The sequence below is a fragment of the Nocardia sp. NPDC052112 genome, from assembly GCF_040680135.1.
Taxonomy (GTDB): Bacteria; Actinomycetota; Actinomycetes; order Mycobacteriales; family Mycobacteriaceae; genus Nocardia.
Genome location: NZ_JBFAWD010000020.1, coordinates 1 through 83,439 on the forward strand (window position 1 = coordinate 1; position 83,439 = coordinate 83,439).

General features: G+C 66.5%; 76 protein-coding genes and 4 tRNA genes. 55 read left to right on the top strand and 25 right to left on the bottom strand.

Annotated features, from left to right (window positions below; translation table 11 throughout):
• Positions 1-499 precede the first annotated feature (499 nt).
• Genes AB0L58_RS31420 through AB0L58_RS31435 form a run of 4 tightly spaced genes read left to right on the top strand, consistent with a single transcriptional unit; the run spans position 500 to position 5,028 of the window.
• A complete protein-coding gene (locus AB0L58_RS31420; RefSeq protein ID WP_364392594.1) occupies positions 500-2,599 on the top strand; it encodes a VWA domain-containing protein in 2,100 nt (699 codons plus the stop codon).
• A gap of 17 nt (positions 2,600-2,616) precedes the next feature.
• A complete protein-coding gene (gene cobO, locus AB0L58_RS31425; protein ID WP_364392346.1) occupies positions 2,617-3,231 on the top strand; it encodes a cob(I)yrinic acid a,c-diamide adenosyltransferase in 615 nt (204 codons plus the stop codon).
• Complete coding sequence (locus AB0L58_RS31430) at positions 3,225-4,631, top strand: cobyrinate a,c-diamide synthase (protein ID WP_364392348.1); 1,407 nt, start codon at positions 3,225-3,227, stop codon at positions 4,629-4,631. Before cobO ends, AB0L58_RS31430 begins: the two co-directional genes overlap by 7 nt.
• Positions 4,618-5,028 (top strand): cobalamin biosynthesis protein, encoded by a 411-nt coding sequence (locus tag AB0L58_RS31435; RefSeq protein WP_364392351.1) that lies wholly within the window; start codon positions 4,618-4,620, stop codon positions 5,026-5,028. Before AB0L58_RS31430 ends, AB0L58_RS31435 begins: the two co-directional genes overlap by 14 nt.
• Before the next feature lie 6 nt (positions 5,029-5,034).
• Here AB0L58_RS31435 and AB0L58_RS31440 read toward each other — a convergent pair whose 3' ends face one another.
• Positions 5,035-6,255 (bottom strand): cytochrome P450, encoded by a 1,221-nt coding sequence (locus AB0L58_RS31440; RefSeq protein WP_364392353.1) that lies wholly within the window; start codon positions 6,253-6,255, stop codon positions 5,035-5,037.
• A 234-nt stretch (positions 6,256-6,489) separates the two neighbouring features.
• Between AB0L58_RS31440 and AB0L58_RS31445 the strand changes: the two genes are divergently transcribed.
• The gene (locus tag AB0L58_RS31445; RefSeq protein WP_364392355.1) at positions 6,490-6,882 is read left to right on the top strand and encodes a VOC family protein; all 393 of its coding nucleotides are present in this window, start codon (positions 6,490-6,492) and stop codon (positions 6,880-6,882) included.
• A gap of 74 nt (positions 6,883-6,956) precedes the next feature.
• On the opposite strand, the gene AB0L58_RS31450 is transcribed toward AB0L58_RS31445, so the two are convergent.
• Together AB0L58_RS31450 and AB0L58_RS31455 are read right to left on the bottom strand one after the other, a co-directional pair.
• Complete coding sequence (locus tag AB0L58_RS31450) at positions 6,957-8,087, bottom strand: hypothetical protein (protein ID WP_364392357.1); 1,131 nt, start codon at positions 8,085-8,087, stop codon at positions 6,957-6,959.
• Between the two features lie 8 nt (positions 8,088-8,095).
• Entirely contained in the window at positions 8,096-9,226 is a 1,131-nt protein-coding gene (locus AB0L58_RS31455; protein WP_364392359.1) for a phosphotransferase family protein, read from the bottom strand.
• Between the two features lie 269 nt (positions 9,227-9,495).
• Between AB0L58_RS31455 and AB0L58_RS31460 the strand changes: the two genes are divergently transcribed.
• The gene (locus tag AB0L58_RS31460) at positions 9,496-10,857 is read left to right on the top strand and encodes a DoxX family protein (protein ID WP_364392362.1); all 1,362 of its coding nucleotides are present in this window, start codon (positions 9,496-9,498) and stop codon (positions 10,855-10,857) included.
• 22 nt (positions 10,858-10,879) lie between these two features.
• Here the strand turns inward: AB0L58_RS31460 and AB0L58_RS31465 are convergent, their stop codons facing one another.
• Positions 10,880-11,344: a nucleoside deaminase gene (locus AB0L58_RS31465; RefSeq protein ID WP_364392364.1), complete on the bottom strand. Its 465-nt coding sequence runs from the start codon at positions 11,342-11,344 to the stop codon at positions 10,880-10,882.
• 174 nt (positions 11,345-11,518) lie between these two features.
• Here AB0L58_RS31465 and cobA point away from each other — a divergent pair, with 174 nt between their 5' ends.
• The 3 genes from cobA to AB0L58_RS31480 all read left to right on the top strand — a co-directional run bounded on the left by cobA (position 11,519) and on the right by AB0L58_RS31480 (position 16,076).
• Complete coding sequence (gene cobA / locus AB0L58_RS31470; RefSeq protein WP_364392596.1) at positions 11,519-12,778, top strand: uroporphyrinogen-III C-methyltransferase; 1,260 nt, start codon at positions 11,519-11,521, stop codon at positions 12,776-12,778.
• A 263-nt stretch (positions 12,779-13,041) separates the two neighbouring features.
• On the top strand, positions 13,042-14,592 hold the full coding sequence (locus AB0L58_RS31475; RefSeq protein ID WP_364392366.1) for an MFS transporter: 1,551 nt from the start codon (positions 13,042-13,044) through the stop codon (positions 14,590-14,592).
• 2 nt (positions 14,593-14,594) lie between these two features.
• Entirely contained in the window at positions 14,595-16,076 is a 1,482-nt protein-coding gene (locus tag AB0L58_RS31480; protein ID WP_364392369.1) for an MFS transporter, read from the top strand.
• Positions 16,077-16,214: 138 nt separating this feature from the next.
• Here the strand turns inward: AB0L58_RS31480 and AB0L58_RS31485 are convergent, their stop codons facing one another.
• Positions 16,215-16,628, bottom strand: a complete 414-nt coding sequence (locus tag AB0L58_RS31485; protein WP_364392371.1) for a PPOX class F420-dependent oxidoreductase — start codon at positions 16,626-16,628, stop codon at positions 16,215-16,217.
• Between the two features lie 50 nt (positions 16,629-16,678).
• Positions 16,679-18,289: a PucR family transcriptional regulator gene (locus AB0L58_RS31490; protein ID WP_364392374.1), complete on the bottom strand. Its 1,611-nt coding sequence runs from the start codon at positions 18,287-18,289 to the stop codon at positions 16,679-16,681.
• Between the two features lie 117 nt (positions 18,290-18,406).
• Here AB0L58_RS31490 and AB0L58_RS31495 point away from each other — a divergent pair, with 117 nt between their 5' ends.
• Both AB0L58_RS31495 and AB0L58_RS31500 read left to right on the top strand, forming a co-directional pair.
• On the top strand, positions 18,407-19,897 hold the full coding sequence (locus AB0L58_RS31495) for a CoA-acylating methylmalonate-semialdehyde dehydrogenase (RefSeq protein WP_364392377.1): 1,491 nt from the start codon (positions 18,407-18,409) through the stop codon (positions 19,895-19,897).
• Positions 19,898-19,914: 17 nt separating this feature from the next.
• Positions 19,915-21,282, top strand: coding sequence for an aspartate aminotransferase family protein (locus tag AB0L58_RS31500; RefSeq protein ID WP_364392379.1), 1,368 nt, complete (start codon positions 19,915-19,917; stop codon positions 21,280-21,282).
• A gap of 99 nt (positions 21,283-21,381) precedes the next feature.
• Here the strand turns inward: AB0L58_RS31500 and AB0L58_RS31505 are convergent, their stop codons facing one another.
• Positions 21,382-21,852 carry a MerR family transcriptional regulator gene (locus AB0L58_RS31505; protein WP_364392382.1) on the bottom strand — a complete coding sequence of 157 codons (471 nt, stop codon included), beginning with the start codon at positions 21,850-21,852 and terminating at the stop codon, positions 21,382-21,384.
• Here AB0L58_RS31505 and AB0L58_RS31510 point away from each other — a divergent pair.
• The 3 genes from AB0L58_RS31510 (at position 21,815) to AB0L58_RS31520 (ending at position 24,284) form a co-directional block, all read left to right on the top strand.
• Entirely contained in the window at positions 21,815-22,381 is a 567-nt protein-coding gene (locus AB0L58_RS31510) for an alpha/beta fold hydrolase (RefSeq protein ID WP_364392384.1), read from the top strand. The two genes, AB0L58_RS31505 and AB0L58_RS31510, sit on opposite strands and share 38 nt — an antisense overlap.
• A gap of 493 nt (positions 22,382-22,874) precedes the next feature.
• Positions 22,875-23,552, top strand: coding sequence for an NADPH-dependent F420 reductase (locus tag AB0L58_RS31515; RefSeq protein WP_364392386.1), 678 nt, complete (start codon positions 22,875-22,877; stop codon positions 23,550-23,552).
• Positions 23,553-24,020: 468 nt separating this feature from the next.
• The gene (locus AB0L58_RS31520; protein WP_364392388.1) at positions 24,021-24,284 is read left to right on the top strand and encodes a hypothetical protein; all 264 of its coding nucleotides are present in this window, start codon (positions 24,021-24,023) and stop codon (positions 24,282-24,284) included.
• A gap of 281 nt (positions 24,285-24,565) precedes the next feature.
• Here the strand turns inward: AB0L58_RS31520 and yaaA are convergent, their stop codons facing one another.
• Positions 24,566-25,312: a peroxide stress protein YaaA gene (yaaA, locus tag AB0L58_RS31525; RefSeq protein ID WP_364392390.1), complete on the bottom strand. Its 747-nt coding sequence runs from the start codon at positions 25,310-25,312 to the stop codon at positions 24,566-24,568.
• A 78-nt stretch (positions 25,313-25,390) separates the two neighbouring features.
• Between yaaA and AB0L58_RS31530 the strand changes: the two genes are divergently transcribed.
• Together AB0L58_RS31530 and AB0L58_RS31535 are read left to right on the top strand one after the other, a co-directional pair.
• Positions 25,391-27,145 carry a proline--tRNA ligase gene (locus AB0L58_RS31530; RefSeq protein ID WP_364392392.1) on the top strand — a complete coding sequence of 585 codons (1,755 nt, stop codon included), beginning with the start codon at positions 25,391-25,393 and terminating at the stop codon, positions 27,143-27,145.
• Positions 27,146-27,315: 170 nt separating this feature from the next.
• Complete coding sequence (locus AB0L58_RS31535; RefSeq protein ID WP_364392395.1) at positions 27,316-29,067, top strand: acyl-CoA dehydrogenase family protein; 1,752 nt, start codon at positions 27,316-27,318, stop codon at positions 29,065-29,067.
• Between the two features lie 79 nt (positions 29,068-29,146).
• On the opposite strand, the gene AB0L58_RS31540 is transcribed toward AB0L58_RS31535, so the two are convergent.
• On the bottom strand, positions 29,147-29,581 hold the full coding sequence (locus AB0L58_RS31540; protein ID WP_364392397.1) for a ferritin-like domain-containing protein: 435 nt from the start codon (positions 29,579-29,581) through the stop codon (positions 29,147-29,149).
• A gap of 85 nt (positions 29,582-29,666) precedes the next feature.
• Positions 29,667-30,296 (bottom strand): hypothetical protein, encoded by a 630-nt coding sequence (locus AB0L58_RS31545; protein WP_364392399.1) that lies wholly within the window; start codon positions 30,294-30,296, stop codon positions 29,667-29,669.
• Positions 30,297-30,537: 241 nt separating this feature from the next.
• Here AB0L58_RS31545 and rimP point away from each other — a divergent pair, with 241 nt between their 5' ends.
• The 8 genes from rimP (at position 30,538) to AB0L58_RS31585 (ending at position 39,344) form a co-directional block, all read left to right on the top strand.
• Positions 30,538-31,203 carry a ribosome maturation factor RimP gene (gene rimP, locus AB0L58_RS31550; protein WP_364392401.1) on the top strand — a complete coding sequence of 222 codons (666 nt, stop codon included), beginning with the start codon at positions 30,538-30,540 and terminating at the stop codon, positions 31,201-31,203.
• Positions 31,200-32,231 carry a transcription termination factor NusA gene (nusA, locus tag AB0L58_RS31555; RefSeq protein ID WP_364392403.1) on the top strand — a complete coding sequence of 344 codons (1,032 nt, stop codon included), beginning with the start codon at positions 31,200-31,202 and terminating at the stop codon, positions 32,229-32,231. Before rimP ends, nusA begins: the two co-directional genes overlap by 4 nt.
• Before the next feature lie 233 nt (positions 32,232-32,464).
• On the top strand, positions 32,465-32,686 hold the full coding sequence (locus tag AB0L58_RS31560) for a YlxR family protein (protein WP_364392598.1): 222 nt from the start codon (positions 32,465-32,467) through the stop codon (positions 32,684-32,686).
• Between the two features lie 108 nt (positions 32,687-32,794).
• Positions 32,795-35,860 carry a translation initiation factor IF-2 gene (gene infB, locus AB0L58_RS31565; protein WP_364392405.1) on the top strand — a complete coding sequence of 1,022 codons (3,066 nt, stop codon included), beginning with the start codon at positions 32,795-32,797 and terminating at the stop codon, positions 35,858-35,860.
• A gap of 85 nt (positions 35,861-35,945) precedes the next feature.
• Entirely contained in the window at positions 35,946-36,236 is a 291-nt protein-coding gene (locus AB0L58_RS31570; protein ID WP_364392408.1) for a DUF503 domain-containing protein, read from the top strand.
• A gap of 31 nt (positions 36,237-36,267) precedes the next feature.
• Complete coding sequence (gene rbfA, locus AB0L58_RS31575; protein WP_040693060.1) at positions 36,268-36,711, top strand: 30S ribosome-binding factor RbfA; 444 nt, start codon at positions 36,268-36,270, stop codon at positions 36,709-36,711.
• A gap of 22 nt (positions 36,712-36,733) precedes the next feature.
• On the top strand, positions 36,734-37,753 hold the full coding sequence (locus AB0L58_RS31580; RefSeq protein ID WP_364392410.1) for a bifunctional oligoribonuclease/PAP phosphatase NrnA: 1,020 nt from the start codon (positions 36,734-36,736) through the stop codon (positions 37,751-37,753).
• Between the two features lie 277 nt (positions 37,754-38,030).
• Positions 38,031-39,344, top strand: a complete 1,314-nt coding sequence (locus tag AB0L58_RS31585; protein ID WP_364392600.1) for an MATE family efflux transporter — start codon at positions 38,031-38,033, stop codon at positions 39,342-39,344.
• 42 nt (positions 39,345-39,386) lie between these two features.
• Here AB0L58_RS31585 and AB0L58_RS31590 read toward each other — a convergent pair whose 3' ends face one another.
• Positions 39,387-40,163: a hypothetical protein gene (locus tag AB0L58_RS31590; RefSeq protein ID WP_364392412.1), complete on the bottom strand. Its 777-nt coding sequence runs from the start codon at positions 40,161-40,163 to the stop codon at positions 39,387-39,389.
• A 111-nt stretch (positions 40,164-40,274) separates the two neighbouring features.
• Here AB0L58_RS31590 and AB0L58_RS31595 point away from each other — a divergent pair, with 111 nt between their 5' ends.
• From AB0L58_RS31595 to AB0L58_RS31630, 8 genes are all read left to right on the top strand, one after another.
• Positions 40,275-42,020: an Hsp70 family protein gene (locus tag AB0L58_RS31595; RefSeq protein ID WP_364392414.1), complete on the top strand. Its 1,746-nt coding sequence runs from the start codon at positions 40,275-40,277 to the stop codon at positions 42,018-42,020.
• 9 nt (positions 42,021-42,029) lie between these two features.
• On the top strand, positions 42,030-44,120 hold the full coding sequence (locus AB0L58_RS31600; protein ID WP_364392603.1) for an Ig-like domain repeat protein: 2,091 nt from the start codon (positions 42,030-42,032) through the stop codon (positions 44,118-44,120).
• A 107-nt stretch (positions 44,121-44,227) separates the two neighbouring features.
• On the top strand, positions 44,228-45,232 hold the full coding sequence (locus tag AB0L58_RS31605) for a permease (protein ID WP_364392416.1): 1,005 nt from the start codon (positions 44,228-44,230) through the stop codon (positions 45,230-45,232).
• Positions 45,229-46,230, top strand: a complete 1,002-nt coding sequence (locus AB0L58_RS31610; protein ID WP_364392418.1) for a TIGR03943 family protein — start codon at positions 45,229-45,231, stop codon at positions 46,228-46,230. The genes AB0L58_RS31605 and AB0L58_RS31610 overlap by 4 nt, the downstream gene beginning before the upstream one ends.
• An 80-nt stretch (positions 46,231-46,310) precedes the next feature.
• Entirely contained in the window at positions 46,311-47,267 is a 957-nt protein-coding gene (locus AB0L58_RS31615) for a metallophosphoesterase (RefSeq protein ID WP_364392420.1), read from the top strand.
• Positions 47,268-47,302: 35 nt separating this feature from the next.
• On the top strand, positions 47,303-47,974 hold the full coding sequence (npt, locus tag AB0L58_RS31620; protein WP_364392423.1) for a 4'-phosphopantetheinyl transferase Npt: 672 nt from the start codon (positions 47,303-47,305) through the stop codon (positions 47,972-47,974).
• Positions 47,974-48,876 carry a tRNA pseudouridine(55) synthase TruB gene (truB, locus tag AB0L58_RS31625; RefSeq protein WP_364392425.1) on the top strand — a complete coding sequence of 301 codons (903 nt, stop codon included), beginning with the start codon at positions 47,974-47,976 and terminating at the stop codon, positions 48,874-48,876. The genes npt and truB overlap by 1 nt, the downstream gene beginning before the upstream one ends.
• A 191-nt stretch (positions 48,877-49,067) precedes the next feature.
• Positions 49,068-49,487 (top strand): EF-hand domain-containing protein, encoded by a 420-nt coding sequence (locus AB0L58_RS31630; RefSeq protein WP_364392427.1) that lies wholly within the window; start codon positions 49,068-49,070, stop codon positions 49,485-49,487.
• Between the two features lie 156 nt (positions 49,488-49,643).
• On the opposite strand, the gene AB0L58_RS31635 is transcribed toward AB0L58_RS31630, so the two are convergent.
• A complete protein-coding gene (locus AB0L58_RS31635; RefSeq protein ID WP_364392429.1) occupies positions 49,644-50,420 on the bottom strand; it encodes a metal-dependent transcriptional regulator in 777 nt (258 codons plus the stop codon).
• A gap of 179 nt (positions 50,421-50,599) precedes the next feature.
• On the opposite strand from AB0L58_RS31635, the gene AB0L58_RS31640 reads away from it, so the two are divergent.
• From AB0L58_RS31640 to AB0L58_RS31660, 5 genes are all read left to right on the top strand, one after another.
• Complete coding sequence (locus tag AB0L58_RS31640) at positions 50,600-51,571, top strand: bifunctional riboflavin kinase/FAD synthetase (RefSeq protein WP_364392431.1); 972 nt, start codon at positions 50,600-50,602, stop codon at positions 51,569-51,571.
• Positions 51,572-51,697: 126 nt separating this feature from the next.
• Positions 51,698-51,967 (top strand): 30S ribosomal protein S15, encoded by a 270-nt coding sequence (gene rpsO / locus AB0L58_RS31645; protein WP_364392433.1) that lies wholly within the window; start codon positions 51,698-51,700, stop codon positions 51,965-51,967.
• Positions 51,968-52,439: 472 nt separating this feature from the next.
• Positions 52,440-54,713, top strand: a complete 2,274-nt coding sequence (locus AB0L58_RS31650; RefSeq protein WP_364392435.1) for a polyribonucleotide nucleotidyltransferase — start codon at positions 52,440-52,442, stop codon at positions 54,711-54,713.
• Positions 54,714-54,793: 80 nt separating this feature from the next.
• Entirely contained in the window at positions 54,794-56,104 is a 1,311-nt protein-coding gene (locus AB0L58_RS31655; protein WP_364392437.1) for a pitrilysin family protein, read from the top strand.
• Between the two features lie 61 nt (positions 56,105-56,165).
• Positions 56,166-57,635: a tetratricopeptide repeat protein gene (locus tag AB0L58_RS31660; protein ID WP_364392439.1), complete on the top strand. Its 1,470-nt coding sequence runs from the start codon at positions 56,166-56,168 to the stop codon at positions 57,633-57,635.
• A gap of 1 nt (position 57,636) precedes the next feature.
• Here the strand turns inward: AB0L58_RS31660 and AB0L58_RS31665 are convergent, their stop codons facing one another.
• Positions 57,637-57,966 carry a helix-turn-helix domain-containing protein gene (locus AB0L58_RS31665; RefSeq protein WP_364392441.1) on the bottom strand — a complete coding sequence of 110 codons (330 nt, stop codon included), beginning with the start codon at positions 57,964-57,966 and terminating at the stop codon, positions 57,637-57,639.
• 91 nt (positions 57,967-58,057) lie between these two features.
• Here AB0L58_RS31665 and AB0L58_RS31670 point away from each other — a divergent pair, with 91 nt between their 5' ends.
• Together AB0L58_RS31670 and AB0L58_RS31675 are read left to right on the top strand one after the other, a co-directional pair.
• Entirely contained in the window at positions 58,058-59,281 is a 1,224-nt protein-coding gene (locus tag AB0L58_RS31670; RefSeq protein WP_364392444.1) for an MFS transporter, read from the top strand.
• Positions 59,282-59,330: 49 nt separating this feature from the next.
• Positions 59,331-60,731: a pentapeptide repeat-containing protein gene (locus AB0L58_RS31675; RefSeq protein ID WP_364392446.1), complete on the top strand. Its 1,401-nt coding sequence runs from the start codon at positions 59,331-59,333 to the stop codon at positions 60,729-60,731.
• 44 nt (positions 60,732-60,775) lie between these two features.
• Here the strand turns inward: AB0L58_RS31675 and AB0L58_RS31680 are convergent, their stop codons facing one another.
• On the bottom strand, positions 60,776-61,171 hold the full coding sequence (locus AB0L58_RS31680) for a VOC family protein (protein WP_364392605.1): 396 nt from the start codon (positions 61,169-61,171) through the stop codon (positions 60,776-60,778).
• Between the two features lie 169 nt (positions 61,172-61,340).
• Between AB0L58_RS31680 and AB0L58_RS31685 the strand changes: the two genes are divergently transcribed.
• Positions 61,341-62,447, top strand: coding sequence for a zinc-binding dehydrogenase (locus tag AB0L58_RS31685; RefSeq protein WP_364392448.1), 1,107 nt, complete (start codon positions 61,341-61,343; stop codon positions 62,445-62,447).
• 185 nt (positions 62,448-62,632) lie between these two features.
• On the opposite strand, the gene AB0L58_RS31690 is transcribed toward AB0L58_RS31685, so the two are convergent.
• Complete coding sequence (locus tag AB0L58_RS31690) at positions 62,633-63,067, bottom strand: MarR family winged helix-turn-helix transcriptional regulator (RefSeq protein WP_364392450.1); 435 nt, start codon at positions 63,065-63,067, stop codon at positions 62,633-62,635.
• A gap of 60 nt (positions 63,068-63,127) precedes the next feature.
• Here AB0L58_RS31690 and AB0L58_RS31695 point away from each other — a divergent pair, with 60 nt between their 5' ends.
• The 8 genes from AB0L58_RS31695 to AB0L58_RS31730 all read left to right on the top strand — a co-directional run bounded on the left by AB0L58_RS31695 (position 63,128) and on the right by AB0L58_RS31730 (position 70,037).
• The gene (locus AB0L58_RS31695; protein ID WP_364392452.1) at positions 63,128-63,553 is read left to right on the top strand and encodes a MarR family transcriptional regulator; all 426 of its coding nucleotides are present in this window, start codon (positions 63,128-63,130) and stop codon (positions 63,551-63,553) included.
• A gap of 91 nt (positions 63,554-63,644) precedes the next feature.
• The gene (dapB, locus tag AB0L58_RS31700) at positions 63,645-64,391 is read left to right on the top strand and encodes a 4-hydroxy-tetrahydrodipicolinate reductase (RefSeq protein ID WP_364392454.1); all 747 of its coding nucleotides are present in this window, start codon (positions 63,645-63,647) and stop codon (positions 64,389-64,391) included.
• Positions 64,388-64,915 carry a hypothetical protein gene (locus AB0L58_RS31705; RefSeq protein ID WP_364392456.1) on the top strand — a complete coding sequence of 176 codons (528 nt, stop codon included), beginning with the start codon at positions 64,388-64,390 and terminating at the stop codon, positions 64,913-64,915. Before dapB ends, AB0L58_RS31705 begins: the two co-directional genes overlap by 4 nt.
• Before the next feature lie 338 nt (positions 64,916-65,253).
• A complete protein-coding gene (locus tag AB0L58_RS31710) occupies positions 65,254-65,706 on the top strand; it encodes an NAD(P)H-dependent oxidoreductase (RefSeq protein ID WP_364392607.1) in 453 nt (150 codons plus the stop codon).
• A 120-nt stretch (positions 65,707-65,826) separates the two neighbouring features.
• Positions 65,827-66,510 carry a response regulator transcription factor gene (locus AB0L58_RS31715; RefSeq protein WP_364392609.1) on the top strand — a complete coding sequence of 228 codons (684 nt, stop codon included), beginning with the start codon at positions 65,827-65,829 and terminating at the stop codon, positions 66,508-66,510.
• Between the two features lie 95 nt (positions 66,511-66,605).
• Positions 66,606-67,799 (top strand): ATP-binding protein, encoded by a 1,194-nt coding sequence (locus AB0L58_RS31720; RefSeq protein ID WP_364392458.1) that lies wholly within the window; start codon positions 66,606-66,608, stop codon positions 67,797-67,799.
• On the top strand, positions 67,792-68,805 hold the full coding sequence (locus AB0L58_RS31725; protein WP_364392460.1) for a hypothetical protein: 1,014 nt from the start codon (positions 67,792-67,794) through the stop codon (positions 68,803-68,805). The genes AB0L58_RS31720 and AB0L58_RS31725 overlap by 8 nt, the downstream gene beginning before the upstream one ends.
• Positions 68,806-68,837: 32 nt before the next feature.
• Positions 68,838-70,037 (top strand): crosslink repair DNA glycosylase YcaQ family protein, encoded by a 1,200-nt coding sequence (locus tag AB0L58_RS31730; RefSeq protein WP_364392462.1) that lies wholly within the window; start codon positions 68,838-68,840, stop codon positions 70,035-70,037.
• Positions 70,038-70,090: 53 nt separating this feature from the next.
• Here the strand turns inward: AB0L58_RS31730 and AB0L58_RS31735 are convergent, their stop codons facing one another.
• Positions 70,091-70,540: a toxin-antitoxin system HicB family antitoxin gene (locus AB0L58_RS31735; protein ID WP_364392465.1), complete on the bottom strand. Its 450-nt coding sequence runs from the start codon at positions 70,538-70,540 to the stop codon at positions 70,091-70,093.
• Between the two features lie 147 nt (positions 70,541-70,687).
• Between AB0L58_RS31735 and dapA the strand changes: the two genes are divergently transcribed.
• The 5 genes from dapA (at position 70,688) to AB0L58_RS31760 (ending at position 78,718) form a co-directional block, all read left to right on the top strand.
• Positions 70,688-71,596, top strand: coding sequence for a 4-hydroxy-tetrahydrodipicolinate synthase (dapA, locus tag AB0L58_RS31740; protein ID WP_364392467.1), 909 nt, complete (start codon positions 70,688-70,690; stop codon positions 71,594-71,596).
• Between the two features lie 67 nt (positions 71,597-71,663).
• Positions 71,664-73,628, top strand: coding sequence for a ribonuclease J (locus AB0L58_RS31745; RefSeq protein ID WP_364392469.1), 1,965 nt, complete (start codon positions 71,664-71,666; stop codon positions 73,626-73,628).
• 147 nt (positions 73,629-73,775) lie between these two features.
• A complete protein-coding gene (locus AB0L58_RS31750; RefSeq protein ID WP_364392471.1) occupies positions 73,776-74,402 on the top strand; it encodes a TIGR03085 family metal-binding protein in 627 nt (208 codons plus the stop codon).
• Between the two features lie 239 nt (positions 74,403-74,641).
• Positions 74,642-77,227: a DNA translocase FtsK gene (locus AB0L58_RS31755; RefSeq protein WP_364392473.1), complete on the top strand. Its 2,586-nt coding sequence runs from the start codon at positions 74,642-74,644 to the stop codon at positions 77,225-77,227.
• Positions 77,228-77,293: 66 nt separating this feature from the next.
• The gene (locus AB0L58_RS31760; protein ID WP_364392475.1) at positions 77,294-78,718 is read left to right on the top strand and encodes a carbamoyltransferase N-terminal domain-containing protein; all 1,425 of its coding nucleotides are present in this window, start codon (positions 77,294-77,296) and stop codon (positions 78,716-78,718) included.
• Between the two features lie 79 nt (positions 78,719-78,797).
• Here AB0L58_RS31760 and AB0L58_RS31765 read toward each other — a convergent pair.
• The 6 genes from AB0L58_RS31765 to AB0L58_RS31790 form a co-directional block, all read right to left on the bottom strand.
• Positions 78,798-78,869: transfer RNA gene (locus AB0L58_RS31765), tRNA-Gln, on the bottom strand.
• 4 nt (positions 78,870-78,873) lie between these two features.
• Positions 78,874-78,946, bottom strand: a tRNA-Arg gene (locus AB0L58_RS31770).
• Positions 78,947-78,969: 23 nt separating this feature from the next.
• Positions 78,970-79,046: transfer RNA gene (locus tag AB0L58_RS31775), tRNA-Leu, on the bottom strand.
• 199 nt (positions 79,047-79,245) lie between these two features.
• Positions 79,246-79,320, bottom strand: a tRNA-Trp gene (locus AB0L58_RS31780).
• 78 nt (positions 79,321-79,398) lie between these two features.
• Positions 79,399-79,545 carry a hypothetical protein gene (locus AB0L58_RS31785; protein WP_364392477.1) on the bottom strand — a complete coding sequence of 49 codons (147 nt, stop codon included), beginning with the start codon at positions 79,543-79,545 and terminating at the stop codon, positions 79,399-79,401.
• An 84-nt stretch (positions 79,546-79,629) separates the two neighbouring features.
• A complete protein-coding gene (locus tag AB0L58_RS31790; RefSeq protein WP_364392479.1) occupies positions 79,630-80,469 on the bottom strand; it encodes a class I SAM-dependent methyltransferase in 840 nt (279 codons plus the stop codon).
• 132 nt (positions 80,470-80,601) lie between these two features.
• On the opposite strand from AB0L58_RS31790, the gene AB0L58_RS31795 reads away from it, so the two are divergent.
• Entirely contained in the window at positions 80,602-81,603 is a 1,002-nt protein-coding gene (locus AB0L58_RS31795) for a TerC family protein (protein WP_364392481.1), read from the top strand.
• On the opposite strand, the gene AB0L58_RS31800 is transcribed toward AB0L58_RS31795, so the two are convergent.
• The 3 genes from AB0L58_RS31800 to AB0L58_RS31810 all read right to left on the bottom strand — a co-directional run bounded on the left by AB0L58_RS31800 (position 81,600) and on the right by AB0L58_RS31810 (position 83,039).
• Complete coding sequence (locus tag AB0L58_RS31800; RefSeq protein ID WP_364392483.1) at positions 81,600-82,139, bottom strand: hypothetical protein; 540 nt, start codon at positions 82,137-82,139, stop codon at positions 81,600-81,602. The genes AB0L58_RS31795 and AB0L58_RS31800 overlap by 4 nt on opposite strands.
• Before the next feature lie 115 nt (positions 82,140-82,254).
• On the bottom strand, positions 82,255-82,539 hold the full coding sequence (locus tag AB0L58_RS31805; RefSeq protein ID WP_364392485.1) for a YciI family protein: 285 nt from the start codon (positions 82,537-82,539) through the stop codon (positions 82,255-82,257).
• A 17-nt stretch (positions 82,540-82,556) separates the two neighbouring features.
• Positions 82,557-83,039 carry an amino-acid N-acetyltransferase gene (locus AB0L58_RS31810; RefSeq protein ID WP_364392611.1) on the bottom strand — a complete coding sequence of 161 codons (483 nt, stop codon included), beginning with the start codon at positions 83,037-83,039 and terminating at the stop codon, positions 82,557-82,559.
• A gap of 189 nt (positions 83,040-83,228) precedes the next feature.
• Here AB0L58_RS31810 and AB0L58_RS31815 point away from each other — a divergent pair.
• A partial coding sequence (locus AB0L58_RS31815; RefSeq protein ID WP_364392487.1) for a hypothetical protein occupies positions 83,229-83,439 on the top strand: 211 nt, incomplete at its 3' end.

The following is an 83,439-nucleotide window of genomic DNA, read 5'->3' on the forward strand; positions in this document are numbered from 1 at the left end:
CCGGGCGGGCGGGTCTCCGCGCCTGCGGCGCATGCGCTTCGACGGCTCGGACGCGAGACGGGCCGCGAACGGTCGCTCGTAAGACTCGCTCCGTGGTGGTCGTTGATGCAGGGTTGTTCGGCACCGATGTACACGCGCCGGGCGGGCGGGTCTCCGCGCCTGCGGCGCATGCGCTTCGACGGCTCGGACGCGAGACGGGCCGCGAACGCTCGCTTATAAGGCTCGCTCCGTGCTGGTTGGTTGAGGGCGAGTCGTTCTGCACCTGATGTGCGCACTGACATTCGGTGTGTGCGTCGCGTTCGCTTCGACGAGACCGCCCGCGAGCGGGTTGCTCGTGAGATTCGCTCCGTGGTGGCTGCTCGAGTGGAAGGCCCGGCTCCCCTGGTACGCACCTGGAGGTGTCCCGCGGTGGAGGGTGCTGCTGGGGCGGCGTTGTGGCGCGAATAGAGTTTGGGGCGTGTCACTGTCCCGTACGGAAACCGCGCCGCATGCCCCTGCACTGACCGGGGCGCGTCCCGGTGCCGACGGTGACGCGGGATTTCCGTTCTCGGCGGTGGTCGGGCAGGAACGGTTGCAGCTTGCGTTGATCCTGTGCGCGGTACATCCCGGGATCGGTGGGGTATTGGTGCGCGGGGAGAAGGGGACCGCGAAATCCACTGTGGTGCGGGCGCTCGCGCAATTGCTGCCGCCTGTTGTCGACGAGACGGGTGCGCGGCCCGCTCGGCTGGTGGAGCTGCCGGTGGGCGCCACTGAAGACCGGGTGGTCGGTTCTCTGGACCTGGCGCGGGTGCTGCGCGATGGCGAGCAGGCATTCCGGCCCGGACTGCTGGCGGCCGCGCATCACGGCGTGCTCTATGTCGATGAGGTGAATCTGCTGCACGACCACCTGGTGGACGTGCTGCTCGACGCCGCCGCGATGGGGCGGGTACATATCGAGCGTGATGGGGTATCGCATTCGCATCCGGCACGTTTCGTGCTGGTCGGCACCATGAATCCGGAGGAGGGTGAGCTCCGCCCGCAGCTGCTGGACCGGTTCGGGCTCACCGTCGACGTGGCGGCCTCCCGGGATGTGGACGTGCGGATGGCGGTGGTGCGGCGGCGGCTGGACTACGAGGCGGATCCGGCCGGATTCGCCGCGCGCTATGCCGCCGCCGACCGGGCGGTGGCCGAGCGGATTCTCACCGCCCGCGAGCGCGTCGCATCCATCGCGCTCGATGATGTGGAGCTGCGGCGGATCGCGGCGCTGTGCGCGTCATTCGATGTGGACGGGATGCGGGCCGATCTGGTGCTGGCCAGGACCGCTACCGCACATGCGGCCTGGCGTGGGGCCGATGCCGTGGCCGAGGCGGATGTGCGGGTTGCGGCCGAGTTGGCATTGCCGCATCGGCGGCGGCGGGATCCGTTCGATGAGCCGGGGATCAGCGAAGAGCAGTTGGATGAGGCGATGCGCGCGGCGGGGGAAGAGGCGGAAAAGTCGGGTCGACAGCGCGGGGCTGCGGATCTCGCGGGAGATGAGCTCGACGACGGCCGTTCGAACGACATCGGTTCGAGTGGCGGCCTCGACGATGCCGATGGCGCGGGTTCGGATAGCGCGTTGAACAATGCGAGCGATCCGGATGCTGGTCTCGGCAGCGGTGGCCTGGATGGTCAAGGTCCAGATGATGATCCGGATGGCGGTCCGAGCAACGGCGGTCCGGGTGCTCCCGGTCCGGACGGTCCGCATTCGCCGGGCGGTGGGCAATCGCCGTCCGCACCTGAGGGGCGCATCGGTGCTCCCGCGACATCCGTTGTGACACCGCCGCGTTGGGAGGTGCCCGGCGTCGGTGCGGGCGCGGCGGGGCGGCGTTCGCGCGCGCAGACCAGGCAGGGGCGCGCGGTGCGGTCGAGTACCGATACCTCCGGCGGCCTGCATCTGCTCGGCACCGTATTCGCCGCCGCACCGCACCAGCACGCCCGCGGGCGAGCCGAAGGGCCGTTGAAACTCGTCGCCGATGATCTGCGCGGCGCGTATCGCGAAGGGCGCGAAGGCAATCTGGTGGTCTTCGTGGTCGACGCGTCCGGTTCCATGGCGGCGCGCGACCGGCTCGCGGCGGTTACCGGCGCAGTCGTCGCTTTGCTGCGCGACGCCTACCAGCGGCGGGACAAGGTCGCGGTGATCACCGTGCGTGGCAAGGAAGCCGAACTCGTCCTGCCGCCGACCTCCTCGGTGGATATCGCGGTGCGGCGGCTGTCCGGCATCCGCACCGGCGGTAAAACCCCGCTCGCCGCAGGACTTTTGAAGGCACGCGAGGTCGTGCACCGTGAACGCGTCCGCGATCCGCGCCGCCGCCCGCTGTTGGTTCTGCTCACCGACGGCCGCGCCACCGGTGGTGTCGATCCGGTGCCGCGCGCCCGTACCGCCGCGAATCTGCTTGCCGCCGAGGCGATCACCTCGGTCGTCGTGGACTGCGAGCGCGGCATGGTCCGTCTCGGTCTCGCCGCCGAGCTGGCGCGCGCCCTCCGCGCGGGCTATCTCCGACTCGCCGAACTGACCGGCGATTCGGTCGCCGATATTGTCCGCGCCGGATCCGGCCGCCCCGGCGTGACCCGGGCTGCCTGAGCTACCAAGGAGTTTCGATGCCCAAGGGTGTGCCGGAGACGGTTCCGGATGATGGGTTGACCACGCGACAACGACGGAATCTGCCGGTACTCGCTGTGCACACCGGGCCGGGCAAGGGGAAGTCGACGGCCGCATTCGGGATGGCGTTGCGGGCGTGGAATCAGGGATTCGATATCGCGGTATTCCAGTTCGTCAAGAGCGCCAAGTGGAAGGTGGGGGAGGAGGCGGCATTTCGTACCCTGGGCCGCCTGCACGACGAGACCGGTGTCGGTGGACCGGTCGAATGGCACAAGATGGGCGAGGGCTGGTCCTGGACCCGCAAACAGGGCACCGACGAAGACCATGCCGCCGCCGCGCTGGCCGGTTGGCGCGAGATCGCGCGCCGGCTCCAGTCCGAACAGCACCGCTTCTACGTCCTGGACGAGTTCACCTACCCCCTCAAATGGGGCTGGGTCGATGTCGACGAGGTGGTCGAAACCCTCCGCAACCGCCCCGGCAATCAGCATGTGGTCATCACCGGCCGCGATGCCCCCGGAGCCCTCGTGGATGCCGCCGACCTCGTCACCGAAATGACCAAGGTCAAACACCCCATGGACGCAGGCCGCAAGGGCCAGCGAGGCATTGAATGGTGAGTGGGGTTCCGGCGGTGGTGATCGCCGCTCCAGCTTCCGGGAGCGGCAAGACGACGCTGGCGACCGGTTTGATCGGGGCGCTGCGGCGGGCCGGGCATCGGGTGGCACCGTTCAAGGTGGGGCCGGACTATATCGATCCGGGGTATCACGGCCTGGCGGCGGGGCGGCCCGGTCGCAATCTCGATCCGGTGCTGGTCGGCGCGGAACAGGTCGTTCCGCTGTATCGCCACGGTGCCGATGGATGTGATCTGGCGGTGGTCGAGGGCGTCATGGGCCTGTTCGACGGCCGCATCGACGAGCACCACACCGCACCGATCGCCGAGGGATCCACCGCGCAGGTCGCCGGATTACTCGGTGCTCCAGTGATTTTGGTCGTCGACGCGCGCGGACACAGCCAGAGCCTGGCCGCCGTCCTGCACGGCTTCGCCACCTTCGATACCGCGATCCGTTTGGGCGGCGTCATCCTCAACCGCGTCGGCAGCGAACGCCACGATCAGGTGCTGCGTGCCGCCTGCGATCGAGTCGGCCTCCCGGTACTCGGATCACTACCGCGCATGGCCGAACTCGAGGTCCCGTCCCGCCACCTAGGCCTCATCCCCGCCGTGGAACACGGCCACGCCGCCACCGCCGCCGTCGAGGCAATGACCGATCTGGTCGCCACCCACGTCGACCTCTCCGCCATTGCCCGCCTCGCCCGCTCGAACGGCACCGCTCCAGCCTGGGATCCGGCAACCGCGGTGCGCGACGGTACGGCTCCTGCGGGCGTCGGCGATGGAGGTCCGGTGATCGCGATGGCGGGCGGGCCCGCGTTCACGTTCGGGTATGCCGAGCATCGGGAGCTGTTGGCGGCGGCCGGGGCGCGGGTGGTGGTTTTCGACCCGATGCGGGATGAACTTCCCACGGGGACAGCCGGTTTGGTGTTGCCAGGTGGGTTTCCGGAGGAGCACGCGGCGGCGCTGGCGGCCAATGAACGGCTGCTGGCGCAGGTCGCCGAGCAGGCCAGGGCGGGCCTGCCCGTGCACGCCGAATGTGCTGGACTGCTGTACCTCAGCCGCTCGCTCGATGGGCATCCGATGGCGGGTGTAGTCGATGCGACGGCCGAATTCGGTCCGCGCCTGACCCTCGGCTATCGAGATGCCGTGGCACTGGCCGACTCCGCCCTGTGGCGCGCGGGAGAACGGGTGCGTGGCCACGAATTCCATCGCACCCGCCTTGTCGCCGGTGGCGCCGCCACCCCCGCCTGGGGCTGGCACCTCGCAGGCGAGCGCATCCGCGAGGGCGCTCTCATCCACCGCGTCCACGCCTCCTATCTGCACACCCACCCTGCTGGAAATCCCAGCGCCACAACCGGTTTCGTTGCAGCAGCCGCCGACTACGCCCGCTCCCGTGCCACCATCTGAGTCTTCGACAAGCACACCGGTATCGCCGCAGGGCTGCGTCGTCGGCCTCGGGCTTCGGCCGGGCACATCGAGCGAACGGATTCTGGCCGCGCTGCGAGAAGTGCTGGGCGACCGGCCTATTGCCTACCTCGCGACCATCGATCGGCGCGCCGAGGAACTCGGCGTTCGTGGTGCCGCCGCTCGTTTGGGCGTCTCGGTCCGCAGCTTTACAGCGGCCGAGCTCGCACAGGTCGACGTACCGAATCCCTCGGCACGCATCGCGGCCGCGCTCGGCACCGCCAGTGTCGCCGAGGCGGCCGCGCTACTGGCCGTCGACGGTCCGCTCGTCATTCCCAAGCGGACCGTCGACGGGATAGTGATCGCGGCCGCGCTCGCCCCGAAATTACCACTGGCGTAACAAGAGTCAGGACCGGGAGACCGAGCCGAGCTCGATCGGCAGGGACAACGGCCCGACGGTGATCAACGACGGTGAGTAGGGAATATCGTCCGGATCGATGGCCAGCCGCAGATCCGGTAGTCGCCGGTAGAGCGAGGCGAGTCCTAGTCGGCTCTCCAGTCGGGCGAGCGGGGCGCCGATGCAGTAGCGCGGTCCATGACCGAAGCCGAGATGTCCGGTCTGTTTGCGGGTGAGGTCGAATTGGTTCGCGGTCTCGCCGTACTTCTCCGGATCGACACCGGTCGCCTGATAGACCACACCGACCGCATTCCCCTTGGGAATGGTGACACCGGCGATCGTCACATCGGTCAGTGTGAACCGGTAGCTGGTCATCATGACCGAGTGCCGGTACCGCAACGTCTCCTCGACGACATCCGCCCAACGGTGTTCGGCCTTGGCCACCGCGAGCTGATCAGGATTGCGATGCAGTGCGATCACGGCGTGACCGAGCAGGTGCACCGTGGTTTCGTGACCGGCAATCAGCATCACCCAGAGCACGCCGACCAATTCGTCGGTGGTGAGCCGATCGCCCGCATCGCGAGCCTGCACCAGATCCGAGGTCAGGTCGTCGCCGGGTTCCTGCTGCTTTTGCTGCACCAGTCCGTGCAGGAAGGCCACGAGTTCGTTCCTGGTCGCGAAGGCCACCTCGGGCGGGGTGGTGTGCGCCAGTAGGGTGGAGGTCCATTTCCGCAGTCGTGGCCGGTCCGCTTCGGCGACGCCGAACAATTCGGCGATGACCGCCATCGGTAGCGCGTCGGTGAAGTTGGGCACCAGGTCCACTCCGTCACCCGCCGCGATCACCTCGTCCAGTAGTCCATCGATGATCTCCTGGATGCGCGGTTCCATCGCCTGCACTCGCCGCGGCGTGAACCCCTTGCTGACCAGACCACGCAACCGACGGTGGTCCTCACCATCCTTCGTCGCCAGGTGGTCGCCCTGCACGATGGCCCGCAGCGGCCAGTCTTCCGGGATCGATCCGTCGTACAGCGCGGGCCAATGCTTCGGGTCTCTGGCGAAGGTCTTGTTGTCACCGGCCAGAATCTCCGCAACGGCGGTGTGCGTCAAGGCCAAATAGGCGGGCACACCACCTGGGAATTCCACTTCGACCACGGGCGCGGTCTGCTGTAGCCGGATGCAGGTGTCGAGCGGGCTTTCGTCGGCGGCGGGGAATGCGGGAAGATCTGTCATGATGACCCCTCGGGCGGTGCCGACCCGTTGGCACGGGTATGGACGACCGGTCGCGAATACGACCAGACCAGGCTTGTGCCGAATCATCTTGTTCGGCACGATGTTTCGCTGGTGGAGCGGCATGGTGCCAGGCGTCCTCGGCGCCCGCCATCAGGGTGGTTCTCAGCCGCGGGAAGCCCAGCGATTCGGTGTCGATCGCGCCGAGGGGCCGCGTCGGGGTGGTTTAGTGGGTTGATGGATATCCGAGGTATCGACAATGTGCTGGTTCCGGTCGGTGATCTGGATGCCGCGGTGTCGTTCTACGGTGGCGTATTGGGATTGCCGGTGAAATTCACGCTGCCGGAGCAGGGGATCGCGGTATTCGATGTCGGGGGTGAGGTGGCCGGTGCGATGGCTCGGGTGGATCCGCGGGCGGGGGCGGCCGGGTTGTCCGGCATGCGGCTGTGGTTGGAGGTGCCGGATGCGTTGGCCGCCGCTGCGGAACTCGAAGGACATGGCGTGCCGGTGGTCAGTGCGCCGTTCGAGGTCGGAACCGGTTGGAGCGTAGAGGTTTGCGATCCATGGGGAAATGTGATCGGGCTGACCGACTATCTGAAGCGTCCCGACTTGGCTCGACCGACGAGCTGAAACCGTGGTGTGACTCGGCCGTACGGTTGCGGGCTCGGGGTGGGCACGCACGAGCGCGCACCCACCCGAAATCCCTACGGTGCGACCGAACCCCAGTCGGCGAACCCGGTCGGATCGTGCCGCCCGAGACTCCCGTGTTCGAACAGGCCCCACCCCTCCGATTCCCCGCAGCGCGCGTGCGCGACATGGTCGATGACGCCGAACGGGATGCGGCTCGCGATGGCCGGATCGGTCAGGTCGTAACTGCTGCTCGAGGACCAGTCGCGTCCCATCCAGCGACCGTGCAGCCAGTCCGGATCCCCGCCGTACCCGCAGCCGACGTGCAGGGGGATATTGGTGACGGTGCGGACCTCGACCTCGAGCGGCTTACCGTCCGGGGTGGTCAGCTCCAGTCTGGCTCCGATGGGATACCTTGTGCCGGAACGGTATTCGATGTGGTAGCGCGGCCAGCCCAGCTGTTCGGTGCGCCCGTCCGGGAAGATGCGGACGGCATCGTTGAGGGTGCGCTTGCCGTCGGGCTCCTCCTGCAGGATCAGCACGATGGCGAAATCGTCGAAACGCAGCGGTACGTACATCCACCAGAATCCGCCGGACGGTTCTGCGGCGGCCCGGCCCGGCGGCTCGGGTTCGCCGACCGGGCGGATGCCCCAGGAGCGGTCCCGGGTGCCCATCCAGACGTCCGGATCGACGGTGATGTCCGTGCCATCGACGTGCAGCGTCCCCTCCCACGAGCCGACCTGTGCGAACCGGGTTGCCTGGATGATCGGGCGGTTGCCGTTGAGGATCAGATGTGGTTGTTCCTCGACGGCCGGGAACGATCCGTGCCAGGTGAGGTCGAAGCCGAGGTCATCGTGCTCACAGACCACCCGGATCCGCCGCAGCGGTTCCTGCACCTCGATGCGGTAGCCGCCGACGCGCAGGTCGACACCGCGATCGCCGAGCGCGTCGGAGAAGCGGACCGTGCGCTGCACGTCACCGCGGCGGACGCAGGCGTACGCGTCGATCACCCCGAGGTTCGGATACACCCCGCCGCCGGTGACGAAGAAGGTGCCGCCGTCGCGGTCGTGGCCGTTGAAATAGCTTCTGTCGTAGAAGTTCCGGTCGCTGCTGGCGACCCGGGACATGGACAGGTGGGTCTGGTGGATCGGGTATTCATCGAGGGGCGAGGGCGCGGAGCCTGGGGAGCGACCATCGGATACAGCCATGATTTCCTCTAATCCCATTCGTAGGTTCCGGCGAGCAGTGCCTCCAGGCTTGCTCGGTGCATCACGTAGTCGTCGCGATCGGGGGTGTCGGTGTCCTCGCCGAAGTGGATCATCCGGCGCTTGACCCTGGCCATCACGATCGCGTGCCGCAGCGCGGCGTACACGATGTAGAAGTCGAGATCCCGGACGGTGTATCCGGTGATCTCTTCGTATTTCGCGACGACATTCGCGCGCCGCAGGAAGTCCGGCAGTCCGGGCTGATCGAAGCGGGTGGCAAGGTCCTGGAAGAAGCGGTGGATGAAGATGACCCAGGCGATATCCAGCTCGCGCGGGCCGAGTCCGGCCATCTCCCAATCGAGTACGCCGACCGGGGTGAAGCCGTCGTACAGGATGTTGCCCGGTCGCGAATCGCCCCAACTCAGCACGTCCGGGCCGGGGTCGGTGGGCCAATGCGCGTCGAGCCAGTCGAAGGCCCGCTCGATAAGCGGAATCGCATAGCCGTCATCGGCCAACGCCCAGCGGTACCAGTTGCGGTGCCATTCGACATGTCGGCGCAATGCCTGACCGGGACCGTCCAGCATCGGGAATCGCGTTGCCGGATCCGGGATTTCGTGCACCTTCGCAATGACATCGACGGTCTTCGCGGTCAATTCGGCACGCTCCTGCGGACTCGCGTCGAAGAGCCAGCCGATGAACACATACGGCGGATTGTCCGAGGGCACCCGGCCCTCGATTCGTCGCATCACGAAAAACTTTGTGCCGAGGGGCTTCTCGTCGGTCTCCAGCCAGCACAGTTCGGGGACCGGCACCGCCGAGGCGGCCGCGACCGCGGCCATGATCCGGTACTGCAACTCCAGGTCATAGGTTTCGAAGACAGGAAAGGAATCGGCCTCCGGTGTCATCCTGGCCACGAACGAACCGCCGTCGACACGCCCGTCCACACTCCATTCGGCATCGAACAGCACTGTCGGACTCGACATGCCCGCACCCTGCGGTCGCGACAGCGCCGAAATCTTGGGCGGGTGATCCGCATGCACCCGGTCGCCCAGCCACCGGGACAGGTCCGCGGCGAGGGTGTCGAGGTCCCGCGCGCTGACGGTCAGCTGCCGCCGCGCGGTGGGATCGGGCTCATCGGCCATTCTTGTCCTCCTGACGCATTTGCCTGCGGAAACTGTAACGCGTTCTAGTCGCTGCTTACCGTAGAAATTCGAAGAAATCGAGCGACCCTCACTGGGTGATATCCGGTATTGACAATCCGCGGTACTGGACTGCCGGGTGGGAGGTCATACTTCCGGCGGAGTCGCGTACGCCGGTGGATGGGGTGTAAATCGGGGTTTTCCTGGAAGCGGGCGCGCCCGTGGCGCCGATACCGTCGGCTGACGTGGAGTCGTGAGAGGGAGGGTTCGGTGTGAGCGCGGTCGGTACAGAGGTTCTCGATCGGGAAGACGGCGTCATACCACCCGAGCCGCCGATTCGATGGAATCCGTTGACAAGGATCGCTTTTCGGTTCACCTTCGGCTATTTCGGCCTCTTCTGCCTGCTGTTCACCCAGATTCCGTTCGCCTTCGCCGGACTGCTCGCCGGATCGTTGCCGGACAGCGCGGTGCTCTGGGAATTCCGCGCTGTGCGCCCGATCATCGAGCCGGTCGGGCGACTGTTCTTCCATGCCGATGTCGTGCTGCGTGAGGATTCGGGCAGCGGCGATCAATACTTCATCTGGTCATTCGTCTGCTGCGTGCTGATCGTCGCCACGGTGTCGACCCTCATCTGGACGGCGCTGGACCGGCGCAGGCCGAACTATCGGCGGCTGCAGGCCTGGTTCCTACTCTTCGTCCGGCTGTGCCTGGGCGGGCAGATGCTGCTCTACGGCTTCGCCAAGGCGATTCCGACGCAGATGCCGGAGCCGCCGCTGGCGAAGCTGCTGCAACCCTACGGTGAGTTCAGCCCCGCCTCGGTGCTCTGGAATCAGGTCGGGAGTTCACCCACCTACGAGATCCTGCTCGGCTGCGCCGAAGTGCTCGGTGGAGTTCTGCTGTTCGTGCCCAGGACCGCGACACTCGGCGCAATGCTGAGCCTGGTGAGCTTGGCGCAGGTGTTCGTGCTCAATATGACCTTCGACGTCCCGGTCAAGATCCTGGCCTTCCACCTCGTGCTGCTGAGCATGGTGCTGCTCGCGCCGCAGGCGCGGCGATTGGCGAATGTGCTGGTGCTGAACCGGCCGTCGGAACCCGCAACGCAGCCGGATCCGTTCCGCCGCAACCGAACTCGTCGGATCGCGATCGCATTGCAAGTGGCGGTTGGCGTGTGGATGGCATCGGGTTTCGTGCACACCGGCCTGAAGTACTGGAACGAGGGCGGCGGTGGCAGCCCGAAGCCACCGCTGTACGGGATCTGGGCGGTTTCGGAATTCATCCAGGACGGTGTGCCCGTCCCGCCGCTGACGACCGATGAGACACGGTGGCAGCGCGTCATTTTCGATGTCTCCGGGATGACCTACCAGAAGATGGACGGCACTCTCGTACCCGCTGTCCCCGCTGTCGATACCGCCGCCCACAAGATCTCGGTGTCCGCACCGCCGGAACAGCCGAACGCGCGACCCGCCCAGATCGCTGACTTCACCTTCGACCAGCCCGCGCCCGACCGTCTCACGCTGAACGGGCAGTTGAACGGTCGACCGGTGACCATCACCGTGCGGCAGGTCGATCCGAACAGCTTCCCGCTGCGCGGCCGTGGGTTCAACTGGGTGCAGGATTATCCGTACTTCCGTTGAAATCCCTTGTCCGACAGCATGATCAACCTTCGTCCGCGACCCCGATATCTTCGTGCCAGAGCAGCGGTCGGTCGGCGATGAATTCGGCCATCAGGTCGACGCAGCGCTGGTCGTCGAGTACGGTCACCGCGACGCCGTGCTCGGCCAGCCAGTCCTGCCCGCCGTAAAAGGTCTGTGCTTCCCCGATGATGACCGCGCCGATCCCGAACTGGCGCACCAGCCCGCTGCAGTACCAGCACGGTGACAGGGTGGTCACCATGACGGTCGAGCCGTAGTCGCGGCGACGGCCCGCATTGCGGAACGCATCGGTTTCGGCGTGCATGCTGGGATCACCGGACTGCACCCGCCGGTTGTGCCCGCGTCCGAGCAGGGCGCCATCGGCCGTGAACAGGGCCGCGCCGATCGGAATCCCGCCTTCGGCCAAGCCGTGCAGGGCCTCGTCGTAAGCCACCTCGAGCAGTTGCCGTGCCGATATCGCCCGTGTCATGGCTCCAACCTGCCCCCAACCCGGTGGCCACCGCAACGTAGGCGTGCGTCGTCGGGCAATGGCGGGCTGGTCTGGTTGCCCGCGTACGACGGGTGATTGCTGGGAACGCCCACGCAGGACGTAGGCTCGAACACTGTGCCGAACACGTCAGTACCCACCGATGACCAGCCGGGAATCGACCCTGCCGACCGCCCCGCGAATGATCCGAACTACGTGGTCGGGCTCGATCTCAATGGACGGCGTGTCGTCGTGGTCGGCGGTGGGACGGTGGCGCAGCGCAGGCTCGGGCTGCTGATCGCCTCCGGGGCGGATGTGCATGTCGTGAGTCGCGAAGTCACCCCGGCCGTGGAGGGAATGGCTACGTCGGGGCAACTCACACTGACCTTGCGCGCTTACGTCGACGGTGATCTGGACGGTGCCTGGTATGCGATCGCATGTACCGACGAACCCGAGACCAATGCGGCCGTCGTCGAGGAGGCCACGCGGCGCCGGATCTTCTGTGTGCGCGCCGATGTCGCTCGGCTGGGAACGGCGGTAACTCCGGCGACCGCTCGGTACGACGGCCTCACGCTCGGTGTGCTGGCCGGTGGTCAGCATCGGCGGTCCGCCGCGGTGCGCAATGCGTTGCTCGAGGCGCTGCAATCGGGTGTGGTGACCGATGATTCGACGCCGATCACCCCGGGCGTCGCACTCGTCGGCGGCGGTCCCGGCGATCCTGATCTGATCACGGTGCGCGGCCGCCGTCTGCTGGCCCGCGCGAATCTCGTCGTCGCCGACCGGCTCGCACCGCCGGAACTGCTGGCCGAACTCGGCCCGGACGTCGAGGTGATCGATGCGGCCAAGATTCCGTACGGGCGGGCGATGGCGCAGGAGGCGATCAATTCCGCGCTGATCGAGGGCGCCAAGGCGGGCAAATTCGTGGTGCGGCTCAAGGGCGGTGACCCGTATGTATTCGGGCGTGGCTATGAGGAGCTCGAGGCCTGCGTCGATGCGGGCATTCCGGTCACCGTGGTCCCCGGCATCACCAGCCCCATCTCCGTCCCCGCTGCCGCGGGCATTCCGGTGACCCACCGCGGGGTCACCCATGAATTCGTGGTGGTCAGCGGCCACGTCGCACCTGATCACCCGGATTCCCTGGTCGACTGGCCCGCGCTGGCCCGCCTGCGCGGCACCATCGTGCTCATGATGGCGGTCGAGCGCATCGAACAATTCGCCAGCGCCCTCATCGAGGGCGGCCGCCCCGCCGACACGCCCGCGACGGTGATCCAGGAGGGCACCCTGCGCACCCAACGTGTGCTGCGTGCCGACCTCGGCACCGTCGCCGCCCGCGTGCGTGCGGAGGCGATCCGCCCACCCGCGATCGTCGTCATCGGGCCTACGGCAGGGTTCACGGTGGATACCGCCGAACCACGGGCCGAGTCATCCGCCGGATGAGGGCTGCTCGCCGCGAGCGGTCCGGGCCGGGTGCCTCGAACCACCGCGTCGCTGCCGCGCGATGAGTCCAGGTTCAGTGATGGTCTGTCGGGGCCGCAGCCGCCGCGCTCCGCTCGTCCATCGGCTGCGATATCCGACGGCACAACCGCTCGGCTCCCGCAACTGGAAGGTGTCACAACCGCCGAGCAAGTTTTGCTATGACCCGCTGAATCGCACCGCGGGGAGCGGAGACGTGGGTTCCGGATCAATTACAGTGGCTCATCGTGCTCGATAATCCCCCCGCGAAGACGCAGTACCCGGTGACGCAGCGGGCCTTCGGTCTCGCGATTCTCGTGCTGAGCGGGTTGCAGCTGATGGTTGTGCTCGACGGCACCGTGGTCATCTTCGCGCTGCCTCGGCTGCAAGAGGAGATGGGCATGACGAGCGCGGGCGGCGCATGGACCGTGACCTCCTACGGCCTGACCTTCGCGGGCCTGATGCTGCTCGGTGGGCGGCTCGGCGACGTCTTCGGCCGCAAGCCGATGCTGATGCTCGGCGTCGCGCTGTTCACCGTCGCCTCGCTGCTGTGCGGGTTGGCGCAGGGCCAGGCCATGCTGATCGCGGCCCGCGCCGTACAGGGCGCGGGTGCGGCAATCGCGGCACCGACGGCATTCGCGCTGGTGGCAACCACTTTCGCGCCCGGAAAGGCACGCAATCAGGCGATCGCGATCGTCGGCTCGATGGTCGGTATCGGTTCCGTGGGTGGTCTGGTGGTCGGCGGCGCGCTCACCGAGATGAGCTGGCGGTGGATCTTCCTGATCAACGTGCCCATCGGGGTACTGATCATTCTCGGTGCCCTGTCCCAGCTCGCGGATACCGAACACCACCGGTCCGCACTCGATATCCGCGGCGCGGTCCTCGGCACCGTGGCGTGCGCGGCGATCGTGTTCGGTGCGACCGAGGGACCCGAGCTGGGTTGGGGGAGTCCGGCCGTCATCGGTGCGTTGGTGGGGGGTGCGGTGCTGCTGATCGTCTTCGTGGTCGTCGAGCGGACCGTCGACGGTCCACTGCTGCCGTGGTCGCTGTTCGACAGCCGCGACCGGGTCACCACCTTCCTGCTGATCTTCCTGGCCGGCGGCGTACTCGGCGCGATGACCTTCTTCGTCGCGCAGTTCCTGCAGAATGTGCTCGGCTACGGACCACTGGTCGCGGGTATCGCATCGATTCCATTCACCATCGGCATCGGCATCGGCGGCGCGCTGGCGTCCAAGGCGGCGTTGCTCGTCGCATCACGCTGGCTGATGTGCGGCGCGGCATTCGTGCTGGCCGCCGGACTGCTGGTCGGCTCGCAGCTCGACGGCCGGGTGAACTACCTGACCACCCTGCTGCCGCTGTTGATCGTGATCGGCTTCGGTGTCGGCGTAGCTATGGTGCTCGCACCGCTGTGCGTGCTCGTCGGCGTGCCGCCATCCGATATCGGCCCGCTGTCCGCCGTGGGGCAGATGTTCATGAATCTGGCGACGCCGGTCTTCATCGGTCTGCTCACTCCCATCGCGGCATCGCGCACCATGTCGATGGGCGGGCGCACCGGTAAGGCCGCGGATATGAACGAGGCCGAGATCTTCGCGCTCGGCAGCGGCTACACCCTGGTGCTCGCGGTCTGCTCACTGGTCGCGGTCCTGGCGGGCTTCATCGCGCTGACATTGCGTTATACGCCGAAACAACTGGCCGAGGCACAGCACGCCCAAGAAGAATCGCAGCGGACCGGCTCCATGCCGGTAGTGCCGCGGACCGGGCCGCTACCTGTCATCCGTCGCTCTGACTACAGTGGCTGACTGTGCCAGACAATCCGGCTACGATGCCGTATCCGGTGACGCGGCGGGCCTTCGGTCTCGCGATCCTGGTGCTGAGCGGGCTGCAATTGATGGTCGTGCTCGATGGCACCGTGGTGATTCTCGCCTTGCCCCGACTACAGGACGAACTGGCGCTATCGAGCTCCGGTAGCGCCTGGATGGTCACCGCATACGGTCTGCCGTTCGCGGGTTTGATGCTGCTCGGCGGCCGGATCGGCGACTCCTTCGGCCGCAAACGCATGTTCATCGTGGGCGTCGCACTGTTCACACTGGCCTCGCTGCTGTGTGGGCTCGCCCAGAACGAGGGCATGCTGATCGCGGCCCGCGCGGTTCAGGGGACCGGCGCCGCGCTCGCGGCTCCGACCGCACTTGCCCTGGTAGCGACCACTTTCGCACCTGGTCGGGTGCGCAATCAGGCGATCGCGATCTTCGGCTCCATGATGGCGGTCGGCTCGGTCGGGGGACTCGTGATCGGCGGCGCGCTGACGGAGGCGAGCTGGCGGTGGATCTTCCTTATCAATGTGCCGATCGGTGCGTTGATCCTGTCGGGTGCGGTGCTGCGGCTACGTGACACCACCCACCACCGACTATCCCTGGACGTGCGCGGAGCGGTACTCGGCACCCTCGCCTGCGCGTCTCTGGTATTCGGTGCGACCGAAGGGCCCGAATTCGGCTGGGACAGTCCGGTCATCATCGGCTCGATTACCGCCGGTCTGGTGTTGTTGATCTGCTTCGTCCTCGCCGAGCGATGGGTGGACAATCCGCTGCTGCCCTGGTCGCTATTCGATAAGCGCGATCGGGTCGCCACCTTCGGCGCCATCTTCCTGGCCAGCGGAGTGCTGGCCGCGACAACCTATTTCGCGGGATTGTTCGTTCAGAATGTCGTCGGCTATAGCCCGCTGGTCGCCGGGGTCGCGTTCATCCCGTTCACCATTGGTGCCGGTATCGGCACCGCCACCGCGTCGCGGCTGGCGATGACGGTCGCGCCGCGCTGGCTGTTGAGTGGTGCCGCGGCGATTCTGGTCGTCGGACTGCTGTTCGGCTCGAAGCTCGAACGGGGTGTGTCGTACTCGCCGACCCTGGTTCTGCTGTTCACGGTGATCGGATTCGGCATCGGTGTCGCCGTGGTGATCGTCCCACTGTGCGTATTGGTCGGTGTTGCGCCGAAGAATATCGGACCGCTCTCCGCGGTCGGCCAGATGTTCATGAACCTCGGCACACCCTTCGCCATCGGTCTGCTCGCACCGGTCGCCGCCTCCCGGACGCTCTCGCTCGGCGGCCGCACGGGTAAGCCCACCGGCATGACGCCCGCGGAGCTGGACGCGCTCGGAAGTGGTTACACGCTGATACTTTTCATCACCGCCATCGGCGCATTGGTGGTGGGACTGGTGGCACTGACATTGCGCTATACGGCGGACGAGGTCTGCCGGGCCCAGCACGCGCGAGAAGAGGCCGAGCAGGCCTGATCGCGCACCGACAGCGCGGTGATGACCGGTGCGCTGGTCACGGCCGACAGCGGCTTGTCCGTGCGCGGCATTGCCCATCCCGGCGGCCGGGTGTGAAATATCGAGCCCGGCAGAGCTGAAACTTCGCCGGGCGCGAGCTCACAGGCGACCGGCTACCTTGCGTGGGGTCACGCGGACGATCACACGAGGTCCGTCGTTGACGGAGGCGGGGTTGAATTCGACGTACGGGAGCCCGATGTAGTGCTGCGACAACTTGTCCGGCAGCGTCTTGTCGGGATCGGGCGTGATCGTTGCGGTACCGCGAATCTCCGCGTACACGTACGGATTATCCGGCGGATTGATCATCACCGTGATCCGTGGATCGCGGGCCAGATTCTTGCCTTGCTGCCGATCGACCGTGGTGGAGAAGAGCAGATCGTCGCCATCGCGCGCGAGCCAGATGACGGTCAAGTGTGGTTGTCCGTTCGGTCCGATCGTCGCCGCGGTCGCGAAGACCTTCGACTCGTCCAGGTACTTCTTCAATTCCTCGGAGAGCACAGCTGTACTGGTCATACGTCGATGGAACGTTTACCGTCTCGCGAACATTCCCGATTGGGACGAAATCAATTGTCGGTCCTGGAATTCGAGTCGGCCGTCAGATCGCGGATGAGCAGTGCGGTATGCAGTGAGGTGCGGGATTCGCCGTCCTCGAGGTCGACCGCGAGAATCCGCTCGATGCGGGCGAGCCGGTCGTAGAGCGTGGGTCTGCTGATATTGAGCCGCCTGGCGAGTTCGGTCTTATTGCCCGCGACGTCGAGGAACTGTCGCAATGTGCGTGTCAAATCGGCCGCATGCCGAATGTCGTAGCGCAGCAACGCACTCAGTTCCGTTTCGGCGAAGCTCTGCACACCGGGGTCATTGCGGATCAGCGAGAGCAGTCCACGCAGCCGGATATCGCCGCTGCGATAGAACGGTCGCGGCACCGATGGGGCCAGTGACAACGCGACCTCGGCGACATGTGCCGCATGCGCCAATTCGCGCGCGGTGTCCAGCAGCGTATCCGCCTCCGCGCCAACGCCGATGGCCACGCGGCGCACGCCATCCACCCGCCGCACCTCGGCGCTGATCACCGAGCACACGGTGCGGAGCGTGTCGTCGAGATCGGTGCTGCGCGGGATCGCGAGTACCACGGCGACCCGGTCGCCGTATTCGGCCCCGGTCAATGCGGTGGCCTTGGTCAGCCCGAGACCGTGGGTGACCGCGTCGAGCACCCCCGCGCTGCGGCGCTGCCTGGCGACCTGATCGGATTCGGCAAGGGCGGCAACGTCGATCGCGAGCGGAACGTAGCGCGCGCGCCGGGTCAGCAGTCCCAGCGCGGCCGCCCTGGCCTGGGCGTCGCGTTCGTCGAGGACGCGGCCGTTGACCATATCGTCGATGAGTCCGGTCTGCGCTTGGCGATGCAGGCCGAAGCGATCCTTATCGATCATCCGGTGCAGTGTGAGTGTCTGCGCGGCCCGCTCGAGCACCATGCGGGCGCGCGGTGTCGCGACCCGGCTCGAACGCAGGATCAGTCGACCCCAGCGCTGGGTATGCGGACCGACCTGCACCACATCCCAGTCCTGCGGCAGCAGTCGCGAGGTGGTCTCCCAGTTCTCCAGGATCATCGAGGTGCTGGTGTGCCGGGCGGTCAGTGCCAGCACCCGGTGCGCCAGATCCTCCAGTACCACCGAGGAATCGAGCATATCCGCTGCTGTCTGCACGATTTCGGCAAGCGAGGCGCGGCGCACGCTGAGCTCGGTGAAGGTCTCGTGCACGGTGCGCGCGAATTCGAGTTCGGCGTACTGGTCGGCCACGATCACGCGGTGTACGGCCTCGGTGATCTCCACGAAGCGGGTGACGCGATGCAGTGCGATAACCGGGAGTCCGAGTGCGTCGGCAGTCTCGGCGACGATCGGCGGTAACCGCGGCACGGCCTCGCCGAGTTCGATGACCAGTCCGGCCACCCCCGCTGCGGCCAGCGAATGCAGATACGTGACCGTCGACTCGTCGCCGCCGGTCAATGCCAGGCCGGTGGTCAGCATCAGCTCCCCGCCGACCAGCAATTCGGCGACATCCGGCAGGTCGCTGACGTGCACCCACCGCACCGGTCGATCCAGCGCGGCCGCACCGACGACCTGCGGCTCGCCCGCGCGCACCACCGGCATGGCCAGCACATCGGCAACGGAGAGCAGCATCCGACGAATTGTAATAGGAAATGCGAAATCACATACAGAACGTCGGGCCGAAATCGGGTCACGATGGTGCAGAGTCGGAACCACGACACCATTCGGCGCTCATCGAATCGAGGGAATATGCAGACCATCGCGCATTGGCTCGACGGCAAACCCTTCGCGGGTACGAGCTCGGCGACCGCGCCGGTGACGAATCCGGCGACCGGGGTGGTGACCGGACAGGTCGCGCTGGCCGGTGTCGAGGACGCCAGGGCGGTGATCGCATCGGCGAAGGCGGCGTTCCCGGACTGGCGCGACACCTCGCTGGCGCGGCGCACTCAGATTCTGTTCCGGTTCCGCGAACTGCTCAATGAGCGCAAGGCAGAACTCGCCGGGCTGATCACCGCCGAACACGGCAAGGTGGACTCCGATGCGCTCGGTGAAGTGAACCGCGGCCTGGAGGTGGTCGAATTCGCCTGTGGTATCCCGCATTTACTCCAGGGCGGATTCACCGAGAACGCCTCGACGAAGGTGGATATCTTCTCGATCCGCCAGCCGCTCGGCCCGGTCGCGATAATATCGCCGTTCAACTTCCCGGCTATGGTGCCGATGTGGTTCTTCCCGATCGCGATCGCCGCCGGGAATACCGTGGTGCTGAAGCCGAGTGAGAAGGATCCGTCCTCCTCACTGTGGCTGGCCGAGCTGTGGCACGAAGCCGGTTTGCCCGCGGGGGTTTTCAATGTGCTGCAGGGCGATAAGGTCGCGGTCGACGAGTTGCTCGACAATCCGCATATCAAGGCCGTCTCGTTCGTCGGCTCCACTCCCGTCGCGAGGTATGTCTACCAACGCGGTGCCGCCGCCGGTAAGCGCGTGCAGGCGCTCGGCGGTGCCAAGAACCACATGGTCGTACTGCCCGATGCCGATCTGGATCTGGCCGCCGATGCCGCGGTCAACGCCGGATTCGGTTCCTCGGGGGAGCGCTGCATGGCGATCAGCGTGGTGCTGGCCGTCGGCGCAGTCGGTGACGAGCTGGTCGCCAAGATCGCCGAGCGGGCCGCGACCATCAAGACCGGGGACGGCACCCGCGAAACCGATATGGGTCCGCTGGTGACCCGCGAGCATCGCGATCGCGTCGCCGCCTACATCGAGGCGGGCGCGTCCGCCGGGGCCAGTGTCGTTCTCGACGGTCGCGGCGTGCAGGCCGATGGGGCGGCGGATGGATTCTGGCTCGGGCCGACGATTCTCGATCACGTGGGCACCGAGATGAGCGTCTACACCGACGAAATCTTCGGCCCGGTCCTGTCGGTCGTGCGCGTGGACAGCTATGACGAGGCACTGGAACTGGTCAATGCCAATCCCTACGGCAACGGGACTGCCATTTTCACCAATGACGGCGGCGCGGCCCGGCGCTTCCACAATGAGGTGGAGGTCGGCATGGTCGGTATCAACGTGCCGATCCCGGTTCCGATGGCCTACTACAGCTTCGGTGGCTGGAAGAATTCGCTGTTCGGCGATTCACATGCGCACGGCGCCGAGGGCGTGCGTTTTTTCACCCGTGGTAAGGCCGTCACGACACGCTGGCTCGATCCCAGCCACGGCGGACTCGAACTCGGATTCCCCCAGAACAAGTAGTTACGCAGGAGAATTCGATGACCCTCCCGAATGGATTGGTACCCGAAATCGCCCGGCAGGCCGCTGCCCGCGCCTACGACCTCGACCGCCGCCACGTGTTCCACTCGTGGTCCGCGCAGGCACAGCGCACGCCGATGACCATTACCGCGGCCCGGGGCTGCTACGTGTGGGACGGTGACGGCAACCGCCTGCTCGATTTCTCTTCGCAGCTGGTGAATACCAATATCGGTCACCAGCATCCGAAAGTCGTCGCCGCGGTGCAGGAACAGGCCGCCAAGCTGTGCACCGTCGCACCTCAGCATGTCAACGATGCCCGCTCCGAGGCCGCCCGGCTGATTGCCGAGCGGACACCGGGTGAGCTCGACAAGATCTTCTTCACCAATGGCGGCGCCGATGCCGTCGAACACGCGGTTCGGCTGGCGCGCCTGCATACCGGTCGCTACAAGGTGCTTTCGCGCTACCGTTCCTACCACGGCGGCACCGAGACCGCGATCAATCTCACCGGCGATCCGCGGCGCTGGCCCAACGATCACGGCAGCAGTGGCGTCGTCCGCTTCTTCGGTCCCTTCCGGTACCGCTCGCAATTCCATGCGAGCACCGAAATCGAGGAAGCGGAACGGGCTTTGGCGCATCTCGAGCAGACCATTGTCTTCGAGGGGCCGGATACGATCGCCGCCATCGTTCTCGAATCCATTCCCGGCACAGCGGGAATCATGATTCCGCCGCCCGGGTATATGGCCGGTGTTCGGGCGCTGTGCGACAAGTACGGCATCGTGTTCATCGCCGATGAGGTGATGTCGGGGTTCGGGCGCACCGGAAAGTGGTTCGCCATAGAGCATTTCGTCGGTGTCGTTCCCGATCTGCTGACCTTCGCCAAGGGTGTGAATTCGGGTTATGTGCCGCTCGGCGGAGTCGCGATCAGTCCCGTCATCGCGGCGACCTTCGATGACCATCCCTATCCGGGTGGGCTGACCTATTCGGGCCATCCGCTGGCGACGGCCGCCGCGGTCGCGACCATCACCGCAATGCGCGATGAGCGGATCGTGGAAAACGCCGCCGATATCGGTATCCACGTCCTCGGGCCCGGCCTGCGCGAACTCGCCGAACGTCACCCCAGCATCGGCGATGTACGCGGAACCGGTGTGTTCTGGGCGCTGGAACTGGTGCGGGACAAGCGAACTCGTGAACCGCTCGCCCCCTACGGCGGCACCAGCGCGGCCATGACCGAGACGGTCGCCGCGGCCAAGGCGGCGGGTCTGCTGCTATTCGTCAACTTCAACCGACTGCATGTCGTTCCGCCATGCATCATCGATGCGGCCGAGGCCAAGGAGGGCCTGGATATCCTCGACCACGCATTGACTATCGCCGACGCGCATACCACCTGACAAATGCTTCGGCGCTGAGAAGGTCGACGTGACAGCTGATTTCGACCCCCATGTGTCCAGAGCCTCAGGTGACAACGCTGCCCGAGTAGGTGTGTCGGGTCATGACGTTGTCGACCTGGGCCAGTCAACTGATGCGAGCTCGGTCAATCGTCGCCGGGCCTGGCGAAGTTCGGCCTGCCTGGCATCGAGGCGTTCGGCTATGGCGTCCAGCTCAGCTCGCAGGTCGGGGCACATCTGGAGGAACGTGCCGTGATCTGCGGTGCGAGCGCATTCGAGGTATCGCTGGATGATGGAGGTTGCCAAACCCGCTGAGATCATCGTCCTGATCTGAACCACACGTGTGACGTCGGACTCGTCGTAGTCGCGGTATCCGTTGCTGTTGCGAGCCGGGACCAACAGCCCTCGGTCCTCGTAGTGGCGTAGCGCTCGTGCGCTCACGCCGGTCAGCTTGCCGAGTTCGCTGATCAACACTCTCGACTTCTCCTCATCGGCTTGACCTTCACGCTGACGTGAACCCTTAACGTCTCGCGGTATGACGACTGGATCAACCCACCGGCGCGCCGCGATCATCCACGGTTACGCCGCGTCCCCCAAGGATCACTGGTTCAGTTGGGTTGCCGAGCAACTCCACGCGGACGGCGTCCCGACCACGATCCCGGCTCTTCCGAACTCACGGAACCCAGACCCCGCACAGTGGGCGGAGGTCGTGCGCGCCGACTTGGGAGCCCTTGACGAGAAGTCGATAGTCGTCGCGCACAGCCTGGGGTGTCTGACCGTGCTGCGCAACCTCCGCTCACTTGTGGGTCCCTGGCACCTCGGCACCCTCGTGCTTGTCTCCGGATTCGTCGACCGCCTACCCGCGCTCCCGGATCTGGATTCCTTCATCAGCGATGGCTGCGACGTGAAGGGGCTCAGCAACCATATCGGTCGACTCACGATCATCCGGTCAGATGCGGACCCGTTGGTACCGTCTGATCACACCGACCGCCTTGCCGGCCTACTCGGCATCTCGGCAAAGGTGGTTCCCGGCGCCGGTCACTTCCTCGCTTCCGACGGCGTCACTGCGCTTCCCGAGGTTCTCGAAGCCATCGAGTCGTAACGACTGGCGCAACACCTCCGCCGACTTCGCCTGCACTCGCGTCGACTCCGATGGAAGCTGTTCGCCCTCTTCATCTTCGGCTGATCGGTGCGCACGATACTGGACAGCAGGCCCGGCTTCTGCAGCTGACTCCGGGGCTGCGCCAACTCGCGCAGCGCGCCACTCGTGACGTCCTTCTCCGCTGCGACGATCTGATTCGACTTCGTCATCGATTACCTCCCCGGGCGCTCGACTCCGTCATATTCATTGTGCGGCACTACATTTCAGATTTCCCCGTGGCTTGCGATCACCGCGCGCGTCCGAGTTTTTCGCGGTCCGAACAACACCAGCAGATCCGACCTACCGAAGCGGTCGCGATTCCGCTCGCGAGGTGGTGCGGACGGAGGCGGCCCTGTCGGCGCGCAGGTGGATGCCCATCCTCGTGTCGGCTCGCGCTGCTACCGCAGCGGCCGGAAGTGGGAACAATCGTGGTGCCGCCCCGGTTGGGTGGGGCATGACAACGCTTGGATTGATCGGTAGCGGGAATATCGGCGGCACGCTGGCCCGGTTGGCCGTCGCGGCCGGACTCGATGTCGTGGTCAGTAACTCCCGAGGGCCGGAGACGCTGGCGGAGCTGGTGGCCGAACTCGGGCCGCGGGCGCGCGCCGCCGCCGCCGCGGAGGCGGCAGCGGCGGGTGACATCGTCGTGGTCACGGTGCCGTTGAAGAACTATCGGCAGGTCCCGGTGGCGCCGCTGGCGGGCAAGGTCGTCATCGATACCAACAACTACTACCCGGGCCGCGACGGCACCTTCCCCGAACTCGAGGACGGCACCGCCACCAGCAGTGAACTGCTGCAGCGTCACCTGCCGGCCTCGAAGGTCGTGAAGGCATTCAACAATATTTTCTATCCCCACCTGGCCGCCCTCGCCCGCCCCGTCGGTGCCCCCGACCGCTCGGCCCTCCCCATCGCGGGCGATGACGCCGACGCCAAAAAGGCTGCCACCGAACTCCTCGACACCCTCGGCTACGACGCAGTCGACATCGGCGCCCTGAACGAGAGCTGGCGCTCCCAGCCCGACGCCCCCGCCTACGGCAACCCCTACGCCGAAGCCCGCCCCTTCTGGGAGCACGCCGCCGCCCCCGCCGCTGCCGAAAAGGTCCGCACCGCCGTCGCCGCCGCACAGCGCTGACCGCGCACAGCGCAGCACGCGCCGATTGATCGCCACCCGACCAGAGCACGCCATCCGGTGGTGTCGCATATCCGGGAACGCCGCGCATAGGTTGGGACTAGTGCGCGGCGTCCACGCGATATGTGCACCAGTCTGTCGCGGCCTCGCGCCCAACACGGGCTCGCCGATTGCCGGATGCGTGCTGCGAGGTGCGGCGGCGGGACTCGTAGTGTCGTCTGTGTTCGGACGTGTCCGCATGGCGCCGTACGAGTAGCTCGGTGCGGCCACCGGGGGTGGTGGTCCGCGGGAGGTGGCTCGTGTGGTCGGGACACGGAGTTATGCACAGGGGGCGAGTTATCCACAATCCGAGGGTTGGGGCTTTCGGTTGGGTGGGGATGGTCGAGAAGATCGGGGGGTGGACGTACCTCGAACTATTTCTCGGCGGGCTGCGTTGGCGGCTGGGGCGGATTCGTCGCTCGCGTCGACTTCTTGTTTCCGACGTTGGGCGTCATCGGCGAATTCGACGGAATGGTCAAGTGCCGCAACAACTCCCGGCACGGCTCGACCGCATCGGTGGTGATCGCCGAAAAGCTCCGCGAGGACGCCCTGCGCGCCCTCGGCTGGATCGTCGTTCGCTGGACCTGGCCCGACCTGGACACCCCCGACCGCTGGCTGACCCGCCTGACCCGAGCCGCCGCCTTCGCCCACCGCACGCCCCGCTCCGGGGCTTGGCACCCCGCCGAGCGCGAGTGACCCGTCAACCAACCGGCCGCCGAATCGAAGCGTTCGCACAGAGCCAATGCATGCCGCACACAAGTTGCGGCCGCTGTGAGCGGTGTCCTGCTCATGTGCCAGCCGCATGTCGGTTATAGGTGATGCCGTTGAACCATCCCGCGGCGTTGATGCGGGTGCCCAACGGCCCCGCTGGGCGTAGGTGAGCGAGTGAAGTTCTCGCACAGAGTCAGTGCAGGCTGCACCCAAGGTGCGACCTCTGTGCGGCGTGCACTGGTTGTGTGCCAGCGGCGGGCCGTAGGTCAGCCGGTGATGATGAGGAGTTCGGTGGGGGAGGCTATTTCGGTGCGGAGGCCGGATTTGGTGGCGATGCGGGCTACGGCGCGGATGTCGGTGGGGTCGGCGCGGGTGAGGACGAGGGCGCGGGCGAGCAGGCCCTTGTGGTGTTTGTTGAAGTGGCTCACCACGGTTCGGGAGCCGTCGGGGTGTTCGGTGAGGACATTGGCGGTGATCGCGCCGGGGATGCGGCCTAGCTGCTGGTAGGTGCCCGAGCGCAGATCGATGACCAGTTCATCGGCGGCCTCGGCGACCAGGGCGTCGGGCAGGACATCGCGCCAGATGGCGGAAAGCGTCGGGAGGCCGGGGAGTTTGGCACCGCCGGAGAGCCGATAGGCGGGGATGTGGTCATCGGCGCGGACGGCGCCGAACAGGGCGGAGCCGATGCCGAGGCGGGCATAGGCCTTGGCGCGTTGGACCTTGGTGAAGGAGCGGGCATCGAGGGCGTCGTAGAGCACGCCGGTGTAGCGTTCCAGCGCGGGCCGGGTGGCTGACGTGCGCAAACTCGCATTGCGCGCGATCTCGCTGTCGGCTCCCTTGCCGAGGCCGAGCACCGCGCGGGCGGCCGCCGGATCGGCGGCCAGCTTGACGACCTCGTCGATGAGCCGGTCGCGCACCGCTGTGAGCTGCGGCATCGCCAGCGCCTCCAGCTCGAGCGGCACCTCGGTTCCGCCATCGGACTTGGTTTCGGAAGGGGGCAGCAGCACCAGCACGAGCGGATACGGTACCGGTCGCGCGAAATGGGCTGATGCCTTGCAGGCATCGCGCGGCCAGCGACTACCCTGTCGTCCGTGATCACCCGCCTCTCCCACCTGTTCCTGCGTACCCTGCGCGACGATCCCGCCGACGCCGAGGTGCCCAGTCACAAACTCCTCGTTCGCGCCGGATATGTGCGGCGCATCGCCCCTGGCGTGTACTCGTGGCTGCCGCTGGGCCTGCGGGTGCTACGGCGGGTCGAGCAGGTCGTGCGGGAAGAGATGAACGCCATCGGCGCGCAGGAGATCTCGCTGCCCGCGCTGCTGCCGCGCGAGCCGTACGAGACCACCAACCGGTGGACCGAATACGGCGACGGCCTGTTCCGGCTGCAGGACCGCAAGGGTGCGGACTATCTGCTGGGGCCTACGCACGAGGAGTTGTTCGCGCTCACCGTGAAGGGTGAGTACAACTCGTACAAGGACCTACCGGTCACGCTGTACCAGATCCAGACCAAATACCGCGATGAGGAGCGTCCCCGCGCGGGCATCCTGCGCGGGCGTGAATTCATCATGAAGGACTCCTATTCCTTCGATCTCGACGAGGACGGCCTCGAGGCCAGCTACAACGCGCATCGCGAGGCCTACCAGCGGATCTTCAGCCGGCTGCGGGTCAAGTACGTCATCGTCGCGGCCACCTCGGGTGCGATGGGCGGCAGCGCGTCGGAGGAATTCCTGGCGGACAGTCCGGTCGGCGAGGACACCTATGTGGTGTGCCGGGAGTCCGGCTACGCCGCGAATGTGGAAGCGGTGGTCACGCCCGCTGCCGAACCGTTGTCCATCGAGGGCCTGCCCGCGGCCGTCGTGCACGACACCCCGAACACCCCGACCATCGCGACGCTGGTGGATTGGGCGAACAGCGCGGGCATCTCCGAGCGCCCCGTCACCGCGGCCGACACCCTGAAGAACATCATGGTCAAGCTGCGGCACCCGGACGGTAAGACCGAACTGCTCGGTATCGGCATTCCGGGCGACCGCGAGGTCGACGACAAGCGCCTCGGCGCCGCGGTCGAACCCGCCGAGGTGGAACTGCTCACCGAGGCCGATTTCGCCGCCAACCCGTTCCTGATCAAGGGCTACATCGGCCCGAAGGCATTGCAGGCCAGTGGTGTTCGCTATCTGGTCGATCCGCGCGTCGGCACCGGAACCAGCTGGATCACCGGTGCCGACGAGCTCGGCAAACATGTTGTCGGCCTGGTCGCGGGTCGTGATTTCACCCCCGATGGCACCATCGAAGCCGCCGAGGTGCGCGACGGCGATCCCTCGCCCGACGGGCACGGCGTCCTGGTGTCCGCGCGCGGCATCGAGATCGGCCACATCTTTCAGCTCGGCAATAAGTACACCGACGCGTTCGAGGTCGATGTGCTGGGCGAGAACGGCAAGCCGGTGCGGCTCACCATGGGCTCCTACGGCATCGGCGTCTCCCGCATGGTCGCGGTGATCGCCGAACAGCAGCACGACGAGAAGGGCCTGCGCTGGCCGCGTGAGGTCGCGCCGTTCGACGTGCACGTGGTGATCGCGAACAAGGACGAGTCCTCGCGGGAGGGCGGCGAGCAGGTCGCGGCGCTGCTGGATGCGGCCGGACTCGACGTCGTCCTCGACGACCGCAAGGCCTCACCCGGTGTGAAGTTCAAGGATTCCGAGCTGATCGGTGTTCCGCTGGTCGTGGTCGTCGGCCGCGGCTGGGCCGAGGGCAAGGTCGAGATCCGTGATCGTTTCACCGGCGAATCCATCGAGGTCCCGGCCGACTCCGTAGTCGAATCGGTGCTCGCGCAGGTTCGCGGCGGGCAATAGGTCGGCCTCCGAAAACGATAGGGAAGCCCTGGGCGACTGCGGCACCGCCGCGGAGTCGACCCTGGGCTTCTCGCGCTCGGCCGGACTTACGGTTCCGTAGGCACGATTCGTGGCGGGCGGGAATCGCGGACCTGCTCCAGGCTGCTGTTACCCGCTGGTAAGTTAGCGGCATGACGAGCACCGACGCGTTGTTGTTCAACCCCACCACCTACGACCCGAAGCAGTTCGACGCCGAGACGCGGCGGCTGCTGAAGGCCACCATCGAGTGGTTCGAATCGCGGGGCAAACGGCAACTGCTTGCCGATGACGCGGATGCGGTGTGGGTGTCGGACTTCCTGGAGTTCGTCAAGAAGGAGCGGCTGTTCGCGACCTTCCTGACCCCGGCCGCCTACGCCGACCGTGATGCGAACCGGCGGTGGGACGGTGCGCGCAATGCGGCGCTGTCGGAGATCTTCGGGTTCTACGGTCTCGCGTACTGGTACGCCGAGCAGGTCACGATTCTGGGCCTCGGCCCGATCTGGCAGAGCGATAACGAGGACGCCAAGAAGCGCGCCGCCGCCGATCTCGCCGACGGTCAGGTGATGGCGTTCGGTCTGTCCGAGCGCGACCATGGTGCCGACATCTACAACACCGACCTGATTCTGACGCCGACCGAGCCGGGCAGTGCCGATGCCGAGGCCGGAATCCTGTTCCGCGCCAATGGCGTCAAGTACTACATCGGCAATGGCAATGTCGCATCGATGGTGTCGGTCTTCTCCCGCCGCGCCGATATCGAGGGGGCGGAGGGCTATGTGTGGTTCGCCGCCGACAGCCGCCACGACAACTACGAGCTCATCGACAATGTCATCCACGGTCAGCTGTATGTGAGTACCTTCGCGTTGCACGACTACCCGGTGACCGCCGCCGACATCCTGTCCACCGGTCCCGAGGCCTTCTCCGCCGCGCTGAATACCGTCAATGTCGGCAAGTTCAACCTGTGCCACGGCAGCATCGGCATGGTCGAGCACTCGTTCTACGAGGCCATCACGCACTCCAACAACCGCATCCTCTATGGCCAGGCCGTCACCGAATTTCCGCATGTGCGTACCAATTTCGTGGACGCCTACGCGCGCATCGTCGCGATGAAGCTGTTCAGCGACCGCGCCGTCGACTACTTCCGCAGCGCGAGCCTCGAGGACCGTCGCTACCTGCTGTTCAACCCGATGACCAAGTCCAAGGTGACCTCCGAGGGCGAGACCGTCATGACGCTGCTGCTGGATGTGCTGGCCGCCAAGGGATTCGAGAAGAACACCTACTTCGCGCAGGTCGCCCGCTACATCGGCACGCTGCCGCGGCTCGAGGGCACGGTGCACGTCAATGTCGGCCAGATCCTGAAGTTCATGCCGAACTACCTGTTCAATCCGAAGGACTACCCGGAGATCGGCACCCGCCTGGATGCGACCGACGACGAGTTCTTCTTCCGGCAGGGCCCGGCGCGTGGCGCGGGCAAGGTGCAGTTCGCCGATTGGACGCCGGTATACGACAAGCACGTCGATCTGCCCAATGTCGCGCGCTTCTACGAACAGGCCCAGGCCCTGCGCACCCTGCTGACCACGGCCGCACCCGATGCCGACCAGCAAAAGGATCTGGACTTCATGCTGACCATCGGCCACCTTTTCTCCCTGGTGGTCTACGGCCAGCTGATTTTGGAACAGGCTGCCGGCACCGGCTTGGACCGCGACATGATCGAGCAGATCTTCGACTTCCAGATCCGCGACTTCAACGGCCACGCCACCACCCTCTACGGCAAGCCCTCCGCCACCCCCGACCAGCAGGCCTGGGCCGCCGCTGCCCTGCGCCCCCCGGTCGCCGACCGCCCCCGCTTCGACCGCGTCTGGTCCGAAGTCGCCGCCTACGACGGCGCCTACGCAATGCGCCCGTAGCCACCCTCGCCACCGGTGTGGCGCGCCGTGCACGAATTCGCTGACGAATCCGTGCGCGGCGCGCGAAACAGTGCCCGGTTCATGCCTTGCCGGGGAAGGCGACCGTTGGCGGGTTGGCGCCGAGGATGGCCTGCCAGGAGGCCAGGCGCAGGGCGCATTCGGTGAGGGCGTCGACACCCATCCGGCGGATGGATTCGGAGTTGCCGTTCTCGACGACCGCGCGCCAGGCGACGGCCGTGTCGGTTTCCACCGTGACGGCCAGGTTCGCCGCCGGGATCGGATCGTTCACCGGAAACGGCGTGGTGTAGGCCGCGCCCGGTGGCGGCACCGCGACTCCGGCCGCCTTCAACGCATCGATGGTGGTGTCGCGGCGGGCCCGATGAGCCGCGGTGTCCTGCGCGACCAAGCGGGTTCGCTCGGCGGCGGCATAGGCCGCGATCACGCCGTAGGCGTACACGGCCGCGTATTCGGCGCGCAGGGCGTCGAGCAGGGCTTGGCGTTCGGCTTCGGTCATGCGCGCATCCCTGTCCGGGTGAGTCGAACCGTGCGCGTGGCATGCGGCACGGCTCGGTGGGGGAGGTCGGTCGAGGCGGCACGAATCATGCCAGCAACACCCCTGCCTGCGCGGCGCACGATGCACTGATCGAGGCCAATAGCCCTGCGCGATAACCGGATTGGGTGCGAGCGAGATCACCTGCGGATTGCTGCGACTTGGCCAGCCGTATGCGCAGCTCGTCGATACTCGGCGGTGTGGTGGGTGATCCGGATGCGCCCGATGCCGCGGGAGAGGTGTCCGAAGCGGGCGTGGGGGTGAGTTCGCGGGTCCGGTGCGTCGGGCTGGTGCCGTCACCGTAAACCCCTATCACACGGTTGATTTCGGCACGCAGCGCATCCGCGTGTGCGGTTCGTTCGGTCGCGATCACGGTCAATTCGGCATGTCGCTGCGGCGTGACCGCGATCGCCGCCGTCGCGGCCGCGGCATCGGCGCGCGCCAGGATTTCCTGTGCGGCAAGTGGATCGGGCTGATACACCGTCTTATCCGTACATCCGGTGACCACGCCGATGGTCAACACACCCACGGTCGTGGCACTGACCAGCCGCAGGGCGGTGCGGCGGTCGACGATGCCGGTGCCACCGACACCAGCGCTGCCGTGCTGGGATTGGTGCCGGTCGATGGGAATGCCGGGAGTGCACCCGGCGCGCGGCGGGGCGGGGAGGCGGATGGGCACGGCACCATCGTGCCAGATTCGCGCGGCACGTCCGACCGGGCGTCTACCGCGCGGTAGGTGCGCCACCCGGCGCGCCGTGCGGCGAGCGCGTGGCCAGGAAACTTGCTCGAGGCTGCTGGTCCATTACACTCTCGAGGCGCGTTACGCTAGATCTTCGGTAGAGAAATTTTTCCACTGGCGACTGCTTGCAGTTCGCTCGAAGAGATCAGCCGTCTGACAACTGAACCAGGAGCCGCCCCACATGCCCATGCCGACCGAGGAAAGGGTGAGCCAGCTCGTTGCTGGGCTCGTCGAGCGCCGAGGATTCGACCTCGAGGGTGTCGAGATCTCGACGGCGGGCAAGCATGTGGATGCCCAGGCTCGGGTGCAGGTGATCGTCGACAGCGATACCGCATCCGATCTCGATACCATTGCCGGACTGAGCAGGGACCTCTCCGAGGCCCTCGACAATGCGGGCGATTTCGGCGAGACGCCCTATCTGCTCGAGGTGACCAGTCCCGGCATCGACCGCCCGCTCACCGCCGACCGCCACTGGCGCCGGGCCCAGGGCCGCAAGGTGCGGATCAAGCTACGCACCGGCGCGGCATCGCCGGATCCGAAGTCGTCGGACAAGTTCGAGGCCAGGGTCGGTGTCCGCACCGATGACACGGTGGCGCTGGTGCTCGGCGGGAAGAACAAGCCGCACCTGGTGACGATTCCGCTGGCCGATATCGCCGAGGCCGTCGTCCAGGTGGAATTCAACCCGCCGGGCGCGCGGGAACTGGAACTCGCGGGCGGAGTAGCGCCCGGTCGGCCACGGCCAGGGCAAGAGGAGGCGGTGGACCCCACCGCCGATGTCCGAACAACCGATGTACGAACCGAATCACTAGCAGCGTCCGATTCGCCGACCGAAGGGATCGTGGAATGAACATCGAAATCGAAGCCCTGCGCGCGATTGTCGCCGATAAAGGGATCTCGATCGAGACCGTGATCTCCGCGATCGAGTCGGCACTGCTCACGGCCTACCGCCATACCGAGGGCCACCAGCCCAACGCGCGTATCGACATCAACCAGAAGACCGGCGTGGTCCGGGTGATGGCGCGCGAACTCGACGTCGACGGCAATGTGATCTCCGAATGGGACGACACCCCAGAGGGTTTCGGCCGGATCGCGGCGACCACCGCGCGCCAGGTGGTGCTGCAGCGGCTGCGCGACGCCGAGAACGAGAAGTCCTTCGGCGAATTCTCCACTCATGAGGGCGATATCGTCGGCGGCGTGGTGCAGCGCGATGCCCGCGCCAATGCCCGCGGCACCGTCGTGGTGCGCATCGGCAGCGAACTGCACGGCACCGAGGGCCTGATCCCGCCCGCCGAGCAGGTGCCTGGCGAGAGCTATGAGCACGGCGACCGCATCAAGTGCTACGTCGTTGGTGTCTCCCGTGGCCCGCGCGGCCCGCAGATCACCCTCTCGCGCACCCATCCGAATCTGGTGCGCCGACTGTTCGCACTCGAGGTGCCCGAGATCGCCGATGGTTCGGTGGAGATCGTCGCGGTCGCCCGCGAGGCCGGACACCGCTCCAAGATCGCGGTCCGCACCACCGTGCCCGGTGTCAACGCCAAGGGCGCGTGTATCGGCCCGATGGGTCAGCGCGTGCGCAATGTGATGAGCGAATTGGCGGGGGAGAAGATCGACATCATCGATTACGCGGATGATCCGGCGACCTTCGTCGGGAATGCGCTGTCCCCGTCGAAAGTTGTCTCGGTCACGATCGTGGATCCCGAAGCCCGCGCGGCGCGCGTGGTCGTCCCCGACTTCCAGCTCTCGCTCGCGATCGGCAAGGAAGGGCAGAACGCCAGGTTGGCGGCTCGACTGACCGGTTGGCGGATCGATATCCGCAGCGATGCCACCCCGGATGCGGGCAGCGGCAGTGTGCGGACGGAGGCGCATCGGAGTTGACCGATTCCCGCCAATCGAGTCCACCGGATGACAGGTCCGCAGCTTCGACGGGGGCGGGGTTCGGTGTTCCGAGCGGGACAGCGGTAGAGTGGTGTCAGGTTCAGCCCGAGCCTTCGGTTCCTTTGTTCGAACGCACCACCGAGCACGTCCCGACGTACCGACGTCGAGCAGCTCCGGTGCGGACGTGCATCGGATGCCGGAAGCGCGAGTTGGCCGTCGATCTGTTGCGGATCGTGGCGCAGGACTGTGCGACCGGTGACGGTTTCAAGGTTGCTGCGATAGTTCCCGATCCGTGGCGCAGACTTCCCGGACGGGGTGCCTGGCTGCACCCCGTTTCGGTTTGTTTGCGCACTGCAGAACGACGCCGAGCATTCGGCAGAGCACTACGAGTGTCCGGAAATCTGGATATCTCAGCCCTGGAGAAGTACCTCGAGAACAGGCACGAGCACTCATGAGCACACCGTGAAGCACCAACGATGAACGTCCATCGGAGATAACCCGAGGTCGTGCGGGCCCGCCATCCCTAGGCGGAGGCACTGCTCGACCTCTCAGTGAGGAGAGCAGTGGCAGGCAAGGCCCGCGTGCACGAGTTGGCCAAAGAACTCGGTGTCACGAGCAAAGAACTACTCGCAACGCTCAAGGAGCAGGGCGAGTTCGTGAAGTCGGCGTCCTCGACGGTGGAAGCACCCGTCGCACGTCGGTTGCGCGAGTCGGTGGCAGGCAAGTCCGCCCCGGCGAACGGCACCGCGAAATCGGGGACGCGCCCCGGTTCCGCACCGTCGAGCACCCCGGCCGCGAAGCCCGCCGCAGGCGGCGGTCCGCGTCCGGGACCACGTACCCCAGCGCCCGCGCAGGCGGCGACCCCGGCGGCTCCGGCCGCCCGTGAGACGGCGACTCCGGCCGCCCGTCCCTCCGATGTGGTCCGGCCCGGTCCGGCCGCGCGTCCCGGACCCGCGGCCAAGCCCGCCCCGCGGGACACCACCCCGGTCCAGGAGACCCCGGCGGCTCCGGCCGCGAAGGCCGCTCCGGCGCCGAGCGCTCCGGCTCAGGGCGGACCCCGCCCGACGCCGGGTGGCGCACGTCCCGGTCAGCACCGTCCCGGTGCACCCGCACAGGGTGGTCCGCGTCCCGGTGGTCCGGCCGCGGCCGGACCGAAGCCGGGTCCGAAGGCCCCGCGCGTCGGCAACAATCCCTTCTCCTCCGCGCCCGATCGTGAGCGTCCCGCGCCGCGTCCGGCGCCCGGTCAGGGTGGACCCCGTCCGGGTCCCAGCCAGGGCCCGCGTCCGGGTCCCGGCCAGGGGCCGCGTCCGGGTCCGGCCCAGGGCGGTCCCGGTCCCCGTCCGGGAGGCGCTCAGGGCGAGCGGCGTCCGGGTCCCGGCCAAGGTGGTCCGCGTCCCGGTGGTCCGCGGCCTAGCCCCGGCTCGATGCCGCCGCGCCCGAATCCGGGTGCCATGCCCGCACGTTCGGCCCGTCCGGGTCCGGGCGGCGGCGCAGGTGCGGGCCGCCCAGGTCGCCCCGGCGGCGGTCCGGGTGGTGGCGGCGGTCGTCCCGGCGGCGGTGGCGGTGGCGGTGGCTACCGCGGCGGTGGCCAGGGTGGCGGCGGCACGGGTGCCCCCGGTGCCGGTGCCGGTGCTCCCGCGGCCGGTGGTTTCCGTGGTCGTCCCGGTGGTGGCGGTGGCGGTCGTCCGGGTGGTCCCGGTGGCCGTGGCGGTGCGGCCGGCGCGTTCGGTCGTCCCGGTGGCGCGCCTCGTCGTGGCCGCAAGTCGAAGCGGGCGAAGCGCGCTGAGTACGAAAGCATGCAAGCGCCCGCCGTCGGCGGCGTGCGGCTGCCTCGCGGTAACGGCGAGATCATCCGTCTCGCGCGCGGTGCGTCGCTGTCGGACTTCGCGGAGAAGATCGATGCGAACCCGGCCGCCCTGGTGCAGGCGCTGTTCAACCTCGGTGAGATGGTCACCGCGACCCAGTCGGTGAACGACGAGACCCTCGAGCTGCTCGGCAGCGAGATGAACTACGTCGTGCACGTGGTCAGCCCCGAGGACGAGGACCGCGAGCTGCTGGAATCGTTCGACCTGACCTACGGTGAGGACGAGGGCGGCGAGGAAGACCTCGAACAGCGTCCGCCGGTGGTGACCGTCATGGGTCACGTCGACCACGGTAAGACCCGACTGCTCGACACGATCCGTAAGGCCAACGTCCGTGAGGGCGAGGCCGGTGGCATCACCCAGCACATCGGTGCCTACCAGGTGCTCACCCATCTGGGCGATAACGACCGGCTCATCACCTTCATCGACACCCCGGGTCACGAGGCGTTCACCGCCATGCGTGCTCGTGGTGCGAAGGCCACCGATATCGCGATCCTGGTGGTCGCCGCCGACGACGGCGTCATGCCGCAGACGGTGGAGGCGATCAACCACGCGCAGGCGGCCGATGTGCCGATCGTGGTGGCGGTCAACAAGATCGACAAGGAAGGCGCGAACCCGGACAAGATCCGGCAGCAGCTGACCGAATACAACCTGGTTGCCGAGGAATACGGTGGCGACACCATGTTCGTCGACATCTCCGCCAAGCAGGGCACCAATATCGAGCAGCTGCTCGAGGCGGTGCTGCTGACCGCGGACGCGGCGCTCGATCTGCGGGCCAATCCGGATATGGACGCGCAGGGTGTTGCCATCGAGGCGCACCTCGACCGTGGCCGCGGCCCGGTGGCGACCGTGCTGATCCAGCGCGGCACGCTGCGGGTCGGCGACTCGATTGTGGCGGGCGACGCTTACGGTCGTGTCCGCCGCATGGTCGACGAGCACGGCGACGATGTCGCCGCGGCGCTGCCGTCGCGGCCGGTCCAGGTCATCGGCTTCACATCGGTGCCCGGAGCCGGTGACAACCTGCTCGTCGTCGACGAGGACCGGATCGCTCGCCAGATCGCCGACCGCCGCAATGCGCGCAAGCGCAATGCACTGGCCGCGCGCAGCCGCAAGCGGATCAGCCTGGAAGATCTGGATGCCGCGCTGAAGGAGACTTCGGAGCTCAACCTGATCCTCAAGGGCGACAACTCCGGTACCGTCGAGGCCCTCGAGGAGGCGCTGCTCGGTATCGAGATCGACGACGAGGTGCGCCTGCGGGTCATCGACCGCGGTGTCGGTGGCGTCACCGAGACCAACGTCAACCTGGCGTCGGCGTCGAACGCGATCATCATCGGGTTCAATGTCCGGGCCGAGGGCAAGGCGACCGAGCTGGCCAACCGCGAAGGTGTGGACATCCGGTACTACTCGGTGATCTACCAGGCCATCGACGAAATCGAGAAGGCCCTCAAGGGCATGCTCAAGCCGATCTACGAAGAGGTCGAGCTGGGCCGGGCGGAGATCCGCGCGATCTTCCGTTCGTCGAAGGTCGGCAATATCGCCGGCTGCATGGTCACCTCGGGTTCGGTCAAGCGCAACGCCAAGGCGCGCCTGCTCCGCGACAATGTGGTGGTCGCCGAGACGGTCACGATCTCTACCTTGCGGCGGGAGAAGGACGACGTCACCGAAGTTCGCGAGGGCTTCGAATGCGGTATGACGTTGACCTACAACGACATCAAGGAAGGCGACGTGATCGAGGCCTACGAGCTGCGCGAGAAGCCGCGCGACTGAGATTGTGCATCGGTGGTCCGGTCCATCAGCATCGGGCCGGACCACCGAGACCATCTTTTCGTAGGTACCGATACAGGAGGCTTGGGTGTACCTGGGTGCACTGGAGTTCGACGTCCTGCTCGGCGATGTGCGCTCGTTGAAGCAGAAGCGTTCGGTGATCCGGCCCGTGCTGGCCGAATTGCAACGCTTCGGCGTGAGTGCCGCCGAGGGTGGGGAACAAGACCGCCACCGTCGCTCACTGCTCGGAGTCGCCATGGTCAGTTCCGGTATGGATCACCTGACCGAGGTTCTCGACAAATGTGAGCGCCACGTCGCGGCTCGTCCGGAGTTAGAGTTGCTGGCAGTGCGCCGCAGGATCTTCGGACCCGAAGACTGACGAGAGTTATGTAAGTGAGGAGGGTTCAGCCATGGTGGATCAAGCCAGGGCACGCCGACTCGCCAAGCGGATTTCCGCGATCGTGGCGACCGCGATCGAGTACGAGGTGAAGGATCCGCGTCTGAATTTCGTGACCGTGACCGATGCGAAGGTCACCGGCGATCTGCGCGAGGCGACGGTGTACTACACGGTGATGGGCGAAACCCTCGACGTGGAACCGGATTACGCGGCCGCGGCTGCCGGTCTGGAGAAGGCGAAGGGTGTGCTGCGCTCGAAGGTGGGCGCGGGTACCGGCGTGAAGTTCACCCCGACGCTCGCGTTCGTACTCGACAAGGTGCCCGATGCGGCACGGGATATGGAAGAGCTATTGGCCAGGGCGCGGGCCGCCGATGACGCGGTCGCGAAGGTGGCGGCCACCGCCACCCATGCCGGCGATGCGGACCCGTACAAGGTCGAACGCGAATCCGACGAGTGACGCGCGGTAGACCATGACGACGATGCCCGTCGACCCGGGTAGGGGGGTCGCTGTCGATGCGGTCGAGTTCGGACCGGCCGTTGCGGCATTGAGCGCGGCGCGTTCGGTCACCATCCTGTGCCATGTGCAGCCCGATGCCGACACGATCGGCAGCGGACTCGCCTTGGCCTTGGTGTTGCATCGGCGCGGTGTGCCGGTGTGGGTATCGTTCGCCGAACCCGCCGAACTGCCCGCAACGATGCGGACGCTGCCCGGTGTGCAGCATCTGGTGCCGCCGGCGGATGTCCCCGCCGAGGTCGATCTGCTGGTTTCCGTGGACTGCGGCAGTGCCGGTCGGCTGGGTGCGCTCGCCGATCGATTGGCCGGAGCCCGAACGACTTTGGTGTTCGATCATCACCGCTCCAATACCCGGTTCGGGACGATCAATGTGATCGATGCGGGTGCGGAATCGACGACGAGTCTGATCGCGCGGTTGCTCGATACCTGGCAGGTGCCGATCGATGCCGAAGTGGCACATTGCCTCTACGCCGGTCTGGTTACCGATACCGGATCATTTCGCTGGGTGCGGCCCGGCACCCATCAGCTGGCCGAACGACTGCTGGCCACCGGCATCGACGGTGCCGAAATCACACGCTCGCTGATGGATACGCATCCGTTCGGCTGGTTGCCGATGTTGTCGCGGGTGCTCGGTTCGGCTCGATTGGAGCCGCAGGCCGGCGGTGGGACCGGGCTGGTGTACGCCATTGTGCGGCGCGAGGATGTCGATGGTGTGCGCTCGGAAGAGGTGGAGAGTGTGGTCGATATCGTCCGCACCACCTCCGAGGCCGGGGTTGCCGCGGTATTCAAGGAATCTCGCACGATTCCGGATCGGTGGACGGTGTCGCTGCGCTCGCGCGATAGCGCGCCGGGCGCGCAGGACGGTGTCGATGTGGCTACTGTCGCAACGTCTTTGGGCGGTGGCGGGCATCGGTTCGCGGCCGGGTATACCACGCACGGCACGTCGGATTCGGTGGTTGCGGCGCTATTGGCCGAACTCGGGTGAGTACGGTGGTTGCGGGTCCGCTGGTCGAGCAGCGGCATGCTGCGCGTGGGCGCTGTTCGGGCGCTGCGCCGTTGTCGCGAGATGCTCTGCATGGCATAGCTTTTCGGGTCCATTGTGGTGACGAACCCGGCGACGTCGGGAATTGCCGCTGATGGACGAGATACAACCGGATCCGTCGCATAACGGGGACGGCCTCGATGCGGTGGCGAATCTGCTGCGCGAGGTCGAGGCTGCCGAGGAGATCAGCGGGGACGCATCGGATCCGATCGGTGCGGTCATGCCTCGACGGATTCTCGGACTCGCTTTGCCGACCTTGGGTGTGCTGATCGCGGAGCCCATCTATCTGCTGTTCGACCTGGCTGTGGTGGGCCGGCTCGGGGCGTTGGCATTGGCCGGGCTCGCCGTCGGCGGATTGATTCTGGCGCAGGTGAGCTCGCAGCTGACATTCCTCTCATATGGGACCACGGCGCGAGCGGCGCGGCGGCATGGGGCTGGGGATGAGCGCGGTGCGATCGGAGAGGGCGTGCAGGCGACCTGGGTCGCCGTGATCGTCGCAACGCTGGTTCTTGTTGTGGGGCAGGCGATTGCGGTTCCGCTGACGAATGTGATCGCGGGTGGTGGGGATATTGCCGGGGAGGCGTTGGTCTGGGTGCGGATCGCGTTGTTCGGGGTGCCGCTGATTCTGCTCGCCATGGCGGGTAATGGGTGGTTGCGCGGGGTGCAGGAGACGCGTAGGCCGCTGCTGTTCGTTGTCGCGGGACTGCTGGTTTCGGGGGTGCTGTGCCCGACGCTTGTGCACGGGTTGCTCGGTGCGCCGCGGCTGGAGCTGGCGGGTTCGGCGGTCGCGAATGTGGCGGGTCAGGCGGTGACGGCCGGGTTGTTCCTGAGTGCGCTGGTGCGCGCGCGTGTTTCGCTGGTGCCGCACTGGTCGGTGATGCGAGCGCAACTGATTCTCGGCCGTGATCTGATCGCCCGCAGCCTCGCCTTCCAAGCCAGCTTCGTCTCGGCGGCGGCCGTCGCCTCCCGATTCGGTGCGGCATCGGTGGCCGCGCATCAATTGGTCCTGCAGCTCTGGAATTTCCTTGCCCTGACCCTGGATTCGCTTGCCATTGCCGCTCAAACGCTGGTCGGTGCGGCGCTCGGCGCGGGCGACGCCGCCGGTGCGCGCGGACTCGCACGCCGCATCACCCGCTGGTCGGGAGGATTCGCGCTGGTGCTGGCGGCCGCCTTCGCGGTGGGCGCGACTGTCATCCCCGAACTCTTCACCGACGATCCGGCTGTCCTCGACCGCACCCATGTCGCCTGGTGGTTCTTCGTGGCCATCATCCCGATCGCGGGCATCGTCTTCGCCCTCGACGGTGTCCTCCTGGGCGCGGGCGACGCCGCATACCTCCGCAACACCACCCTCGGCGCGGCCCTCCTCGGCTTCCTCCCCGCCATCTGGCTGTCCCTCCTCTTGAACTGGGGCATAGCTGGCATCTGGACCGGACTGGTAGCCTTCATGCTCCTACGCCTACTCGCCGTAGTCTGGCGCGCAGAATCCGGCCACTGGGCCCGAATCGGCGCCGAGGTCCCCAGCGTCAGTACGTGATCCGCGAAACGGCACAGGGAACTCCATTTCGACGCACCGGAGTCAGCCTGCTCGGTACTTGCGAGCAACCACTGCCGCGGGGCGTACGGAACGTCCCGATACCGTCAAGCCGGGCCGGATTGTGGTGTCCACGGTGCGATCCGCATGCGCGTCGTCGGTGATCGTCACCTCGGCCGCTTCCATGGTGAGCGCGTCGAAGGGGGCGTCGGGGTGTGGGGTGATCAGGGTGCCGCCGCGGCCGGTGATGAGGCGTTCGATGCGGGTGGCGATGGCTTCGAATGCCGCGCGCTCACGTGCGGATTCTGCGGTGGTGGCGCAGGCGGTGGTATCGGTGTGGAGGGCGAAGAGTTCCAGGACGAGTGGGAGGTCGGCGCCCGCGCGATCGCGGCGGTCGCGTGCCTTGGCTTCGTCGGCCAGGCGGTCGATGGTGTTGGCTTGGCGCGCGATTGTTCGGGTCAGGTCTTCGATGCGTTCCGCTAGGTCGGCGAGTGGGTCGGTTGCCTCGAGCTGTGGCCCGCGAGAACCGATCGAGTAGTCGGTTGGTGGCCCGGTCGGGGTCTCGGCCTGTGGCGCGTTGGGGTTGGTGGTGCGACTGGATTGCGGCATGGCCGGGTTGGTCGTGGCCTCGGCCCATGGATTGCGGGGTCTGGTGGGTTGACCAGGCTGTGGTTCGGTTGGGGCGGTGCGGGTTTCGCGCTCTGGCACGTGCGGGACGGTGGGGTCGGTCGGCTGTGACGTGGTTGGGTTGGTGGTGGTCTCTACCTGCGGCGCGCCGGGGGTGGTCGGGTCCTCGGGGTGCGGCGCGGCGGGCTCGGTCATGCTCGCACCTTAACGTGCGTCGCTGGGGGTACAGCGATGGTTTTGGGCGGCAGCGGGATCCATCATCGAGAACTGGGCTGGTGTCGGATGTGGCTGCTACCATCGCGTCTCATGGGGGTCTACGGCATCGACCTTGGTACGACCAACTCGGCGATCGCGCGGATGGACACCGACGGCCGGCCCGACGTCGTGATCGGTTTGAACGGCGAGGCGACGGTGCCTTCGGTCGTCTTGTTCGCATCGGCGTTCGATCATCTGGTGGGCGAGGGCGCGCGGCGGCAGGCCCGGCTCGATCCGGAGCATGTGTGCGCGCTGGTGAAGCGGCGCATGGGCGATACGGATTGGCGCTTCGCCGCGCACGGTCAGACCTGGTCCGCGCCCGCGGTTTCGGCGCTGATCTTGAAAAGCCTTGCCGCGGATGCCGAATTCAGCGGTGGCGAGCCGGTGAAACGCGTGGTCATCACCGTGCCCGCCTACTTCGGTGACGAGGAGCGGCGCGCGACCATCCAGGCGGGCACGTATGCGGGCTTCGATGTCGCCGGTGTGCTCTCCGAGCCGATCGCCGCGGCGCTCTCCTACGGTTTCGGCAGACTCGACGGCAGCCATGCGGTGCGAGCGGCAGGCCCCGAGGCACAGCGTGACCACGGAGGGCACCGCGAATCCAGCACCGATGTCGGCAAGCCGGGTCAGCGCGAGACGGTTCTCGTCTACGACTTGGGCGGCGGTACCTTCGACGTCACCGTCATCGAACTCGCCGACCGCCGCATCTCGGTGCTCGCGGTCGAGGGCGATCACCAGCTCGGCGGCGCCGACTGGGATGAACGCATCGCGCTGTATCTTTCGCAGAAGTTCTGCGAGGCGAATCCGGATGCCGAAGACCCGCTGGACGATTCGGCGGGTTCGCAGATGCTGGTGCTGGCCGCCGAACGCGCCAAGCGCGAGCTGACCGATGCCGAGCGCACCGATGTGGTGATCGCACACGACGGCGCCCGCGCGGTGATCCCGCTGACGCGCGCCGAAGTCGACGCGATGACCGCCTCGCTCATGCGCCGCACCATCGATCTGGCCCGCGACTGCCTCGCCGCGGCGAGTAAGCGCGGCGTCGCATCCGTTGATCGTCTGCTGCTCGTCGGCGGCTCCTCGCGCATGCCGATGGTGCAGCGGGAACTGCGCAAGGTACTCGGCCTCGCCGGCGAACTGCGGGACCCCGACCTCTCGGTGGCGCGCGGCGCGGCGCTCTACGGCGAGAAACTGGAGATGCAGCGTCTCGTCCTCGCCGACCTCACCACGCGCGGCCGACTGCGTGACGGTGCGAGTATCGAAGATGCGGCACCGGCCGATCTGGACCAATCGATCGCCCGCGTCGCCGCCTCCTTCGGACAACCGGTCGGGCTGGTGCGCCGGATGCTCGAAATCCAGGTCGATACCGTCGTTTCGCGCGGTTTCGGTGTGCTGGCCCTCGACTATCAGTACGGGCTGGCGGCGACCTGGTTGGTTCATCGCAATTCGACACTGCCGGTGAAGGTGCGTCGCTCGTTCGGCACCGTGCGCGCGGATCAGGACGAAATCGCGCTGACCATCGTGGAACAGCAGGGCCAGGCGGCATCGGCGCGGCCCGAGGATGCGAAGGTGCTGGTGGAAGGCCGAATTCGCGGCATCCCCGCGGGCTATCCCGAGGGCAGCGAAGTGCGGGTGACCTTCGAGATGGGTTTCGATGGCGTCCTGCGCGTCACCTGCCATCACATCGACGCCGATATTCCGTTGGTGCTGACCGCGCAGACCGGCGCGACCCTGTCGCAAGCGGATGTCGCGCGCGAACTCGATCAGGTCCAGCGCACCCGCCGCCGCGACAGCTGAGCCGTGACCATGCAGGCGTTCGATCCGAACGACTACCGCAAGCGGGTGCTCGCCGATATCGAACGCCGTGGCGGGCTCGAGGAATCGGATGCGTTCGAGATCTATGACATTCCGCTGGAGGAGGTGGAGTCGCTGACCGATGCCGAAGTCGCCGCCAGGGTCGAGGAGGTCTGGGGCTTCTGGCAGCGTCAGCGTGACCATCCGAAGTACCGGGTGCTGGTTGGGCTACTGGTGGACGCGCATCCCAACTTGTCGCGGGTGCTCCTGGATTCGGCGGTGCGTCGCGTGGAAGCGGCGCGGATAAGGGACGTGCGCGAGCGACGGGATGCGGACCGCTACGAGCTGCTCGATGCCGCGATCTCGCGCTTGGTGCAGCGGCACGGCGGGGTCCCGGCCGGGAAGGTGGCCGGGCTGGAAGAGATCGGCGCGATGGGCGGGCTCGGTGTCGCCGAGGTCGCGACTCGATTGCGCAGGCATCGGGTCATCGAGGACGCACCGACGCCCCTGGGTGTGCTCACCGATCAACGTAGGCAACAGATTCGGCAGTTGCTGAGCGAATGGGAACGGCTGATCGACGGTGAACCGACGCCGACGCTGTTCGCGCTGCTGCGGGTGGATCCGGCGAAAGCCGGTCAGGGCCAGGAGATTCGATTGCGCGCCGAGGCATTGCGCGCGCGATCGCGGGAGCTACCTCCGGGGCGCGTCCGAGTTGTGTTGGACGAGTTGTTGATTCACATCCGTGATGTGCTCGAATCGGGCGAGGCGACGCTGCGGGAGTATCTGCGAGCGGTGGCCGAGGATGTCGCCAAGGAATTGCGGCCCAAGGTCAGAGCGGCGGTATTGGTCGAGGACGAACTCGTCGGCGACGACTTCCAGTATCTGCTCGACGAGGCGATGCGGATGGGGCTCGATCGGGCCGATGCCACCCGGGTACTCACCGAGATCGCCGCGGAACTCGGTGCGCGAGTGTCGAATTCGCCGCCTGCCATGCCGCCGCAACCCATAGCGCAACCGCCTGCACCCAGACGCTGGGAGGCGCCGCTCAAGGCCGCTCGCGGGGCGCTGCGCGGAGGTCGCCCCCAGGAAGCCGCGCGGCATGTCGAGGATGCGCGCCGACTGGTGGGTTCCGATGGCGAAGGGCTCACGCCGATTCGTTCGGTATCCGACGAGGTGGACCGGGTACTGAGCGAGGCGCAGGCGCATTGGCGAGATGCGACCGCCGCGTGTGCGGCAAAGCGGTATGTCGAGGCGTTGCCGCATCTGGAGCAGGTGCGCCGCACCGCATCCGATCTGCTGCCGCCGAGCCAGGTGCCGAGTATCGACCAGTTGCTCGCCGAAGCCCGGGAAGCCATTGCCGAAGCGGACCGGCTCGTCGCCGAGGCGCAAGCGGGACCGGACGACGCCAGGATGCGCGGGCTGATCGCGGCGGTCGAGGTATGCGCCGACCACGCCGGTGCGGCGGTCGCGCTCGCGGAGTCGCCGATCGAGGCGCCGCGGCGGGTCGAGACCACCAGATTGGCGAATGGGTCGGTGCTCGTGGCTTGGTCGCCGACGTCGACGGATAACGTCGCCTACCGGGTGACGAGGTTGCAGCCGGACGGATCGTGGCGTGTGGTGGGCCGTACCCAGGCGACAGAACTCGAGGACGGTGGCGCGCCCGCCGTCGGGCAGCCGATATACGCGGTGGCCGCCGCCGTTGCGGGCCGGTACTCGGAGATCACCCGATCCGATACCGGCCCCGCCGTGAAACCGCAACGCGGACCGGAGCAATCGCAGGACGATCCGTCGCCGAGTGGCATACCGACCGTGACCGGGCTCGACGAACAGGCGGGGCTGCTGGTCTTCGTTTGGCCCACCGGCGTCACCGAGGTCATGGCCGTCGTGCGGCCCGACCACCCCCCGACCACCCCGGACGACCCCCAGGCCCGCTCCTGGAAGGTCACCAATATGCGGTACGAAATCGATGGCGGTGTCCGGATCCCGCCCGATATTCCGCGACCCTGCCATGTCGCCATCGCATCCTGCCGCCGCGAACCGAACGGAAAACTCACCGTCGCTGCGGGTTTCGCGCCGACCGCGCGGATTCGCTGGTTCGGGTAGCCGAGATCGGTCCGACGGTTCTTCGCACGCCGACCGTTCATGACGGCGCAACGCTGGGTGATCGGCGACAAGCCGGATTCGGCGACAGCACAGGGCAGGATAGGGACGTGCTCGCACAGAACGCTGTGAATTCGGTACGGACGCGGGTGTCCTCGACGTATGTGCTCGCCGCGCTGATCGTCCTCGGACTGGTCCTGCAGGCGCCGCTGGTGCATGCGGTGGGGGCGTCCGCGCGACTGCAGACCGCGGTGACGATTTTCGCGGGTGTCTTCGTGCAGGCAGTGCCGTTTCTGGCGCTCGGGGTGCTGGTGAGCGGTGGTATCGCCGCCTTCGTCTCACCTGCGGCGCTGCGAAAGGTATTGCCGCGCAATGAATCCGCGGCGATCGGCGTTGCCGGACTCGCCGGGATGGCGCTGCCCGGATGTGAATGTGGTGTCGTGCCGGTGGCGCGGCGGCTGACCGACCAGGGGGCGCCCGGTTCGGTGGCCCTGGCCTTCATGCTGTCGGCCCCCGCGATCAACCCGGTGGTGTTGATCGCCACGACGGTGGCATTTCCCGGCGAGCCCGCAATGGTGGCCGCGCGGTTCACCGGCTCGCTGGCCACCGCGGTGGTGATGGGGCAGATCTGGTCGCGGATCGGACGTCCGGCCTGGCTGCTTCCGCGCGGCACCGGGCGCGATCACTGTGTGATGGGGCGAACCCGGTGGGAGGTTTTCACCGAGGCCGCGCGCCACGATCTCCTGCAGGCCAGCGCATTTCTGGTGCTCGGTGCCGCGGCCGCCGCCGCGCTGCATGTCCTGGTTCCACCCGCCTGGTACGAGCGTTTGGCCGGGCAGATAGTGGTCGCGATCTTGATCATGGCGGTGCTGGCGATCGTGCTCGCGCTGTGCTCGGAGGCCGATGCGTTCGTCGCCGCGAGTATGTCGACGCTGCCCCTGCTGCCGCGGCTGGTATTCCTGGTCGTCGGCCCGGCCGTCGACGTGAAGCTCTTCGCCATGCAGGCGGGCAGTTTCGGCCGCCGCTTCGCAATGCGCTTCGCGCCCTTGACCTTCGCGGTCGCCGTGGCCTGCGGCACGATCGCCGGATACATCTTCCTCGGAGGTGCCCGATGAAGCGAGAAACACAGAATCTACTGTTGCTACTGATCGGCACCGCGGTGCTCTGGATAACCCTCGACGGCAGCTACCTGCGCTATGTAAAACCGAGCCTCTACCCATTCCTACTGATCAGCAGCATCGGCTTCATTCTGCTGGCCCTGGTGGCAATCATCCGAGATATCCGCCGCAACACCGCATCCGACGAACACGTCACCGTCGAGGACGGGAGCGACGATCCTCCGAGCCACCCGGGCATGCAACACGCGTGCGACGCAGAGGACCATGCCAACTCGGAAGCCCATGGTGACTTGGTCGGCCGTGAGTACACGTTCGGCGGCGACGATGTGCCGAGCCACGTCGACGTGCAGGTCCATGTCAACGCGCTGGGCCCCGACGATGTGCGGAGCCCTGCCGATGCACTGGGCCGCGGCGATGCGTTCGGCAACGCCATTGCACAGCATGAGCACGGTTCGGGTCGCGCGCAGTGGTTGTTGCTCGCGCCGGTTGCCGCGCTCTTGCTCATCGCACCCCCCGCACTGGGTGCGGGGGCGGCGGTTACCAGTTCACCGGTTCAACTGGTGCCGCGCGACTTCGCCGCGGAGCAGCCGAAGCTCTGGGCCTTTCCGCCGCTGTCAGCCGAGTCGGCGCCGCGGTTGCCGATTGTCGACCTGGTGGATCGTGCGCTCCAGGACTCCAGTCACTCCCTGGATGGTCGCGAGGTCACCATCAGCGGGTTCGTCATTCGGCCCAAGGATCTCGTGCAGCGGCATCCGGATACGCCCGATGCGGATCTCGCGCGGGTGGTCATCACCTGCTGTGTCGCTGATGCGCGGTATGTACTGGTGCACCTGTCGGGGATGGGGGAGGTGATCGAGGACGATGCGTGGCTCGAGGTCCGTGGGGTCGTCGAAACCGGCAGTGCCCAGCGAGATCCGGATCACACGCCCACCCTCGTCGTCACCGACTACCAGCGGATCGAGGCCCCGGATCGGCCCTACGAACGCGGCCGCTAGCGGCGGACTCGACCCCGGCATCGCCCATGATCGTCGAGCCGAACGGCGCGAACCTCCACAGATATGCCAATGTAGGTGTGGTGATACCCAAGTTGATGGCGGTGAGCGACATTCATGTCGGGCACCAGGGGAATCGTCCGGTCGTCGAGCAGATTCGAGCGGATTCGCCCGAGGACTGGCTCATCGTGGCCGGGGACGTGGGGGAGAAGTCCGACGATATTCGCTGGGCGCTGGAGTTGCTGCGTGGCCGCTTCGCCAAGGTGATCTGGGTGCCGGGCAACCACGAATTGTGGACCACGGCGAAAGATCCGGTGCAGATGCACGGTGTCGCGCGCTACGACTACCTGGTTTCGATCTGCCGGGACCTCGATGTCATCACACCAGAGGATCCATTCCCGGTGTGGACCGGCGCGGGGTCCGAACAGTACGGCGGTCAGGTCACACTGGTTCCGATGTTCTTGCTGTACGACTACTCGTTCCTGCCCAAGGGCACCAAGACGAAGGCCGAGGGACTCGCCCTGGCCCGGGAACGCAATGTGGTGGCCACCGACGAATTCCTGCTTTCGCCGGATCCGTACCTGACCCGGGACGCCTGGTGTCATGCTCGGGTTCAGGTCACCAAGCGGAAGCTGGACGCGCTGCCATCCGAGACGCCGATCGTGATGATCAATCACTTCCCGCTGGTGCGCCAGCCCACCGAGGTGCTGTGGTATCCGGAATTCGCGCTCTGGTGCGGCACCGACCTCACCGCCGACTGGCACACCAGCTACAACGTGGTCTGCTCGGTCTACGGCCACCTGCACATCCCACGCACCTCCTATTACGACGGCGTGCGCTTCGAAGAGGTATCGCTCGGATACCCTCGCGAATGGCAGCGCCGCGGACTGCCGGACCAGTTGCTGCGTCAAATCCTCCCGACCCCCGAGTACCCGCCGGGTTCGCTGAACAATTGGGGCGGCCACTTCAAGGTGACCCCCGAGATGGAGGCCGCGGCCGCCGAGATGCGCGCCAAAGCCGACCGTCGCCGCGGTGTTTGAGGCGGGCACCTGGTCCTCGACTAGGCTCGACGGCAATGATCGAGAAAATTCTTCCCGCTGGTGTGGCTTCGGCCGAGCTGCTGGAGTATCCCGAGGATCTGCAGCCGCATCCGGCCGAGGCGCACCTCATCGAGAAATCGGTGGAGAAGCGCCGCCGGGACTTCATCGGTGCTCGGTACTGCGCCCGGCTGGCGCTGGCGGAACTGGATGAGGCGCCGGTCGCGATCGGCAAGGGCGAGCGGGGTGCGCCGGTGTGGCCGCGCGGCATCGTCGGCAGCCTGACGCACTGTGATGGCTACCGGGCCGCGGCCTTGGGGCACAAGCTGCGGTTCCGCTCGATCGGTATCGATGCCGAACCGCACGGCACCCTGCCCGAGGGGGTGCTGGATTCGGTGAGCCTGCCACCCGAACGGGACTGGTTGGCCCGGGTCGACGGTTCGGGCCTGCACCTGGACCGCTTGCTGTTCTGCGCGAAGGAAGCCACCTATAAGGCGTGGTGGCCATTGACCGCACGCTGGCTCGGCTTCGAGGATGCCCACATCACCTTCACTCTCGATGAGGGCTCCGATGGTGCCGGTTCGGGCACCTTCCACAGCCAGATCCTGGTGCCCGGACAGGTCACCGACGGTGGTGCGCCGCTGATTTCCTTCGATGGCCGTTGGATGATCGGCGACGGACTCATCCTGACCGCGATCGTGCACGTCTGATGGCCGACGCACTCGGCGGCCTGCTGATCGTCGACAAGGACGGCGGCTGGACCAGCCACGATGTCGTCGCGAAGTGCCGAAAACTACTACGCACCAAGAAGATCGGGCACGCCGGGACGCTCGATCCGATGGCCACCGGCGTACTGGTGCTCGGTGTCGAGCGCGCCACCAAACTGCTCGGCCTACTGACGCTGACCACCAAGGCCTACACCGCGACCATTCGGCTCGGACAGGCCACCACCACCGACGATGCCGAGGGCGAAGTGCTCTCGGCCGCGGCGGCGACTCATCTCGCCGATGCCGAAATCAGCATGCACACGGCAGAGTTGACCGGCGCGATCGAGCAGGTGCCCGCCACGGTCAGTGCCATCAAGGTGAACGGCGAACGTGCCTATGCCCGGCATCGGGCCGGTGAGGATGTCCGGCTCGCCGCTCGTCCCGTCACCGTCTCGCGCTTCGATATCCTTGCCCGCCGGAATATTTCGGACTTCGTCGATCTGGACGTGGTCGTCGAATGTTCGTCCGGCACCTACGTTCGGGCACTGGCGCGTGATCTGGGCGCCGCACTCGGCGTCGGTGGCCACCTGACCGCGTTGCGCCGCACCAGGGTCGGCCCGTTCACCCTCGAACACGCCAGAACCCTCGACGAATTGGCGGTGGCCGCCGAATCCGCGGATCCGCTGTTGAGTCTGGATATCGACGACGCCATCCGAACCGCATTCCTGCATCGCGATATCGATGACAAGCAGGCAGACGATCTGCGCAACGGCCGCTGGCTCGAGCCGGTCGGCATATCCGGCGTCTACGCCGCGCTCGACCCGTCCGGACGCGCGATCGCGCTATTGCAGGAGAGCGGCAAGCGCGCGGCCTCGGTCATGGTCGTACGTCCGTCGAATCTCTGATTACGCCGAGTGGTTCCAGCGCACAGAGTGGGGCGCCGACGCATATATCGCGGAGTTCGCCGCGTTCGCCCGAGATGATCGCCTGGATGTCGGATCGCTGCCCTGTGCGAGGCGGTCGGTGGTCGTGCGTCAACTGACACGGCGATCCGTAGAGTGGCCGCGGTAGACAAGTGCGACGAAGGTTGTGGGGAATGAGTGAACCGGTCGATACGTTCGAGCTCTGGGACCGCGACGGTGACGGTCTGGTGTCGGTCGAGGACATCGTCACCGGAATCCGTTCGCTCGGACTGGAAGTCGATGACGAGGCCGTCGAACGGATGGTCGCCGCCGCCGATACCAATGGCGACTTCCTGGTCTCCCGAGCCGAATTCGATGCCGCCCTGGTCGGCGGGCGTATCGAGGTCACCGATGCCGATGCGGCCTTCACGGTCTTCGATATCAATGGCGACGGCAAGATCTCGGTCGACGAACTCGAATCCCTGATCCGCCATGTCGGTGCCGGGCGGATCGACGAGCCCGCCGAATCGCTGCTGGCCGCGGCGGATGCGGACAGGGACGGCTTCCTGTCGCCGTCCGAATTCCGTGCGCTGCTGGACTTCCTATCGCGCTGACCGATTCGGCGCACACCATTTCTATGGGGCTTGACCTGTGTTAACTCCGCGGCCCAGCGATCCGATAAGGATATCGGAGTGTGTTCTTGCCGCGGTTGCGGTGGCCGCGGCGGCGTGCGGTGGTGACAGCTGAGCGTCACCACCGGCACGCGAGTGTCAGTCGCTGAGCCAGATGGCTTCGGCAGCGGGGCTGCCGAGATCGATGGTGCGGTCCTCGATGCGAATCGCGATGGTGCCCGCGAAGTCTCGGCGCTCCATCACGACGATCGGCGTATCCAGAGCGATGCCGACCGAATCGAAGTAGCGCAGCATATCCGGATCTGCGTCGGAAATCCGTGCGACATGGCCGGATTCGCCCGCGCGGAAATCACTGAGTTGGCGGGCGGGTGGCGTCGGCACCGCGCCGTCGACCGAGGGAATGGGATCGCCGTGCGGATCCCGGTCCGGATAGCCGAGTTTCGCGTCGATGCGCGCCATCAGCAATTCCGAGACCGCGTGCTCGAGCACCTCGGCCTCATCGTGCACCTCATCCCAGCCGTAGCCGAGTTCGTTGACGAGGAAGGTCTCGATCAGCCGGTGCCGACGCACCATGGCGACCGCCGCGCGCCGCCCGTGTTCGGTGAGGGTGATGGACCCGTACCGAGCGTGTTCGACAAGGCCTTGATCGGCGAGCTTGCGCACCGCCTCGGAAACCGTGGAGGCCGAGACACCGATCCGTTCGGCGAGCAGTTTCGTCGATACCTTTTCCTGCGACCACTCCTGCGCGGTCCAGATCACCTTCAAATAATCCTGGGCGACCGAGGTGAGCTCCGGCGCAACCGTCGCGGTGCTGCCGTGGGGCCCTGTGGTCTCGGTCGGCTGCGCTGCGGTGTCGGCCAGCTCGCGTCGGGTTGCGATGTCTCGTTTACCGGGCACATCTTCGAGCTTATGCATTGCACTCCCGATTCACACATCCAGACTCTTACCGGAAAGACACCGATCGTGATCGGCACGCAACTGTCGTCGCCCAGTTGAACCCGCAATTCACCCCATGTACACAACGAACTCGGGTCGGAGTGCGGATGGCCACCTCCGAATACTGTTCGCCTCCCGTTTTGCGTAGGCTGCGGACTGTGCAGAGATGGCGAAGTCTCGACGAGGTGCCCGCGGACTGGGGGCGGTGCGTGCTCACGATCGGCGTATTCGACGGTGTGCATCGCGGCCACGCGCAGCTGATCAGCAGGGCCGTGAAGTCCGCTGCCGCACGGGGTGTTCCGGCGGTGTTGATGACCTTCGATCCGCACCCGATGGAAGTGGTGCGCCCCGGTTCGCATCCGGCGCAGTTGACGACGCTGACCCGGCGTGCGGAATTGGCCGAGGAACTCGGCGTCGACGTGTTCTGCGTCATTCCCTTCACCCAAGAATTCATGAAGCTGACCCCGGCGCGCTACGTACACGACCTGCTGGTCGAACGCCTACATGTGGCCGCGGTCGTGGTCGGTGACAATTTCACCTTCGGTAAGAAGGCCGCGGGCACCATCGAGACCATGCGCGAGTTGGGCGGGCGCTTCGGCTTCGAGGTCGACGGTGTGAAACTGCTCGGTGAGCACGCCGTCACCTTCTCCTCCACCTATATCCGCGCCTGCGTCGACGCGGGCGATATGGCCGCGGCAGCCGAAGCGCTCGGTCGTCCGCATCGCGTCGAGGGCGTGGTCGTGCATGGTGACGGTCGCGGTCGCGAGCTCGGCTTCCCGACCGCGAATATCGCCCCGCCGATGTATGCCGCCATCCCCGCCGATGGGGTGTACGCGGGGTGGTTCACCGTGCTCGGTCCCGGTCCGACCATCGGCACCGTGACGCCGGGAGAGCGGGCCATGGCCGCGATCTCGATCGGCACCAATCCCACCTTCTCCGGGCGCGCCCGCACTGTCGAGGCCTACGTGCTCGACGGTGAGGCCGATCTGTACGGCCAGCACGTCGCGGTGGATTTCGTCGAGCACCTGCGCGGCATGCGCAAATTCGATTCCATCGACGAACTCCTCGAGGCCATGGCCCGCGACGTCGAGAACGCCCGCAAGGTTCTCACCGCCGCCGCCGACTCCTGACCGGATTCGGTGGGCTCGGCAGTGTCGGGTAAGGTGGATCCTCGGGTTTGCTGCGGTCCGCGGCGGCACCCGACCGGGTAACCGGAATCCTCGAGCGCGGAACTGAGAAATAGGAGTGGATGCCCCATGGCGCTGACCACCGAGCAGAAGTCGGCCATTCTCGCCGAGTACGGCCTGCACGAGAAGGACACCGGTTCCCCGGAGGCGCAGATCGCGCTGCTGTCGAAGCGGATCGCCGACATCACCGAGCACCTGAAGAAGCACAAGCACGACCACCACACCCGCCACGGCCTGATGGCACTGATCGGTCGTCGCAAGCGTCTGTCGAAGTACCTCGCCGACAAGGACATCGCGCGTTACCGCCAGCTCATCGAGCGTCTCGGCCTGCGTCGGTAACATTTTGCAGCGCCTTCGGCGCATGCGCTTCGACGACTCGGCCGCGAGACGGGCCGCGACGTAGCTCATAGGACTCGCTTCGTGCTGGCCGGGTTGGGCGTGGAAGCGCGCTCGACACGCTGCCGATCCGAGGCGGTCGATCAGGTAGCCAACGGGGAGAAGTACAATCTCCCCGTTGGCTATATGTGTATGAGGGGTACATACGCCCCGTTTGCACGACAACATTGCACAGCCGTATGCACCCGCCCGCGTGGCGTCGGTCTTCGGTAGTGGCCTCCCGGCAGGCGCGCAGTCGCCGGCGGGCTTCGATCGATGACCGCCTCCGCGTCGCTGTTTCCAAGGGGATTCGGCCGGGTGTGCGCGTCGCAGCCAGGAGGGTTGCCGCGCGTCCGTATCCGGTACGGCTGACGACAGCTGGATCGCGCCCACCCGGCGCTCGATCCAGCGAAGACGAGAGGTTGAGAGCAGAAAAATGTCCGAAACAACTACATCCTCGGCCATCGAGGTCGAGCCCGGTGTATTCGAATCCGTCGCGCTGATCGATAACGGCACCTTCGGTACCCGCACCGTCCGCTTCGAGACCGGCCGCCTGGCTCGTCAGGCCGCCGGATCTGTCGTCGCCTACCTGGACGACGAGACCATGCTGCTGTCCGCGACCACCGCGGGCAAGCACCCCAAGGATCAGTTCGACTTCTTCCCGCTCACGGTCGATGTCGAAGAGCGCATGTACGCCGCGGGCCGCATCCCGGGTTCGTTCTTCCGCCGGGAGGGCCGCCCCTCCACCGATGCGATCCTGACCTGCCGCTTGATCGACCGTCCGCTGCGTCCGTCCTTCGTCGACGGCCTGCGCAACGAGATCCAGGTCGTGGTCACCGTGCTGAGCCTGGATCCGAACGATCTGTACGACGTCGTGGCCATCAACGCCGCGTCCGCGTCCACTCAGATCGCGGGCCTGCCGTTCTCCGGTCCGGTCGGCGGCGTGCGCGTCGCGCTGATCGATGGCCAGTGGGTCGCGTTCCCGACCGTCGAGCAGCTCGAGGGCGCGGTCTTCGACATGGTCGTCGCGGGTCGGGTCGTCGAATCCGGCGACGTGGCCATCATGATGGTCGAGGCCGAGGCCACCGATAAGGTCATCGCCCTGGTCGCCGACGGTGCGCAGGCGCCGACCGAGGCCGTGGTGGCGCAGGGCCTCGAGGCCGCCAAGCCGTTCATCGCCCGCCTGTGCAAGGCGCAGCAGGATCTGGCCTCGCTGGCGTCCAAGCCGACCGAGGAGTTCCCGCTCTTCCCGCCGTACGAGGCCGATGTCTACGAGGCCGTCGATGGCACCGCCAAGCGCGAGCTGGGCGAGGCGCTGAGCATCGCCGACAAGCAGGAGCGCGAGGCGAAGATCGACGAGATCAAGCTGGATGTGCTGACCCGCCTGGCCGACGATTTCACCGGTCGCGAGAAGGAGCTGGGCGCGGCATTCCGCTCGGTCACCAAGAAGCTGGTGCGCCAGCGCATCCTGTCCGACGGCTTCCGCATCGACGGTCGCGGCCTGGCCGATATCCGTGCCCTGTCCGCCGAGGTCGCGGTGATCCCGAGGGCGCACGGTTCGGCGCTGTTCGAGCGTGGCGAGACCCAGATCATGGGCGTCACCACCCTCGATATGGTCAAGATGGCCCAGCAGGTCGACTCGCTCGGCCCGGAGACCTCCAAGCGCTACATGCACCATTACAACTTCCCGCCGTTCTCCACCGGTGAGACCGGTCGCGTCGGTTCGCCGAAGCGTCGCGAGATCGGCCACGGCGCACTCGCCGAGCGGGCGCTCATCCCGGTGCTGCCGAGCCAGGAGGAGTTCCCCTACGCCATCCGCCAGGTCTCGGAAGCGTTGGGCTCCAACGGTTCCACCTCGATGGGTTCGGTCTGCGCCTCGACCCTGTCACTGCTGAACGCCGGTGTGCCGCTGAAGGCGCCGGTCGCCGGTATCGCGATGGGCCTGGTGTCGGACACGATCAAGAACGACAACGGTGAGGAAGAGGTCCGCTACGTCGCGCTGACCGACATCCTCGGCGCCGAGGATGCCTTCGGCGATATGGACTTCAAGGTCGCCGGCACCCCGGACTTCGTCACCGCGCTGCAGCTGGACACCAAACTGGACGGCATCCCCTCGCAGGTGCTGGCCGGTGCGCTGAGCCAGGCGCACGATGCCCGCACCACCATCCTGGAGGTCATGGCCGAGGCCATCGCCACCCCGGACGAGATGAGCCCGTACGCACCGCGCGTCACCGCGATCAAGATCCCGGTCGACAAGATCGGCGAGGTCATCGGCCCGAAGGGCAAGGTGATCAACCAGATCACCGAGGAGACCGGCGCCAATATCTCCATCGAGGACGACGGCACGGTCTACGTCGGTGCGACCAACGGTCCGGCGGCGCAGGCGGCGATCGACCAGATCAACGCCATCGCCAACCCGCAGCTGCCGAAGGTCGGCGAGCGCTTCCTCGGCACGGTCGTCAAGACCACCGCCTTCGGCGCGTTCGTCTCGCTGCTGCCGGGCCGCGACGGCCTGGTGCACATCTCCAAGCTGGGCAACGGCAAGCGCGTGGCCAAGGTCGAGGATGTGGTCAACGTCGGCGACAAGCTGCGCGTGGAGATTGCCGATATCGACAATCGCGGCAAGATTTCGCTGGTGCCGGTCGACGAGAACGCCGACGAGCCCGAGGCGGCCGAAACCGCTGATGCGGGCACGGCGGAGACCGAGTAGTACTTGTCTCTGTGACGAAGAAGAAGACGGCAACCCCTCTGCTCCGCGGCGAGCAGGGGGGTTCGTCTCTGGAGCTGCGAATGGACCAGGTGCGGGGCACCGACGCGGGGGTACGGCGCACCGTATTACCCGGCGGGCTGCGCGTGGTCACCGAACATGTGCCCGGTGTTCGTTCGGCGTCGATCGGGGTCTGGGTCGGCGTCGGCTCGCGCGACGAGGGAACCTCCGTGGCGGGTGCCGCGCATTTCCTGGAACACCTGCTGTTCAAGGCGACTCCGACGCGTTCGGCATTGGATATCGCGCAGGCGATGGACGCGGTCGGCGGTGAGCTCAACGCGTTCACCGCGAAGGAGCAGACCTGCTACTACGCTCACGTCCTCGACGAGGATCTACCGCTGGCCGTCGATATGGTCTCCGATGTCGTACTCAACGGCCTGTGCCGGGCCGAGGATGTGGATGTCGAGCGGCAGGTGGTGCTGGAGGAGATCGCCATGCGCGACGACGATCCGGAGGATCTGGTCGGCGACGCATTCCTGTCCGCACTCTTCGGCGATCATCCGATCGGGCGTCCGGTGATCGGCTCCGTCGAAACCATCGAGGCGATGAATGCCACGCAGCTGCGCGGCTTCCATCTGCGGCGCTATCGGCCGGACCGGATGGTCGTCGCGGTCGCGGGCAATGTGGAGCACGACCACACCGTGGAATTGGTGCACCGCGCGTTTGCGCCTCGGCTCGACCCGACCCTGGAGCCGGCCCGCCGTCGCGAGGGCCGCTTCCGGCCGCACGGCGCACCGGAACTGCACTGGAACCATCGCGACAGCGAACAGGCACACCTGGCCTTCGGCGTGCGGGCCTTCGGTCGCCACGAGGGGGAGCGGCGCTGGCCGCTGTCGGTGCTCAATACCGTGGTCGGCGGCGGCCTGAGTTCGCGCCTGTTCCAACGCATTCGGGAGGAACGCGGGCTGGCGTACTCGGTGTACTCCAGCGTCGACACCTTCGCCGATACCGGAGCGTTCTCGGTATACATCGGCTGCCAACCGGAAAACCTGGGCAAGGTGGCAACACTGGCGCGCGGGGTGCTGGAAGAGATCGCGGCCCATGGCATTACCGACGCGGAATGCGCGCGGGCCAAGGGGTCGTTGCGCGGTGGACTGGTGCTCGGCCTGGAGGATTCGGCATCGCGGATGAACCGGATCGGTCGCAGCGAACTGAGTTACGGTAACCACCGCAGTGTCTCGGAGACGCTGACGCGCATCGATGCGGTGACCACCGACGAGGTTTCGGCGATCGCTCGTACCCTGCTGGCGCGGCCTTTCGCGGCATCGGTGGCCGGACCGTATCGGCGCGCGCGGGACTTGCCCGCCGCGGTGCGGCGATTGGTCGCGGACTGAGGTAGATCACCATGGTGGCCGATGTGATTCGCATCGGCCACCGATCTGATCGGGGGTGGATATGACGCGATCGGCGCTCGGTCGCGCCGAGGTGGCGGTCGAACTCGGACGGCTCGACGAGGCGCGTCGGATCATCGGCGAGGCCTTGGTCGCGCACCCCGACGATCCGGTGCTGCTGGAGCGCATGGCGGATATCGCCTATCGACTCGATCAGACCGACGACGCGCTGCGCTACGCGAACGCCGCGATCGCCGCCGATCCGGCGCGCATAGACGCGTATCTGACCGCTGCCCTGGCCTACGACGCCTACGCCATGCGCGCCGAAGCGCAGCGGCATGCTCGCATGGCGACTCGGTTGGCCCCGGACAATGTCGCCGCCCTGCTGGTGCTGGCTCGGTTAATCGCCAATTCGGCGACTTCGGACAAACCGCGAGCCGAAGCCCGCGATGCCTTGGAACGGGCGACACAGCTCGCCCCCGCGCATGTGGGTACGCATGCCCACGCGGCGGAAACCTATCGCCGAATGCATGATTCGGATGCCGCCCGACGCCACGTCGAGGCCGGTCTCGCCGAGGATCCGGTACATGCCGAGCTGCTGCAGACCAGGGCGCGGCTGGACTTCGAGAACGTCGCGACCAGGGATAAGGCCGTCGCGACGCTGCGTGGATTGCTCGGCTCGAATCCGGGCAATGCCGGCGCACGTCGGCTGCTCGCCGAAATCATGTGGCGGGCGCTGATCAGGCTGGCCGCTTGGGTGTGGTTCTTCGCGGCGGCCGTGGTGGCGCTGTCGATGTGGATTCCCCCGGTTGGCATGCGGGTGTTGACACCGGCGCTGTTCGTGGGTGTGCTCGGTGCGTGGTTCGGCGTGTTCCGCAAGCTGAGTCGCCAGTTGCCGCGGGGATATATGCGCAAGCGGCTGCTGCGGCGCCCGGAAGCATTGCTCGCGCTGGTGATCGGGCTGCTCTCGGGTTTCGTCGCCGATATCGGTACGTTGGAATTGCGGTCGGGCTGGTGGTCCGAGGACATCCGCGGTGGGTACATCGTGATCCTGATCGGGGTGGTGGGTGCCGCGCTGGCGCATCTGCTGTTGTTCGCGGCGTGGGGCGTGCGGCGCGACGGCGAATCGGATCGGCGTGCGGGGGAGGAGTTCGCGCTGCTGAGCGTGATCATCGTGATCGGTGGCGGGCTGTTACTCGTGGGAATGTTTGCCGCGCTGCGGCATTGGGCTCGGCAGCCTGCGGCGTTCGGGGTGTTCGTCGCGATCGTCGGCATGGTGGTTGTGACGTTGCTGCTCGAGATTCTGCTGGTGCAGGCGCTGGAGCGCGGGTGGCGGATGTTCGACGCGTATGCCGGGGGCGTCCTGTTGGTCGCGGCATTGATGACGCTCGCGATCTGGTGGGGTTTGCATCAGACCGCGACGCAGACCTTCCACAGCGATGAGCGGACTCCGGTGTCGACCGTCCCGAAATCACCGTCGCCGATTCCGACCTTCCACTTCACGCCGCCGGTGCTGCCGCCACCCGCGGGGTAGCTCAGTCGCCACAGGCGCGGTTGGCCGCCTCGACGATCGAAGGAAGCAGTCCGGGCAGGGCATTGTCGAGATCCGCGGAGCGCAGGCGCTGGCAGGTCTGGCCGTCGATGATCAATCGCTCGATGACACCGGCCTCGCGCAGAATCTTGAAGTGATGAGTGGCGGTCGACTTGTTGATCACCTCGTAGAGCGCACCGCAGCGCACGGCGGTGCCGGCATTGCTCAACCGTCGCACCATCTCCAGCCGCACCGGATCCTGTAGTGCGCCGAGCACGGCGGGTAACGAGGCGACCGGCGGCGCCTCGGTGGCCGATTCCTTGGTTTCGGTCATGATCTACCTCACAGTGGTTTGATGACCATCGTACCGGCTGTATCGTCTAGTCAAGTTCGATCATCATCAAACTTACCTGATCGGGGTTCCGATGGCAGCGACAATGACGGTGGCGGCCGACCAGCAGACCGCACAGCGCTGGGCCTATGCGCTGATTCTGGCGGCCAGCGGGGTGGCGCTCGGTGTCTCCGGGGTGCCCGCGCCGTTGTACGGCATGTACCAGAAGGAATGGCATTTCACGCCGCTGACGACGACCTTCGTCTTCGCGGTCTACGCATTCGCGGCGCTGGTCGCGGTGTTGGTCTCCGGGCGAATCTCCGATGTGGTCGGTCGTAAGCCGGTGCTGCTCGGCGCATTCGCCACCATGATCATCGGACTTGTGGTGTTCCTGCTGGCCGACAATGTCGCGATGCTGCTGGTGGCGCGGGCACTGCACGGGCTGGCGGTCGGTTCCACGGTGGTCGCCGGCGCCGCGGCGCTACTGGATCTGCGGCCCAAGCACGGCGCGCGGTCCGGTCAGCTCAGCGGCGTTGCCTTCAATGTGGGTATGGCCGTGGCGATTCTGGGTTCGGCGTTGCTGGCACAGTACGCGCCGCATCCGCTGCGCATGCCCTATGTCGTCATCACGGTGGTGTGCCTGCTCATCGGCGTCGGTGTCATCGCCTTGCGGGAACCGCACACCGCTCGGATCGCCGGGCGCATCACGATCGCGAAACCAGCGGTGCCGCAGGAGATTCGCGGTGACTTCTGGTTCTCGGCGCTGGGCGTGATGGCGGCCTGGTCAGTGCTCGGCGTACTGCTGTCGCTGTATCCGTCGCTCGCCTCAGCGGAGACCGGCATCCACAATCTGGTCTTCGGTGGCGCGGTCGTCGCGTCGACCGCCGTGGCCGGTGCCACGGCACAGCTGTTCGCGACCGGAATTCCGGCGCGGCGCGCGGCAATCGGCGGCGATACCGGCATGGCGGTGGCTTTGGTGCTCACGGTGCCCGCTTTGCATACCGGCAATTGGGTCGTGGTGCTGTTGGCCGGAGTGTTGCTCGGCGCGACCTTCGGGCTCGGGTTCGGTGGTTCGCTGCGGCATCTGTCCGAGGTTGTGCCGCAACACAAGCGGGGTGAAACCATGTCGGCGTATTACCTGCTCGCCTACTCGGCCATGGCGCTGCCGACCGTCCTCGCAGGCTGGGCGGCCACCGAATGGGGGCTGAGCGAGGTGTTCCCGTGGTTCGTCGGTGTGGTCGCATTCGCGTGCCTGGTGGCGGCGGGGCTGGGGTTGCGTCGGAATCAGGAGGCGAAAACGCAAGGGGCGCAGGTCTGAGCGGTCTCACCCGGTAGTCGGCGAGCGGCAACCCGGCTAGCATGCGGTGATGCGATGGGGGCGGTTGGGCGACCGACTACACCGCGCGGCACTGTTGCTCGCGGTGGTGGGTGCGGTTGTCGGTGGACTGGTGATTGCCGGGCTGACCTGGTGGTCGTTGTGGTGGCTGCTGGGGGCGAAGGCCGAGACGCCGAATCAATTGGACCTCACCAAGATCGCGCTGTCGGTGGCCGCCGGAGTTGGCGGAGCGGTCGCGCTGGTGGTGGCGTATCGGCGGCAGCGGGATCTGGAGCGCGGGCGGTTCGCGGAATTGTTCGGAGCGGCGGCGCGGCAGTTGGGGGATGCGGATGCGGCGGTGCGGATCGCCGGCGTCTATGCGATGGCGGGGGTGGCCGATGAGTTTTCCGCGCAGAGTCGAAGACAGCAGTGCATCGACGTGCTGTGTGGATATCTGCAGCTGCCGTACGAACCGACCGATGGCGCGAATCATATTGTCTCGCGGTCTGAATCGGCGGAGCAGGCAGGGACCAAAGTCGAGCGGGTATACCGATTCCGGCAGAACGATCGGGAGGTGCGTCGCGCTATCGTCCGCGTGATCGCCCAACACCTGAGACCATCCGCGGATATCCGGTGGTCGACGTGCAACTTGACGTTCAACGGCGCGGTGCTGGAGCAGGTCGATTTCCGGGAGGCGGTGTTCTCGGGGCGGCATACCTCGTTCGCCGGGGCGACGTTCATGGGGCAGTCGACATTCGAGCGCGTGCGGTTCGACGGCCACCATGTCACCTTCCGCGGTGCGACCTTCCGGGATGGCCCGGTGCTGTTCGACCACGCGAAGTTCGATACCAGCCGTATCGAAAAGCATGAACCGGCAGGCCACGGCACCACCTTCGCCGATGCCACATTCGAGAGTGCGGTGTCGTTCGAGAGCGCTCACTTCCAAGGGCCGCGCACCAACTTCAGCGGTGCCCGCTTCCTCGGCCCGCGAACCTCGTTCCAGGACGCGGAGTTCCGGGCGGAGCTGACCTCATTCGAGCGCGCCGTCCTGGACGGTGCGCACATTGCCTTCGACGGCGCCGAATTCACAAGTTCCCGTATCGCATTCAGAGGTGCGCAGTTCTACGCCACGCTCACGGCCTTCGACGAGGCGAAGATCGGCGCGCCGAATCGACTACGCAACCGTGGCACTCGCGAAACAGACTTCTCGCGGGCGGAGTTTCATGGCGGTGTCAGGTTCCCCCGGACGGTGCTCGGCGGCCGCACGGTCGACTTCACCGAGGGTGACTTCTTCGGCGATATCGCTTTCCTCGGCACGCGGTTCGCCGCCCAGGAAATCCACTTCGATCGGCCGAGGGCCTGGGTGGGCACGCATTTCGACTGGGATGACGCACCCACTCGCAAACCGAGCACCGTCAAACCCAACCCGTGGCCGCCGACCACCGTGGCGTAAGGGCTGGACAAGGTCGGGGCAGCATGCTGCCCCGACCGTGCGCGCTACGTCGGCCAACCACCGTAGGGCACGGTGATCAGTTCCAGGAAGTGACCACTGGGGTCGAGGAAATAGACGCCGCGGCCGCCATCGTTGTGATTGATCTCGTTGACGCCCTGTTGTCGGGGGTCGGCCCAATGTTCCAGTTTGTAGCGCTGGATCTTGGCGTAGGCCGCATCGAACTCGGCCTCGGAGATCAGGAATGCGTAGTGCTGGGGCTGGATTTCGGTGATGTGTGGTGGCACGTTCGCGAAGTCGAAGGTGACTCCATTACCCGTTGGGAGCGGGATGAACGGACCCCATTCCCTTCCTGGTTCCAAACCCAGGATGTCCGACCAGAATTCGGCGGACACCCGATTGTCGCGGCAACCGACAATGGTGTGATTGAACTGAACAGACAGGGGATTTCTCCTTGTGTCGTGACGGTCCCGACCCCGGGCTCGGTACAAGGCGGCCTACGGGAGCACCGTCACGGGCGTCGAGATTAGCCAATCGCCTTCCACCGTGCCAGCCCCGAGTGATGCGGGCCAGGTCGGGCTGTCTGTGACGCCGCGCGGTAGCGTCGGTGGAATGAAGATTCGAGGGGCGGTCCTGGAGCGGATCGCAGCGCCCACGCCGTTCGCCGAGTCGGCGCCGATCACCGTCTGTGAGCTGGAGCTGGGGGAGCCGGGTCCGGGTGAGCTGCTGGTGCGGATCGAGGCCGCCGGGCTTTGTCATTCCGATCTGTCGGTGGTGGACGGAAACCGGGTGCGACCGGTGCCGATGCTGCTCGGACACGAGGCGGCGGGCATTGTCGAGGCGGTCGGGCCCGGTGGCGGTGATCTCGCGGTCGGGCAGCGCGTGGTAATGACCTTCCTGCCCCGGTGCGGGGAGTGCGCGGGCTGTGCCAGTGACGGCCGTACGCCGTGCGGTCCGGGCAGTGTCGCCAATAATGCGGGTGAGCTATTGAACGGCGGGCGGCGGCTGCACCGCGAGGGCACGGAGGTGCACCATCACCTCGGTGTGTCCGCCTTCGCCACGCATGCCGTCGTCGATCGCCGATCGGTGGTTCCGGTCGATGCCGATGTGCCGCCGGAGGTTGCCGCGGTATTGGGCTGCGCGGTGCTCACCGGTGGTGGTGCGTTGCTCAACTCCGCGAAACCCGGTGTAGCCGACCGGATCATGGTGGTGGGGCTGGGCGGGGTCGGCATGGCGGCGGTGCTCGTCGCGGTATCGCTCGGTGCGCACGAGGTGATCGCGATCGATACCGTGCCGGAAAAGCTCGCCCTGGCAAGGGAACTCGGCGCGAACGCCGCCTACACGCCGGCCGAACTCACCGAACGCGGCATCTCGGCCGATATCGTGGTCGAGGCCGCGGGCAATGTGCGCGCCTTCGAAACCGCCATCGCCGCAACGGGACCCGGCGGCACGACCGTCACCGTCGGACTGCCCGCCCCCGACGCACGCGCGAGCATTTCACCGCTGGCCTTGGTCGCGCAGGGTCGCACGATCATCGGCAGCTACCTCGGCTCGGCGGTGCCCTCTCGCGATATTCCGGAGTACGTCCGCATGTGGCGCGAGGGTCGGCTGCCTGTCGAAAAACTGGTGTCCTCGCATGTCGGATTGGACGAAATCAACCACGCCATGGATGAGCTCGCAGCCGGGCATGCGCTGCGGCAGGTCATCGTGTTCGATTGACATCCTCGTCTCCGTGTCTGGAGGCGATTCCCTGCTAGACCGTTGTGGTCTGTCGGTGGGTTCCTGCATCATCGCGCGGTGCCGGAACGGGTTTCGGTCTTACCTGCGCTCCACAAGCGTTTCGCCGCTCCGTTTGCCCGGCGCAGCACAGGCTGCGCATTTCGGTGGCGCGCTGGTGTCGGTAATCAGCGGTGGTCGTCCAGGGCATCGACGAATTGTCCGAGGAGACGGGCGAATTCGGCGCGCTCGCGGTCGGTCCAATCCGACATCGCGGCTGCCATGGCGGCGCGGCGGCCGTCGCGTGCGACGGTCACGGCGTCGCGGCCGGTGGGGGTCAGTCGCAGGACGGCTCGCCTGCCGTCCCGCTGATCTGCCGCCCGCTCGAGGAGGCCGGAGGAAACCGCCTGTGCGACAAGGCGGCTCGCGCGTGGCTGGTCGACCCCGAGCGCCGGGGCCAGGGTGCCGACGGTGTCCGCGTCGGCACCGGCTACGGCATCCAATACCCGGAACACCGCGATCGGCACCGGTGAATCCGCGCCGAGTGCTCCGCGAGTCTGCCGCCGCCGAATCCGCACCATCGCCGCCTCGACGGCCGCGGTCACCGCATCGTGGTCTTCCATCCGACTACCTTTAATGTCATATTACATGTAGTTGTCATTCTACATGTAAATGGAGGAGTCATGGCCGAGAAACGGATGATCGGGTATTTGCTGAAGGAACTGGATCGACTGATCAATGAGCGGTTCGAGGAGGACCTCGCTGCCGGCGAGCTGAGTCGCAGGCATTGGCAGATGGTCCATTTCCTGGCTGGCGGCACGCGTGCAGCCGCCGAGGTGCGCGACGGTCTGGCGCCCTTCTGGGAACACCACGGTGAATGGGAGGCGGAGCTCGCCGAACTCGTCGATCGCGGCTTGATAGTCGATAACGCGGGCACGCTGGGGCTCACCGAGGCGGGGCACACCGTCCACGACCAAGCCTTCGTCCGCATCGGCAAGCGTCGCCGCGCCATGGTCGAGGGCATCACCGACGAGCGGTACGCCGAGACCATCCGAACGCTCGAGCGAATGGTCGCGAACATGTCAGGCGCGCAGGTCGCGGGTCGCTGAGCTATCGGCCGCGCGTAGCGCGGGAGGCCGGCGACCGGGGCGCGCGTCGGCTCGATAGGGTTGCGGTACGGAAGTGGAATTAGGAGGTGCGGTGGCCATTCGGGTCGGAGTGCTCGGTGCGCGGGGGAAAGTCGGTCAGGCGATCTGTGCGGCGGTGCAGGCGGCCGACGATCTGGAGTTGGTCGCGACCGTCGACAAGGACGATTCGCTGGAGTCGTTCACCGAGTCGGGCACCCAGGTGGTCGTCGATTTCACCAATCCCGATGTGGTGATGGGGAATCTGAAGTTCCTGGTGGAGCGCGGTATTCATGCGGTTGTCGGGACCACCGGATTCGATGAGGCCCGCCTGGACGAGGTGCGCGGCTGGCTGGCCGGGCGCCCGGAGACCGGTGTGCTCATCGCCCCGAACTTCGCCATCGGCGCGGTACTGTCGATGCGATTCGCTGAGCAGGCGGCACGGTTCTTCGACTCGGTCGAGGTCATCGAGTTACATCATCCGAACAAGGTCGACGCACCCTCGGGCACCGCTTATCGCACCGCGGGTCTGATCGCCGCCGCGCGGGACAAGGCCGGAGTCGGCCGCAGCCCGGATGCCACCACCCAGGAACTCGAGGGCGCCCGCGGTGCCGATGTCGACGGTGTGCGGGTGCATTCGGTGCGCCTGGCCGGACTCGTCGCACATCAAGAGGTACTCTTCGGCACCCAGGGCGAAACCCTCACCATCCGGCACGATTCCATCGACCGCTCCTCCTTCGCCCCCGGTGTACTGCTCGGCATCCGCGAGATCGCGAATCGCCCCGGCCTGACCGTCGGGCTCGACCCGTTCCTGGACCTGTGACACAGGAACCGGTCCAGCCGGAAGACCAGGGCTCGGACACCGACGCTCGCGGCGGTGACGTCCGCAAGGTAGTCGCATTCATCGCGGCCCTCGTCGTCGTGCTCGGCTTCTACTTCGTGCTGCTCGGCCGCATCGCGTTCAGCCTCATCGGTTCCGGCGACCTCGCCGCCGTCGGCATCGGCATCGGTGTCCTGATCCTGCCGCTGCTCGGCGTCTGGATTGTCGTCGCCACCGTCCGCGCTGCCCTCGCCCACCAGCATCTGGCCCGCCGCATCCACGACGAGGGCCTCGAACTGGACACCTCGAGCCTGCCGCGCCGCCCCTCCGGCCGCATCGAACGCGCCGCCGCCGACGAACTCTTCAACCGGGTCAAACAGGAATGGGAGGCCGACCCCGACAACTGGCGCGTCTCCTACCGCCTCGCCCGCGCCTATGACTACGCCGGAGACCGCACCCGCGCGCGCGAAACCATGCGCCGCGCGGTAGCCCTCGAAAAGCTGGACCGCGCCCCCCACGAACCCTGACCGCTCGCACAGGGGGCACCCGGGATTCGCAGAGAAAGCCCCCCAATACAGAGCAGTCCCCGGTAGTCTCCATCGAATTCATGAGTCTCAGTCGTCGCTGACAACTCCGATATTCGACTGGCTTGCCGGGGGCCTGGCCAGATCCTGGAAAGTTTCTCCCATGTCTTTGGACGTCTCCGCTGACAGTTTGTCACTTTCCGGTGTTCCGGTGTGACCCTTAATTGTCCTCCCACATCTATTGCCAGTCAATAGCCTGGTGCCCGGAATATGGCCGTTTCAGGCTCGATGTCGTGCTGCTGTCCCACACGTTCCTCGCGTGCCGCAGTACGCTGCTGGATGTGCCGCGGCTGCTGATCATCCATCACACTCCGTCACCACATATGCAGGCGATGTTCGAGGCGGTTGTCTCGGGGGCGACGGATCCGGAGATCGAAGGAGTGGAGGTCGAGCGCAGGGCCGCGCTCGCGGTCACCGCGAGCGATGTATTGGCCGCCGATGGTTATCTGCTCGGTAGCCCGGCGAATCTCGGCTATATGTCCGGTGCGCTCAAGCATGCGTTCGATACGTTCTATTACCCGTGCCTCGACTCGACGCGCGGGCGGCCGTTCGGCTTCTATCTGCACGGCAACGAGGGCACCGAGGGGGCCGAGCGCGGCGTGCGCAGCGTGACCACCGGACTCGGCTGGGCGCAGGTCGCCGCGCCGGTCATCGTGATGGGAGCGCCGGGTAAAGCGGAGATCCAGCAGTGCTGGGAACTCGGTGCGACCGTTGCCGCACAGCTCATGGGGTAGCGTGGCGTCCCCCCGAATTTTGGTGTCTGACCGGTATCAGGCAGATCCGGGCATACTACGAGGTGACATTGCAGCGGTGGGGATGTGGACGAGTTTGCTCGGGAACGGAGTATCGAGGTGATGTGGGCCGAAGGGGGCGAAACAGCACCGCGCCGGATCGGGCTGGTCGAAGACCACGAATCGGTGGCGATCGGGCTTGCCGCGATGCTGGCGCCGGAACCCGATCTCGATCTGGTGCTGACGGCGGGGACCGTGCCGGAACTGCTCGTGGCGGCGTCGAACAGCGCCCCGCTGGATCTGGTCGTTCTCGATCTGCGCCTGGCCGATGGATCCTCGCCCGAAGACAATGTGCGCGCGCTGCGCAACCGCGGCGTCGAGGTCCTCGTATTCACCGGCGCGGATAATGCGTTCCTGGTGCGGGCCGCGGCAAAGGCCGGTGTGCTCGGTGTGGTGCGCAAATCCGAGGATGTGCCGACCGTGGTAGCGGCGGTGCGCCGCGCCGCCTCCGGTGAGCAGGTGGTGACCACCGACTGGGCCGCCGCCATCGACGGCGATCCGCAACTGTCCGACGTGGGTCTGAGCCCGCGCCAGGAAGAGGTGCTCACCCTCTACGCCTCCGGTGAGAAGGCCTCCCGCGTCGCGCGGCTCACCGGCCTGTCCGAACAGACCGTCAACGACTATCTGGGGCGCATCCGGCAGAAGTACGCCGATGCGGGTCGTCCGGCTCCCACCAAAACCGACCTCTACAAGCGGGCGGTCGAGGACGGATGGCTACCGGTTCCCGAGCGGCATCCCCGCGCATGACCTCGTCCAGCATGCTGGACACCTCTGCGACCTCTGCGGGCTCCGCCTCGCTCGACTCGTTCCGGGCGAGTCGGTGGCGCCGTGGGCGGGCTGCGGTGTCCAGGGAGAAGATTGTCGAAGCGGCCTCGGATCGCATTCTGCGCCGCATGGGTCTGGCCGTCGGCATCGCCGGTGTGATCGTCGCGATCGTCGAGCTGCCCGATATCGCCGACCAGTCCAAATTCGTCTCCGGCCCGTGGGCGAGCCTGGTGGTCGGCGTGGCGCTCGGCTGGTTTCCGGTGCTCGCGGTCGTTTCGTTCACCATGGGCCGCAGGGCTATTCGCGTGGTGGCCGGTGCGGCCGCGCTGAGTTACCTCGCGGCGCTCGCGACCATACCGTTCATCTATGCCGTGCCGTTGACCGACACCACATCGGTGTGGATGTATCGGGTGCTCGCGTTGGGCGTGCTGGCGGCCGTATTGGCCTGGCGTCCGACGCTGGCCACCGGCTATCTGCTGGGGGCCGCCGCAATCGCGGCACTGGCGAACCGGTCGGTGGTGCACGATGCCACGGTCTGGTCCCTGGTCGGCGATTTCTCCCGCGCCGCAGGCCTGTGCGCACTGTTCCTGTGGTGCTGCATCTTCGCGCTCGCGGCGGCGGCGCGGGTGGACCGGGAGTCGGTGATCGCGAGCCGCCGCGCGGCCGCCGTGGCCGGTGCCGCGGCCCGGGATCGCGAGCGTGCCCGCTTCGCGGCATTGATCCACGATGCGGTGCTGTCGACCCTGCTCGACGCGTCACGTGCGGGGGCCGAATCGCCGGTGCTGCGCGGTCAGGCCGAACGCACACTGGAACAACTCGACGAATGCCGCGGCACCAATACCGAACCCGACCGACTGGACGCGCAATCGGCGATCGGCTTTCTGCGCTCAGCGGTGTACGAGGTGAATCCGGGCATCCGGTTCACCGCGCGGCGTTGGGCCGGACTCGATGACCTGCGCCTGCCGGTCCATGCGGCGGGCACCATCGCCGCAGCGCTGGCCGAGGCGGCGCGCAATAGTCTGCGCCACGCCACCGTCGCGGGCCGCGCCGTACAGCGCACCGTCACGGTGACCATCAGCGCGGGTGGTATCCGCGTCGTATTCCGTGATGACGGCGCGGGATTCGATCTGGACCGGGTGCCCGCCGACCGGCTGGGCGTCTCGGTGAGCATCCTCGGCCGGATGCGTCAGCTGGCCGGCGGCGCCGGATTCGTGGAATCCCAACCGGGGGAGGGGACCACGGTGACTCTGGTCTGGGGCGGCGATGGCTGATACCGAGAACGAATTCGGCCTGCGCGATCTGCTCGGGCTGCGGGACCGATCGGCCTGGCTGTTCCTGGTCGTGTTCGAGGCCACGATTCTGCTGTACATGGTGCGCAATTTCGCGGAATCACCGATGCTCCTGGCGGTGACCGCGCTGGTGCTGGTGGCCGGGGCCGGTGTGCTGGTCCTGGTGATTCCGGTCGATCCACTGCCGTTGACCGCCGCCATCGCGGTGGCCGCGGCCGGCCCGATCGCGGCGGCGTTGACCGCCGTGAAAGTCGACCACGGCATTTCCAAGCAGGTCTGGACCGCATTCGCCGCGTCCTATGTGCTCGCGGTGCTGGTGGTGCGCGGCCGTTTGGGGGCGGCGTGGTGCGGTGTCGCGGGCATCGCGGCGGTGATCGCGGTGGTCGGCGCGACGAACGGAATGCGGGTGGTGATCGGATCCATCGTGCCGATCGCGACAGTCGCCGGGGTTTCGATCGGCGCTGCGGTCATGCGACCTATGCAGCGCTCGCTACGGCTGCTACGCGAGGAGGCGACCATGCGCGCGGCCGCCGAGGCGACCATGGCCGCGCAGAACGGCGAGCGGGATCGGCAGCTGGCCCGGCTCGACAAGGTGGCCCGGCCGATTCTGGAACGCATTGCCGAAGGCGCCGAACTCACCGCGGCCGAACGCGAAGAGTGCAGACTGCTGGAGGCCGAACTCCGGGACGGCCTGCGCGCACCGCAATTGGTGACCGACGAGTTGAGCAGTGCCGCCCGCGGCGCGCGTTCGCGCGGGGTCGAGGTGGTGCTGCTCGACGACGGCGGATTCGCCGGGGTGCCGAAATGGGTGCGCCAGCAGGTGATCGAATCGGCGACCCGGGAATTGGATGCGGCCAATGCCGGTTCGGTGACCGTGCGGGTATTGCCGATGGGCCGACGGGTGCTGGCCACTGTACTCGCGAATGCACCGGATCGGGATCGGCGCACCGAGATCGATACCGCGGGTGCGGTCTCGGTCTCGACGTAAATCTGTCGTACCCCCATGGCATTGTCGTGATCATGCGGACGATGAGTGCGGCGGCGGCGCGTCGGACGGCGCTGGCCGCGCAGGGCTTCGGTCGGCGCAAACCGGCTGCGCCGACCCGGCGGACGGTCCTCGACGTACTCGGCAGAACCCAGCTGCTGCAACTGGATTCGGTATCGGCGGTGGTGCGCGCGCACTACGCCCCGGTGTTCAGCCGGATCGGCGGGTACGACCGGACGGTGCTGGACGAGGCCGTCTGGAGCAATGGGGTGCGACGCCCACGGCGGCTGGTCGAATACTGGGCACACGAGGCCGCGCTGATCCCGGTCGAGGACTGGCCGCTCATGCGCTGGCGGATGCGGAAGTACGAACACGGGCGCTGGAACGGCATGCGCCGGGTGACCGAACGCAACCCGACCCTCGGCAAGGACATTCTGGACGTCGTCACCGAGGTCGGCGCCGCCACCGCAGGTGAGGTCGAACGCCATCTCGAACTGGACAAACCGCGTCCCAAGGGATCCTGGTGGAATCTCAGCGATACCAAAATGGTCTGCGAGGCGCTCTTCGCCGCCGGTGCGCTCTCGGTCGACAAGCGGGTCGGGTTCACCCGCCACTACGACCTGGCCGAGCGTGTGCTCCCGCCGGAGATCTTGGTGCGCAACATATCCGAGGCCGATGCGGTGCGGGAATTGGTGCTGCGCGCGGGCACGGCACTCGGCGTCGCGACCGAGACCGACCTGCGCGACTACTACCGCCTGCACCGCTCCCAAACCGAACCGGCCATCGCGGAGTTGGTCGATGCGGGAGAGTTGGAACCGGTCGAGGTGCCAGGCTGGGGTAAGCCCGCCTATCTGCGCGCGGGTGCCGCTACGCCGCGCCGGATCGACGGTGCGGCCTTGCTGTGCCCCTTCGATCCGCTCATCTTCTTCCGGACCCGCACCGAGCGGATCTTCGACTTCCACTATCGAATCGAGATCTACACTCCGGAACCCAAACGGGTGCACGGATATTACGTATTTCCGTTCCTTCTGAACGGCGAGTTGGTGGGACGGGTCGATCTGCGTGCCGAGCGAGCATCGGGCAGGCTGCTGGTGCCAGGTGCGTTCGCCGAGCCGGGTCGCCGCACACCGGAGACCGCTGCGGCACTGACGGATGCCCTCCGCGAGATGGCGGACTGGCTGGAGTTGGACGAGGTGGTCATCGGCGAACGCGGTGATCTAGCACCGTTACTGTGAACTTCTCGCTAACTTCCGGAGGCGTCCTCGTCAGCGCGCCGGTGCGCGTCTCTTCAAATGTCGCGCTTGGGGCCTGCGTACCCGCGCATCTGGTCGCGCAGTGCGCCGCTGACGGCACTCGAGAGCCAGGAGTTCAAGGAGACTCCGCTGGCGGCGGCGGCTTCTTCGGCCTTGGCCTTCAACTGCTCGACCATTCGCAGGGTGACCCGGCTGATATCGCCGGTCATCTCCTCGATCGTCGGGTGCTCGTTGTCCGGTGCCGGATTCTTGCGGACGTCCACGGTCGCATCGGTGCCGTCCACCGAGACGTGAACTGTCCGGTCGCCGAGCGCGGTGCTGACCTCCGCGGCGAGGTCCGATAACGCCGCGAGCAGCGCCAATCGCGCCGAACTCTCCGTTGCCGCGGCCAGGGCGGCGGCGGTGGCCTGGGTCTTTTCATCACCGAGTGCGGCCGCCGCGATCAGGTCCTCGTGTAGCCGTGCGGTGTATTTGTTCAAGTCCATGACATCAGTGTGACGCCATTTATGGCGTCATTCAAGGACGGATTTGACATCATGATCAGGTAATGGGAGGTGAATCACTCGCCGCGGCAGGCCGTTCGGCGACGAGGGTGTCGAGGCTGTTCCCGGGAGCGGGTAGCCTTTCTGACCATGACGAACGGTGAATCGACGCCTAGGGAGCCGCGTGCGGCCGGCACGGTAGGTGTCGCGATGGTGACCCCCTTCGGTGCCGACGGCAAGCTCAATGTCGATGCCGGGGTCGCGCTCGCGACCCGCCTGGTCGACTGCGGCGTCGATTTGCTGGCGATTTCCGGTACCACCGGGGAATCGCCGACCACCACCGAATCGGAGAAGGCGGATCTGCTGCGCGCCGTCGTCGATGCCGTCGGCGCTCGTGCCACCGTCATCGCGGGCGCCGGCACCTATGACACCGCGCATTCGATCGAACTCGCCCGCAATGCCCAGCGTGCGGGCGCGCACGGTCTGCTCGTGGTGACCCCGTACTACTCCCGGCCCACTCAGGACGGCCTGATCGCGCATTTCACCGCGGTCGCCGACGCGACCGATCTGCCGGTCACCCTGTACGACATTCCGCCGCGCTCGGTGGTTCCCATCGCCAGCGACACCATCCGCAAACTCGCCGAACATCCCCGCATCGTCGCGGTCAAGGATGCCAAGGGCGATCTGAACGCGGGTGCGGATCTCATCGCGAATACCGATCTGGCGTTCTACTCCGGTGACGATGCGCTGAACCTGCCGTGGCTGTCGGTCGGCGCGACCGGATTCATCAGTGTCATCGGACATCTCGTGCCCGAGCGGCTGCGCGCTCTGTTGGATGCCTACACCGCCGGTGACGTGGTGCGTGCTCGCGAGATCAATGCGGGCCTGCTGCCGTTGAACGCCGCGATGTCGCGACTGGGTGGTGTTGCGATGAGCAAGGGCGGGCTGCGTCTGCTCGGTGTGGATGTCGGCGAACCACGCCTGCCGCAATTGATGCCGACCACCGAACAACTCGATGCCCTCGCCGCCGACCTCCGGCGGGCAGGGGTGCTTTCATGAGGAGTAAGCGAATCAGAATTACCGCATTGTCAGACATGATCGAACCGACCAGTAGTGAGGTGCAGTCATGACTGAAGCAGCAGGCCGGCGGCGCCCTCGTCGGGCCGCGACCAGGGCGGCGGGCGCGCCCGAACCCGCCGCGCAGCGTCCAGCAAGCACCGAAAAACCCGATCAGGCAGCACAATCCGACGTCGGTGACCTATCGCAGTCCGATATCGCGTCCAGACAGACCGCGCCGGAGCGAGCCCCCGCGAAGAAGGCCGCGCTGAAGGCCCCGGCCGAGCAGCCCCGTAGACAGGGGCGTGGTCGTCAGCCGGGCGGTCGCGGTCGCGGTGAACAGCCCGTGCCGGCCCCCGTCGAGCGGCTCGGTGCCCCGCCGAAGCTGCCCAAGAACGGTCTGCGTGTCTTCGCCCTCGGCGGCATCGGCGAAATCGGCCGCAATATGACCGTTTTCGAATACGGCCGCAAGCTGCTCATCGTCGACTGCGGCGTGCTGTTCCCGGAGGACCAGCAGCCCGGCGTCGATCTGATCCTGCCCGACTTCCGGCCCATCGAGGACCGGATGGACGATGTCGAAGCCATCGTGCTCACCCATGGCCACGAGGATCACATCGGCGCGGTGCCGTTCCTGCTGCGGCTGCGTCAAGATATCCCGGTCGTCGGTTCGAAATTCACCCTCGCGCTGGTGGCCGCGAAATGCCGCGAGCACCGGCAGCGTCCCAAACTCGTCGAGGTGACGGAGGGCCAGCACACCACGCACGGCCCGTTCGGTTGCGAATACTTCGCGGTCAATCACTCGATTCCCGATGCCATTGCCGTCGCCATCCGCACGCCGGCCGGTGTCGCGCTGCATACCGGCGACATCAAACTCGATCAGCTGCCCCTGGACGGTCGCCTGACCGACCTGGCCGGCTTCTCCCGCCTCGGCGACGAGGGCGTCGACTTGTTCCTGGTGGACTCCACCAATGCCGAGGTGCCGGGTTTCGTCACGCCGGAACGTGAAATCGGCGGTGTCCTGGATACGGTGATCGGCAAGGCCAGGCACCGGGTGATCGTCGCCTCGTTCGCCAGCCATGTGCATCGCATCCAGCAGGTGGTCGATGTCGCCCAGAAGTACGGGCGGCGCGTCTGTTTCGTCGGCCGCTCGATGGTGCGCAATATGGAGATCGCGCAGGAATTGGGCTATCTGACGGTCCCCGATGGCGTGGTCGTCGATCTCGATGTCGCCGCGACCCTGCCGGGCGATCGGCTGGTGCTCATCTCGACCGGCTCACAGGGCGAACCGCTTTCGGCGCTGTCGCGGATGGCGCGCGGTGAACACCGCCAGATCAATATCCGCGCCGACGATCTCGTGGTGCTGGCGTCCTCGCTGATTCCTGGCAATGAGAATTCGGTATTCGCGGTGGTAAACGGTCTGGCGCGGCTCGGCGCCACGGTGATCACCCAGCAGAATGCGAAGGTGCACGTCTCCGGACACGCGTCCGCGGGTGAATTGCTGTACCTGTACAACGCGGTGCGCCCGACCAATGCCATGCCGGTACACGGTGAATGGCGGCATCTGCGTGCCAATGCCGCGCTGGCCGTGGCGACCGGTGTACCGGAGGATCGGGTGGTGCTCGCCGAGGACGGTGTCGTGGTGGACCTGGTCGACGGGATCGCCTCGATCGTGGGTCGCGTGCCGGTCGGACATGTGTACGTCGACGGACTCTCGGTCGGCGATGTCGGTGAGTCGACGCTCTCGGATCGTCTGGTGCTCGGCGAGGGCGGATTCATCTCGATCACCCTCGCGGTCGACTCGACCACCGGTAAGGCGGTCAGCACCCCCGAGGTGAGTGGGCGCGGCTTCTCCGACGATCCGACCGCGCTCGTCGATGCCGCGGAACTCGTCGAGGCCGAGCTGCTGCGACTGGCCGGTGAGGGTGTGACCGATACCCACCGCATCGCACAGAGTGTGCGGCGCGTGGTCGGCCGCTGGGTAGCCGAGACCTACCGCCGCCGTCCGATGATCGTGCCGACGGTCATCGGCGTCTGACACCGACTCGACACCGCCGGAAGCCGTTGCTATCCGGCGGTTTCGTGTGGTATCAGCACTACTGCTGGCAGGCCAGCGAAGTCCAGCCCGGCTGCGTCCGTCGGACTCGGACTGCCGCGCCGACACCGCATCCGATATGTTCGGCAGATGAGCATGGCGCAACGGGAACGTCGGGCACTGGTGGACACGATGTCCGCGGCCGGGCCGGACGCGCCCACCCTGTGCGGCAGCTGGACCGTGCGAGATCTGGCCGCGCACTTGGTAGTTCGAGAACGTCGCCCGGACGCGTCCCCTGGCATCATGCTGAAGCCGCTGGCCGGATATCTGGAGTCGGTACAGGCCAAGGCGGCGCGGCGGCCCTTCCCGGAATTGTTGGCGGATGTGGGCTCCGGCCCGCCATGGTGGTCGCCGCTCAAACCGGTCGATGCCGTCGTCAATCTGACCGAGATGTTCGTCCATCACGAGGATGTGCGTCGCGGCCTACCCGGTTGGCAGCCGCGCGATCTGCCCGCCGCCGATGAGGACAAGCTGTGGTCGGCACTGCGTCGCATGGGCCGGATGGCCTATCGCAAGGCGCCGGTCACCGTCGAACTCGCCACCCCCGACGGCAGTCGCGCGGTGGTGCATACGAAGTCCGGAACGGCGCAGGTGACGTTGATCGGCAAACCATCGGAACTGCTGCTGCACGCCTTCGGCCGCGATGAGGTCCGCATCGAAACCGAAGGTGATCCTGCCGACGTACGGGCTGTTCTGGAGGCGGATCGGTCGGTGTAACCCGGTCCGTGGAGGCGCTCGCTCAGTCGACACGCCAAAACACATCGCTGATTTCGCGACGACTGGTCTCGTACGCACACGGGTAGCTCGCCGGGTGCGCCCAAAAGCCGCCTAGCACTATACATGCGGCCTGGTACGAGGCTGGCGAGGCACTCACGACCGGCAAAAGGTCCGGGAGGCGGGACAGTTACGTGTGTGGTTGATGGTCTGGATGGGGCGTTTGCGGCTAGCCTGGGTCCATGGCAGGTAAGTCCCGCAGCTCCACGACCACTCGTGCGCGGGCGGGATCGGCCCGGGGGCGGACCACGGCGGCATCTCGTTCGGGCCAGGCTCGCACCACCGGTCAACGCCGCTCGCCCGCATCGCGTGGCCGCACCACACCGGTGCGGCGCCCGGTCCGTCGCAAGTCGGATACCGCACCGCTCGCGGTTATCAGCCGCGGCATCAGCAGTGGCTGGAATATGCTCGCCCGCGGGCTCGGCGCCACCACCCGTGCCGTGAGTCGGGCCGGGGAAATCGAACACGGTCATCGTCGCGACGGCATCGCGCTCGCCCTCATCGCTGTCAGCGCGGTGATAGCGGCCGCGGTATGGCTCTCGGCGGGCGGGCCGATCGGGCACTGGGTCGAGGAGGCGATTCGCGCGGTCTCCGGGTCGGCGTCGGCCGGACTGCCGTTCGTGGCCACCGGAATCGCCATTGTCCTGATGCGGACCGAGGCACGTCCGGAGATCCGGCCGCGGCTGGTACTGGGCGGACTGCTGATCGGATTGCCGGTCCTGGGGCTGTGGCATATCGCGGCGGGAGCACCGACCGATGCGCACGGACGTTCGCGCGCGGCGGGTTTCGTCGGATTCGTGGTCGGCGGACCGCTTACCAACGGGCTCACGGCCTGGCTTTCGGTGCCGATTCTGTTGCTGGCCATCATTTTCGGTGTGCTGCTGGTAACGGGAACCACCGTGCGCGAGGTACCGCAGCGGTTGCGCGAGTACTTCGGTACCGGCAGCGGTGGCGACGAATACGGTGCCTACGATGGCGAATCCGATTTCGATCCGGCCAACTACGATGCCGACGGATTCCCGCTGCATCGCAATGCCAAGTCGAAGCGGCGTGGTCGTACGCCCGAGGAGAACTATCCGCCCGACGAATTCGGCGGTTCCGATGCGGCCACCGAGATCATCGGCGAACCGCCACTGCGCGACGCGAAACCGATTGCGACAGAGACGCCTGAGGAAAAGCCCAAGCCGAAGAAGCGCGCCCCGATCAAGGTCGAGGACCAGACCCCGCCGCCGCCGAAGCAGCTGGAATTCATCCCCGACCGCGAGGTCGAGGGCGATTACACCCTCCCACCGCTGACACTGCTCACCGACGGCGAGCCGCCGAAGAAGCGCAGTGCCGCCAATGAATCGATGATCGAGGCGATCACCGAGGTACTGGTGCAGTTCAAGATCGACGCGGCGGTCACCGGTTTCGTGCGCGGCCCGACGGTCACCCGCTACGAGGTGGAACTCGGTCCGGGCGTGAAGGTGGAGAAGATCACCGCGCTGGCGCGCAATATCGCCTATGCCGTTGCCACCGAGAATGTTCGGCTGCTGGCCCCGATCCCGGGGAAGTCCGCCGTCGGTATCGAGGTGCCGAACTCCGATCGCGAACTGGTGCGCCTGGCCGATGTGCTCAAGGCGCCCGCGACCCGAAATGACCACCACCCGTTGGTGATCGGCCTCGGCAAGAATATCGAGGGCGATTTCGTCTCGGCGAATCTCGCGAAAATGCCGCATCTGCTGGTCGCGGGTTCGACCGGTTCCGGCAAGTCGAGCTTCGTGAACTCGATGCTGGTATCGCTGCTGGCGCGCTCGACCCCGGATGAGGTCCGGATGATCCTCATCGACCCCAAGATGGTGGAACTCACACCGTACGAGGGTATTCCGCACCTCATTACGCCCATCATCACCCAGCCGAAGAAGGCCGCCGCCGCGCTGGCTTGGCTGGTGGAGGAGATGGAACAGCGCTACCAGGACATGCAGGCGAATAAGGTGCGCCACATCGACGACTTCAACAAGAAGGTCAAGTCGGGTGCCATTACCGCGCCGCTGGGCAGCGAGCGGGTCTACCGGCCGTATCCCTATATTCTCGCCATCGTCGACGAACTCGCCGACCTCATGATGACCGCGCCGCGCGATGTCGAGGACGCGATCGTGCGCATCACCCAGAAGGCCCGCGCCGCGGGCATTCACCTGGTACTCGCGACACAGCGGCCCTCGGTGGACGTGGTCACCGGTCTGATCAAGACCAATGTGCCGTCCCGATTGGCCTTCGCCACTTCGTCATTGACGGATTCGCGGGTCATCCTGGATCAGCCCGGCGCGGAGAAGCTGATCGGTATGGGTGACGGACTGTTCCTGCCGATGGGTGCGAACAAGCCGACCCGGCTGCAGGGTGCGTTCATCTCCGATGAGGAGATCCACGGTGTCGTCGACTTCACCAAGAACCAGGCCGAACCGGAGTACCAGGAGGGCGTCACCGCCGCAAAGGCCGGCGAGAAGAAGGATGTCGACCCCGATATCGGCGACGATCTGGACGTCTTCCTCCAGGCCGTGGAACTGGTCGTGACTTCACAATTCGGCTCGACGTCCATGCTGCAACGCAAGCTGCGCGTCGGCTTCGCCAAGGCGGGTCGTCTGATGGATCTGATGGAAACCCGCGGCGTCGTCGGCCCGAGCGAGGGATCGAAGGCGCGCGATGTGCTCATCAAGCCCGATGAGCTCGACGGGCTGCTGTGGACGATCCGCGGCGGCGGGGATGCGGAGCCGGAAACCCCGGAGGAGTGAAAATGCTTCGGCGGCAAATATTCTCACCGTCGGTGGGCCGCTGCCGCATCGGTACAGTGGTGCGGCGTGGTGATCTGCGGAATCAGAGTGTCGCACGACGGTGGGGTCGCGGTTATCGAGGACGACCGGCTGGTGTTCGGCATCGAGATGGAGAAGCTGGACAACGGTAGGCGGCACCGTACGCTGGGCGATCTCGACCAGGTCACCGAAATATTGCGGTCGGAGGGATTGGCGCCCACCGATATCGACCGGTTTGTGGTGGATGGCTATGTGCCGGAACCGGATTCGACCGAGCCCGCGCGCATTGCGACCGTGGTCGGCGGCCGTCCGGTCGAACTCACCATCGCGCCGCATCAGGATCGACCCGGACACACTGTACCGCTGGCACGGCACCGATTTCGTGGCCATGGATTCGGTTCCGCCGCCGACGAATACGTCAGCTATCACCATGTGGACCAGCACATCATGGGTGGCTACTGCGCAAGTCCGTTCGCCGCACGGGGGGAGGATGCGCTCGTGCTGGTCGGAGACAGTGCACCTGTCAGACGGCTCTACCATGTCGTGGCGGCGGCACGAAAGGTCCGCCCGGTCGCGATTTTCCGGGATTCGGGCAGCCCACTCGGTTCGCTTGCGAGCGAGGACTCTTCATTGCCAACGAAACTCGTGGTGACCGGCGAATGCGCGCTCGATATCAAGTGGAACTCGCGGTTGCGGGAGCAGGGGATGGTCGAAGAGATCTGGGTTCCACCGTTTCCCGATGATTCCGGTGCGGCCATCGGCGCCGCGTGCTGCGAGATGTTCCGGAAGGGGCGCAATCCGGCGCTGCGGTGGGGTGTGTACTGCGGTCCGCGAGTCGGGGTATGCGGAGTGCCGGACAACTGGCGCAGGCAGCTCTGTGACGAGCGGGGCGTGGCGGAGTTACTGCACCGGAAAGGTGAACCGGTGGTGGTGCTTTCGGGTCGTGCCGAGATCGGACCGCGCGCTCTCGGCAACCGCAGCATTCTCGCTCCCGCAACGGATTCGGCGATGCGAGACCGGCTCAACGGCATCAAGCACCGGGCCGCCGACCGGTCGGTGGCGGCGATATGCCGGGTGGAACGGGCGGCGGAGGTGTTCGGGCCCGGCGGCCGCGATCCCTACTTGACCTTCGAGCACCGGATCCGCCCGGACTGGGCCGACCGCATTCCCGCCGTACGGCAGGTGGACGGTACCGCGCGGGTGCAGACCATCGATGCGGCGGCGAAGAGCGCGACCGCGCGGATTCTGGCGGCGTACGAGGCCATCAGCGGTATACCGGTGCTGTGCAATACGAGCGCGAATTCCGAAGGGTGCGGGTTCTTTCCGGATGTGTCCGCCGCGGCCCGCTGGGGTGGCACCCGCTACATCTGGTCCGAAGGGTATCTCTACACCGATCAGGCACGGGCCCGGCAAACCACTCGCGAACGTGGGCCGGCGCAGCGGGACTGGGGCTATACCAGCGTGACGTGGTAGCTCATCGTGGAGTCGAACCACGCGGCAGGGCCTTATGAGAGCCCCGGGGCGAACCTGCATGAGCCTCGGTCTGTTGCAGCTGGAGTGCCAGGATTCGAACCTGAACCCACGGAGTCAAAGTCCGTCGTGCTGTCTGTTACACCACACTCCATCGGTGCGCTCGGAAGGATTCGAACCTTCATCCGCCTGCTCCGTAAACAGGTGCTCCATCCATTGAGCTACGAGCGCTGATCCGCGCAGATCGCGCGAGCTGGTTCCCTCGACGAGATTCGAACTCGCACCAACCGGATCCTAAGTCCGGTGCCTCTGCCAATTGGGCTACGAGGGAATGATTTTGGTACCCGTGGGTGGGATCGAACCGCCGACCTGTGTCGTCGGACGACAGCCATAGCGACTGCTTGCAGGTCGCTCGAAAGGGTCAGCTCGGTCCGCTGGGCTACACGGGCTCAAAACCGGTATGCAGCAAGGTTATTCGAATCCGGTAATACGAAATGCCTACTGTCGTATATTCACTGTGAAGTTATGAGCACGGATGGAGGGACTCGAACCCCCGACTATCACGACTTTGGAGATCGCTGCTCTTCCAGTCGAGCTACATCCGCAGGGCAAGAAAAAGGGCCGCTCCATGGCGAGAATTTCGCCGGGAGCGGCCCCTGTTCAGGCCTTCTCGAATCGAGACCTCAGGGGCGGCTCCGGATACTCGCCTGGCGCAGCTGGGACATCAACGGCCAGGTCAGGCGCGGCTGCGACATCGATCGCCGGGTGCCGGAACGCAATTGCCAGACACCGGCGAGGGAGCGTAGCCCCTGGTCCTTGGTGCTGGTCATTGCCTTTACCCTTCGTGGTTCCGATTACCGGTCCGATTACGTAGTAGATAACGCTAACACCGAAAGACGCGATGAGGAACCCATTTATTCCCTACCGGCGAGTTGTCGTCGCGCCTGCAGTGTGTAAGTCAGCGGAAGGCGTTCGGGATGCTCGCTGAGTCGCCACTCGCCATTCCCCTCGCGCGTCATCTGGCCGGGCAAAGCCTCCCAGGGAACGCTGCGGTGCTCCACCAGTCCGGTGATGGTCATGCCGTGCGCGAGAAGTGCGGTCACCACATCGCCCAGTCCGTGATTCCACTCGTGCGTCACGGTATGTGTGAATTCCGTCTCGGTCTCGACATAAGTCGTTCCAGACGAAAACACCGTGGGCTCAGGCATTTCGAAGTAGGGATAGCCGACAGTTGGTCGGTCGGTGTGGGTTTCGTCCATGGCCCACAACATCGGATGTCCTTCACGCAGGAACAGCCGCCCACCGGGCCGGAGCAAACCGGCGACGGTTCGTGCCCAACGATCCATGCTCGGAATCCAGCACAGCGCGCCGATGCCGGTGAAGACGAGATCGAATTGCGCTGTGCCCAGCGCTGTTATCGCGTCGCAGACCTCGGACTCGATGAAATCGACCGGTGCGCCCGTCGTTTCGGCCAACTGTCGAGCCTGAGCGAGCGCGACGGGGGAGAAGTCCAGTCCGGTCATCCGTGCGCCGAGTCGTGCCAGCGAGATGGTGTCGGTGCCGATATGGCATTGCAGGTGCACACCGCGCAGCCCGCGGATATCACCGAGTAGCGGCAGATCGAACCGGACCACTTCGCTGAGGAATTCCGGATCGGCGACGAACCGCGCCACGGCGTAGTCGCTCGATGCGGCATGCGCGGGTGCGCGCTCGTCCCAGTTCGCCTTGTTCAGGATGCGGTAGTCGTCGCTCATGCTCGTGAGGGTGACACGGCGGATGTCGGACCGGCATGTGAAATTATGTCAGCAATTATTCCGCTAGCTCGACAGAACGGACAAATCGGGCATGATTGCTGTCATGGAACGCACTGCCGCCCTGGAGCCCGCATGCACGTAACCGCACTGGAGTGGACCCTGACGATCGCGGTGATCCTGGGGTTGTTCATCTTCGACTTCTTCGCCCACGTCCGTACACCACACGATCCGACCTTCAAGGAATCCGGCAGCTGGTCGGCGATCTACATCGGCCTGGCCCTGGTGTTCGGCGGATTCGTCGCCTGGAAGTGGGGCTCGACCTTCGCGGGCGAGTACTACGCGGGCTTCGTCACCGAGAAGGCGCTCTCCGTGGACAACCTGTTCATCTTCGTCATCATCATGTCGAGCTTCGCGGTGCCGCGGATCTACCAGCAGAAGGTGTTGCTGATCGGCATTGTGCTGGCGCTGGTCATGCGCGGTGTGTTCATTGCCGTCGGCGCCGCCGCGATCAGCGCATTCAGCTGGGTGTTCTATCTATTCGGCGCGTTCCTGGTCTATACAGCCGTAAAACTGTTGCGCGAGAGCGGACACGAGGTCGAGCAGGAGGAGAAGCGCGACAGCCGGATCGTGAGGCTGACCAAACGGCTGCTCCCGACCACCGACGAATACGACGGCGACAAGCTGCTCACCCGAATCGACGGCCGGCGTGCGGTCACCCCATTGTTGTTGGCGCTGTTGGCAATCGGCTTCGCCGATCTGCTGTTCGCGCTGGACTCCATTCCCGCCATCTACGGTCTGACCGAGCAGCCCTACCTCGTGTTCACCGCGAATGCGTTCGCGCTCATGGGCTTACGGCAGCTGTACTTCCTCATCGGCGGCCTGCTGGATCGCCTGGTCTACCTGTCTTATGGCCTTTCGGCGATTCTCGCGTTCATCGGCTTCAAGCTGGTGCTGCACGCATTGCACGAGAACACCCTGCCTTTCGTCAACGGTGGTAGGCATGTCGAGGTGCCGGAGATTTCCACGCCGGTCTCGCTGAGTGTGATTATCGGCATCCTGCTGATCTCGACCGTGGCGAGCCTGATCCAAACCCGCGGCGCGGCCCGGTCCGCCGAGAGCCGGGTCGGCGATTAGAACACCCTGTTGTATTCGGGCGCGATCTCGAAGCCGCGCCCGGTCACGTCATTGCGGCAGCTCACCCCGACAGGCTGAGCCAGGCAGGTGAAGCCGTACACGCTCAGGCTCGACCCGACCGGCAGCACCTGCTGGTCGGCCTCCGCGCCGGACACGGGTGCGACGAAGTAGCCCCGGTTCACGCAGAGATATCCGGCGCTCTCGCCCACCGCGAGGGCGGCCGCGCTCGGGTCGATGCCCCAGCAGGCTTGCATCGCCGACGGGGTGGGCTGAGTCGTGCCCTGGCAGCCCACTGGTCGTTTCGGCTCTCCGAACGGCTCGTCGAGGAAGCCGCACGCGAGGCCACCATCGGCGGTCCGGAAGTAGTAGCCGTCGGCACCGCGGTATTTCGACTGGTCGACCACACCCGGCCGCACCAACGGGCGATCCCCGACCGTCAAGTTTGCCGTACTGTCGAAATCGGTGGCCGTCGAGCAGGTGGTGAGTGCGAGGGCTGCGACCGACATCGACGCGAAAATCGCGACGGATATGCGCATACGGGGGAGTCTGCGTTGGTCCGCTCGGATTCGCTTGCACCTGGTGCGGCGTGTCGCCGTAAGTTTGCTGACCGACGAGTGTCGAGCGGTGACACGCGGCGGTCCGCCGGATCGGTCAGGAAGCGAAGGTGCCCATCACCGGCAGCCACTCCACCGCGCGCACCTCGTCGATGAGGTTCTCGCGGGCGAACGGATCCTGCGGCAGCAATTCCTCGAGGGCCGCCTCGTCCGCGACCTGGAACAGCAGCAGGGCGCCGGAACCGTCCGGGTAGGGGCCGCTGGTCAGCAGCGAACCCGCATCGATGAGGCCGTTGAGCCAGGCCCGATGTTCGGGGCGGAAGGTGTCTCGCCCCTCGACGGTGGCGTCGGAATAGGTGTAATGCACGGCGAAGATGGGCACGATCGATCCCGTTCCGGTCAGAGGTTCAGCAGCATTCGAGTATTGCCGAGGGTGTTCGGTTTCACATAGCTGAGGTCGAGGAATTCGGCGACGCCAGGATCGAAGGTCCGGCACATCTCCGCGTACACCTCGGCGGTCACCGGTGTGCCGTCGATTTCCACGAATCCGTGCCTGCCGAAGAAGTCCACCTCGAAGGTGAGCACGAACAGCCGCCCGAGTTCGAGGTCCCTGGCGACCGTGACCAGCCGCTCCACGATCAGCCGCCCGACACCGTGCCCCTTGACATCGGGATGCACTGCAACCGTGCGCACCTCGCCGAGATCGGCCCACAGCACATGCAGCGCACCGCAGCCGACCACCCGGCCGTCGAGTTCGGCCACCCAGAATTCCTGCACCGCCTCGTATAGCGTGACCAGGTTCTTCTCCAGCAGGATCCGACCGGCGTAGACATCGACGAGGGCTTTGATCTGGGGCACATCGGAGGTTCGGGCGCGTCGCATGAGGGGTACGGATTTGCGCGCGGCCGCAGCCGCGTCCGGATACGCGTCGCTAGTCGAACCACCAAGTGGTCCCCGAGAGGTCATGGGGTGCACAGTAGTCGGCCCGGTTACCGATACTCTGAACGTGTGCCGCACATCCACCCGCTCCGCTCACCGCATCGCGTCGGCATGCGTTCGAGCCTTGTGCCGGTGGATGTTGTGGCCCGCGTGAATGGGTGTAGCGCCGGCGAGGTGGAGGCTGTTCGGGAGCGCAGCGAGCGAGCCGTGTCACAGTCGTGCACGCACGCGCCGGAGCTGAGCGCCAGCGAGGTGGAGGCTGTTCGGGAGCGCAGCGAGCGAGCCGTGTCACAGTCGTGCACGCACGCGCCGGAGCTGAGCGCCAGCGAGGTGGAGGCTGTTC

Bases quoted from the DNA above. Each gene is read 5' to 3' on its own strand.
- cobO (WP_364392346.1), top strand. From the start codon at position 2,617: ATGCCCAAGGGTGTGCCGGAGACGGTTCCGGATGATGGGTTGACCACG.
- AB0L58_RS31430 (WP_364392348.1), top strand. From the start codon at position 3,225: ATGGTGAGTGGGGTTCCGGCGGTGGTGATCGCCGCTCCAGCTTCCGGG.
- AB0L58_RS31440 (WP_364392353.1), bottom strand. From the start codon at position 6,255: ATGACAGATCTTCCCGCATTCCCCGCCGCCGACGAAAGCCCGCTCGAC.
- AB0L58_RS31445 (WP_364392355.1), top strand. From the start codon at position 6,490: ATGGATATCCGAGGTATCGACAATGTGCTGGTTCCGGTCGGTGATCTG.
- AB0L58_RS31450 (WP_364392357.1), bottom strand. From the start codon at position 8,087: ATGGCTGTATCCGATGGTCGCTCCCCAGGCTCCGCGCCCTCGCCCCTC.
- AB0L58_RS31455 (WP_364392359.1), bottom strand. From the start codon at position 9,226: ATGGCCGATGAGCCCGATCCCACCGCGCGGCGGCAGCTGACCGTCAGC.
- AB0L58_RS31465 (WP_364392364.1), bottom strand. From the start codon at position 11,344: ATGACACGGGCGATATCGGCACGGCAACTGCTCGAGGTGGCTTACGAC.
- AB0L58_RS31485 (WP_364392371.1), bottom strand. From the start codon at position 16,628: ATGACCAGTACAGCTGTGCTCTCCGAGGAATTGAAGAAGTACCTGGAC.
- AB0L58_RS31490 (WP_364392374.1), bottom strand. From the start codon at position 18,289: ATGCTGCTCTCCGTTGCCGATGTGCTGGCCATGCCGGTGGTGCGCGCG.
- AB0L58_RS31495 (WP_364392377.1), top strand. From the start codon at position 18,407: ATGCAGACCATCGCGCATTGGCTCGACGGCAAACCCTTCGCGGGTACG.
- AB0L58_RS31500 (WP_364392379.1), top strand. From the start codon at position 19,915: ATGACCCTCCCGAATGGATTGGTACCCGAAATCGCCCGGCAGGCCGCT.
- AB0L58_RS31510 (WP_364392384.1), top strand. From the start codon at position 21,815: ATGACGACTGGATCAACCCACCGGCGCGCCGCGATCATCCACGGTTAC.
- AB0L58_RS31505 (WP_364392382.1), bottom strand. From the start codon at position 21,852: ATGATCGCGGCGCGCCGGTGGGTTGATCCAGTCGTCATACCGCGAGAC.
- AB0L58_RS31515 (WP_364392386.1), top strand. From the start codon at position 22,875: ATGACAACGCTTGGATTGATCGGTAGCGGGAATATCGGCGGCACGCTG.
- AB0L58_RS31535 (WP_364392395.1), top strand. From the start codon at position 27,316: ATGACGAGCACCGACGCGTTGTTGTTCAACCCCACCACCTACGACCCG.
- AB0L58_RS31540 (WP_364392397.1), bottom strand. From the start codon at position 29,581: ATGACCGAAGCCGAACGCCAAGCCCTGCTCGACGCCCTGCGCGCCGAA.
- rimP (WP_364392401.1), top strand. From the start codon at position 30,538: ATGCCCATGCCGACCGAGGAAAGGGTGAGCCAGCTCGTTGCTGGGCTC.
- nusA (WP_364392403.1), top strand. From the start codon at position 31,200: ATGAACATCGAAATCGAAGCCCTGCGCGCGATTGTCGCCGATAAAGGG.
- rbfA (WP_040693060.1), top strand. From the start codon at position 36,268: ATGGTGGATCAAGCCAGGGCACGCCGACTCGCCAAGCGGATTTCCGCG.
- AB0L58_RS31580 (WP_364392410.1), top strand. From the start codon at position 36,734: ATGCCCGTCGACCCGGGTAGGGGGGTCGCTGTCGATGCGGTCGAGTTC.
- AB0L58_RS31585 (WP_364392600.1), top strand. From the start codon at position 38,031: ATGCCTCGACGGATTCTCGGACTCGCTTTGCCGACCTTGGGTGTGCTG.
- AB0L58_RS31590 (WP_364392412.1), bottom strand. From the start codon at position 40,163: ATGACCGAGCCCGCCGCGCCGCACCCCGAGGACCCGACCACCCCCGGC.
- AB0L58_RS31595 (WP_364392414.1), top strand. From the start codon at position 40,275: ATGGGGGTCTACGGCATCGACCTTGGTACGACCAACTCGGCGATCGCG.
- AB0L58_RS31600 (WP_364392603.1), top strand. From the start codon at position 42,030: ATGCAGGCGTTCGATCCGAACGACTACCGCAAGCGGGTGCTCGCCGAT.
- AB0L58_RS31610 (WP_364392418.1), top strand. From the start codon at position 45,229: ATGAAGCGAGAAACACAGAATCTACTGTTGCTACTGATCGGCACCGCG.
- npt (WP_364392423.1), top strand. From the start codon at position 47,303: ATGATCGAGAAAATTCTTCCCGCTGGTGTGGCTTCGGCCGAGCTGCTG.
- truB (WP_364392425.1), top strand. From the start codon at position 47,974: ATGGCCGACGCACTCGGCGGCCTGCTGATCGTCGACAAGGACGGCGGC.
- AB0L58_RS31630 (WP_364392427.1), top strand. From the start codon at position 49,068: ATGAGTGAACCGGTCGATACGTTCGAGCTCTGGGACCGCGACGGTGAC.
- AB0L58_RS31635 (WP_364392429.1), bottom strand. From the start codon at position 50,420: ATGCATAAGCTCGAAGATGTGCCCGGTAAACGAGACATCGCAACCCGA.
- rpsO (WP_364392433.1), top strand. From the start codon at position 51,698: ATGGCGCTGACCACCGAGCAGAAGTCGGCCATTCTCGCCGAGTACGGC.
- AB0L58_RS31650 (WP_364392435.1), top strand. From the start codon at position 52,440: ATGTCCGAAACAACTACATCCTCGGCCATCGAGGTCGAGCCCGGTGTA.
- AB0L58_RS31655 (WP_364392437.1), top strand. From the start codon at position 54,794: ATGGACCAGGTGCGGGGCACCGACGCGGGGGTACGGCGCACCGTATTA.
- AB0L58_RS31660 (WP_364392439.1), top strand. From the start codon at position 56,166: ATGACGCGATCGGCGCTCGGTCGCGCCGAGGTGGCGGTCGAACTCGGA.
- AB0L58_RS31665 (WP_364392441.1), bottom strand. From the start codon at position 57,966: ATGACCGAAACCAAGGAATCGGCCACCGAGGCGCCGCCGGTCGCCTCG.
- AB0L58_RS31670 (WP_364392444.1), top strand. From the start codon at position 58,058: ATGGCAGCGACAATGACGGTGGCGGCCGACCAGCAGACCGCACAGCGC.
- AB0L58_RS31675 (WP_364392446.1), top strand. From the start codon at position 59,331: ATGCGATGGGGGCGGTTGGGCGACCGACTACACCGCGCGGCACTGTTG.
- AB0L58_RS31685 (WP_364392448.1), top strand. From the start codon at position 61,341: ATGAAGATTCGAGGGGCGGTCCTGGAGCGGATCGCAGCGCCCACGCCG.
- AB0L58_RS31690 (WP_364392450.1), bottom strand. From the start codon at position 63,067: ATGGAAGACCACGATGCGGTGACCGCGGCCGTCGAGGCGGCGATGGTG.
- AB0L58_RS31695 (WP_364392452.1), top strand. From the start codon at position 63,128: ATGGCCGAGAAACGGATGATCGGGTATTTGCTGAAGGAACTGGATCGA.
- AB0L58_RS31715 (WP_364392609.1), top strand. From the start codon at position 65,827: ATGTGGGCCGAAGGGGGCGAAACAGCACCGCGCCGGATCGGGCTGGTC.
- AB0L58_RS31725 (WP_364392460.1), top strand. From the start codon at position 67,792: ATGGCTGATACCGAGAACGAATTCGGCCTGCGCGATCTGCTCGGGCTG.
- AB0L58_RS31730 (WP_364392462.1), top strand. From the start codon at position 68,838: ATGCGGACGATGAGTGCGGCGGCGGCGCGTCGGACGGCGCTGGCCGCG.
- AB0L58_RS31735 (WP_364392465.1), bottom strand. From the start codon at position 70,540: ATGGACTTGAACAAATACACCGCACGGCTACACGAGGACCTGATCGCG.
- dapA (WP_364392467.1), top strand. From the start codon at position 70,688: ATGACGAACGGTGAATCGACGCCTAGGGAGCCGCGTGCGGCCGGCACG.
- AB0L58_RS31745 (WP_364392469.1), top strand. From the start codon at position 71,664: ATGACTGAAGCAGCAGGCCGGCGGCGCCCTCGTCGGGCCGCGACCAGG.
- AB0L58_RS31750 (WP_364392471.1), top strand. From the start codon at position 73,776: ATGAGCATGGCGCAACGGGAACGTCGGGCACTGGTGGACACGATGTCC.
- AB0L58_RS31755 (WP_364392473.1), top strand. From the start codon at position 74,642: ATGGCAGGTAAGTCCCGCAGCTCCACGACCACTCGTGCGCGGGCGGGA.
- AB0L58_RS31785 (WP_364392477.1), bottom strand. From the start codon at position 79,545: ATGACCAGCACCAAGGACCAGGGGCTACGCTCCCTCGCCGGTGTCTGG.
- AB0L58_RS31790 (WP_364392479.1), bottom strand. From the start codon at position 80,469: ATGAGCGACGACTACCGCATCCTGAACAAGGCGAACTGGGACGAGCGC.
- AB0L58_RS31795 (WP_364392481.1), top strand. From the start codon at position 80,602: ATGCACGTAACCGCACTGGAGTGGACCCTGACGATCGCGGTGATCCTG.
- AB0L58_RS31800 (WP_364392483.1), bottom strand. From the start codon at position 82,139: ATGCGCATATCCGTCGCGATTTTCGCGTCGATGTCGGTCGCAGCCCTC.
- AB0L58_RS31810 (WP_364392611.1), bottom strand. From the start codon at position 83,039: ATGCGACGCGCCCGAACCTCCGATGTGCCCCAGATCAAAGCCCTCGTC.